This window comes from Henriciella mobilis (assembly GCF_003576315.1).
Taxonomy (GTDB): Bacteria; Pseudomonadota; Alphaproteobacteria; order Caulobacterales; family Hyphomonadaceae; genus Henriciella; species Henriciella mobilis.
The window spans coordinates 57,282-170,338 of sequence record NZ_QWFZ01000003.1 but is presented as its reverse complement, the minus strand read 5'-3'; the positions used below and the strand labels follow the sequence as shown (position 1 = coordinate 170,338).

General features: G+C 62.1%; 108 protein-coding genes (2 of these 108 cut by a window edge). 45 read left to right on the top strand and 63 right to left on the bottom strand.

Going from position 1 to position 113,057, the window contains the following annotated elements; genetic code table 11:
• A protein-coding gene (locus D1227_RS00815; RefSeq protein WP_119403457.1) for a penicillin-binding protein activator crosses the window boundary here: on the top strand, positions 1–321 show its end. It extends 996 nt beyond the left edge of the window; 321 of the gene's 1,317 nt are visible here — the last part of the coding sequence; its start codon lies off the left edge, out of view; its stop codon occupies positions 319–321.
• A 3-nt stretch (positions 322–324) separates the two neighbouring features.
• Here the strand turns inward: D1227_RS00815 and D1227_RS00810 are convergent, their stop codons facing one another.
• Positions 325–741, bottom strand: coding sequence for a YkvA family protein (locus tag D1227_RS00810; RefSeq protein WP_119403456.1), 417 nt, complete (start codon positions 739–741; stop codon positions 325–327).
• Between the two features lie 68 nt (positions 742–809).
• On the opposite strand from D1227_RS00810, the gene D1227_RS00805 reads away from it, so the two are divergent.
• Positions 810–1,589: an SDR family NAD(P)-dependent oxidoreductase gene (locus tag D1227_RS00805; protein WP_119375316.1), complete on the top strand. Its 780-nt coding sequence runs from the start codon at positions 810–812 to the stop codon at positions 1,587–1,589.
• A gap of 64 nt (positions 1,590–1,653) precedes the next feature.
• On the opposite strand, the gene D1227_RS00800 is transcribed toward D1227_RS00805, so the two are convergent.
• The 3 genes from D1227_RS00800 to D1227_RS00790 all read right to left on the bottom strand — a co-directional run bounded on the left by D1227_RS00800 (position 1,654) and on the right by D1227_RS00790 (position 3,400).
• Positions 1,654–2,199 (bottom strand): DUF4199 domain-containing protein, encoded by a 546-nt coding sequence (locus tag D1227_RS00800; RefSeq protein ID WP_119403455.1) that lies wholly within the window; start codon positions 2,197–2,199, stop codon positions 1,654–1,656.
• A 108-nt stretch (positions 2,200–2,307) separates the two neighbouring features.
• Positions 2,308–2,766 (bottom strand): helix-turn-helix transcriptional regulator, encoded by a 459-nt coding sequence (locus tag D1227_RS20390; RefSeq protein ID WP_119403454.1) that lies wholly within the window; start codon positions 2,764–2,766, stop codon positions 2,308–2,310.
• Between the two features lie 112 nt (positions 2,767–2,878).
• Positions 2,879–3,400 carry a CC0125/CC1285 family lipoprotein gene (locus tag D1227_RS00790; protein ID WP_119403453.1) on the bottom strand — a complete coding sequence of 174 codons (522 nt, stop codon included), beginning with the start codon at positions 3,398–3,400 and terminating at the stop codon, positions 2,879–2,881.
• Positions 3,401–3,591: 191 nt separating this feature from the next.
• On the opposite strand from D1227_RS00790, the gene D1227_RS00785 reads away from it, so the two are divergent.
• Positions 3,592–5,118 (top strand): PQQ-dependent sugar dehydrogenase, encoded by a 1,527-nt coding sequence (locus tag D1227_RS00785; RefSeq protein WP_233349515.1) that lies wholly within the window; start codon positions 3,592–3,594, stop codon positions 5,116–5,118.
• A 58-nt stretch (positions 5,119–5,176) separates the two neighbouring features.
• On the opposite strand, the gene D1227_RS00780 is transcribed toward D1227_RS00785, so the two are convergent.
• From D1227_RS00780 to D1227_RS00755, 6 genes are all read right to left on the bottom strand, one after another.
• On the bottom strand, positions 5,177–6,613 hold the full coding sequence (locus D1227_RS00780) for an aldehyde dehydrogenase family protein (protein ID WP_119375311.1): 1,437 nt from the start codon (positions 6,611–6,613) through the stop codon (positions 5,177–5,179).
• A 129-nt stretch (positions 6,614–6,742) separates the two neighbouring features.
• On the bottom strand, positions 6,743–7,774 hold the full coding sequence (locus D1227_RS00775; RefSeq protein ID WP_119375310.1) for a phytase: 1,032 nt from the start codon (positions 7,772–7,774) through the stop codon (positions 6,743–6,745).
• Positions 7,775–7,864: 90 nt separating this feature from the next.
• Entirely contained in the window at positions 7,865–10,735 is a 2,871-nt protein-coding gene (locus tag D1227_RS00770; protein ID WP_119375309.1) for a TonB-dependent receptor, read from the bottom strand.
• Between the two features lie 166 nt (positions 10,736–10,901).
• Positions 10,902–12,413, bottom strand: a complete 1,512-nt coding sequence (locus D1227_RS00765; protein WP_119375308.1) for a helicase HerA-like domain-containing protein — start codon at positions 12,411–12,413, stop codon at positions 10,902–10,904.
• A gap of 75 nt (positions 12,414–12,488) precedes the next feature.
• A complete protein-coding gene (locus tag D1227_RS00760) occupies positions 12,489–12,989 on the bottom strand; it encodes a hypothetical protein (protein ID WP_119403451.1) in 501 nt (166 codons plus the stop codon).
• 4 nt (positions 12,990–12,993) lie between these two features.
• Complete coding sequence (locus D1227_RS00755) at positions 12,994–13,245, bottom strand: helix-turn-helix transcriptional regulator (protein WP_119403450.1); 252 nt, start codon at positions 13,243–13,245, stop codon at positions 12,994–12,996.
• A 133-nt stretch (positions 13,246–13,378) separates the two neighbouring features.
• Here D1227_RS00755 and D1227_RS00750 point away from each other — a divergent pair, with 133 nt between their 5' ends.
• Both D1227_RS00750 and D1227_RS00745 read left to right on the top strand, forming a co-directional pair.
• Positions 13,379–13,654, top strand: coding sequence for a YrhK family protein (locus tag D1227_RS00750; protein WP_119403992.1), 276 nt, complete (start codon positions 13,379–13,381; stop codon positions 13,652–13,654).
• Between the two features lie 4 nt (positions 13,655–13,658).
• Positions 13,659–14,783, top strand: coding sequence for an AI-2E family transporter (locus tag D1227_RS00745; RefSeq protein WP_119403449.1), 1,125 nt, complete (start codon positions 13,659–13,661; stop codon positions 14,781–14,783).
• 199 nt (positions 14,784–14,982) lie between these two features.
• Here D1227_RS00745 and D1227_RS00740 read toward each other — a convergent pair whose 3' ends face one another.
• Complete coding sequence (locus D1227_RS00740; RefSeq protein ID WP_119403448.1) at positions 14,983–19,734, bottom strand: NAD-glutamate dehydrogenase; 4,752 nt, start codon at positions 19,732–19,734, stop codon at positions 14,983–14,985.
• A gap of 99 nt (positions 19,735–19,833) precedes the next feature.
• Positions 19,834–22,566, bottom strand: coding sequence for a M1 family metallopeptidase (locus D1227_RS00735; RefSeq protein ID WP_158586527.1), 2,733 nt, complete (start codon positions 22,564–22,566; stop codon positions 19,834–19,836).
• 120 nt (positions 22,567–22,686) lie between these two features.
• Here D1227_RS00735 and D1227_RS00730 point away from each other — a divergent pair, with 120 nt between their 5' ends.
• Genes D1227_RS00730 through mtgA form a run of 3 tightly spaced genes read left to right on the top strand, consistent with a single transcriptional unit; the run spans position 22,687 to position 25,241 of the window.
• The gene (locus D1227_RS00730; RefSeq protein WP_119375302.1) at positions 22,687–23,361 is read left to right on the top strand and encodes a glutathione S-transferase family protein; all 675 of its coding nucleotides are present in this window, start codon (positions 22,687–22,689) and stop codon (positions 23,359–23,361) included.
• Entirely contained in the window at positions 23,362–24,492 is a 1,131-nt protein-coding gene (gene queG / locus D1227_RS00725) for a tRNA epoxyqueuosine(34) reductase QueG (RefSeq protein ID WP_119375301.1), read from the top strand. It abuts the gene before it with no gap.
• Positions 24,489–25,241 (top strand): monofunctional biosynthetic peptidoglycan transglycosylase, encoded by a 753-nt coding sequence (gene mtgA / locus D1227_RS00720; protein WP_119375300.1) that lies wholly within the window; start codon positions 24,489–24,491, stop codon positions 25,239–25,241. The genes queG and mtgA overlap by 4 nt, the downstream gene beginning before the upstream one ends.
• Before the next feature lie 6 nt (positions 25,242–25,247).
• Here the strand turns inward: mtgA and D1227_RS00715 are convergent, their stop codons facing one another.
• Complete coding sequence (locus tag D1227_RS00715; protein ID WP_119403446.1) at positions 25,248–25,985, bottom strand: TraB/TrbI/VirB10 family type IV secretion system protein; 738 nt, start codon at positions 25,983–25,985, stop codon at positions 25,248–25,250.
• Positions 25,972–26,622 carry a tetratricopeptide repeat protein gene (locus D1227_RS00710; protein ID WP_119403445.1) on the bottom strand — a complete coding sequence of 217 codons (651 nt, stop codon included), beginning with the start codon at positions 26,620–26,622 and terminating at the stop codon, positions 25,972–25,974. Before D1227_RS00710 ends, D1227_RS00715 begins: the two co-directional genes overlap by 14 nt.
• Positions 26,623–26,686: 64 nt before the next feature.
• Here D1227_RS00710 and D1227_RS00705 point away from each other — a divergent pair, with 64 nt between their 5' ends.
• Both D1227_RS00705 and yghU read left to right on the top strand, forming a co-directional pair.
• The gene (locus tag D1227_RS00705; RefSeq protein WP_119403444.1) at positions 26,687–27,541 is read left to right on the top strand and encodes an SDR family oxidoreductase; all 855 of its coding nucleotides are present in this window, start codon (positions 26,687–26,689) and stop codon (positions 27,539–27,541) included.
• Positions 27,542–27,635: 94 nt separating this feature from the next.
• Positions 27,636–28,508, top strand: coding sequence for a glutathione-dependent disulfide-bond oxidoreductase (gene yghU / locus D1227_RS00700; protein ID WP_119403443.1), 873 nt, complete (start codon positions 27,636–27,638; stop codon positions 28,506–28,508).
• A 439-nt stretch (positions 28,509–28,947) separates the two neighbouring features.
• Here the strand turns inward: yghU and D1227_RS00695 are convergent, their stop codons facing one another.
• From D1227_RS00695 to D1227_RS00660, 8 genes are read right to left on the bottom strand one after another with little or no spacing between them, the layout of a single operon-like run.
• Entirely contained in the window at positions 28,948–30,147 is a 1,200-nt protein-coding gene (locus D1227_RS00695) for an MFS transporter (RefSeq protein WP_233349516.1), read from the bottom strand.
• On the bottom strand, positions 30,140–30,535 hold the full coding sequence (locus D1227_RS00690) for a VOC family protein (protein WP_233349518.1): 396 nt from the start codon (positions 30,533–30,535) through the stop codon (positions 30,140–30,142). Before D1227_RS00690 ends, D1227_RS00695 begins: the two co-directional genes overlap by 8 nt.
• Positions 30,532–33,171, bottom strand: a complete 2,640-nt coding sequence (gene metH, locus D1227_RS00685) for a methionine synthase (protein ID WP_119403441.1) — start codon at positions 33,169–33,171, stop codon at positions 30,532–30,534. The genes D1227_RS00690 and metH overlap by 4 nt, the downstream gene beginning before the upstream one ends.
• A complete protein-coding gene (locus tag D1227_RS00680) occupies positions 33,168–33,596 on the bottom strand; it encodes a gamma-glutamylcyclotransferase family protein (RefSeq protein ID WP_119403440.1) in 429 nt (142 codons plus the stop codon). The genes metH and D1227_RS00680 overlap by 4 nt, the downstream gene beginning before the upstream one ends.
• Positions 33,593–34,159, bottom strand: a complete 567-nt coding sequence (locus D1227_RS00675) for a pyridoxamine 5'-phosphate oxidase family protein (protein ID WP_119403439.1) — start codon at positions 34,157–34,159, stop codon at positions 33,593–33,595. The genes D1227_RS00680 and D1227_RS00675 overlap by 4 nt, the downstream gene beginning before the upstream one ends.
• Positions 34,160–34,170: 11 nt before the next feature.
• On the bottom strand, positions 34,171–35,217 hold the full coding sequence (locus D1227_RS00670) for a homocysteine S-methyltransferase family protein (protein WP_119375292.1): 1,047 nt from the start codon (positions 35,215–35,217) through the stop codon (positions 34,171–34,173).
• A gap of 1 nt (position 35,218) precedes the next feature.
• Complete coding sequence (gene metF, locus D1227_RS00665) at positions 35,219–36,127, bottom strand: methylenetetrahydrofolate reductase [NAD(P)H] (protein ID WP_119375291.1); 909 nt, start codon at positions 36,125–36,127, stop codon at positions 35,219–35,221.
• Positions 36,124–37,101 carry an ArsR/SmtB family transcription factor gene (locus tag D1227_RS00660; RefSeq protein ID WP_119375290.1) on the bottom strand — a complete coding sequence of 326 codons (978 nt, stop codon included), beginning with the start codon at positions 37,099–37,101 and terminating at the stop codon, positions 36,124–36,126. Before D1227_RS00660 ends, metF begins: the two co-directional genes overlap by 4 nt.
• A gap of 162 nt (positions 37,102–37,263) precedes the next feature.
• Here D1227_RS00660 and D1227_RS00655 point away from each other — a divergent pair, with 162 nt between their 5' ends.
• Positions 37,264–38,055 (top strand): MlaA family lipoprotein, encoded by a 792-nt coding sequence (locus D1227_RS00655; RefSeq protein ID WP_119376034.1) that lies wholly within the window; start codon positions 37,264–37,266, stop codon positions 38,053–38,055.
• Positions 38,056–38,059: 4 nt separating this feature from the next.
• Complete coding sequence (locus tag D1227_RS00650; RefSeq protein ID WP_119375289.1) at positions 38,060–38,680, top strand: MlaC/ttg2D family ABC transporter substrate-binding protein; 621 nt, start codon at positions 38,060–38,062, stop codon at positions 38,678–38,680.
• A gap of 136 nt (positions 38,681–38,816) precedes the next feature.
• On the opposite strand, the gene D1227_RS00645 is transcribed toward D1227_RS00650, so the two are convergent.
• The gene (locus tag D1227_RS00645; RefSeq protein ID WP_158586526.1) at positions 38,817–39,725 is read right to left on the bottom strand and encodes a PRC-barrel domain-containing protein; all 909 of its coding nucleotides are present in this window, start codon (positions 39,723–39,725) and stop codon (positions 38,817–38,819) included.
• A gap of 205 nt (positions 39,726–39,930) precedes the next feature.
• On the opposite strand from D1227_RS00645, the gene D1227_RS00640 reads away from it, so the two are divergent.
• The 4 genes from D1227_RS00640 (at position 39,931) to D1227_RS00625 (ending at position 42,682) form a co-directional block, all read left to right on the top strand.
• Positions 39,931–41,037: an S-(hydroxymethyl)glutathione dehydrogenase/class III alcohol dehydrogenase gene (locus D1227_RS00640; protein WP_119375288.1), complete on the top strand. Its 1,107-nt coding sequence runs from the start codon at positions 39,931–39,933 to the stop codon at positions 41,035–41,037.
• A 29-nt stretch (positions 41,038–41,066) separates the two neighbouring features.
• Positions 41,067–41,483, top strand: coding sequence for a hypothetical protein (locus D1227_RS00635; RefSeq protein ID WP_119375287.1), 417 nt, complete (start codon positions 41,067–41,069; stop codon positions 41,481–41,483).
• A 61-nt stretch (positions 41,484–41,544) separates the two neighbouring features.
• A complete protein-coding gene (locus tag D1227_RS00630) occupies positions 41,545–41,922 on the top strand; it encodes a VOC family protein (protein ID WP_119403438.1) in 378 nt (125 codons plus the stop codon).
• Between the two features lie 139 nt (positions 41,923–42,061).
• Entirely contained in the window at positions 42,062–42,682 is a 621-nt protein-coding gene (locus D1227_RS00625) for an SOUL family heme-binding protein (protein WP_119403437.1), read from the top strand.
• 13 nt (positions 42,683–42,695) lie between these two features.
• Here D1227_RS00625 and D1227_RS00620 read toward each other — a convergent pair whose 3' ends face one another.
• Complete coding sequence (locus D1227_RS00620) at positions 42,696–43,790, bottom strand: glutathione S-transferase family protein (protein ID WP_119375285.1); 1,095 nt, start codon at positions 43,788–43,790, stop codon at positions 42,696–42,698.
• Between the two features lie 58 nt (positions 43,791–43,848).
• Here D1227_RS00620 and D1227_RS00615 point away from each other — a divergent pair, with 58 nt between their 5' ends.
• From D1227_RS00615 to fghA, 3 genes are all read left to right on the top strand, one after another.
• Entirely contained in the window at positions 43,849–44,169 is a 321-nt protein-coding gene (locus tag D1227_RS00615; protein ID WP_119375284.1) for a hypothetical protein, read from the top strand.
• Positions 44,166–44,489, top strand: coding sequence for a hypothetical protein (locus D1227_RS00610; protein WP_119375283.1), 324 nt, complete (start codon positions 44,166–44,168; stop codon positions 44,487–44,489). Before D1227_RS00615 ends, D1227_RS00610 begins: the two co-directional genes overlap by 4 nt.
• 90 nt (positions 44,490–44,579) lie before the next feature.
• A complete protein-coding gene (gene fghA, locus D1227_RS00605) occupies positions 44,580–45,413 on the top strand; it encodes an S-formylglutathione hydrolase (protein ID WP_119375282.1) in 834 nt (277 codons plus the stop codon).
• Between the two features lie 156 nt (positions 45,414–45,569).
• On the opposite strand, the gene D1227_RS19745 is transcribed toward fghA, so the two are convergent.
• Positions 45,570–45,959: a hypothetical protein gene (locus tag D1227_RS19745; RefSeq protein ID WP_147372680.1), complete on the bottom strand. Its 390-nt coding sequence runs from the start codon at positions 45,957–45,959 to the stop codon at positions 45,570–45,572.
• A gap of 113 nt (positions 45,960–46,072) precedes the next feature.
• Here D1227_RS19745 and D1227_RS00600 point away from each other — a divergent pair, with 113 nt between their 5' ends.
• Together D1227_RS00600 and D1227_RS00595 are read left to right on the top strand one after the other, a co-directional pair.
• Positions 46,073–46,606: a hypothetical protein gene (locus D1227_RS00600; RefSeq protein WP_119375281.1), complete on the top strand. Its 534-nt coding sequence runs from the start codon at positions 46,073–46,075 to the stop codon at positions 46,604–46,606.
• A 4,211-nt stretch (positions 46,607–50,817) separates the two neighbouring features.
• Positions 50,818–51,579, top strand: a complete 762-nt coding sequence (locus D1227_RS00595; protein ID WP_325048706.1) for an RHS repeat-associated core domain-containing protein — start codon at positions 50,818–50,820, stop codon at positions 51,577–51,579.
• A 356-nt stretch (positions 51,580–51,935) separates the two neighbouring features.
• On the opposite strand, the gene D1227_RS00590 is transcribed toward D1227_RS00595, so the two are convergent.
• From D1227_RS00590 to ectA, 6 genes are all read right to left on the bottom strand, one after another.
• Positions 51,936–53,387, bottom strand: a complete 1,452-nt coding sequence (locus D1227_RS00590; RefSeq protein ID WP_119377844.1) for a sodium/proline symporter — start codon at positions 53,385–53,387, stop codon at positions 51,936–51,938.
• Positions 53,384–54,727, bottom strand: a complete 1,344-nt coding sequence (locus D1227_RS00585) for an MFS transporter (RefSeq protein ID WP_233349519.1) — start codon at positions 54,725–54,727, stop codon at positions 53,384–53,386. The genes D1227_RS00590 and D1227_RS00585 overlap by 4 nt, the downstream gene beginning before the upstream one ends.
• Positions 54,727–56,178, bottom strand: a complete 1,452-nt coding sequence (locus D1227_RS00580; protein ID WP_119403435.1) for an aspartate kinase — start codon at positions 56,176–56,178, stop codon at positions 54,727–54,729. Before D1227_RS00580 ends, D1227_RS00585 begins: the two co-directional genes overlap by 1 nt.
• Before the next feature lie 93 nt (positions 56,179–56,271).
• On the bottom strand, positions 56,272–56,673 hold the full coding sequence (locus D1227_RS00575) for an ectoine synthase (RefSeq protein ID WP_119377842.1): 402 nt from the start codon (positions 56,671–56,673) through the stop codon (positions 56,272–56,274).
• 6 nt (positions 56,674–56,679) lie between these two features.
• On the bottom strand, positions 56,680–57,978 hold the full coding sequence (gene ectB, locus D1227_RS00570) for a diaminobutyrate--2-oxoglutarate transaminase (protein WP_199288295.1): 1,299 nt from the start codon (positions 57,976–57,978) through the stop codon (positions 56,680–56,682).
• Between the two features lie 53 nt (positions 57,979–58,031).
• On the bottom strand, positions 58,032–58,592 hold the full coding sequence (gene ectA / locus D1227_RS00565) for a diaminobutyrate acetyltransferase (RefSeq protein ID WP_233349521.1): 561 nt from the start codon (positions 58,590–58,592) through the stop codon (positions 58,032–58,034).
• 191 nt (positions 58,593–58,783) lie between these two features.
• Between ectA and D1227_RS00560 the strand changes: the two genes are divergently transcribed.
• The 3 genes from D1227_RS00560 to D1227_RS00550 all read left to right on the top strand — a co-directional run bounded on the left by D1227_RS00560 (position 58,784) and on the right by D1227_RS00550 (position 61,660).
• Positions 58,784–59,353, top strand: coding sequence for a MarR family winged helix-turn-helix transcriptional regulator (locus D1227_RS00560; RefSeq protein ID WP_119403434.1), 570 nt, complete (start codon positions 58,784–58,786; stop codon positions 59,351–59,353).
• 86 nt (positions 59,354–59,439) lie between these two features.
• Positions 59,440–60,963 (top strand): L,D-transpeptidase family protein, encoded by a 1,524-nt coding sequence (locus D1227_RS00555; RefSeq protein ID WP_119403433.1) that lies wholly within the window; start codon positions 59,440–59,442, stop codon positions 60,961–60,963.
• Between the two features lie 127 nt (positions 60,964–61,090).
• Entirely contained in the window at positions 61,091–61,660 is a 570-nt protein-coding gene (locus D1227_RS00550; RefSeq protein WP_119403432.1) for a c-type cytochrome, read from the top strand.
• Here the strand turns inward: D1227_RS00550 and D1227_RS00545 are convergent.
• From D1227_RS00545 to D1227_RS00460, 18 genes are all read right to left on the bottom strand, one after another.
• A complete protein-coding gene (locus D1227_RS00545) occupies positions 61,645–62,862 on the bottom strand; it encodes a molybdopterin molybdotransferase MoeA (RefSeq protein WP_119403431.1) in 1,218 nt (405 codons plus the stop codon). The genes D1227_RS00550 and D1227_RS00545 overlap by 16 nt on opposite strands.
• Positions 62,859–63,341 (bottom strand): cyclic pyranopterin monophosphate synthase MoaC, encoded by a 483-nt coding sequence (gene moaC, locus D1227_RS00540; protein ID WP_199288294.1) that lies wholly within the window; start codon positions 63,339–63,341, stop codon positions 62,859–62,861. The genes D1227_RS00545 and moaC overlap by 4 nt, the downstream gene beginning before the upstream one ends.
• Complete coding sequence (gene moaB, locus D1227_RS00535; protein ID WP_119403430.1) at positions 63,338–63,883, bottom strand: molybdenum cofactor biosynthesis protein B; 546 nt, start codon at positions 63,881–63,883, stop codon at positions 63,338–63,340. The genes moaC and moaB overlap by 4 nt, the downstream gene beginning before the upstream one ends.
• Positions 63,884–63,898: 15 nt before the next feature.
• Entirely contained in the window at positions 63,899–64,351 is a 453-nt protein-coding gene (locus D1227_RS00530) for a molybdenum cofactor biosynthesis protein MoaE (RefSeq protein WP_119403429.1), read from the bottom strand.
• Positions 64,352–64,353: 2 nt separating this feature from the next.
• On the bottom strand, positions 64,354–64,602 hold the full coding sequence (gene moaD / locus D1227_RS00525; RefSeq protein ID WP_119403428.1) for a molybdopterin converting factor subunit 1: 249 nt from the start codon (positions 64,600–64,602) through the stop codon (positions 64,354–64,356).
• A 4-nt stretch (positions 64,603–64,606) separates the two neighbouring features.
• Entirely contained in the window at positions 64,607–65,638 is a 1,032-nt protein-coding gene (moaA, locus tag D1227_RS00520; RefSeq protein ID WP_119403427.1) for a GTP 3',8-cyclase MoaA, read from the bottom strand.
• On the bottom strand, positions 65,631–67,127 hold the full coding sequence (locus D1227_RS00515) for an NTP transferase domain-containing protein (RefSeq protein WP_119403426.1): 1,497 nt from the start codon (positions 67,125–67,127) through the stop codon (positions 65,631–65,633). Before D1227_RS00515 ends, moaA begins: the two co-directional genes overlap by 8 nt.
• A gap of 231 nt (positions 67,128–67,358) precedes the next feature.
• A complete protein-coding gene (locus D1227_RS00510) occupies positions 67,359–67,715 on the bottom strand; it encodes a winged helix-turn-helix domain-containing protein (protein WP_119403425.1) in 357 nt (118 codons plus the stop codon).
• On the bottom strand, positions 67,712–68,506 hold the full coding sequence (soxA, locus tag D1227_RS00505; RefSeq protein WP_119403424.1) for a sulfur oxidation c-type cytochrome SoxA: 795 nt from the start codon (positions 68,504–68,506) through the stop codon (positions 67,712–67,714). The genes D1227_RS00510 and soxA overlap by 4 nt, the downstream gene beginning before the upstream one ends.
• Positions 68,503–68,820, bottom strand: coding sequence for a thiosulfate oxidation carrier complex protein SoxZ (gene soxZ / locus D1227_RS00500; protein WP_119403423.1), 318 nt, complete (start codon positions 68,818–68,820; stop codon positions 68,503–68,505). The genes soxA and soxZ overlap by 4 nt, the downstream gene beginning before the upstream one ends.
• Positions 68,821–68,831: 11 nt before the next feature.
• Positions 68,832–69,305, bottom strand: coding sequence for a thiosulfate oxidation carrier protein SoxY (locus tag D1227_RS00495; protein WP_119403422.1), 474 nt, complete (start codon positions 69,303–69,305; stop codon positions 68,832–68,834).
• Positions 69,302–69,772, bottom strand: coding sequence for a sulfur oxidation c-type cytochrome SoxX (gene soxX / locus D1227_RS00490; protein WP_119403421.1), 471 nt, complete (start codon positions 69,770–69,772; stop codon positions 69,302–69,304). The genes D1227_RS00495 and soxX overlap by 4 nt, the downstream gene beginning before the upstream one ends.
• Positions 69,769–71,046: an NAD(P)/FAD-dependent oxidoreductase gene (locus D1227_RS00485; protein ID WP_119403420.1), complete on the bottom strand. Its 1,278-nt coding sequence runs from the start codon at positions 71,044–71,046 to the stop codon at positions 69,769–69,771. Before D1227_RS00485 ends, soxX begins: the two co-directional genes overlap by 4 nt.
• Positions 71,043–71,393, bottom strand: coding sequence for a c-type cytochrome (locus D1227_RS00480; protein ID WP_119403419.1), 351 nt, complete (start codon positions 71,391–71,393; stop codon positions 71,043–71,045). The genes D1227_RS00485 and D1227_RS00480 overlap by 4 nt, the downstream gene beginning before the upstream one ends.
• Entirely contained in the window at positions 71,390–73,588 is a 2,199-nt protein-coding gene (locus tag D1227_RS00475) for a xanthine dehydrogenase family protein molybdopterin-binding subunit (protein ID WP_119403418.1), read from the bottom strand. The genes D1227_RS00480 and D1227_RS00475 overlap by 4 nt, the downstream gene beginning before the upstream one ends.
• Positions 73,589–73,600: 12 nt before the next feature.
• Positions 73,601–74,056 (bottom strand): (2Fe-2S)-binding protein, encoded by a 456-nt coding sequence (locus tag D1227_RS00470; RefSeq protein ID WP_119377824.1) that lies wholly within the window; start codon positions 74,054–74,056, stop codon positions 73,601–73,603.
• 225 nt (positions 74,057–74,281) lie between these two features.
• Complete coding sequence (locus D1227_RS00465) at positions 74,282–76,582, bottom strand: xanthine dehydrogenase family protein molybdopterin-binding subunit (protein ID WP_119403417.1); 2,301 nt, start codon at positions 76,580–76,582, stop codon at positions 74,282–74,284.
• A 2-nt stretch (positions 76,583–76,584) separates the two neighbouring features.
• Complete coding sequence (locus D1227_RS00460) at positions 76,585–77,046, bottom strand: (2Fe-2S)-binding protein (RefSeq protein ID WP_119377822.1); 462 nt, start codon at positions 77,044–77,046, stop codon at positions 76,585–76,587.
• Positions 77,047–77,261: 215 nt separating this feature from the next.
• Here D1227_RS00460 and D1227_RS00455 point away from each other — a divergent pair, with 215 nt between their 5' ends.
• The 5 genes from D1227_RS00455 (at position 77,262) to D1227_RS00435 (ending at position 82,567) form a co-directional block, all read left to right on the top strand.
• Positions 77,262–78,914 carry an acyl-CoA dehydrogenase family protein gene (locus D1227_RS00455; RefSeq protein WP_119403416.1) on the top strand — a complete coding sequence of 551 codons (1,653 nt, stop codon included), beginning with the start codon at positions 77,262–77,264 and terminating at the stop codon, positions 78,912–78,914.
• A 191-nt stretch (positions 78,915–79,105) separates the two neighbouring features.
• Positions 79,106–80,275 carry a DsbA family protein gene (locus D1227_RS00450; RefSeq protein ID WP_119403415.1) on the top strand — a complete coding sequence of 390 codons (1,170 nt, stop codon included), beginning with the start codon at positions 79,106–79,108 and terminating at the stop codon, positions 80,273–80,275.
• Positions 80,276–80,369: 94 nt separating this feature from the next.
• The gene (locus D1227_RS00445) at positions 80,370–80,831 is read left to right on the top strand and encodes a DUF1330 domain-containing protein (protein ID WP_119403414.1); all 462 of its coding nucleotides are present in this window, start codon (positions 80,370–80,372) and stop codon (positions 80,829–80,831) included.
• A complete protein-coding gene (locus tag D1227_RS00440; protein WP_119403413.1) occupies positions 80,831–81,916 on the top strand; it encodes an MBL fold metallo-hydrolase in 1,086 nt (361 codons plus the stop codon). The genes D1227_RS00445 and D1227_RS00440 overlap by 1 nt, the downstream gene beginning before the upstream one ends.
• 30 nt (positions 81,917–81,946) lie before the next feature.
• Positions 81,947–82,567: a TetR/AcrR family transcriptional regulator gene (locus tag D1227_RS00435; protein WP_119403412.1), complete on the top strand. Its 621-nt coding sequence runs from the start codon at positions 81,947–81,949 to the stop codon at positions 82,565–82,567.
• Here D1227_RS00435 and D1227_RS00430 read toward each other — a convergent pair whose 3' ends face one another.
• The 6 genes from D1227_RS00430 to pabB form a co-directional block, all read right to left on the bottom strand.
• Positions 82,568–84,226 (bottom strand): sulfatase, encoded by a 1,659-nt coding sequence (locus tag D1227_RS00430; protein ID WP_199288293.1) that lies wholly within the window; start codon positions 84,224–84,226, stop codon positions 82,568–82,570.
• A gap of 4 nt (positions 84,227–84,230) precedes the next feature.
• A complete protein-coding gene (locus tag D1227_RS00425) occupies positions 84,231–85,268 on the bottom strand; it encodes a glutathione S-transferase (RefSeq protein ID WP_233349523.1) in 1,038 nt (345 codons plus the stop codon).
• 1 nt (position 85,269) lies between these two features.
• Entirely contained in the window at positions 85,270–87,042 is a 1,773-nt protein-coding gene (locus D1227_RS00420; protein WP_199288292.1) for an arylsulfatase, read from the bottom strand.
• A 68-nt stretch (positions 87,043–87,110) separates the two neighbouring features.
• Positions 87,111–87,965 carry a prephenate dehydrogenase/arogenate dehydrogenase family protein gene (locus tag D1227_RS00415; protein WP_158586525.1) on the bottom strand — a complete coding sequence of 285 codons (855 nt, stop codon included), beginning with the start codon at positions 87,963–87,965 and terminating at the stop codon, positions 87,111–87,113.
• Between the two features lie 16 nt (positions 87,966–87,981).
• A complete protein-coding gene (locus tag D1227_RS00410; RefSeq protein ID WP_119377815.1) occupies positions 87,982–88,728 on the bottom strand; it encodes a chorismate mutase in 747 nt (248 codons plus the stop codon).
• Positions 88,725–90,839 carry an aminodeoxychorismate synthase component I gene (gene pabB, locus D1227_RS00405; RefSeq protein ID WP_233349525.1) on the bottom strand — a complete coding sequence of 705 codons (2,115 nt, stop codon included), beginning with the start codon at positions 90,837–90,839 and terminating at the stop codon, positions 88,725–88,727. Before pabB ends, D1227_RS00410 begins: the two co-directional genes overlap by 4 nt.
• Positions 90,840–91,109: 270 nt before the next feature.
• Between pabB and D1227_RS00400 the strand changes: the two genes are divergently transcribed.
• The gene (locus D1227_RS00400) at positions 91,110–92,327 is read left to right on the top strand and encodes a hypothetical protein (RefSeq protein ID WP_119377813.1); all 1,218 of its coding nucleotides are present in this window, start codon (positions 91,110–91,112) and stop codon (positions 92,325–92,327) included.
• A gap of 24 nt (positions 92,328–92,351) precedes the next feature.
• On the opposite strand, the gene D1227_RS00395 is transcribed toward D1227_RS00400, so the two are convergent.
• Positions 92,352–93,275, bottom strand: coding sequence for a ParA family protein (locus D1227_RS00395; protein WP_119377812.1), 924 nt, complete (start codon positions 93,273–93,275; stop codon positions 92,352–92,354).
• Between the two features lie 46 nt (positions 93,276–93,321).
• Positions 93,322–94,656 (bottom strand): O-antigen ligase family protein, encoded by a 1,335-nt coding sequence (locus D1227_RS00390; protein ID WP_119377811.1) that lies wholly within the window; start codon positions 94,654–94,656, stop codon positions 93,322–93,324.
• A gap of 446 nt (positions 94,657–95,102) precedes the next feature.
• Here D1227_RS00390 and D1227_RS00385 point away from each other — a divergent pair, with 446 nt between their 5' ends.
• On the top strand, positions 95,103–95,690 hold the full coding sequence (locus D1227_RS00385) for a sugar transferase (protein WP_119377810.1): 588 nt from the start codon (positions 95,103–95,105) through the stop codon (positions 95,688–95,690).
• Positions 95,691–95,798: 108 nt separating this feature from the next.
• Positions 95,799–96,887, top strand: coding sequence for a glycosyltransferase (locus tag D1227_RS00380; protein WP_119377809.1), 1,089 nt, complete (start codon positions 95,799–95,801; stop codon positions 96,885–96,887).
• On the opposite strand, the gene D1227_RS00375 is transcribed toward D1227_RS00380, so the two are convergent.
• Positions 96,884–97,549 carry a hypothetical protein gene (locus D1227_RS00375; protein ID WP_119377808.1) on the bottom strand — a complete coding sequence of 222 codons (666 nt, stop codon included), beginning with the start codon at positions 97,547–97,549 and terminating at the stop codon, positions 96,884–96,886. The genes D1227_RS00380 and D1227_RS00375 overlap by 4 nt on opposite strands.
• A gap of 138 nt (positions 97,550–97,687) precedes the next feature.
• On the opposite strand from D1227_RS00375, the gene D1227_RS20085 reads away from it, so the two are divergent.
• The 6 genes from D1227_RS20085 to D1227_RS00350 all read left to right on the top strand — a co-directional run bounded on the left by D1227_RS20085 (position 97,688) and on the right by D1227_RS00350 (position 103,968).
• Entirely contained in the window at positions 97,688–97,864 is a 177-nt protein-coding gene (locus D1227_RS20085) for a hypothetical protein (protein ID WP_158587751.1), read from the top strand.
• Positions 97,865–98,004: 140 nt separating this feature from the next.
• Positions 98,005–98,922: a metallophosphoesterase family protein gene (locus D1227_RS00370; RefSeq protein WP_233352881.1), complete on the top strand. Its 918-nt coding sequence runs from the start codon at positions 98,005–98,007 to the stop codon at positions 98,920–98,922.
• 16 nt (positions 98,923–98,938) lie between these two features.
• The gene (locus D1227_RS00365) at positions 98,939–99,532 is read left to right on the top strand and encodes a polysaccharide biosynthesis/export family protein (protein ID WP_119377807.1); all 594 of its coding nucleotides are present in this window, start codon (positions 98,939–98,941) and stop codon (positions 99,530–99,532) included.
• Between the two features lie 93 nt (positions 99,533–99,625).
• Complete coding sequence (locus tag D1227_RS00360; RefSeq protein WP_119377806.1) at positions 99,626–100,267, top strand: hypothetical protein; 642 nt, start codon at positions 99,626–99,628, stop codon at positions 100,265–100,267.
• A 141-nt stretch (positions 100,268–100,408) separates the two neighbouring features.
• Complete coding sequence (locus tag D1227_RS00355) at positions 100,409–101,668, top strand: outer membrane beta-barrel protein (protein WP_119377805.1); 1,260 nt, start codon at positions 100,409–100,411, stop codon at positions 101,666–101,668.
• A 59-nt stretch (positions 101,669–101,727) separates the two neighbouring features.
• The gene (locus tag D1227_RS00350; protein ID WP_119377804.1) at positions 101,728–103,968 is read left to right on the top strand and encodes a GumC family protein; all 2,241 of its coding nucleotides are present in this window, start codon (positions 101,728–101,730) and stop codon (positions 103,966–103,968) included.
• Between the two features lie 48 nt (positions 103,969–104,016).
• Here the strand turns inward: D1227_RS00350 and D1227_RS00345 are convergent, their stop codons facing one another.
• Together D1227_RS00345 and D1227_RS00340 are read right to left on the bottom strand one after the other, a co-directional pair.
• Positions 104,017–104,391 carry a hypothetical protein gene (locus D1227_RS00345; protein ID WP_119377803.1) on the bottom strand — a complete coding sequence of 125 codons (375 nt, stop codon included), beginning with the start codon at positions 104,389–104,391 and terminating at the stop codon, positions 104,017–104,019.
• Positions 104,392–104,516: 125 nt separating this feature from the next.
• Entirely contained in the window at positions 104,517–105,737 is a 1,221-nt protein-coding gene (locus D1227_RS00340; RefSeq protein WP_119377802.1) for a glycosyltransferase, read from the bottom strand.
• Positions 105,738–105,877: 140 nt separating this feature from the next.
• On the opposite strand from D1227_RS00340, the gene D1227_RS00335 reads away from it, so the two are divergent.
• Positions 105,878–106,762: a glycosyltransferase family 2 protein gene (locus D1227_RS00335; RefSeq protein ID WP_119377801.1), complete on the top strand. Its 885-nt coding sequence runs from the start codon at positions 105,878–105,880 to the stop codon at positions 106,760–106,762.
• 51 nt (positions 106,763–106,813) lie between these two features.
• Positions 106,814–108,061, top strand: a complete 1,248-nt coding sequence (locus tag D1227_RS00330; protein ID WP_119377800.1) for a polysaccharide pyruvyl transferase family protein — start codon at positions 106,814–106,816, stop codon at positions 108,059–108,061.
• On the opposite strand, the gene D1227_RS00325 is transcribed toward D1227_RS00330, so the two are convergent.
• Genes D1227_RS00325 through D1227_RS00315 form a run of 3 tightly spaced genes read right to left on the bottom strand, consistent with a single transcriptional unit; the run spans position 108,015 to position 109,660 of the window.
• The gene (locus tag D1227_RS00325; RefSeq protein ID WP_119377799.1) at positions 108,015–108,638 is read right to left on the bottom strand and encodes a MotE family protein; all 624 of its coding nucleotides are present in this window, start codon (positions 108,636–108,638) and stop codon (positions 108,015–108,017) included. The genes D1227_RS00330 and D1227_RS00325 overlap by 47 nt on opposite strands.
• A gap of 3 nt (positions 108,639–108,641) precedes the next feature.
• Positions 108,642–109,145, bottom strand: a complete 504-nt coding sequence (locus tag D1227_RS00320; RefSeq protein ID WP_119377798.1) for a DUF6468 domain-containing protein — start codon at positions 109,143–109,145, stop codon at positions 108,642–108,644.
• 5 nt (positions 109,146–109,150) lie between these two features.
• Positions 109,151–109,660 carry a flagellar basal body-associated FliL family protein gene (locus D1227_RS00315; protein WP_119377797.1) on the bottom strand — a complete coding sequence of 170 codons (510 nt, stop codon included), beginning with the start codon at positions 109,658–109,660 and terminating at the stop codon, positions 109,151–109,153.
• Positions 109,661–109,791: 131 nt separating this feature from the next.
• Here D1227_RS00315 and fliF point away from each other — a divergent pair, with 131 nt between their 5' ends.
• The 5 genes in view from fliF to D1227_RS00290 are tightly spaced (at most 25 nt apart) and all read left to right on the top strand, a layout consistent with a single transcriptional unit that may run on beyond the window.
• The gene (gene fliF, locus D1227_RS00310; RefSeq protein ID WP_119377796.1) at positions 109,792–111,321 is read left to right on the top strand and encodes a flagellar basal-body MS-ring/collar protein FliF; all 1,530 of its coding nucleotides are present in this window, start codon (positions 109,792–109,794) and stop codon (positions 111,319–111,321) included.
• Positions 111,314–111,853, top strand: coding sequence for a hypothetical protein (locus D1227_RS00305; RefSeq protein ID WP_119377795.1), 540 nt, complete (start codon positions 111,314–111,316; stop codon positions 111,851–111,853). The genes fliF and D1227_RS00305 overlap by 8 nt, the downstream gene beginning before the upstream one ends.
• Before the next feature lie 25 nt (positions 111,854–111,878).
• Positions 111,879–112,202: a FliM/FliN family flagellar motor switch protein gene (locus tag D1227_RS00300; protein ID WP_119377794.1), complete on the top strand. Its 324-nt coding sequence runs from the start codon at positions 111,879–111,881 to the stop codon at positions 112,200–112,202.
• Positions 112,195–112,962, top strand: coding sequence for a flagellar type III secretion system pore protein FliP (gene fliP / locus D1227_RS00295; RefSeq protein ID WP_119403411.1), 768 nt, complete (start codon positions 112,195–112,197; stop codon positions 112,960–112,962). Before D1227_RS00300 ends, fliP begins: the two co-directional genes overlap by 8 nt.
• Positions 112,959–113,057, top strand: the beginning of a protein-coding gene (locus tag D1227_RS00290; RefSeq protein ID WP_119377792.1) for a FliG C-terminal domain-containing protein. 999 nt of this gene lie beyond the right edge of the window; the window shows 99 of its 1,098 coding nt (coding positions 1–99); the start codon lies at positions 112,959–112,961; its stop codon lies beyond the right edge, outside the window. Before fliP ends, D1227_RS00290 begins: the two co-directional genes overlap by 4 nt.

The window sequence follows — 113,057 nt, the reverse complement described above, 5'->3', positions numbered from 1 at the left end:
GACGCCTGGTTCGTCGCCCCGCCCAAGACCGATCTCGATGCGTTCGAGACGCGTTACCGCCGCATCTACGGGCGTGCCCCCACCAGCCTAGCCGCACAGGCCTATGACGCCGCTGCGCTTGCGATTTCCCTGTCGGCAGATGGGGAACTCGAACGCGAAGAGCTGATGGCGGAAGATGGTTTTGTCGGGCTGAACGGCCTGTTCCGCTTCGTCGCCGACGGCACGGCCGAGCGCAAGCTGTCGATCTACCAGATTTCACCGACTGAAGGCGCCAGGCTGATCAAACCGGGTGAGATGGCTTTCCAGCCGGATATCGGCTGATCCTCAGGCCGCTTCGCTTTCATCGTCCTGCACCGGATCGGGCAGGCCAAGCAGGCGGCGCGCCTGCACGCGGTGACGGTCGCGGATCTGGGTGCCCACGATGCTGAGCGCTGTCGCCAGCACCGTGGCATCGTCTGTAAAGCCAAGGCCGGCGACAACGTCCGGCACCATGTCTGCCGGCATCACGAAATAGCCGAGCGCAGCAAACAGGACAGCCTTCGCCTTGCGCGGGGTGGCCGGGTCGATGGCGGCATACCACGCGGCCGCCAGATCGTCGGCAAATGGAATACGCCCGGCAACGCGTAACAGCTTTGGAATCAGCCTGCGCTTGGTGCGCTTGCGCGACGGACCGATGTCCAGCGGCAGGTAGCGCGGCTGCGTCTCGCCATTCTCGATGACTATTTCCGTTGGGTTACGCATTGGCGGGCCTTTCCTTACCCGATAGATCGCTTGCCATCATACGATTGTTCCAAGGGAGATCCAACAGGATGAAACTCAGCTCAGATATCAGTGCCGTCATCACCGGCGGTGCATCCGGTCTTGGCGCTGCGACGGCCCGCCGCCTCGCCGCCGATGGCGTCAAGGTCGCGCTGTTCGACCTCAACGAAGAAAAAGGCGAAGCGCTGGCGAAAGAGCTGGGCGGCGTTTTCTGCAAGGTCAACGTGACGGACGAAGCCTCCGTCGATGCAGGCTTCGAGAAGTCGCGCGCGGCCATCGGCCAGGAACGCATTCTCGTCAACTGCGCCGGCACCGGCAACGCCATCAAGACCGCGTCGCGCAACAAGGAAACGGGCGAAATCACCCACTTCCCGCTCGACAAGTTCGACCTGATTATCCAGATCAACCTGGTCGGCACCTTCCGCTGCATCGCGAAGTCCGCGGCCGGCATGATGACGCTCGATCCGATCGACGGGGAGCGCGGTGCGATCGTCAACACGGCCTCGGTTGCCGCTGAAGACGGCCAGATCGGCCAGGCTGCCTATTCCGCCTCGAAGGGCGGCGTCGTCGGCATGACGCTTCCGATCGCGCGCGACCTGTCGCGGGAGCTGATCCGCGTCAACACGATCCTGCCGGGCATTTTCAACACGCCGCTGCTGCAGGGCGCTCCGGAGAATGTGAAGCAGGCGCTTGGTGCCCAGGTGCCGAACCCGGCCCGCCTCGGCAATCCGGAGGAATATGCCTCTCTCGCCCGCGAGATGATCACCAATGCCTACTTCAATGGTGAGGATGTCCGCCTCGACGGCGCGATCCGCATGGCGCCGCGCTAAGCGATCGACAAACAGGTGAAAGCCCGCTCCCTGACCGGAGCGGGCTTTTTCTTTGGACCGGGTCTCACACGGTCGGCCGATGCGGCAGGAAGCGGCTGTTTCTCAGCAGCAGCGCCGAGACCAGCGACACTATGGCGCCGACAGGCAGCAGTTCGGTCATCGTGATCGGAATGCGGTAGGCCGGATTGCGGTACATGTCCGCGAAGCCCTGCATCTTTTCCTCATAGGCGGCGAGCTCCTCGCCGGTCATGCCTTTCTCGCGTGCCGCCTCGATGGCGCCCTCGGTGTAGGTCCCGGCAAAATCGAGTCCGGTCGTCGCGAGCGTGAGTTCCCAGCCGAGTGCGTAAATGAGCGAAGCGACGGCGCTGATTGCGATTCCCATCCCGAAAGCCGGAAGGAATTTGATGACGCCGCCCTGCGAGATGTCCCGCTGTCGCTTGACGGCAAAGAAGATGAGGCTCAGCGCGAGCAGCATCGATGCGTAGCCGTAGATATGGCCGCCCTCATGACCCTCGGCCATCGAGTCGCGCGCCATGTAGATGGCGACGAAGAGAAAGCCCCCTGTGATCAGGCCTGCCGCGAGACCCGTGATCAGTATCCGTTTCAGCATGTCTTGACCCCTTGTTCGTTGAAGAGGGGGCGAACAGGACAGGCTTTTGTCCGGCAGCCTATCGCCCGAAAGGGTGATTTTCGTGAAATCACCCGTTTTCCTGGCAGCCTATCGCACAAGACCGAGATCCCGCGCCTTCTGGACGGCCTGTGTGCGCCGGCCGGCCTCCAGCTTCTCGTAAAGGCGCGCAACATGCGTCTTCACAGTGTTCGGCGATACGCCAAGCTCGCGCGCAATCTCCTTGTTGCTCAGGCCTTGTGCGAGCAGGACGAGAACATCCCTTTCCCGGTCGCTGATGCCGAGCGCCGCCTGCGCTTTCGGATTGCCGTCGGCTGGCGGGTCCGGCGGGCCTGGATTGCGAAACAGCTGGGCGCCAACCCAGACGCCGACGCCAAGGAACAGGGCGGCGAGGAGCGCGATGCGGATCTCGTCGGAATGTGTGCGCGCATATTGCTGGTATTCGATCCATTGCAGGATGAGTACGCCTGCCGCCAGCAACCCGCCATAGAGCAGGATGGCAGGCCAGGATACAGGCAGGCCCCGCCGCGCGCTCCGCCGCCGTTTCATGGCGCCGCCGCTGCTGGTTCTTTGCGTTCGTTTGCCCGTACGGCCATCATGAAAAAGCCTCCCCACCGGTCTGGTCAGGGAGGCTATCACTTTTGGGATTGAGGATGGAAGTCTAGCCGGTTTCGGGACGCTGGATGCGGCCGGACAGGTTCATCAGCACATCCTCGGCGTCGAAGAACTCTGGATCATCCGGCTTGGGGCCCTTGCCCATGATGATCTCGGCGGTCGCTTCGAAGCGCGTGACTTCGCGATAGTCGGTCGGCCGGTCCCAGGGATCATAGAAACCCCGGCCCCAATACGGGCCGTAATACCGATATGATGTATAGAAGTGCGGATACCGCCCGCCGACCGGCACGAAGCTGGAATCGGCATCGGTGTCGCGGCGGACAACGCGGAAATGGTCATACCCGTTTTGCGAGGTCAGCTCGGCTGCGCGGTACAGCAGGTAAGTTTCCACGGTCTGGCGGTCCGTCAGGCTGTTGCCGGCAAAGCTTACCAGCCACCGATTGGTTTCCACCTGCTGGTCGCTATAGCCGCGATCCGACGTGTTGGCCGCCTGATAGGGCGTCGCCGTCGCACAGGCACCCAGTGCCGCCAGGGCGGCGAGCGCAGGAATGAGATAGGTGTTCTTCATGGGACGCTCACTAAAGTGACTAGTGACAATTATATGGGGTGAAGCTGAACGTCAGACAACGATTCCCGCAGTGGTTTGTACGGCAGCGGGCCGCCCGGCCGCTTGCTGCGCGCGCATTAAATTTGCGTAAGCGGGAACGTTGAAGGCGTGAGGGGCCTATGTCTGGAGGGTAATAGCAATCGGAGACGGACATGAACGGTTCACGACTCCTGGCCCTCATGGGAGCGATCCCGCTTCTTGCCGCCTGCGGTGGAGGCGGTGGCAGTGATGGCGGCGGCGCGAACCGCGCTCCGGTTTTCAGTTCCCCGGCGCAAGTCACGATCGATGAAGGCGCCACGGGCGAAATCTATACTGTGTCTGTCAGCGACCCGGATGGCGACCCGGTCGAGGTGACTGTGTCCGCCCAGAACGATGCGGATATTTTCTATTATGAAGACAATTTCCGGAAGATTGTGCTGAACAGCCCGCTCGATTTCGAGATCCCCGCCGACGCCAACGCCGACAATGTCTATGAGGTGAGGTTCACCGCGCGCGATACGGCCAGCGGCCTCGAAACGCAGTTTGACCTCAGGATTACCGTCTCCGACGTGCCGGAAGATGGCGCGCTCACGCAGATCGGGTCCGGCTTCAGCCAGCCGCTTTTCGTGGCTCCCATACCAGGCACGCAGCTGCTCGCAGTCGTGGAAAAGGGCGGTGTAATCCGTGTTCTCGACCCGTCGGCCGGAACTGTCGACAGCGTGCCCATGCTGGACGTTTCCGGCGACATCGCCACCGATGGCGAACGTGGCCTGCTGGGCCTGGCCTTCTCGCCGGATTTCGCGAATGACCGGCAGGTCTATGTGAACCTGACGAACAGTTCGGGCGCGACGGAAATCCGCCGCTATCAGATGTTCGCCGGCTCGGACACGCAGGCCGACCCCGCCACCGCCGACCTGATCTTCACGACACCGCAGCCGGCGTCCAACCACAATGCGGGCTGGATCGGCTTTTCCAATGACGGCCTGTTGTACATACCGCTCGGCGATGGCGGCGGCGCGGGCGATCCGGACGGAAATGCCCAGGATGTGAACGAGGTCCTCGGAAAGGTTCTGCGGGTTGATGTGTCCGGCGACGACTTTCCTGCAGATGATGCACGTGATTATGCGATCCCGGCTGGCAATCCCTTCGCGTCCGGGGGCGGGCGGCCGGAAATCTTCGCGACCGGCCTTCGCAACCCGTACCGGTGCAGCGTGGATCCGGTCACAGGTGACCTGTTTATTGGCGATGTCGGCCAGGGCGCCATTGAGGAAATCGACCGGCTCGCGCCGGATGCAGCAGGGACCAATTTCGGCTGGAACCTCCAGGAAGGCACACAGAGCTATGCCGGCGGGGCCGACAGCGTGGACTTTACCGACCCGGTTGCGGAGTATGGCCACGGCTCCGGGCCGTTGCAGGGCAACTCGGTCACGGGCGGCTATGTTTATCGCGGCGCGGTGGCCGCCGTGCAGGATCACTACGTCTTTGGTGACTTTGTCAGCGGCAATTACTGGTCCGTCCCGGTTGCAGACCTGCAGACGGGCTCGACCGTGCCGTCTTCGCAATTCCAGAGGCTGAACGATCTCTTTCCGGCCGATACGGGCACAGTGTCTAACATTTCAAGCTTCGGTCTCGACGCGGACGGCAACCTGCTCATCGTCGATTATGGCGGCAGCCTCTACCGCCTCGATCCGATGCTGTAAAAAAAGCCCGCAGCGCAATGGCTGCGGGCTTTTCCATGGTTATCGCTCAGCTGACTGATCAGGCCGGCGAGTGACCGAGCACGGCTTTCACTTCAAGGAATTCCTCAAAGCCGTAGTCGCCCCATTCGCGGCCGATGCCGGACTGCTTGTAGCCGCCGAAGGCGCCGTTCGCGAAGTCCGGGCCGGCACCATTGAGGTGGACGTTGCCTGCGCGGATCTGGTTGGCGACCTTGCGGGCATGGTCGAGATCGGAGGACTGCACGTAGCCCGACAGGCCATAGACCGTGTCATTGGCGATGCGGATCGCGTCTTCCTCGGTGTCATAAGGCAGGATGCAGAGCACGGGGCCGAAGATTTCCTCGCGCGCAATCGTCATGTCATTGGTGACGTTTGCGAACACGGTCGGCTTGGCAAAGTAGCCCTTGTTGAAGCCTTCGGGACGGCCGAGACCACCGGTGACCAGGGTCGCGCCTTCGTCGATGCCCTTCTGGATCAGGTCCTGGACCTTGTTCCACTGATTGGCGTTCGAGATCGGACCCATGGCGCCTTTCGGGGCGTCGGCGCCGGCGCCGATCTTGACCTGCTCGGCCGTGGCCTTGGCAATCGCCATGGCCTCGTCCTGCTTGTCGCGCTGGACGAGCATGCGGGACGGCGCATTACAGGACTGGCCGGTATTGGTCATCATCTGCATCACGCCGCCGGCAACCGCCTGGTTGAGGTCGGCGTCCGGCAGGACGATGTTCGGCGACTTGCCGCCCAGCTCGAGTGCGACACGCTTCACGGTCGGTGCCGCGGCCTGCTGGACGAGAACGCCCGCGCGGGTCGATCCGGTGAAGCTCATCATGTCGACGCCGGGGTGTTGCGACAGATAGGCGCCAACGCCTGGGCCATCGCCATTGACGAGGTTGAACACGCCCGGCGGCACACCGGCCTCGTGGAAGATTTCAGCCACGATCATCGCATCCAGCGGAGCGATCTCGGATGGCTTCAGCACCATGGTGCAGCCTGTCGCAATCGCCGGGGCGACCTTGCAGGCGATCTGGTTCTGCGGCCAGTTCCACGGCGTGATGAAGCCGCAGACGCCAATTGGTTCCTTGCGGATCAGGGTCGAGCCGCGCTGCTCCTCGAATTCGTATTCGCGCAGGATCTTGGCGGCCGTCATGTAGTGACCCATGCCGGCAGGGACCTGAGCGGCATTGGCGAGCCACATCGGCGCACCCATTTCGTCGGAGATGGCTTTCGCCATGTCGCCGGCGCGGGCCTGGATTCCGGCGGCGATCTTTTCCAGCAGTTCTGCGCGGAACTCGACAGAAGTCTGCGAGAAGGACGGGAAGGCGTCCTGCGCAGCTTTGACCGCCTTGTCGACATCGGCCTTGGAGCCGAGCGAAATGCGCGCGAACGGTTCTTCCGTCGCCGGGTTCTCGACGTCCAGCGTGCGTGGCTCGACCGGGTCGACCCACTCGCCATTGATATAGAATTTCAGATAGTCCTGCATGTCGATCCTCCGGTAGGTCTTAGTTTTTGCTGTCCAGTATCTAAGCGGCACAGACGGCAATTGAAAGCCATGTCGCCCCGTCACCTCGCGTGAAATTGAGGTAACAGGGCTCGCGGGTGAAAGACGGGCCTATTCCGCCAGGTCCAGGGCGGCCTCGATAGCGGCCCAGTCGACCACCTTGAAGTTCTGGTCAACCTCGGTGACCGGATTGGCATCGTCCTGCACGATCAGCACGCCGCGCGGAAAGCCGGGCAGGGCGGCCGACGAGGCGTCGAGGCCATCGGTATGGCTGACGGCATCGACACTGCCATCTGTGCTTGCTGCGATGCTGAAAACGCCGCGCGGGGCATGCGGGACGGCGCGGTCATAGACGACATAGCGGTCGGCGGCCTGGGCCGAGGCGACGAGATAGCCTGCACCGTCCGGGCCAGCCCAGAGCGACAGGCCTTCGACGTCTGCGACAAGACCATTGGCCGCAGCAATCGTGTCGACAATCTCAGGCGCGCTTTCACTATCCGCGAGGTCCAGTTTCCAGATGCCGTGCTCTTCCTCGCCGATGAAGATCGTTCCGGCCTCATCGTCGACGACGCAGCCTTCCAGCTGAAGCTGGCCGTACTGGCCAACCTGGACTTCGCGTTGCAGGCTGAAGCCGGCATTGTCGGCGACCCATACCTGGATGGAACCGTCCTTGTAGGTCGGGATGATATACATGGCGCCACCGACGAGGCCCATGCAGATGCCATACGGCTCTTCCTTGCCGGTCGGGAAATCACCTTCATGGGTCACGGCCAGACTGTCAGCATCGATGGTGAAGAGGCTGATTGCATTGAACTCGTCATTCGAGGCGGCGGCGAGGTCCTGACGGACATCGACATTGTTGACGCGGCCGACATCGAGGAACTGCACTTCCTGGCCGGAGAGGTCGTAGACGTGAAGACCTTCATCCTTGTTGGTGCCGAGGATCAGGCTTTTCGAGGCATCCGCGGGGTGGACCCAGAGCGCCGGGTCATCGGCGCGGTCGCCGCGGCCGGTCATTGGATCGGTCTCGAAGGCGGCCGGGACCGGTGTGGCGGCAATGCCGTCATCGACCCAGACGTTGTCGGTTTCGCAAGCGGTCAGGGCGAGCGCCGCGCTGGCGAGCATCAGGAGGCGGAAGGTCATGTGGGTATCCTGCTTGGTCGTATTCGTTATGCGGCGGGCCGGAAACGCCAAGAGCGCCCCGGCCCGCCTTTGTCAGCCTTATGCCAACGATTAGTAGGTCAGGCGAGCGCCGAAGACGACGGTCGTGCCGAACTCGTCATATTGCGACAGGCGCCGCTCGCTGCCGAAATAGTAGTATTCCGGCTCGTCGGTGAGGTTCTTGCCTTCCAGGTAAAGCTGGATGTTGTCGTTGACCCTGTATTTGGCCGACGCTTCGACCAGCAACCGGTCATCGGTGTAACGGTCGAGATCCTCTTCCGTCAGCTCGTCGATATAGTCGCCGCGATAGTTGGCCGAGACACGAAGGTCCCACGGGCCCTTGTCATAGCCAATGGCGAGGTTCCAGACCGTATCGGACTGCTTCAGGAACGGAACGTCGCGGCCGTCGGGAAGCGTGCTTTCGCTGTCGGTCAGGGTCAGGTTGGCCGAAACCAGGAAGCCGTCGAGCATCGGGTTCAGGTCCGCAAGGCTCTGAACATAGTTGAACTCGATGCCATACAGGTCGCTGGAGCCGACATTGATGAAGCTGGTCACTTCCTCGACATCGGCAAGCTGGTCGGCCGTCAGATAGCTGAGGTCTACCGGTACGGTGGGCAGGAATTCGCTGAGCGCAACGAGGTCGCCGTTTACGTCTTCTTCCCGCTCGAAAGTCGCCTCGTAGATGGCGTTCTCGATCGTCTTGTAGAACACGCCGACAGACAGCACGGACAGTTCCGTCGGATAGTATTCCAGGCTGAGGTCGAAATTGTCGGCTTCATAGGGATCGAGGTTCGGGTTGCCGAGTTCGAGTTCGTCGCGGTCGTCATTGAACACGGTGAACGGTGCCATCTCGCCGAAGGACGGGCGGACGACGGCGGCATAATAGGCGCCGCGCGCGATCAGCTTGTCGTTGAAGGCGTATTTGGCGTTAATCGACGGCAGCCAGTGGGTGTAGTCATTGGAGACATTCCGCTTCTGCAGATTGGCGGGATCGTCCTCTTCGGCGAAGATGTTGCCGGTCAGGTCGGTCTGGGTGTCTTCCATGCGCACGCCAGCGATCAGCGTCAGATTGCCAAGGTCGAACGTCCCCATGGCGTAGGCCGCCAGGATCTGCTCGTCGATGGTGAAGTCTTCCGCCAGGCTGTCGAAATTGGTGTCATCCTCGTTTAGTTCGAAGTCCGGACCCGCGCCATTGCGGAGCGCTGCGGTCAGGTTCGGGTCAGGCCAGGCCGGCATCGGGTTGGGCAGGCGCCAGCCGGAGATGAAGCTCGCGCCGACGTATGGCGACAGGCCAAGGTCGATATCGGCGGTCTCATGGAAGATGACATTGGCGTCGCGGGTCTTTTCGCGGTCGCGCAGTTTGACACCGGCCTGCCAGGTCACCGGCGTATCGCCGATCAGGCTGTCACGTGAGACGTCGAAGCGGGCCGAGATCTCGGTGTCTTCGTTCAGCGTCTTCTCTTCCTCGAAGGCGTCCATGATGTAGTTGGACGGATCGTAGATCAGGTCGAGAATGTCGCCGGAGAGTTTCGGCGTTTCCGGGGTCGAGAAATCGAACAGCAGGTTGGGATCGGTCAGGCCGGCGTCGGCGGCTGCGTCCTGGACATCCTCGAACCGGAAAGCGACGTCGTGATTGTCGCTGTCGTCTTCCTTGGCGTAGGCATAGGCGACTTCATAGTCGAAGCTCCACAGGTCCCAGTCGGTCTTGCCGCCGAGGGCATAGGTCTGGATCTGGCGGACTTCGCGGCGCTGGCGCACCTCGGCATCGATTTCATTGATCGGAACCGACTGGGTGGTCGAGCTCAGGGCTGAGCCGTCCGCGACGGCGCCATCGTCTTCGATATCGTCGAGATCCTTGAACTCGAACTTGTTGCGAACCTCGTCATCCTCGTAATTGTTGTAGAGGGTGCGCAGGTAGAGCTCGGTATTGTCTGTGACGCGCCAGTCGAAATTGGCGATAAAGCCGAGGCGCTCGCGGGTCAGGTCGTACCAGCGCTGTTCGTAGTCATCGTTCAGGAATGCCGAGCCATCATCCATGAAACCCCATTCGCCGGTTTCATTGTTGTGCGCTTCGACGGCGAGGTCCTGATAGTTCACCGACAGGGCTACGCCGAGCTTGTCGTTGAAGACGTCGGAATAGGTGAGGGTGCCCTTTGGCGAGACTTCCTCGGAGATCTCATTGTAGGCGCCTTCCAGCTTGGCGCGGATGAAGCGGCCGTCGCGGTCGAAGGCGGAGATGGTCTTCAGGTCGATGACGCCGCCGAGGCTGTCGGCATCGACATTCGGGGTCAGCGATTTCTGCACCGTGATGCCGTCCAGCAGATCAGACGGGACGCCATCGAGCAGGACGCCGCGGCGATCTTCAGGTGAGGGCGTGCGCACGCCGTTGATGGAAGCGGCGATCAGGTCGGTATTGATGCCGCGGATCGAGACATAGCGGCCTTCGCCCTGGTCGTTTTCGATCGACAGGCCGGGCACGCGGGCAAGCGAATCGGCGACCGTCGTGTCCGGGAAGTTGCCGAGGCCGTCTGAGTCGATGACATCGATAATGGCGTCAGAAGCCCGCTTCTGGTTGATGGCGCCGGCCTGCGCGGCCTTGGAGCCGACGACGAGGACGTTGTCGAGATAGCGGACATTGCTGCCGACGAGGAAGTCGACATCGATGTCGCCGTCGACCGTCACGTCCTGGGTGACCGTCGGCGCACCGATATAGGAAACTGAAACCGTGTATTCGCCGGCCGGAATGTTTGCGAAGCGGTAGTCGCCATAGCGGCCCGTGGTCGTGGACCGGTCGAGGCCCTCGATCCGCACGATGGCGCCCTCGAGCGGGGCTTCGCCGGACGCATCGGTGACGGTGCCCTGGACGATCTCCGCGGCTGCGATCTGGGCCAGGCCAGCGCTGATAAGGCCGGTTGTGATCAGTTTTCTATAGCGAAATTTCATGGAATTCACCCCTCATTAAGATCGAGAGGCGGCTATCAGCCTTGCGTAACGGTTCGGCGTCAGTTTGGTGTCAGCCAGGTAACGCTTTTTCTGAATTTTTGTGACGAGGCTTTTGCGTCACAGCATGGCTTCAGCTTCAAGTTATGCGCTGGCGCACATATCATCCTTAGCGGCGTTTCAGGCCGCCAAGGATGCCGCGCAGAACATACCGGGTAATGTCGCGGGCCAGCGTCCGCGTGGCCGTCTTGACGGCGGCCTCGGTCGGCGTCTGGCGCCTCGAGCGAGAGGATTTCGAGCGCGCCTTCTTCTTTTCCAGCGCCTTTTTCGCTTTTTCCTCTTCCTTGGCGAGGCGTTCGGCTTCTTCGGCCGCGGCCTCTTCCTTGGCGATCAGGATCTCATAGGCCGACTCCCGGTCGACCGCCTCGTCATAGCGGGCCGCCACGGGGCTTCGCGACATGATCTCCTTGCGCTCGGCAGGCGTGATCGGGCCGAGCCGCGAGGAAGGCGGGCGGATCAGCGTGCGCTGGACCACGCTCGGCGCGGCTTTCTCGTCCAGCGTCGAGACGAGCGCCTCGCCCGTGCCGAGCTGGGTGATGACCTCCTCGGTGTCGAAGGCCGGATTGGGCCGGAAACTCTCCGATGCGGCCTTCACGCCCTTGCGCTCGGTTGGGGTATAGGCGCGCAGCGCATGCTGGATGCGGTTGCCGAGCTGGGCGAGGACGCTGTCGGGCAGGTCGCGGGGGTTCTGTGTGACGAAGAATACGCCGACGCCCTTGGAGCGGATCAGGCGCACGACCTGCTCGATCTTGGAGAGCAGGGCCTTCGGGGCGTCCTTGAAGAGGAGGTGCGCCTCATCGAAGAAGAAGACCAGCTTCGGCTTGTCCGGGTCGCCCACTTCCGGCAGCCGCTCGAACAGTTCCGACAGCAGCCAGAGCAGGAAGGTCGAGTAGAGCTTCGGGGAATTGATCAGCTTGGTCGCGTCCATGATGTTGACCACGCCGCGCCCGTCGAGGCTGCAGCGCATCAGGTCCATCAGGTCGAGCGCCGGCTCGCCGAAGAACTGTTCAGCGCCGTCCCTTTCAAGCCCCAGCAGGCTGCGCTGGATGGCGCTGAGCGAGGCCGTCGCCACATTGCCATAGCGCAGAGAGACGTCGTCGCGGACCTCTTTCTGGCCAAGGTGAATGAGCAGTTTCTGCAGGTCCTTGAGGTCGAGCAGGAGAAGGCCTTCATCATCGGCATACTCGAAAGCGACGTTGAGCACGCCTTCCTGCGTGTCCGTCAGGTCCATCAGGCGGGCGAGCAGCGTCGGCCCCATTTCGGAGATCGTCGCTCGGACCGGATGGCCTTTCTCGCCGAACACGTCCCAGAAGACGGTTGGGACATCGTGATAGGAATAGTCCTCGAACCCGATCTTGCCAGCGCGCGACATGAAGGCGTCGTGAAGCTTGAAGCTTTCCGTCCCGCTCATGCAGAGGCCCGACAGGTCGCCCTTTACATCGGCGCAGAAGACCGGGACGCCTTCATTCGAGAAACCCTCGGCCAGGATCTGCAGCGTCACCGTCTTGCCGGTACCGGTTGCGCCGGCGATGATGCCGTGGCGGTTGGCGCGGTTGAGCAGCAGGCGCTGTGGCTCGTTCTGCTCTGCTCCGCCGCCGCCAATATAGATTGCCTCGCCCATCCGTGCGCTCCCTGACCAGTCTGGCTGTAGAAGCTAGACGTAATCGCACGGACGGGCAAAGCCCTGAATGCCGGATTATTCCTCCTCTTGCGCAGGCGCGCCGACAAACCAGGCAATCCAGGCCGTCGGCAGGAGGACGGTGTAGAGAAAGCCGCCCCAGAAAATCGCATTCCAGTGGTCGAAATTGCTGGGCGTCCAGAGCCACGGGAGTTTCTCCTGCGCATCGGAGGCGATACCGAAATACATCACGAAGATCAGTGTCAGCGCTGAGAAGCCCTGATAGGCGGCGGTATAGGCCCGCCGGCGCAGGTCCATCTCGAACTCGTCCAGGTTCTGCTTTTCATCGCCAACGATGCGCTGGAAATAGCTTGGCACGACAAGGGCCACGCAGAATAGCGCCAGCAGGATGAGCGCGAAGCCGGCTATGTCGGCAATGACGGCCTCGGGGGCGTTGAGCCGGATAATGCAGCCAGCCGGATAGGCCAGTAGCGGGACTGTCGTAAGTGCCCGCAGGCGTCCAGTCTGGATGGGATGTCCGCCAGAGGCGGGCTGACTCGATGATCGGTAGTACAACATGGGTTCAGCCTCCTTGCTGAAGTTTCACCAATTGCGCCGAAAGGGGTGGGAAGGGTTGCCGCGAGAAGACCATTTCCACGGGCAGCTCAAAGTGCTCAGCCAGCTTCAGGGCCAGTTCGAGGCTCGGATTATATTCCCCGCGCTCGAGATAGCCGATCGTCTGGTAGTTCACGCCGACAGCGTCCGCCAACGCCTTGCGCGACTCGTTACGCTCTGCCCTGAGCATGCTGATGCGGTTATAGATCTTATCGCTCATGATGCGTTTATATAGTCAAATATTGTACATGTACAACAAAATTATGTGTGAAGGTGATTTTGTGAGTCTGGAATGGAGCCACATCGGTGGGCTCGGCATTGCTTGGGCAGGCAGGACCAGCAAGGAGATCAAGATGAGCCAGCAGCCCCGCTCATGGATGAAATTCTCAACCCGGAAGCATGGCGTGCTCTACGCTCGTTACCAGGCCATCTATGATGGCGTTGACGCGCTCGCAGCCATTGCTTTCATTGTCGGCTCGGCGTTATTTTTCAGCGAAAGCACCAAGACGATGGCGACCTGGCTGTTCCTGATGGGGTCGGTCTTCTTCGCGGTGCGTCCGCTCGTTCACCTGGTCCGGGATTTCCACCTCGCCAGGCTGCCCGAACAGGCGGAGGCTGAGGAGGGGTAACAGCATGTCGGTACGGTCGGGCGTTGTCGGGATCTGGATTATCGCGACCGGTGTTCTCATTGGCGTTCTTTATCTTGGCCGTTCGATCCTCGCGCCGTTCGCGCTGGCGGTCTTCCTGTTCCTCATCATGGAAGGCTTTGCCCGCATCATTGTCGAGCAGGTCAAATTCGTCGGCCGGAAGGTCGCCCGCGCCATCTCGATCCTTTCCGTTCTTGTAGGGTTCGGTCTTTTTGTCGGCCTGCTTGCCCAGGGCATCGCCCAGTTTGGCGGGCAGGCCAGCGAGTATGAGCAGAAGATCAATAATTTGATCGCGGACGTCTATGGCCTGCTGCAAATGGACAGTGCGCCGACGCTGACGCAGATCATCTTCAATGAGTCCGGCCAGCGTTTCTTTGCCACCATCGCCAACGCAACCGGCGACCTCTCGGGAGACCTTGTCGTCATCCTGATCTACGTCGCCTTCCTGTTCCTGGCGCAGTCCGCCTGGGGCCCGAAGCTGGACCGGTTGTTCCCGGTCCCCGAGCAGCGCGACCAGGTGCGCGAAATCGGCGCAGCGGCGCGCCGTGGCATTGAGACCTATCTGTGGACGCAGACGGTCATCTCGGCGCTGATCACCTTCCTGACCTATTTCACGCTGATTGCCCTAGGCGTGCAGAACGCACTCTTCCTGTCGGCGCTGATCTTCGTGCTCAACTATATCCCGACGGTCGGCTCGATCGTGGCCGCTTTTGTGCCGACCCTGTTCGCACTGGTTCAGCCGGAGCTGCCGGCCTGGCTGCCGGCGGGCGGCGAAAATGCCAGCTATATCTTTGCGGCAATCGTATTCCTGGGGGTCAGTTTCTGGCAATTTGCCATCGGAAATTTCGTCCAGCCGCGAATTATGGGCGAGACGCTCAACCTGTCCGCCCTGGTTGTTCTTTTGTCGCTCGCCATATGGGGCGCGATCTGGGGCATTCCGGGCATGTTCCTTTCCGCACCGCTGACTGTGTTGATGATGATACTGTTTGCGCAATCTGCGTCGACGCGCTGGATCGCGGTCCTATTGTCAGCGGACGGGAATCCCGGTGGGGTCATTTCGAAACCAGCCAATGACGATCTGGTCATTACTGCAGAAACCGCTGACACATAGCCTTGGCACAAAGCGCTTGGCAGCACATATAGGGAGTTCTTTGGCGTGGAATCGCGTCAAATGCGAATCAGGCCTCCGCGTGCGTCCCCCCACCCAGCCTGCGGATTGGCCTGTAGGGCCCGTCAGACACGTCCCCGTCTGACGGGTCCGTCCCGCTCTCCTGACATAGCAATATTGCAGATACGTAACGTTGATGCGTTTAACTAGCGGTTTCCGCCATGAAACTGCGAACAGCATCGGCTGCGAGCGTAAATTGTGCAAAGGATGCACGCGTTGTGGACAGCATGTTGAGCTGTTGCATCAATTCCTTGCGGTCTTCCTCACGCTCGGCGAGCCACTTGTCCGGGTCGCCTGAGGCCAGCGCCTTGGCGGCGGCATCTGCCTGCTGCTGGCGGACATCCTCGATGAGACGGCGCGTCGCCAGGCGCTCCCAGTAACTGGTCGCTTCCATGTTGCGGCTTGCATCATGGCGCAAGCGGTCCAGTCTCAGCGCCTCACCAATCTTGAGATAGGGGCCGAGCGCATCGGCTGGCGCCTTGTCGCTCCGGGCAGCCAGCGTCTGCAGGTCGATCCCGATGGGCAGCAAGGGCATCAGCGCGGCCCGGTCGGCCAGTTGCGCGCCGATGCCGGCCTGGTCGAGCCGGTTGTCGCGCTTGAGCAGCTGGGTCGCCTCGAATCCCGAGAGCTTGTCGGCAAGATGCTTGTCGAGCGCCTCGAACGCGCCGCCGAAACGGTCCACGGCATCGCCGATCGTCAGCCCCGCAGCATGCCGCAGCATGGCCGCGGCGGTCTCCATGACCGCGTCGGCGCCAATCTGCTGCAATTCTGTCTGGATGCCGGCAGACACCTTGTTGTCGAGCGCGTGGATGGATGCGCGGAAGCCGGCCTGGTCGAGCAGGTGCCGGGCCGATTCAAAGGCGCGGCAGATGTCGGGATTGCTGGCATTGGTCCGTTCGATAAGGCGCAGCAGCAGAAGCGGCCCGCCTGCATCGATCAGCCGGTTGGCAAGAACCGTCGCTATGATTTCCCGCTTCAGGCGGTGGCCCTGCATTGCCTCTTCATACTGTTTCAGGGCGTCGGGGAAGTAGGCCTCCAGCGTGTCGGTGAACCAGGGATCGTCTGGCACTTCGGATTCGACGAGGTCGTCGAACAGGGTGATCTTCGACCAGGCCATCAGGACAGCGAGTTCCGGACGGGTCAGCCATTGCCGGTTCTCGGCCCGCTCATGCATTTCGGACGTGTGCGGCAGCCCCTCGACGTCGCGGTCGAGGACGCCGCGGGATTCCAGGTAGCACATCAGCCTTTCATTGGCCTCGTGGTCGCGCGCCGCCGTCGAGCTGGCGAGCGTCAGTGCCCCGGTCTGGCTGTAATTATGGGCCAGGACGTGATCGGCCACGTCATCGGTCATCGAGGCCAGCAGCGAATTGCGCTCGCCATGGGCCAGATTGCCGAGCCGGATCGCTTCGGAGCAGAGGATCTTGATGTTGACCTCATGGTCGGAGCTGTCGACCCCGGCAGAGTTGTCGATGGCATCGGAGTTGAGGCGGCCGCCATTCAGTGCAAATTCAATCCGCCCGGCCTGCGTCAGGCCGAGATTGGCCCCTTCGCCGATCACCTTCGCCTTGAGGTCGCGGCCATTGACGCGGATGGCATCGTTTGCCCGGTCGCCAGCGTCCGCATGCGTTTCGCTCACTGACTTCACATAGGTGCCGATGCCGCCGAACCAGAGCAGTTCGCATTCGGCTTTCAGCAGGGCGTGGATGACCTCGTCCGGTGTCGCCTCATCGCGGCTCAGCCCGGTCAGGGACTTGATCTCGTCCGTCAGCGCGATGGATTTTGCCGAGCGCTCGAACACGCCGCCGCCCTTCGAAATCAGGGACGTGTCATAGTCGCTCCAGGATGAGCGCTGCATGTCGAAAAGGCGCTTGCGCTCCTCCCACAGGCGTTCGGGATCGTCCGGATTGGGATCGATGAAGATGTGCATGTGGTTGAAGGCGGCGACGAGCCGGATCTGCTTCGACAGCAGCATGCCGTTGCCGAAGACGTCGCCCGACATGTCGCCGCAGCCCATGACGGTGAACGGCTCGGACTGGATGTCCTTGCCCATTTCGCGGAAGTGGCGCTTGACCGCTTCCCATGCGCCGCGAGCGGTGATGCCCATCTTCTTGTGGTCATAACCGGCCGACCCGCCCGATGCGAACGCATCGCCGAGCCAGAAGCCGTGTTCGATGCTGATCTCGTTGGCGATGTCCGAGAAGGTCGCCGTGCCCTTGTCGGCGGCGACAACGAGGTAAGGGTCATCGCCGTCCCAGACGACCGTGTTTTCCGGCGGCTCAACAGCGCCTTCGACGAGGTTGTCGGTGAGATCCAGCAGCGAGTTGATAAAGGTCTTGTAGGCTGAGACGCCGGCGTCGCGGATCTCCTCGCGCGATGCGCCGGAGGGGATCTTCTTGGGAAAGAAACCGCCCTTGGAGCCGACGGGGACAATGACGGCATTCTTGACCTGCTGCGCCTTCACAAGGCCAAGCACTTCGGTGCGGAAATCGTCGCGCCGGTCCGACCAGCGAAGCCCGCCGCGCGCGACGGCGCCGAAGCGGCAATGCACACCCTCGACTTCCGGGCAGGACATGAAGATTTCGCGGAACGGCTTGGGCGCTGGGAGGTCGTCGATCTCCTGGCTGGCGATCTTGAAGCTGATGAAGGGATAAGGCGTACCATCTGGCTGGCGCTGCCAGAAATTCGTCCGCTGGATCGCCATGATGAGGTGCGCCAGCCGGCGGATGACGCGGTCCTCGTCGAGCGAGGAGACCTCATTCAGGCGCGTTTCGATCTGGCTGAGCTTGTCCGCGGATTTGGCCTTGCGGTCTTCAAGGCTGCCCTCGAAAGACGGGTCGAAGCGGATGGTGAACAGGTCGAGCAGCGCCATGGTCAGCTTCGGGTGGCGCTTCAGCGCTTCGATCTGCGTGCTGCGCGCCGGGTCGAGGCCGGTCTGGTGGCGATAGGCGCACAGGGCACGGAACAGGGCGGCCTCGCGCCAGGAGGTGCGGGCCGAGAATACGAGCCCGTTGAAGCGGTCATTCTCCGCAAGGCCCTGCCAGATGGCCACGAAAGCCTGCTCGAAGCGCTCGGCAATATCGTCGAGATCAACGGCGCCGCCATCGGCGGCCCTGGTTTTCAGGGAATGGACCCAATAGGTATCCGGCGCGTCTTCAACCGGCCGTCTCGATGGCTCGACCGGATAGCCGGTCTCGAAGCTGACGAACAGGCCGAGATTTTCCAGCACAGGCACGCAATCGGACAGGGCGATGGAGCCGCTGCGCGAATAGATCTTCGCGCGGATCACATTCTCATCATCCTTGTCGAGACGAAGCGCGCGCAACCGCATCGGGCGTGTTTCCGACAGCGAGCTGAAGGCCTCGACATCGGCAAGCGCTTCCTTCGGATCAAAGGCTTCTCGGTAGGCGGCATTGAAGCCGCCCCGGAAGGTGCTGAACCGTTCGAACTCGTCCTGCGGGAGCCCGGCTTCCATCAGCGCGCCGCGGAATGCATCATCCCAGGTGCGTGCAATCTCGGTGACTTCGCTTTCCAGCTGGTCGAGATCGGGTGAGACCGAACCGTCCAGCAGTTCGATCATCAGGTGAAGCCGCGCCAGCGGCGAGGCATCGAAGCGCGGCTGGAAGGAGATCAGCTCGCCGTTGAACGCCTTGGTCATGTGCTCGCTGAGGCGCAGGCGAACCGAGGTGTCATAGGCTTCGCGCGGCACGAAGATAACGACGGACACGAACCGGTTGAACCGGTCGCGGCGCACGAACATCCGCGTGCGCGGGCGGCCAACAAGGTGCAGGGCGCCCCGCATCAGCGGGAGCAGCGTCTCCGCATCGGCCTGGAGCAGCTCATCGCGCGGCCAGGTTTCCAGTATGTTGGACAGAGCCTTGTAGTTGTGGCTGCCTTCGACCGCGCCAGTCGCGTCGAGTACGCGCGCAACGCGCCGGCGCACCAGCGGAATGTGCCGGGCGCTCTCATTGTAGGCTTCGGCCGTGTAGAGCCCGAGAAACCGTGTCTCGCCGACAACGCGGCCTTCTTCATCAATATGCTTGATGCCGACATAGTCGCAGAGCGAGCGCCGGTGGATGCGGCTCTGCAGGGTCGATTTGGCGACGATGAGGGGTGTGGGTTCGGCGAGGAATGAGCTGATTTCCGGTGTCAGCATCAGCGGTTCGGCACCGCGATTGAGAACGTTACGGTCCTCGTCGCGCAGGACGCCAAGATTGGAGCCCTCCACCATGATCGGTTCTTCCGGGAGGACCCGGCCGTCTTCGCCCGTTTCGAACCGGTAGTCGCGCACGCCCAGGAAGACGAAATGGTCGTCTTGCAGCCAGTTGAGGAAAGCCACCGCTTCGCGGCGCATATCCTCATCGCAGTCATTGGCCTTTTCGACGCGCGAAATCGCGTCGTTCATCCGTTCCTGCATGGCGGTGAAGTCGTCCACGGCCATGGCGACATCGTTCAGGGTCGCATCAGCCTCGTCCTTGAGCATCCGGCACTCATGCGAGCTGAGCGCCGGGATGTGGACCTGGATGATCGACAGCCTTACGCCGCGATCTGTCTCCAGGATCGGGTGGAAGAGGGCCTGCACCTCAAAGCCGAATTCGGCGCAGAGGCCCAGCAGGGAATCGACCAGGAAAGGCTTGTCCAGGCTGACCGCTTCAAGCACGCAGCTGCCCAGCGGCTCACCGCCTTCCCCTTTGGCGTCGCGAACGCGCACGCGGGAATCGGGTCCGGAAAAGTCCTTCGCCAGTTCGCCGGCCGCATCGGCCAGCGCGTCGATGTCGCCATCGGAGAATGAGGACAGGTTCTCGGTGTCAGCTTCGGCGTGAAAGCTCTTGCGGATGTCTTCAGGGCGCAGCTTTCCTGCGGGCTCTGGCGTGGCGCTCGCAGCTTGGTCGGGCATTGGGGGTTCCTGGGCTCTCTCGACAAGGGCGTTCTAGCCGGTGGTCATCCTTGCGGCAATCGCCCCCCGCATTGTGCAGATGCGAAGGGCGACCAGCCTTTAATTGTCCTGCTCGCCGAGCGCTTCGACAAGCTCGCCCGTTTTCTCGGAGCGGAACGCGGCACAGAGCGTTCCGGCTTCCCGGGCCTGGGCCAGCGAGCGTTCATAGCCCGGTATAAGAGCGCCTTTCGACACGAAGAAGTCATTGGCTTCCGCCACTTTCTCAGCGTCGCAGAAGGCCGAAACGACACTCGGTGTCTGCGGTTTGCGGATTTCCGGGGCGCGGGCGATCATGTTGTCGAAGCTAGCCTTGTAGAGCCCCCAGGCAACATCCTGATGTGCCGTGTTGCGAACTGCTTGCTGTAGCACCGCCCAGGTTTCCTGGCCCTGCCAGTCGCTGCCCTGCATCTCCTTCATCAGGTCCGCCATCTCGGACTCGCCGCTGTTCTGGACCAGGATGTACAGGATATTCCGGCGTTCATACTGGTTGTCCGTATTGCGGGCATAGTCCAGCGCGGCTTCGTAGAAGTCGCGACCGCCCAGCTTGGTGCCATACTTGATCGCGGTGAGGACCGTATCGGAGTCCAGCGCACTGGGGTCCGGCTCGCCATCGACGCCGACATATTGCGCTGCCTTGTCGGCCAGCGCCTGTTCTTCATCAGGCATGGCGCCGGTTTCCAGCAGGGCGGAATAGAGGTCCTGCAGCAGCAGGCTTTCGCCCTGGCCGAGCTCGCCTTCGCGGGCTTTCAGCGCTTCATAGACGGGCATGTAAGTATCGGTCATGAACTGCGTCATGAGATCCTGCTCTTCTTCCGGCAGGGCACTGTAATAGCCCTCTGCCGTGCCGACCGATGCCATCGCGACGTCCCACTCGGCCGAGGCCGACGCCCGCAGAGCATCCAGCACCGCACTTGCCGGTGCATCGCCTGCCCGGAAGGCTGCAGCGATACTGTCGATGAAGGACAGCTGCTCACGTGGGTCGAGAGAGTCGAAATTCGCCGTGAGGGCCGACCAGTTGTCGTCCGAGAGGTTGAAGCGCCAGTAGCCGCCAGATGCATTCGGCATGACCCAGTCGGCACACTGGCCGTCGAGCGGAATCTCCAGTGACTTGCCGCTCATCATCTCGCGATGAACCACCTCACCGGCGGGGCCGGCAATCGTCATGGCGAGCGGGATCTGCCAGGTCGACGCGTCTGTATCGATCTCCGAGCCGAGCGGTGCATAGCGCTGCTGGGTGATCGTGATCAGCCCGGCATCCGGCGCCTCGCATTCGGTGTCCACCTGCAGGTAGGGGATACCCGGCTGGAAGATGAAGGAGCGGAAACTGTCGACAACACCGGCATTGCCGCTGCCATCTGCGAGCGAGGCCATAAAGTCTTCCACATCGGCGACGTCATCCTCGAAACGCTTCATGTGCAGGCGCATGCCTTCCCGGAAGCCATCCTCGCCGAGATAGGCCTCGAACATGGACAGCACGCCGCCGCCCTTGGAATAGGTGATGCCGTCAAACGCATCGAGAATGTCGGCATTCCGCTCGATGGGATTGCGGATCTGGCGGGCATTGATGAGACTGTCCTCGCCCATGGCGGCGATGCCGCGGCGCTGGGAGGCGCGGTCATAGCCCTGGCCGGGATAGACCTCGTCCATGGTCTTGTAGCTCATCCAGGTCGCGAAGGCTTCGTTCAGCCAGATATCGTCCCACCATTTCGGCGTAACGAGGTTGCCGAACCACTGGTGCGCCAGCTCGTGTGCGTGCGTGACGAGTGCGCCGCGCTTGCGGTTGAGCGGTGTGCGCTCATCGATCAGCAGGGCGCTCTCGCGATAGATGATCGCGCCTGCATTCTCCATGGCGCCATAGGCGTATTCCGGCACGGCGATGAGATCGAGCTTCGCGTACGGATAGGGATAGTTGAAGTAGGTTTCCTGGTAGCCGACCATTTCGTCGGTAATGTCCATCGCCGTTTCGAGCTGGTCGCCCTTGCCGGCCGGGGCGAACCCGCGGAACGGGACGGGTGTGGCGCGCAGCGTGTTGGCCGGAAGCGACGTGCCTTCGCGCATGTCGTACGGACCGACCGCCAGCGCCGTCAGATAGGACTGGATCGGCCGTGTCGTCGCGAAGGAATGCTTCACCATGCCATTGTCCAGCTGGCTCGTCCCCTTCAGCGGGGCGTTGGTGATCACCTGGTTGCCGGGCGGCGCCGTGACGGTGAAGGTCCATGGTGTCTTGAAACGCGGCTCGTCAAAGCTCGGCACCATCCGGCGTGCATCGATGGCTTCCATCTGCGAGGCGAGGTAGGGCCGCCCCTTCTGGCTGGCATGGTAGAGGCCGACCAGGCTCTTGTTGTACGGCGCGGTATATTCGATGACGAGCGTCGCATTGCCTGCCGGGACCGGCTCTGCGAAGTCGATCTTGGAGACGCCGCCCTCCGCGAGGCCGCCCTCGAAGGCGCCTTCGATTTCGGTTCCGTCGGGCAGCTGGGCCACCACGCTTTCGATCGTCTGGTCGAGCGAGTGCAGCCAGATGCGCGCGTGCGGCGCCTTCAGGCGCAGGTCGATGGCGACCGTCCCTTCGAACGTGTCTGCGGCCGGGTCGGTCACAAGGTCCAGCCGATAGGCGGTCGGGGCAACGGTGTCAGGAAGCTGACCGGCCGGCGGCTCCTCCAGCATGACCGGCTTGACCGCTTCCTGCTGGCTATCGCTGGATGCATCGTTGGGATTGGGGCCGCAACCTGTAAGAAGGGCGAGACCGGCAACACTTGCAAGAAAGCTTGTTTTGACCCTGTTAAGCGTCATGAAGGATTCTCCTGAGGACAAGATTACGGACCGCATGAAGCATGGAACGCTGAAATGCGCAAAAATTCACTGCTGAACATATAGCTCGCGGGTCATTTGCACCCCTGGAGTGACAGGAATATGAAAAGGCTTTGGCATTGGCCCATCGATCCACTGGCGAGAACCGTGCGCCTTGCGCTCGGCGAAAAGCGCTGCGCGATCGACCTCGTCTCCGTGCTGCCATGGGCCCAGCCGGAGGAGCTGGCCAGCATGGCGCCGGGTGCGCGCGCGCCGGTCATGGTCGATACAGGTGCCGAGGAAAAGGTCTCCGCCGTCGGCACGCATGCCATCTGCGAATACCTCGAGGAGGCGATTCCAACGCCGCGCCTGCTGCCCTTTGTCGCGCAGGAGCGGGCCGAGGCGCGCCGACTCTGGCGCTATAGCGAGGACAGTTTCGCTGACGTCAACGCCACCTTGCTCACCGAACGCGTCAACCAGTGGGTCCGGCGCGCGCGCGAACCTGACAGCGGCGCGCTGCGAACGGGGGTCCACGCGCTGAAGTCGCGCATGACTTTCCTTAACGGGCTCGCGGAGTCGCGCACCTATATGGCCGGGCGGATGCTGACGCTGGCTGACCTCTCCATCGCTGCGCACCTGTCGGCCTACGACTATTTCGGTGACGTGCCCTGGGACATGACGCCAGACCTCAAGGCGTGGTATTCTAGGATAAAGTCCCGGCCGAGCTTCCGGCCGCTGCTCGCCGACAAAGTGGATGGCACGCGGCCTGCCCGGCATTATGCCGATCTCGATTTCTGAATGAGCACATCAGACAACAGTCCCGAAGCCCGCCTCAAGCAGATGGCGGCTGATATCGGCTTTGCCGATTGCCGGATCTGCCGGGCCGATGAGCCCTGGGCGGCTGGAGCCCGGCTGGAAACGTTTGTCGCGCAGGGCCGGCACGGCGGCATGGACTGGATGGAAACCACACTCGAGCGCCGCAAGGCGCCGACAGCGATGTGGCCGGAGGCGAAGTCCGCCATCATGCTGGCGATGAATTACGGCCCGCCGGCCAGCCCGCTGCCGCTTCTGGAGATGCGCGAGCATGGCAATATCTCCGTCTACGCCCGCGGGGCAGATTATCATGAGCTGATCAAGAAGAAGCTGAAACAGCTCGCCCGCGTCTTCGCGGAGGAAACGGGCGAGGCTGTGAAGGTGTTCGTCGATACCGCGCCGCTGATGGAAAAGCCGCTCGCGGAAAAGGCCGGCCTTGGCTGGCAGGGCAAGCACACCAACCTGGTCAGCCGGGAGCACGGCAGCTGGCTGTTCCTCGGCGCGATCCTGACAGCCGCCGCGCTGGAACCGGATGCGCCGGAGGCTGACCATTGCGGCTCGTGCACGGCCTGTCTCGACATCTGCCCGACCGATGCCTTCCCCGCGCCCTACCAGCTCGATGCGCGCCGCTGCATCTCATATCTCACCATCGAACACGCCGGGCCGATCCCGGCGGAATTCCGCGAGCCGATGGGCAACCGCATCTATGGCTGCGACGATTGCCTCGCCGTCTGCCCGTGGAACAAGTTCGCGCACACCTCCGCCGAACAGAAGCTGTGGGCGCGGGCGGAGTTGAAGCTGCCGGAACTGGAAGAGCTGGCCGCGCTCGATGATGCCGCATTCCGCGAAGTGTTCTCCGGCTCACCGGTCAAGCGCACCGGGCGGAACCGGATGCTCCGCAATGTGCTTATTGCCATAGGAAACAGCGGACAGCCGGATCTCGTTGACGGATCGGTCGTGCCGCACCTGGACGATGATGAGCCAATCGTGCGCGGCGCCGCTGTCTGGGCATTGTCACGCCTCGATATGGCCCGGTTTGAATCGGAAAGAGCCCAGCGTGAAGCGAGCGAAACGGATCCGGGGGTCAAGGCAGAATGGGCGCTGACACCACTATGAGCAAGGCCGGACGGGCATCGGCAGGCAAGCTTGCCATGCGCTGGACCGTGCGCGTCATCAAGCTGCTCGCCCTGGTCTTCGTCCTTGCGCATGCCTATGCGCTGGCCATGAAGTGGGCGCCCGTCCCCGGCAGCATCCTGATGATGCAGCGCACCCTCGCGGGTGAGGATTTCCGGCGCGCAATCGTGCCGCTCGAGGATATCTCGCCCAAGCTGGTCACCGCCCTCATCGCAGCAGAGGATTCCCGCTTCTGCTCGCACAATGGGATCGACTTCGAAGCCCTGCAAAAAGCCGTCGAGGAAAACCAGCGCGGTGGGCGCCGGCGCGGGGCATCGACGATCACCCAGCAGACCGCAAAGAACGTCTTCTTCTGGAATGGCGGCGGCTATGTCCGCAAGGCGGGGGAGGCCTGGTTCGCCCTCTTCATCGACGGCATGTGGGGCAAGCGCCGGGTGATGGAGAATTACCTCAATACCATCGAATGGGGCGATGGCCTGTTCGGCGCAGAGGCTGCCGCGCGTGTGCGCTTTGGCAAGCGGGCCTCCGATCTCACCGAGTATGAAGCCGCCCTGCTCGCAGCCGTCCTGCCCAACCCGCATGAGTGGCGCGTCGATCCGCCGGGGCCCTATGTCCGCCAGCGCGCCGGTACCCTGCAGGCGCGTATGCGCGTCGTGGCGAATGAGGGCCTGGATGACTGCGTGCTGGAACCGCAAAAGTGGGCGGCACGCCAGAGGGCCCAGGCGAACTGAGCCTGTTCAGGGGCAGCGCTTGTTGATGCTGTTGGCAGACAGGCCGCCCACCCCGGCATGCGCGCCCTGCCTGTAATAGGCCGTGTCGTTGGTAAAGACGTCCTTGATCACCCCGTCGCCGGGCGGGCAATCCTCTGCCCAGATGCGCCGGATCGCCGGATCGGTGGCGTCGGTCTCGAACTCCGCCCACCGCTTCGGTGCCATGTCCGGCTCTTCGGCATAGCCCGGCGCTTCGGTGACGAAGAGCGGGCCGGCCGTATCGTCGCAATGGTCAGGCCGGTCATCGCCCAGCTTGTTGCAGTTGAACGCTCGCAGCGATGCTACGGCCTTGGCTTCATCGCTCAGCGGCGCTGCCGGATCGAAGACCGGTGGCGCGCCGCGTTCCTCAGAAAGAGCGGCGTCGGCCTGCTCACCGGCAAGGGCCAGAACAGGCGAGCGCAGGCGTTGGCCGGGACGGGCCGTCACGGCACGGTCTGCCGCAGAATTCGCCGGGCCAGGCTCGCGCGTCTGAGGTGCGGACGAAGGCGCCGGCGTGTCGTCGTCTTCGGGGATGAGCGGTTCCGGCAAGCGCTCGACGATCGAGACCGGGATCACGATCTCCCCGCCACTCTGCCTTCCACCATGCGGGATATTGGCCAGCATCCAGAAGACCGGGAGATTGATCCCGAGTGATGCGAGCAGGAACCAGGGCCGCGGCGCTCTGGCGATCAGGCGTCTTGCCTGGCGGAGCCTATTCCTCAGCAAGGCGCTTGGCCTCGCGGATGTCTCCGCGCAGGACCAGCGTGTCTATGTTGCGATTGTCCAGAAGCAGGGCCCGGCTCATATCGCTTTCGGCCAGCTGCAGATTGTCGAGGTTAAGATGGGCGCGCGCACGTAGCTGCAGCGCTTCGATATCGTTCGGATAGGTCGCTAGCGCCCGATCGAGATCGTCGATGGCCGGCTGCCATTTCTGGAGCATCAGGTAAGCGGCGGCGCGGTCGGTGCGGATGTCGGCATCGTTCGGCGCAAGCTTCAGCGCATTGCTGAGCGTTGTGACGGCGGCATCGGGGTAGCCGGCCGTGACCCAGGCATTGCCGGACTGGGCGAGATACAGCGCGCGGTCAGACTCACCGCCAGCATCCGGCGCATTGGCCAGCTCCTCAAGGCGGGCAGCGCCCTCCTTGTAATTGCCCAGCCCGATGATCGCGAGCGCATTACAATAGCGGGCCGCCGGGCGGGCGCCTTCGCCGAGCCAGCGCAGGCTGTCTTCATAGGCCTGTTCGGCATCCTCATCGACCTGCTCGATGCAGGCATTGAGGCGTTCCTGCTCAGCGCGCTCGATCTCCACGATCGCCGACTGGGCGAACGGCAGGATGGCGGCAGCCATGGCAAGCATACTCATACTCTGATACCCCTCGGGTCCCTTGATCGTAACCAGCGTTACAGAGACGGCATAAACCGCGCAAATGACAGATCAGTCACCAACCCTCTTCCTCGTCGGTCCGGGCTACTCAGCCTCCCGGCTGGCCGCGCTTTGCCTGGACACCGGTGCATGGCGGGTGATCGGAACCGCGCGCAGCGAAGACAAGGCCGAGGCGCTGCGGGAAAAAGGCATAGAGCCGGTCCTGACCGATGACCGGGACGGGCTGTCACGGGCGGCGAAGGCCAGTCACTGGGTTATCTCCACCCCGCCCGGAGATGAGGGCTGTCCCGGCTTCGGCCTTGTCGGCGACTTCGCACAAGAGGCCGCGTCGGTCACCTATCTGTCGACGACCGGCGTCTATGGCGACCTCGATGGCGGCTGGGCGTTTGAATGGAGCCCGGTCAATCCTGGCACGAAACGCGGTGAGCGGCGCGTCCTGGCCGAGCAGCAATGGCTGTCCGTGCGCCGCGATACGCGCCTTGTCCGGCTGCCGGGCATTTACGGGCCGGGCCGCTCACAGCTGGACCGGGTGCGCGAAGGCAAGGAAGAGCAGATCGTCAAGCCGGGCCAGGTCTTCTCGCGCATCCATGTCGACGATCTGGCAAATGGCCTGTTCGCGCTGTTGCAGCATCCCGGTCTGTCGGGCGCCTTCAACCTTTGTGACGAGGAAGCCGCCCCGCCGCAGGATGTCATGGCCTATGCTGCGGACCTGCTGGGCATGGCCATGCCGGTGCCGGTCGACCTGGAGACAGCCGATGTCAGCGAGATGGCGCGCAGCTTCTATTCCGAATGCAAGCGGGTCTCGAATGCCCGTCTCAAGGCGGCGACCGGCTGGCGCCCGCATTACCCAACCTTTCGCGAGGGGCTGAGCGCGATCTTCAAGGCTGAGAATAACTGATATCTGGCCTCACAAACCGGTGATCCGATTGCGTGGCCGCGCCCGCCGCCCTACCTCTTGGTCCAGAACAAGACTGAGCAAGGACGGAAACCTGATGAGCGACACCGAATACACACCGCCAAAAGTCTGGACCTGGGATACCGAAAGCGGCGGGCGTTTTGCCAAGATCAACCGCCCCATCGCCGGACCGACTCATGAGAAGGAGCTTCCCGTCGGCAAGCATCCCTTCCAGCTCTACTCGCTGGGCACGCCGAACGGCGTGAAGGTCACCATCATGTTCGAGGAACTGCTCGAAGCCGGCCACAAGGGCGCCGAATATGATGCCTGGCTGATCAATATCGGCGAAGGCGACCAGTTCTCGTCCGGCTATGTCGAGCTCAACCCGAACTCCAAGATCCCGGTCCTGGCCGACCACACGACCAATCCGCCGACCCGCGTGTTCGAAAGCGGCTCGATCCTGCTTTATCTCGCGGAGAAGTTCGGCGCGTTCCTGCCCAGCGACCACGTCAAGCGCACCGAAGCGCTGAACTGGCTGTTCTGGCAGATGGGGTCTGCGCCCTATCTCGGCGGCGGCTTCGGCCACTTCTACGCCTATGCGCCGACCAAGATGGAGTATCCGATCAATCGCTTCGCCATGGAGGTGAAGCGCCAGATGGACGTGCTCGACCGCCACCTTGCGGACCATGAATACATGGCAGGCGATGAGTACTCCATCGCCGACATGGCCATCTGGCCCTGGTATGGCGCCATGGCGAAGGGCATCATCTATGATGCGGGCGAGTTCCTGCAGGTCCACGAGTACAAGAATGTGATCCGCTGGACCGACCAGCTTGCTGCCCGTCACGCCGTCCAGCGCGGCCGCATGGTCAACCGCACCTTCGGCGAGCCGTCCAGCCAGCTGCGCGAGCGCCACGATGCCAGCGACTTTGAGACGAAGACGCAGGACAAGATCGAGGCGGCGGAGTAGGGGCCAGCACCATCCGGCCAGACACCTTCACCCCGGCCGATCAGCAAATTCAGGAGGGCGCTTGTTTCGATAGGTTCTGGCTATCAAAGCAAGCGCCCTTTTCGATTGGAACGATTGAGCACCGAACCCAGCTCTTATCTGTAAGCAATTTTTGGGGTTTGAGGTGGTCAACGCACGCAAGGTCTTACTCCGCCGGAATGAGTTCCGGTTGAGTTGGAAGGCATGGCTGCATCGGCTTTCGGGGCTCTGTCCCTCCGATGTGACCTCGCCATCCGGCGTCGTTGGCCGCCACCCCGCATAACCAGATTGTCGCGCGCTGCTAGCCTCATCCCACCCCTCAACCCTCCTGGGGCGGCGTGCATGACAACCGGGCACCAGGCTGCCTTGACGCTCTCTCCCAGCCTGGTGCCCGGGCCCCTGCCTTCGGCGGAGCCCGTTCTCAAGCCGTGAGTTCGGTGGGCTCCAGTCTCGGCAGCAAGACCAGGCACAGCGTCGCACCTAGCTGAAGCCCCGCCCCGGCAATCGCCAGCGGGATCAGCCCATCCTCGATGAAGGGTGACACAGCCGCTGTCCCCAGGGCGGCAATTCCGAAAATCCAGAGGATTGTCAGCGAGGAGGCCCGGTCATCATCGCCCTGGCCGGCCATGATGGCGCGCAGGAAACCGGGCGGGCCGCGAAAGCCAAGACCCGAATTCACCAGAATGAAGATCGGCGTCAGCCAGATCGGGTCGCCATTGCCGAACAATGCAAACAACAGGACGAGCACCGCGCCCGTCGTCGCCATCCCCGTGCCAAAGGTAATCATCGGTTCCGGGCCGAAGCGCTTGACGAGGCTGCCGGTGACGTTCGAGGCGATGATGAAGCAGGAAATGCCGACCACCTGCATGGTGATGAAGTGCATCATCGTTCCGCCCATGGCATTTACCATCACAGCGGGCGCCCCGAAGACGAAAACGAGCAGGCCACCAACGACCAGCGCCTGGCTGAGCCCGTAGCGCAGGAAGACCGGCGAGCCGATGAGGCGCCAGTAGGAGCCTTTCTGTTTCTGCTTTTCGCGGTCTTTCGATGGCGGCAGGATCCCGCCCCAGACGATGAACACGGCAGACAGGGCAACCGCCAGCACACCGGTCACGAAGAAGGGGAGTTCCCAGCCGCCCTGCTGAACCAGCCACAGCCCGGCTATCGGTGCGCCGGCCGGGGTCAGGCTCTCGAAACTGGACAGCGCGCCAATCGCGCGGGTCGCGCCCTGTTCGGAAAACAGCGCGCGGATGATACCCGGCGCGAACACGGCCGGTGCAGCCGAGGCGAGCCCCTGGAAGAAACGGATGCCCAGCAGCGTCCACATGTCCGGCGACAGCGTGGCCGCCCCGGACAGGAGGCCATAGGCGAGCAGCGCAAACACAAGGCACCGCCGGCGCCCATAGCGCTCGCCTAGCATTCCGAACAGCAACAGGCCGCTCGCTGACCCGCCGATGAAGCAGGCGATGACGAGCTGGGCAGCTTCCTCGCTGCCAGGCAGGGCCTCATGCAGCGTCGGGATCGCTGGCAGGACAAGGTCTATGCCGGACAGGGCGAGCACCGTGCCAAGCACGACGAGGATGCAGGCAAGCACCGGATATGGGGTGGTTTTCTCAGTCACGTGCAGGCTCGATCAGGTCCCAGAGATTGCCGAAAGGGTCGCGGAAGACGGCGACCGTTCCGTAGGGCTCTCTCATCGGCGCCCGAACGAAGTCGACCCCACGTTCGGCATATGCCTGGTATGTGTCGTCGAAGTCCGTCACTTCGAGAAAGAAGCCAACCCGCCCGCCGGCCTGGTTGCCAATGGCAGCGCGCTCGGTCTCGTCCTTTGGCTGGGCGAGCAGGATCGTGGTTTCGGCCCCTGCCGGCGCGACACGCACCCAACGTTTCGTTTCGCTGAGGCGCGTATCCTCGCGCAGCTCGAAGCCGAGCGTGCCAACGAAAAAGCTGATCGCCTCGTCATAGTCCGGCACGACAAGCGTGACGGTGGCGATCCGCACCGCCGTCACGCGGCTTCGTCCGTACTGACCGCGAAGGGGTCGTAATTGAGGATCGGGGCGAGCCAGCGCTCGGCCGTGCGCGTATCCCAGCCCTTGCGCCGGGCATAGTCCTCGACCTGGTCACGCTCGATGCGGCCGACGGCGAAATAGGCGCTGTCGGGATGCGCGAAATAAAGGCCGGAGACCGATGGCGCCGGGCTCATCGCAAAGCTCGAGGTCAGCGACACGCCGATCCGGTCTTCGGCTTCGAGCAGCTTGAAGATCGTTTCTTTCTCGGTGTGGTCGGGCTGGGCCGGATAGCCGGGCGCCGGGCGGATGCCGCGATACTTTTCCTTGATCAGCGCGTCATTATCCAGCGCCTCGTCGCCCGCGTAGCCCCACAGCTCCTTGCGGACCTTCATGTGCATGTACTCTGCCATTGCTTCGGCGAAGCGGTCAGCCAGCGCCTGCACCATGATGGCGGAGTAATCGTCGCCCTTGTCCTTGAACTCTTTCGATATTGCGTCGGCTTCCGCGCCGGCGGTCACGCAGAAGGCGCCGATATGGTCGCCGCTCTCGGCGATGAAGTCCGAGAGGGCGAAGTTGGGCTTCTCGTTGGTCTTCACCATCTGCTGGCGGATCGTGTGCAGCGTGTCGCCCGTGCCAAGCTTGATGTCATCGCCCTTGCGCTCGGCTCCCCAGAAACCGATGACGGCTTTCGGCTTGAACCAGGCCTCACCGAGCAGGCGCTGCAGCATGGTCTGGGTGTCGCGCCAGAGATCGGAAGCCGCTTCACCGACCTTCTCATCCTCCAGGATCTGCGGATACCGGCCCGCGAGATCCCAGCTCATGAAATAGGGCGTCCAGTCGATATAGTCCTTCAGCTCGTTGAGATCGAAATCCTCGAACGTCTTTACGCCCGTGAAGGTGGGGGCCGGGGCCGACGCCTCCTTGGTGTTGAAAGCCTTCTCGCGCGCTTCGCCGATCGGCAGGCGCGGGGTCGGCGGGCCGCCCGCACGGCTTTCGCGGATACGGTCATAGCGCGCCTTCGTCGTGCCCCACAGCGTCGCGCGATCGTCTTCGTTCATCATCGCACTGACGACGCCGACCGCGCGGCTGGCATCGCTGACATGGATGACGGGCGCGGATGGGAAGGCCGGGTCGATCTTGACCGCCGTGTGCGCCGGAGACGTCGTCGCCCCGCCGATCAGCAGCGGCAGGTGAATGCCCTGGCGTTCCATCTCGGCAGCAACAAAGACCATCTCGTCGAGCGACGGGGTGATCAGGCCGGAGAGGCCGATCATGTCCGCCTTCTCCTCAATGGCGGCCTCCAGGATCTTCTCCGCGGGCACCATGACGCCGAGATCGATGATGTCGTAGCCGTTACAGCCGAGCACGACGCCGACAATGTTCTTGCCGATATCGTGGACATCGCCTTTCACCGTGGCGAGCACGACCTTGCCATTCGACACCTTGTCGAGGCCAAGCTCCTTCTGCTCCTCCTCGATGAAGGGGGTGAGGTGAGCGACAGCTGCCTTCATGACGCGCGCGGATTTCACAACCTGCGGCAGGAACATCTTGCCCGCACCGAACAGGTCGCCGACGACATTCATGCCGTCCATCAGCGGGCCTTCGATGACATGCAGCGGGCGCTCGGCGCGCTGGCGGGCTTCCTCGGTGTCTTCCACCACGAATTCGGTGATGCCGTGGACGAGCGCGTGTTCGAGACGCTTCTCGACGGGCTGCTCGCGCCAGCTCATATCCTTCTTCTTCACCTCGCCCTTCTGGCCGCGATACTGTTCGGCAAGGTCCAGCAGACGCTCGGTCGCGTCGTCCCGGCGGTTGAGGATCACGTCCTCGACGGCCTCGCGCAGCTCCGGATCGATATCGTCATAGATGTCGAGCTGGCCGGCATTGACGATGGCCATGTCGAGGCCGGCCGGGATGGCGTGATACAGGAAGACAGAGTGCATCGCCCGGCGAACGATCTCATTGCCGCGGAAAGAGAACGACACGTTCGATAGCCCGCCGGAGATGTGGCAGTGCGGAAGGTTCGCGCGGATGCGCTTGCACGCCTCGATAAAGTCGACGGCGTAATTGTTGTGTTCCTCGATGCCGGTCGCGACGGCAAAGATGTTCGGGTCGAAGATGATATCTTCCGGCGCAAAGCCGACCTTCTCGGTCAGCAGCTTGTAGGCGCGCTCGGAGATCTCGAACTTGCGCTCGGCGGTGTCGGCCTGGCCAACTTCGTCAAACGCCATGACGACCGTGGCCGCGCCGTAGGACTGCACCTTGCGCGCCTGCTCCAGGAACTGTTCCTCGCCTTCCTTCAGCGAGATGGAGTTCACCACAGCCTTGCCCTGCACGCATTTCAGGCCTGCCTCGATCACCTCCCATTTGGAGCTGTCGATCATGATCGGCACGCGCGCGATGTCCGGCTCGGCGGCAATCAGATTGAGGAAGGTCGTCATCGCCTCGACGCCGTCCAGCATGCCCTCATCCATGTTCACATCGATGATCTGCGCGCCATTCTCGACCTGCTGGCGCGCGACATCGACGGCGGCGTCATAGTCGCCCGCCTTGATGAGATTGCGGAATTTCGCAGAGCCGGTGACGTTGGTCCGCTCACCGATATTGATGAAGATCTGGGAAGCTGTGTCGGTCATGTGCGTGGGCGTCCTTTCTCAAGGGGCCAGTTGCCGTCTTCGAGGACAGGGTAGCCATCTGTTTTCTGGTTGTAGATGTAGATCCAGGCCTTGCCGTAGGGCCGGCCGAAATCGTCGATGAGGTCGGTCTTTTCGCGCCGGTATAGCGAGCCTTTCGGATCGCCCGGGCGGATGTCTTCAAAGTCGTCCATCTGCCGGGCGAGCCGGGCATGGTCGAGCCGGTAGAGCATGCCGTGGCAGATATCCTCGCCCGGCACGACCCCCGGAAAGCCGCCAAGATCGAGCATGCGGCCCTTGAACCGGCAGGGCCCAAGGAATTCGCCATGGCGCGGGAAATCCAGGTGCGCGGGCGCACCGGCGGCCCCCTGTTTCAGGAGGCCGTAGAAGATGAACTGGTCGCCGGAGGAGACGGGCGGGGCAATCATGAGGCGGATTCGGGCCTTTCGACGCCGGTCAGCCCGTCAATGCTTGTCGCATTGGCGGTGTAGAATTTCTCGGCCCAGTCGTCGGGGCTTTTGGCCGGATTGTCGGCATAGCGTTTCAGCTGGTCGCGATCGCCTTTGAACTCATAGAAGGGCACGCCCCAGCCGCAGCTGTCGGAGACGCGGTCGAGCTTTACCGTCACGATGGCGCGGGCCTTGTCGAAGGTCGGGAACAGCGCCAGCAGGTCGGCAAAGCATGGATCGTCGAACTGCACCGCTTCGCCGCGGCCATAGAGACGGACGATGTTTGCCGCGCCCTCGAAGGCGCAGAACATGATGGTGATGCGGCCGTTTTCCTTGAGGTGGGCCATCGTCTCGATGCCTGAGCCGCCCATGTCGAGCCAGGCAACCGTCTGCTCGTCAATGATGGCAAGGCTGTCATAGCCCTTCGGCGAGACATTCACATGACCCTCGCCCGACAGCGGCGCCGTGGCCACGAAGAACATCTTCTGTGCCTTGATGAACCCGATGAGCTTGTCATCGAGCTTGTCATACGTCTTTCCCATGGAAGTCTCCCTCAGCTGGCGAGCTGGAAAGGTTCCAGCCCGGAGAGGCGCATAGCACGCGGGGGCTCGGGGATCTTGCGCGGGACCTTGCCTTTGACGGCCTTCGCGATGGCCGCGATGTGCGGCGGGGTCGTCCCGCAGCAGCCGCCAAGCACGTTGACGAGGCCCGATTTTGCCCATTCCTCGAGCTGGGCGGCAGTCTGCTCGGGCAGCTCGTCATATTCGCCGAACTCGTTCGGCAGGCCGGCATTCGGATAGGCGATGACGCGCGTATCGGCGGCCTTGGAAATGGCGGCGATGTGCGGACGCATCATCTTCGCGCCGAGCGCGCAGTTGAGGCCGACCGCCCATGGCTTGGCGTGGCGGATCGAATGCCAGAAGGCTTCGGCGGTCTGGCCGGACAGGGTGCGCCCGGAGGCATCCGTGATCGTGCCGGAAATGATGACCGGGATATCTTCGCCGGTCTCCGCACGGAAATCCATCACGGCCTTGATCGCCGCCTTGGCGTTCAGCGTGTCGAAAATGGTCTCGATCAGGAAGAAGTCGATATAAGGCGCCATGGCGCGCGCCTGTTCGAGATAGGCCTCGCGGACATCATCAAAGGTCACTTCCCGGTAGCCCGGATTGTTGACGTCCGGCGACAGCGACAGCGTCTTGTTGGTTGGCCCGATCGCGCCGAGGACGCCAACCGGCCTGCCGGCCGCATCGGCGGCTTCGCGCGCGACCTTCGCACCGGCTTCGGCGATCTCGGCGGCAATGCCTTGCATATGATAGTCGCCCTGGCCGATGACCGTCGCGCTGAACGTGTTGGTCTCGATGAGGTCCGCGCCGGCCTCGATGAACTGCGTGTGCACGTCCCGCACGGCGTCAGGCTGGGTGAGGTTCAGCAGGTCATTATTGCCCTGCACCGGGCTGTCCCAGTCCTTGAAGCGCTCGCCGCGGAACTGCTCCTCGGTGAACTTGTACTTCTGCAGCATCGTGCCCATAGCACCGTCGAGGATGAGGATTTCATCCTTCGCTTTGGCTTCGAGGTCCGAAATCCGGTCTTGTCTGGTCATATCAGGCAGCCTCCGCATGTGCCGGCTTCAGGCCGAGCAGGTGGCAGGTGGACAAGGCGAGGTCGGCCTTGTTGAGCGTATAGAAGTGGAACTGGTTGACCCCGCCATCGGCGAGCTTGTGGCAGAGCTCGGCGGCGACGTTCGCGGTAATCAGGTCGCGCGTCGTGGCGTCGTCGTCGAGGCCCTCATAGAGCTTGTGCAGCCAGTCCGGCAGCGAGGCGCCGCACATCTTGGCGAAGTTCTTCAGGCCCTTGAAATTGGACTGCAGCATGATGCCGGGCACGATCGGCATGGTGATGCCCGCGCCGCGCGCCTTGTCGACAAAGTCGAAATAGACGTCCGGGTCGAAGAAGAACTGCGTGATCGCCCGGTCGGCGCCGGCATCCTGCTTGCGCTTGAGGTGGGCGAGATCGGCCTCCCAGCCGCGCGAGTCCGGGTGCGGTTCGGGATAGCAGGCGACGGAGACCTCGAACACCTTGCCGAGGTCCGGCCGGTGGGCACGCAGGTCGCTGACGAGGTCGACGACGCTCGTATAGCGCCCCTCGGGCTGTTTGAAGTCTTCGTCCTGCGGGGCGTCGCCGCGCAGCGCGACGATGTGGCGGACGCCCGCCTCATAATAGTCTTCGGCGGTCTGCAGCACCTCCTCGCGCGGGGCACCGACGCAGGTCAGGTGCGCTGCGGGCGTCAGCGACGTCTCACGTGCGATCCGGCTCACCGTTTCGTGCGTGCGCGTACGCGTCGAGCCGCCGGCGCCATAGGTCACCGACACGAAGTGCGGCGACATCGGCTCCAGCCGGCGGACGCATTCCCAGAGTTTCTCTGTCATCGACTCATTCTTCGGTGGGAAGAATTCGAACGAGACAGAGGGGGTTTTTCCTGCCTGACGTGCGGCAACCGACAGATCGCTCATGCGGCAACTTCCTTCTTGTTTGCGGGTTTGCGTGCGCTCCAGATCAGCACAGCGACACCGCTCTCGAGATCTTGAGGGGGGTCAAAACGGATCGGGTTGTCCAGGTCGAGACCGGCCTGGCTGGCCCAGGTTTTCATATTGTCGGGCCGGATGCCGAGGCGGTGATGGCCGAATTCCTCACGCATGAATTCGTGATCGTGCTGGGCAAAGTCAACGACGATCAGCTGGCCGCGCGGCTGCAGGATACGGGCAGCTTCCTGCAGCACCCGTCCCGGCTCTTCGAGATAATGCAGGACCTGGTGGACGATGACGACGTCGGCGCTTTCCGACTGGAACGGCGTTGCGGTGGCGTCGCCCTGGCGCACGCGGGCGCTGGCAAGGCCGGCTTCGGCGAGGTTCGAGCGCGCAAGCGCCAGCATCTGGTGCGAGAGATCGAGCCCCTCGACCGTGTGGGCCCGGTCGCCGAACAGGGTCAGCATGCGGCCCGTGCCGGTCCCGAGATCGACGACCCGGTTGAATGGCCCGGGCCCAGCCGCCTTGAGAATGGCGGCTTCGATGAGGTTTTCCGGATAGTGCATGGCGCGTATCCGGTCCCATTCCGGCGCGATCTCGCTGAAATAGGTCTCGGCGGCGGACTGGCGGGCCTGCCGCACGGCGTCGAGGCGCCTGAGGTCGGCGGGGAAGTCGCCTTCCTCAAGATCCATCTGCTCGAACAGATTGTCGATCAGCTCCTTCGCCCAGCCCGATGCGGGCAGGCGGTAGAAAACCCGCGCGCCTTCCGGCAGGCGTTCGGTCAGGCCCGCCGATGTCAGTGCTTTCAGGTGGTGAGACAGGCGCGGCTGGCTCTGGCCCAGCAGCGTCACGAGTTCACCCACGGCCAGTTCGCCGCGGCGCAGCAGAACGAGAATTCGCAGCCGGGTCGGCTCGCCAGCCGCCCGCAGCGCTTCGATCAGGGTTTCCGCCGCAACACTCATATTATCATATAAACATGCATTTATATGCTTTGCAATATACAATGCCAATGTGTTGCCACGGAACCACTGCATTCATGCAGAAAAGACAAACCACCTATGTTTGTGTTGAAAGCACCGCCAGCGTTTCACATATCGCGTATCGAACAGACCGGACCCGTACCCATGAAGTTTCAAGCTGTAGCCGCGCTTGCGGTCCTCACTGTATCTGCCTGCGCGACGACACAGCCGAGCCAGTCCGGTGAAGTGTATGATCCGTGGGAAGGCTGGAACCGGAAAGTCTACGGCTTCAACGAGGTCGTCGACAAGGCCGCGCTTGAGCCGGTGGCCCGCGCTTACCGGGTCGCGACACCGACGCTTTTCCGCGAAGGCGTCAACAATGTGCTCAGCAATTTGCGCCAGCCGGTCGTCTTCGTGAACACGGTCCTGCAGGGCAATCCGGATGCATCCGGTGAAACCTTCGGGCGCTTCCTGATCAACTCGACGGCGGGTGTTGCCGGCATCTTCGACGTGGCGAGCGCGCTTGGTGTTGCCAAGCATGATGAGGATTTCGGCCAGACGCTGGGCGTCTGGGGTGTCGAGCCCGGTCCCTACATCATCCTGCCCGTCATGGGCCCGAGCAACCTTCGCGATTTCATGGGCCGCGGTGTCGACAATGCCTTCGATCCGCTGAACTGGACCGAATTCGAGGATCGTGATCTCGACAACGAAATCATGGTGACGCGGACCGTGGTCGGCGCGATCGCCACGCGCGAGCGCCTGATCGAAACGATCGAGACACTGCGCGACCAGCCGGAACCTTATATCGCCATGCGGCGTAACTACACTTCCCAACGTCAGGCCGCGATCAGAAATGGCAAAATTGAGGACGACCCCTACAAAGATTTGCCAGATTTCGATGATTTCGATGAGTTCGGGTTTGAAGAAGAGTCAGGGTCTGACCAACCACAGGATTAAGAATATGAAACTGCGTAACCTAATCATGGCAGCTTCAGCGGCGCTGGTCCTCCCAGCGGCGGCGCTGGCTGACACGCAGACGGAAAATTTCGTCAAGCAGAATGCGAACGAAGTTCTGAATTCACTGAACAATCCCGACCTCAGCAGCGAGGAACGGACATCGCTGTTCAGTGGCTATATGGAACAGTTCGCCAATATTGACGCCGTCTCGAAATTCGTCATCGGCAAGTATGCCAGCCGCTTCAATCCAGATGAATTGAAGCGCTACCAGCAGGCCTTCCGGACCTATGCGCTCGCCGTGTATCAGAACCAGCTGGACGCTTATCGCGGCAATGAAGTCGTGGTCGAAGGCTCCACAGACCGTTCACCCAGCGATTCCATCGTCGATACGACGATCGCCCGTGCCGATGGCAAGAACATGGATGTTCGCTGGCGCGTGCTTCACCGCAATGGCGAGTACCAGGTCGTGGACGTGGCGCTCGATATTGACGGTAACCTGATCTGGCTGGCCATCGAGCAGCGCGCCCAGTTCCTGGCCCTGCTGGACCGCACGAACGGCTCGGCCGATGCGCTGATCGACAAGATCAACGACATGACCGCCAAGCTGGAGAATGAGCGTCGCTAGTCGCCGCTCGCCTCACCGCAGAGATGTTGAAAGCCCTCCCGAGCGGAGGGCTTTTTTCTGTCCGGAATTGTGGGCACCAGGCAAAAGAAAAGCCGGCCCAGTGGCCGGCTTTCCTGGCTTGATGCGGGGTGAAGGCCTATTGCGGCGTGGACGTGTCGCCTGATCCGTCCATGTCAGGCATCAGCCCGTCATCGTCGCTGCTATCTTGGCCGCCGCTCTCGCCCTGCAAGCTGGCCTCGGCGGAGGTTTCCGCTTCATAGGCAAAGCGCGGCATGGAGGTGAGGTCGGCCTTTGCGGCATCAACGACAACAAGCCCGCCATCGCCCTGCTCGACCTGGATGCGGTCGAAGCCGATCGTGCGCATGTCATCGAGCATCAGCGGATCGGAGATTACGGCGTACTGCACCGTGCCGTCCTGGCTGAGAATGATGTCGCGGATCCGAACACTATCATTGGAATTCACGAAGGCGGCCGTCGTGCCCATGATTTCCGAAGCGAGGCGATAGTCGTTCAGCCCGTCCTGTTCGAATTCGGCAACCTCCTGGATCGCCTCTTCGGTCATGCCGACGCTGAAGCGCGGATCGGCGTCTGCCGCCATGGTCAGGTCGACGGCGCTGTAGGGAAGGGCGCCCTTGGTGCCGACAATGTCGATGAAGTCACCGCTCCTGAAGATGACGGATTCAACCTCGCCGCCCGCATTGATGAGCAGGTCGTCGACGGTTGCGATGTCTTCGCCGGTCGCGCCGGTCACTTTGGCGCCGATCAGGTTGCCGGCGCTGAGTTCGCTATCGGCAAGGTAGGTTATGCCGGCATCGCGCGGCGCCATTTCCGGGTCGGCATCCATGAGATTGCCGTTGACTTCGGTCTGGCCGGTCTCGTTGGAAGCCATTTCTGCATTTGATGTATCGGTTTCATTGGCCGCTTCAGCGCTCTGGCTTTCACCATAATTGGCTTCGCCGAGTTCGATATCGTCTGCGGCCTGTGAGCAGGCGGCTGCGCCCATCAGCAGGGCGGCTGCAGCGGTTGTAATCATGAGGTTCTTCATGTCTGTCTCCTTCTGGACGTCAACATCATGGTAAACGGCTGCGCCCACGCGGACGTTCCTTCGCGCCGCCGTCGGGCACCTGAAATTGTTGTCACATTCGGGTTCCGCATCGCTTTCGGGGCGATAATTCCCCGGCCCCCTTGCCGTGGCGCGCGGCTCGCGACATGGTCCGCACCGATTTTGGAAAAACGGTGGAGCCAGAGCCATGAAGACACGCGCCGCAGTCGCTTTTGAAGCCAAGAAGCCGCTCGAGATTGTCGAGCTTGACCTGGAAGGCCCGAAGGCCGGCGAAGTCCTCGTCGAGATCATGGCGACGGGCATCTGCCATACCGACGCCTACACGCTGGACGGGCTGGACTCGGAGGGCCTGTTCCCGTCCGTGCTCGGCCATGAAGGCGCGGGCATCGTTCGCGAGGTCGGTGCGGGCGTGACCAGTGTGAAGCCGGGCGACCATGTCATCCCGCTCTACACACCCGAATGCCGCCAGTGCAAAAGCTGCCTCTCGGGCAAGACCAATCTCTGCACCGCGATCCGCGCGACGCAGGGCAAGGGCGTGATGCCGGACGGCACCAGCCGCTTCTCCTACAAGGGCCAGACCATCTACCACTATATGGGCTGCTCGACCTTCTCGAACTTCACCGTCCTGCCGGAGATCGCTGTCGCGAAAATCCGTGAGGACGCGCCGTTTGATAAAGCCTGCTATGTCGGCTGCGGCGTGACGACCGGTGTCGGCGCGGTGGTGAACACGGCCAAGGTCCAGGTTGGCGACAATGTCGTCGTCTTCGGCCTTGGCGGTATTGGCCTCAACGTCATCCAGGGCGCGAAGATGGCCGGCGCGGACAAGATTGTCGGCGTCGATATCAACCCGGCCAAGAAGGAGTGGGGCGAGAAATTCGGCATGACGCATTTCGTCAATCCGAAGGAGACCAAGGATGTCGTCGCCCACCTTGTCGAGCTGACCGATGGCGGGGCGGACTATTCCTTCGACTGTACGGGCAATACCGATGTGATGCGCCAGGCGCTGGAATGCTGCCATCGCGGCTGGGGTACTTCGGTCATCATTGGCGTCGCCGAAGCCGGCAAGGAAATCTCGACGCGCCCCTTCCAGCTGGTGACGGGGCGCAACTGGCGCGGCACCGCCTTTGGCGGCGCGAAAGGGCGTACCGACGTGCCGAAAATTGTCGAGTGGTACATGAACGGCAAGATCCAGATCGACCCGATGATCACCCATGTCATGAAGCTCGACCAGATCAATGACGCCTTCGACCTCATGCATGCCGGCGAAAGCATTCGGAGCGTGGTGGTGTATTAGGCCGTCCAATTCGGGGAGAGGAGAAACGAATGAGCTTTGATCTTCTGATTTTCGATCCTCAATTGGTCGAGTATCGGGAACCGGCCGCGTTTCTCGAATGGTACGATGACCTCACCGAGTGGGAGGATGGCGTTGATTATTATGACCCGGCAACCGCGTCGGCTCCACTGCAGTCGTGGTTTCACGAAATGAGGATCGACTATCCGCCGATGAATGGGCCATTCGCACCTTCCCTGGATGAAATCGACCGTGCTCAGGATTATTCGATCGCGCCCGATTCCATCTACGCATCATTCTCCTACTCAGCGGGTGTGAAAGTGGTCGAGCAGGCCTTTGACGAAGCCGCAAAGCGCAGTCTTGGTATATTCGATCCGCAAGACGGTACGGTTTATCTGCCCGCACCGGATGGGATGGCGTTAAAACCTGCGTTTCGTTTGGGGGACTAGCGATGCCTCGTGCAACGGTTTCCAGACTATCGTTTTTCTTTACAAAAAAGAGGTACCTGAAGTGTACAGTCACATGATGGTCGGGTCGAATGACCTCGACAAAGCCAAGACATTTTACGACGCGACCTTCGAGGCGATCGGCGGCAAGCCCGGGATTACCGACCCGAAGGGCCGGCTGGTCTACCTGCACAATGGGTCCGTCTTCCTCGTCACCAAGCCCATCGACGGCGAACCGGCCACCCATGGCAACGGCATGACGATCGGCTTTGCCATGAAGTCCCCCGAGGAAGCCGATGCCTGGCACAAGGCCGGTGCAGCAGCCGGCGGCAAGCCGATCGAAGACCCGCCCGGCTGGCGCGAAAGCAATGGCAACCGGATGTACCTCGCCTATCTGCGCGACCCGGACGGCAACAAGCTCTGCGCGCTCTGCCGCGGCTAGGCAGCCTCAATTGTCGTGAAAGTAGTGCCGCCTCACCCTTTGTGGGTGGGGCGGCATTTTTATTCTGCTCTGGCAAACTGCCGATCGATCCGAAGCGTCAGGCCTTGCGTAGAAAAAATATGAAACAGGAGCTTTTCTCATGCGCCGTATCTTGCTTGCCGCCATTGTTCTCGGGGTCTTCGCGATGAGTGCCAGCGCGACAGAAGAGCCAGCGTTCGAGACGGTTGAGCAGGATGGGAAGATAGAAGTGCGCCAGTACGCACCGCTCATCGTGGCGGAGACCGAGGTTTCCGGCGATATGCGGGACGCCGGAAGTTCAGGCTTTCGCGTGCTCGCCGATTACATTTTCGGCAACAACACCGCGCGCAGCGAAATCGCGATGACGGCGCCGGTCACCCGCACCCCGTCCCGGAAGATCGAAATGACGGCGCCCGTGACCCGCGTTCCAACCCAGACCGACAGCTGGACGGTCACCTTCACCATGCCATCCAAATGGACCATGGAGACGCTGCCGGTGCCCAACAATCCGGCCGTGAAGCTTCGCGAAGTGCCCGGAGAACTGATGGCAACCATCAGGTTTTCGGGATCAGGCCAGATGAAGGCTCACAAAGCCAGGCAGGAAGAGCTTGAGCGCTGGATGGCAGCACACGGCTACGAAGCCACCGGCGCGCCGCGCTATGCCGGCTATGACGCGCCATGGAAGCCAGCCCCGTTCCGCCGGAACGAGGTCCTCATCCCGGTCAAGCCGGCCCAGGACTGAAGCAGCGCTCCGGCTAGGCCAGCACCACCTGGCAGTTTTCCCGCTTGAGGCGGGCCGGCAGGCGGAAAGCCTTCAGCGCTTCGCCGCCCGTTTCATCCAGTAGCGCATGGGCGCGGGCTTTCGCGCCTGCGTCCATTCCACCCAGCACATCGAGCGCAGCCTGCAGCCGCCAGAGCGGAAAGCTGCGCGCGACCGCAGGGCCCTTGTGGCCTTCGATCTCGATGGTGATCTCGCCAAGGCCTCTCGGTACCCGTGCGCCCGGCTCGGCCCCTGCCGCCCAGCCTGCGAATAGCTTTTCGGTTTGGAAGACCGCCGGCAGCGCCTCGCGCATCAGGCGCGACAGGATAGGCTTCAGCGTTTCCGGTATGACGTCATCGGCCAGCAGGTCGCCACCCCCGCCCGTTCCGCCAGCCTGCATCCGCTCGACCCAGTCAGCCACCTTCGGCGCGAGGCGCTTCATCAGCTTCCCGGACTCCGGATCGCGGTAGAGGTGGGCATAAAGCGGACCGTAGAAGGCGAAGTCCGCCAGTGAGGGCCGCCCGCCCAGCAGGAACGGGTGGGCTTCGAAATGCCGGGACAGGTCCGCAAGAAAAGCCTCATAGCTCTTTTCGATGCCCGGAATGGTCGCCTCGCTGACGCCAAGCACCGGCAGGGCGCCCTTGAACCGCGCGCCATTCTTCTTGCCGAGGTCGTATTGCTCTTCAGGCGAAAGCTGCGGGGCCGACAGCGCGCCAAACTCGCCATAGGCCCAGTCCTCATTATAGGTCCAGCGATAGTGCATGGCCGGAATGACGAGCCACTCATCGCCGTAGAAATGCAAAAGCTCGCTGACGAAGCGCTGCAGCGGCGCCTCCGGCCAGGCCGGCGGGTCGTTCGGTTCGCGGCGCTCGACCTCGGCCATGATGTCGGCGGTGTCCTGGACCACTGTCCCGTCCGGCATCTTCATGACCGGGATGACCGGCCAGCCGACATTCGGCAGGATGATGTCGCGATACACCGCCTGGGTCGCAACCTCTTCCCGGTAGTCGATGCCGCGCCAGTCGAGATAGGCGCGTGCCTTGCCGGTGAAATAGCTCACCTCTGCGCCGTAAAGTGTATAACCCGTCATCCGCTTTGACTCTCCCTGACTCGTTCTTATGTCTGACCCCCAGCACGAAAGGGATTTCATGGCCGACTTCAAGCATTTTTCAGTCGTCGCGGGCGGAGATACGGTAGAAGGCCACCAGGTGCCTGATGGCGTGGTGGGCCCGTCGGTGATGTCGGCCAAGATCTGGGCGGATTCGGTCGAACAGGCTGTCGATGTCTATTGCGAGGTCGGCAATCATCTCGGTTTCCGTATCGAGCAGAATGTCGAGGTGCATCGTACGCCCGCCAAGCAGGCCAAGCGCGAGCAGCCCTTTGCCTATGAGGTCCGCGTGATCCCCTGCGCCGAGCACAATCGTGCGGAGTCGGTGCAGGTGGAAGTGGAAAACGTGCGCAACGAATGAGCTGGACAGACCCGAAGTCGATCCGTCACCGCCTGCCGCCCGGCTGGTCGGTGACCGGCTTCTGGGACGGCTCGAAGCTGGAAGGCCAGCTTGCCCGCGAGTGCGGCAAGGGTCACGCCCTCCACAAGCTGAATGTCCGCGCGCTCGCCCGCGATGGCGCCTCTGACGACGTGTTGTTCGAAGCGAAGGATGGACGCGCTTTTCTCGTGCACCTCACCTGGTCGCGCGCAACCGATGACGGCTACCCCGCGTTCAGTGAATACGAGACGCTGGGCGAGGCCCTGTCCGGCCTGAATACAGGCGACGAGTTCGGCCTGTAAGACCCGCGCGTTTCTGGCAGGCGTTGCGGACTACCCTATGTCCTGTGCTAGACCGGGCGAGTTGTCCCGACACAAAAGAGAGGTATCGAATTGGAAACCGTATCCGAGTGGACCTGTTTCGGCGGGGATCTGAGTGTTCATGATCATGATAGCGAGACGCTGGACTGTTCCATGCGCTTCGCGGTCTTCGAGCCGCCTCAGACCTCCGAAGAACCCGTGCCGGTGCTCTGGTACCTCTCGGGCCTCACCTGCACCTGGGCGAACGTCATGGAAAAGGGCGGACTGCAGCGCAAGGCGTCGGAGCTCGGCGTGATGATCGTTGCCCCCGACACCAGCCCGCGCGGCGACAAGGTGCCTGACGATGAGGCTTATGATTTCGGCCAGGGCGCGGGCTTCTACCTCACGGCCACCGAGAAGCCCTGGGAAAAGCACTTCAGGATGGACCAGTACATCATGGAGGAGCTGCCCTCAATCATCCGCTCCAACTTCGCCGCTGACATGCGCCGCCAATCGATTTTCGGGCACTCCATGGGGGGCCACGGCGCGCTCACGCTGGCGCTCAAGAACCCCGGCCATTTCCGCAGCGTGTCGGCCTTCTCGCCGATCGTTGCGCCGACGCAGGTCCCGTGGGGCCAGAAGGCATTCAAGGGCTATCTCGGCGACGATGAGGCCGCCTGGAAGGCGTATGACGCGTGCGAACTGGTCCGGAAGCAGCAGCTCGACACGACGATCCTGATCGACCAGGGCGAGGACGACCAGTTCCTGGACGAGCAGCTCAAGCCGCGCCTGTTCGAGGAAGCGTGTCGGGAGGTCGGCCAGCCGCTCGCCATCCGCATGCGGCCCGGCTATGACCATTCCTACTATTTCATCTCCACCTTCATGGACGACCACATCATGCACCACGCCAAGGCGCTGTACGGGTAAGCCATCCCCCACCCCGACCCTCCCCAGAGGGGAGGGGAGAGGCAGGTGGAAACCATGGTGCGATGATACCCCCTCCCCGCTTGCGGGGGGGGTATAGTGATGTCTAGATAAAAATAGGAAGAGATTTGCGTTTCGGATCCAGAGATCGCTCGTAGGTTAGGCCGAGCGCAGTAAGTTATCCACCCAAAGGATGTGTCGATATCCCGATAGGATACGACGAGCGAATGCTGACAATTCCGCCTTCTCGCTAACGCACGCTGCTAAGTAGCGGACATGTTCTGAGAAGGCGGCATCAATGGCGATGTCACCTGCTTCTGTACGAGGAAACAGAAGGTCAGCGGCTCTAATCTTGCGAGTAATAGCAATTGCGAGAACCTTTCGCCTGTCCACGAGGTCTGAATGATCAAGATGGTAAAGATCGATAGAGATTTTTGCTCGCGTGAATTTCGCTTCGTGAGTGTCTTTGGAATAGGCAGGACGGGGTAATCCTGATTCGTCAAAATCGAGCAGCCCCGGTTCGGCGGGATTGCAAGGGTCAATTAGCACTGGGCTCTCGTGCGCCTCATCAGCGCAACACGCGGCTCTTCGACTTTCATCGCTGGCAGTACGATTTCTGGTTCTTCATTCTGAAGGCAGCGCTCAACGGAACGCCCGATCAAGTGCCGCTCGATTTTCATCCGGCGCTCACCAATCCGGCGCTAATGCGTTGGAATGCCAGCAGCCCGGAAATGCTGCGCTACATGAAGCACTTCAATGCGGGCAAACCGTATTCGGAACAGGTGAAGCCGTTCGGGTTCATGGTCGCGCCGACTGCCCTCACCGAAGCCTGGCTGGATATGCCGGTTAAAGAGGTTGATCCGTCGAAGCGTGGGCGACCGAAAAAGCAAGATCGACCCAAACCAATCGCGTCTTATGAGCAGGATGCTGCCAAACTGGCTGAGCTTGTTTTCGATCGTGGGACGGGTGAGCCGGTTCCGATCAGTGCATTAAATAGGTCTGCCGATGCGCTTGCGTTTTATCAACTCAGCCCGGAAGACAAGTTCGAGAATGGCAGGCCAATCCATACCGGGCGAACTGTCAGGCGAGTTGTGAAAGTCGTCGGGTTCCGTCTTATTGGAAAGGAGGCGAACAAGATCGGAGACTTCGGGGAAGTCGATCCGACTACAGAGCCGTTGTTCATCTCAGAGACTTAGTCAGACTGTCGGCGCTTCAGCGGTTCAACTTATTCGTGAATTGCGTCACAATAATTTCTTGCACCCCCAATCAACGGCAAATCCTTGTTCTGTATTGAATAATGTAGAATTTCACCTTGGAAAGAAGAATTCATTACGGACTTGTAATTTGATCCGAAATACCCGCACGAGCTGTTATTCGCCCCAGGGTTGAGGGAGAGGGTGATGGCTCGTTTGGTTGCAATAGCGCTTTTGTCGGCGGCTTTTCTTGGTTTCATTGCTGCGCCGGTTCAAGCTCAGGGCGGTTCGGCCTTAGGTGTCAAGCATCATTTCGATTGGTCAAAAAAACTGCAGGCTCAATCAGAGTTGGAAGCGCTTGATCACACTTTGCTTGGTGACCAAATTGATTTGCAGTCCGGCGCGCTGACATTTCAACAAGTTGACGTCTCGCTGCCGGGCAACTCCGGACTCGAAGTTTCCGTCCACAGAACGAGAGCGCATGGACGGGAATCTATATTTGGCGGGTTCAAGGATTGGACGCTGGATGTTCCTGTCATCCGGACGAACATCCCATCGAGCCAGTGGAGTGCGACGAATGGGAGATGGGGCAAGCAGCGGTGCAGCTTGCCGCTCGTTTCCTCAATACCCTACCAGCATCGTGTTGCGCAGCAGGACGGTTTTACAGAGTCACGAACGTACAATCACGGCGTGATTATGGATATTCCGGGACGCGGCGTGCAACAGATCCTGGACAATCCGGATGGTGCATCCTGGCCGTCAACGGCGAAAAAGGTCACGGCAGAGGGTTGGTACCTTACCTGCATCTCCAATGTTGATGGGGCTGGCACAGAAGGCTTCTATGCTTTTGCGCCGAACGGTGACCGATACAAATTCGACAAGGTTGCAAGTCGCCGGTACGTTTCCAAAATTGAAACCTGGTTTGCCTGGATGGACTTCGGCAACCGATTTTACACTTACTTCTCCGACTATATGAGTTACGACATGCTGGCCGCGACTGAAGTGGTCGATGTGCATGGCAACTGGGTCAAGTATACTTACGACAATGATGGTCGGCTGACCAAGATCGACTCGAATGATGGCCGACGGATCGACCTCCTTTATTCCGGTACAGAGGGATGGGTGAGCCATGTCGTTGCTAACCCTGGAACCGCTGATGCGAGGACGTGGACCTACCAGTACGGTGTAAAATCTGTACTGGAGCGCAATACCGAGTCCGCCAACCCGTCACCCACAAATAAGTACTACAACTACTCAATGTTGACCGCCGTCACATTACCGGATGGCCGCAGCTGGACCTACGATCTTGGGGGCATGAACGCTGAATCGGTGCCCGGAACCAATCTCTGCAAACAACTCGCGCAGACTGTTTCAGTTGCGCACCCGAACGGGGTGACGGGAACTTTTTCACTGGAGGAGCAAACGTTGGAGCTCGGCGAACAGTCGCCGAACGCCGGTGCGTCTTGCCCCCACACGGAATCGGGTGCCCATCCTTCATCCCGGTATACCGATCAAATGGTTGTGGTGGAGAAAACGCTTTCAGGCGCAAATATCCCCACGGCAACCTGGCAATATGCCTACATACCAAAATGGTCATCTGCTCTTGAAAACTGGACGGAAGTCATTCGCCCGGATGGAGCAAGAATTCGTTCCGTTTTTAAGTCGCCGCACGCCGGTTATCTTTCAGGTGGTGTGCCCGTCGTTCTTGGTGGGGTGCTTCTCAGGGAAGAGATTTTCGCTACCGCGTCATCTGCGACACCGATTCAGAAGCAGATCTACAGCTATGATTATGAAAGCCCTGTCGGTAGCAGCTATGCCGTCAGTGTTGCCGACAAGGCAAGCGCACCGACAAGGCGGGCCACTGTCCGAACCGAGCGAGGAAGCGACTGGTATGAGACAGACTGGACATATGCTCTGAACCGGAACGCTTCAGGTTATAGCTACGGATTCCCAACGCAGATTGTGCAGACGTCCAGTGATGTCGCGCTAAGCCGAACTGAATTGATCGAGTACGAGCATAATACCACGAAATGGCTGTTGGGACTGCCAAAGAAATTTACACGCAATGGCAAGGAGTTCGAAGCGAACACCTTCAACAGTGTCAACGGCAATCTCATGACCTCCCGCAAGTTCGGTGAGACGACCGGGCTGACATTCACTTACAATGGAGACGGAACTGTCAGCAGCGTTACGGACGCACTTGGGAGAGTCAGACAGTTTAGCCTCCATAAGCGTGGGATTCCACAACTTATCAAAGAGGCAGTTGGCACGCCCGATGAAATTACAATCTCGGCGACCGTGGATAATAACGGCTGGATCAAGAGCTTCACCAATCCGCGTGGCATCACATTCAGCTACACCTATAACAGCGTGGGCTGGCTCACTTCCATCAACCGTCCAGGAGCCTGGGCAGATACATCAATCTCCTATTCGGGTCTTGGCAGCGGCATCGTGCAGACGCAGACCCGCGGCAGTCTACGCACCATTACAACGTACGACGAGTTCTATCGACCTATACTGGTGCGTCAGCAAGCGTTATCGGGCGGCGGTGGGTCAATCTACGCCAAGACGAGTTATAATGCGCTCGGTCAAACAGTGTTTGAGGCATGGCCGTCAACCTCGTCCAACCCTGCCGATGGCGTCAGCACCTCTTACGACGCGCTCGGCCGGGTCACGCAGACTCAGGAAACGGTGTATCCGAGTGCGACGACAAGTTACGAATACCTCACCGGCAACAAGATCCGGGTGACTGATCCCGCGAACGCCCAGACGACAACCACCTACCGGGCCTTTGGCGCGCCAGCAACCGATGAAGTGATGTCTGTCGTCGATCCGATGGGCGCCACGACAAGCTTTCAACGCGACATCTATGGCAACGTCACGCAGATGGACCAGTCGGGCACGCAGAACGGCTACACCGCCAGCGTTACCCGAAACTTCTGGTATGACGACCGCCTGCGCCTGTGTCAGCACTATGCGCCGGAATTCGGCTATGAGCGGTTCGCCTACGATCAGGTTGACCAGCTCGTACAGGCCTCCCGCGCCGAAGCGGCTGGCGGCGGCGCGGCATGTCCGTCGGTGACCTGGTCGCTGCGAACCTCCTACACCTATGACAATCTTGGCCGGCAGACCTTTATCGATTTCCCCGGCTCAACGCCGGACATCGCCAGGGCCTACGACGCCAATGGTAACGTCACCGATGTCGACCGCGGCGGGATCAGCTGGGACTATGCCTATAACGAACTGGACCTGCTGAACGTCGAGACGCTGTCGATTGACGGTCGCACCTACTCGCTCACCCATGGCTATGAGCCCTCCGGTAATGTGGCCAACCGGATTCTGCCCGACGGCATGGTCATCGATTTCGACGTGGACGGTCACGGGCGGCCGACAACGGTTCGCACCCAGAGCTGGCGCTATGTCGATGCGATCACCTATCACCCCAACGGGCTGCCCGCATCGGCGGTCTACAAGAACGGTTACAGCTTCAGCCAGACGCTGGATGCCCGCCAGCTACCCTATGACATCGACGTTTATGGCGGCTCGGCCGGCAATGTGCTGGATCTGCGCTACGGCTATGATGCGCGCCGCAAGGTGACCAGCATCACCGACTATGCGGTGGCCGGCCAGAATCGCAGCTTCGGTTATGACCCTGCCGGCCGGCTTGAAACGGCGGCCGGCCCCTGGGGCACGGGCAGTTTCAAGTATGACGCGCTCAATAATATCCGGCAAAAGCAGCTCGGCTCACGCACCGTGTCCATCGGCTATGACACAGCCACCAACCGTGTCAGCCAGGTGACAGACAGCGCGGGCGGGGGCGCGCAGGCCTGGGCCTATGATGCGCGCGGCAATATCACCGGTAACGGCGCCGACACGCTGACCCATGACACAGCGAACCAGCCCGTCTCGGTCACCGCGCCGGGCCTCAGCGAAGCGCACACCTATGACGGCAATCTCAAGCGGGTGAAGACTGTCCGCAACGGCCAGACGACCTACTGGGTCTATTCCGCGCTGACGGGCGGTCTGGCCCATCAGGATGACGTGACCGCCAACAAGCAGACCGATTATCTCTCGGGCGGGGGCGTCACGGTGCGCCGCCAGGGCAATGCCTACTATTTCGACCATCTCGATGCCCAGGGCTCGGCCATGGTGCAGACGGCCTTCCACACCGGCAATGCGGCCCTGCCGGGCCTTTTCCGCCTGGATTTGATCCACTGGATCAAATCCTTGCTGCGCAACCGGCTACAAAAGGGCGAGAGCTCTACACCCCCTTTGGCGAGAAGACGGTCGACGCCCCCGCCAATCGCGACGATGTTGGCTATACCGGCCACGTCCAGGACGACCTGTCGGGCCTGACCTACATGCAGGCCCGCTATTACGACCCTGTGTCGGGCCGCTTCCTCTCAACCGACCCGATGGGGTATCAGGACCAGTTCAACCTGTATGCTTATGTCGGGAATGATCCGGTTAATGCCACTGATCCGACGGGGGAGCAAATGCTCACGAACGACGGCAGGATTAGACTCACTTATTCCATCGGTGGCTCTGGGACATTTGCAACACCGAATGGTGGTGCCTCAGGCGGCGTTGATGTGGCATTCCAGGTAACATTTAGTCTCACAAATCCAATGGCTCCAATAATACTGGAAAAGGTCGCCATACAGTCATCTCACGGAGCATCAGATACCGCTTCCGGTGGTGCTATAGGCGCATCGGCTGACATCGACGCTGCAGAGGTTGGATTATCTCTCGGCGGCATCAGTGATCGCGAGGGTGGCACATTAACGACCGAAGCAGATTATGGACCGTTGGGAGGAGAAGTTTTTACTTCTGCAGAAAAGCCTTCTGTTGATGGAAGCGGTTTCAAAGTAAGTATTTTTGGTCCCGGAGTCGGCGCCGCTGCATCAGTAACTGAAACCAACACTTTGATAGAAACACCCGACATGTCGTCGATTTTTGAATCCGAAGAACGATAGGGCAAACGAGCAAATGGCATGAACTTTCTAAAGCCTCCAAGATTCGTGAAATCGCTGCTAATTCTTATCATCTTACTTGGGATTAGTGTTGTAATAATGGCGTTTATTGTATTCATTATCGGCGTTGAAAATTTGGATTTCTAATCAGTCCGAATGTTTGTGATCGGGCCACACTTCGACTCACTGCCGATAAGATCACGCTCATCGGCAATGCCAGTGTCGGTTCTTATTCTAAATGACCCAGCCCCGTGATCCGGGCCGTTCATTTCGAGAGCCTGGTCGCCTTTGCTCCGAAATAATTTCTGCCTGACATCACTGTACCCCCTCCCCGCTCGCGGGGAGGGTTGGGGTGGGGCCTATTCCGCCGGTGTCTCGACGGGGCTCGCCTTGATCTCTTCATGCGTGGCCGGCCGCGACAGGAACCAGCCGATCACGAACGGTATGGCCATACCCGGCAGGCCTTCATAGATGCCGCCATGCCAGCCGAGGCCATAGCGCCAGAACAGGGCAATGGCGATGCCGAGGACCATCAGGAAGATGGCCGCCGGCTCGCTGGTCTTGCGGTCCAGGGCGTAGAGCACGAGCAGGGGCGCAAAGGCCGCCGCCAGGGTCGACCAGGCCAGGATGACGAGGCTGAAGACGCTCTGGCTGCCCGACAGGGCGAGGATGAGCGCGACCAGCGTTGTCCCGGCCGTCGCCGCCTTCAGCAGCAGTGGATGCTCCATGCGTGAGGGGGTCAGGTCGTGCGTGATCGCTGCCGAACAGGACAGAACGACAGAGTCAGCGGTCGACATGGTGGCCGCGAAAATCCCTGCGAGGATCAGGCCGACAAAGATGTCCGGCAGGAGCTGCAGCGCCATGCGCGGCAGGGCAAGTTCGGTATCGCCAGATGCCAGCTCAGGCAGGTAGAGCCGCGACAGCAGGCCAAGCCCGGCCGCCAGGATGTAGAAGAGGATGAAGAAGCCATAGTACCAGGCGCGGGTGCGCTGCATGTTCTTCTCATCGTCCAGCGCCATGAAGCGGACCATGATGTGCGGCTGGCCGACGACGGAAAAGCCGGCGGCGAGCCACCCCAGGATGAAGAAGCCAATCGCCATGGCGCCTGTCCCGACCAGCTCGCCGCTTTCCGGCCAGAGGTTCATGTAGCGCCCGTCATCCAGCGGCATCATCGAGGCAAAAGCCGGGCCGAGGCCGCCTTCATGGTAGAAGGCCACGACGCAAAGGATGCTGAGCGCGACCAGCATGGACAGGGACTGGACAGCGTCGGTCCAGATCGAGGCGCGGATGCCGCCGGCAATGGAATAGGCGACGATCATGCCCGCTACCGCCACCGCGCCGATGCGCGGATCGAGGTTCAGCACGCCTTCCAGCGCCTTGCCGCCAGCCGAAATCTGCGCGGCGGCATAGGCGCCAAGGAATACCACCATCACAATGGCGGCAATCCGGCGCCAATAGGCGAACTCCTCGCCATGCCAGCGCGACATGACGGATGCAAATGAGGCTTCCCCGGTCTCACCCGTGGCGTGACGAAGTTTCCGGTGAACAAAGAGCGAGCCGAGATAGTCACCAATGATCCAGCCAAACATCAGCCAGACAGCCGACAGGCCCGTCGCATAGGTGTAGCCGATCACACCGATGAACAGGTAACCGGAATTGTTCGTGGCGACGGCGGAAAGCCCGGTGAGCCATGGCGAAACGGTCTGGCCGGCAATGTAGTAGTCCTTGCGTTCGCCGGTCGCGACCCGCGCCGAGGCGAGGCCGACAACCAGGAAGATGGCGAGGATTACCAGGAAGCTTGCAATGATCATTCGTCAGTCTCTGTTGAGGCCATCCAGGCGAGGAAAAGGTCGAACTGCTCGTTCGTCTCATGCTCGCCCCGGGGGTCGAGCTCCGACAGCGCAAGGCTGGTCGTCTGGGTGGCGTTGAACGGCGCCTTCTCCTCGTCGGGAACGGGCGCCTTGTTGACGGTACGGGTAAACATGGTCGCGGCCAGTAGCGCAAGGCTGGCGCTTGCAAAGGCGAACAGGCCGGGTGCGCCGAGCGGTGTCGACATGACGAAGCCTGCAATGAGCGGTCCGGCAACCGAACCGATGCCCCAGATCACGAGGATGCCCGCCATCATGGAGGTCGCCTGGTCGGGCCTTGCCCGGTCGGCCGCATGCGCGACCGCGACGGCATAATAGGACAGGGCGCCGATGCCGAAGACGAAGGCGAGGACCAGGATCAGCGCCGGTGAGGCGACCGTGCTGAACAGCGCAAGCCCGAGGCCGGCCGCAGATGCGATGACGCCGGTCCCGGCAATCACCGTGCGCCGGTCGAGCCGGTCGGAGATCATGCCCGCTGGCCACAGGCCGATCATGGCGCCGGCCAGCAGCGCGGCATTGAAGTTCGCGGCAAACCCGGCCGCGCCGTCCGGCATGATGGACTGGGCATAGACCGGGTAGAGCTGGGCCACGGCATTGTTGACGGCCCCGGCACAGAGCGCCGCAAACGCAGCAGCCGGTGCGTATTTCAGGATCTTGCTCGGCCCGAAGGGCGTCCCCGTCGAGATTTCGGGCTGCGCTTTCCGCGTCGCTGTGATCGGCATGATGGTCAGCGCGAACAGGGCGGCCACCATCATGAAGCCGGCCAGGCCATTGGCCCCGGCGACGATGGCGAACGGTCCGGCAATCGCGCCGAGCTTTGCCACCACATGGTAGAAGCCGAGAATGGCGCCGCGCCGGTTGGACGGGGCACTGTCGGTGATCCAGCTGTCGCCCGCCGTCAGCAGGGCCGCCGTGCTTGCGCCGATGACCGTCTGGACCAGCGCCCAGCCAATAATGCTGACGCCCAGTGTGAAACTGAGCGTCGCAATGATCGCCAGCGCGGCGAAGAAGGAAAAGGAACGGATGTGCCCTATCCGTGTGATCTGCTTGGGCGAGGCGATGGCTCCCGTCAGGAAGCCGCCGGCGTAACAAGCCGCCACCAGACCAAGGGCAGCGTTTGAAGCACCGGCTGCCTGCAAACTCAGCGCGATCATCACGGATAGGGCTGCCGTTGCGCCCTGAAGCACGGTCAGGGCGCAGACAATGGCGAGAACGTTGCGGTATAGCCCGAGCGTTACCCGCCAGTCCGAAGTCGTTTCATGTGCTGGCGCCGAATAGGGCATCAGGCGGCAGCAGCGATATCCGCATCGGATTTGGCACCCGCGGCGTCGCCAGTCTCGACGAGCGCCTTGTGCAGCACCTTGACCGTCTGGTCATAGTCTTCCTCCGCGACAATGGTCTGGAGGTCGGTGTTGCGGGTCAGCTGGTGCAGGCCGAGCAGCTTGATGCCGCCTTCATGGATGGCCGTCGCGGCGCGGGCGGTCAGCCCGTCGACATCCAGATTGGCGCCGATCACGGAGACGATCGCCACCTTGCGCAGCGTGACCTCGGCATTCTCGAAGCAGGCTTCGAGGTCGGCCGCAGCCTTGTTGATCGCCTTGCGCGGTCCGCTGACATAGTGGGTGATCGTGTTGGCATTCGAGCACTTGGTCACGATCCACAGCTTGTGCCGCGTCAGCGCTTTCAGCGCCTCGGCGTCATAGCCCTTCACGCCGACCATGTCCTGTTCGAACAGTTCGAAGGCATAGAGGCTCTGAATACCGGTCACGATTTCCGCGCGCGGGGTCTCCGGCATGAAGTCATCGGTGATGATCGTGCCGGCATCGGCCGGGTCGAACGTGTTCTTGACGCGAAGCGGGATGCCCGCCTGGCGCAGGCCCTTCGCCGCTTTCGGGTGGACCGCTTCCATGCCCATGTTCGAGAGCTGGTCGGCCACGTCGTAATTGGTCTGGCCAATCTTGCGCACCTTGTCGTCGCCGACGAGTTTCGGGTCGGCGCTGGAAAGGTGGAATTCCTTGTGAATGATGGCTTCCTTCGCCTTGGTGAGGGCACCAATGCGCGAGAACGTCACCTCCGTGTAGCCACGGTCATACAGCTTCACCATGCCTTCAAGGCAGGATGCATAGCCGGTCACGATGGGCAGTTCCTTGGAGAAATCGATGCCGCGGAAGGAGTTTTCGATCCGCTCGTCCAGCGTCAGCTTCTCCTCGTCGCGCCAGCCCGTGAGGTCGACGAAGACCGAATTGATGTCCTTCTGGCGCAGGAGCAGCGACGTGTTGTGCGCCGAGTGGGCCTCACCGAGGGCCGCCAGCATTTCGCGGACCGTCATCAGGTGTTCGTCGAGGCGGAACTGGCCGTAGGAGCACAGGCGGTGCAGGTCGATCAGGCAGTTGCGCACGCCCTCGATCCGCTCGAGGACGAAATTGTCCGCCACCTTGCGGTCGGGATGGTCGCCGAAAATCTCCTGGTTCTTCTCGCGCATCGCCTGCGACAGCTCGGTGAGCGCTTCGCTCCACTGCCACTTGTTCTCGGCGCTGGCAAAGAGCGCATAGACGCCCGGCTTGCCGGACTTCTTGTGCTCCAGCAGCATGTTGGTCATGCCGGCATAGGCCGACACGACGACGATGCGGTTGTACATGTCCTTCGGCTTGCGGTCGCCGATCAGGACATTGTCCAGGATAACGGGGGTGTTGGCGATCGATGTGCCGCCGATCTTCTCAACAGTATGGGTCATGGGGTGAACCCTTCCTTGTGGTCTGGTTTGGACGGACGGGCGCCTGCCGGATTGTGCAAGTCCGGCAGGGCCATCCATTCTGGCCGGAGCTGTCTAGCTGGTGGCTTCGGCATCCTCAGGCGCGGCGTAGGAGCCGTCGGCCTGGTGGACTTCGGTACCGGTCACCGGCGGATTGAAGCAGCAGGCCATGTGCAGCTCTTCCTCTGCGCGCAGGATATGCTTGTCGTGCAGGTTCAGCGCGTACATCACGCCCGGCCGGATTTCATGCGTCTCGCCGGTGCCGAGGTCGGTGATCGACCCCTTGCCCTTCATGCAATAGACGCTCTCGAAATGGTTCTTGTAATGAAAGGTGTGCTCTGAGCCCGCTTCCAGCACCGTGATGTGGAAGCTGAAGCCCATCTTGTCGCCAGCCAGCAGCATCCGGTAGGACGTCCACTGCGCATCGGAGACGGCACGATCCGTGCCTTTCATGTCATTCAGGTCGCGAACAATCATTGTCGTTTACTCCGCTGCCATCTGGTTGCTGGACACGGCCTCGCGGGCGCTGTCGAGCAGGATGTCGAGACCTTTCTGGAACATCTCGACCGGCGTGGTGAGCGGGGCGAGCACCTTGACGACTTCATCGTCGGCGCCAGAGGTCTCGATGATGAGGCCTTTCTCGAAGGCGCGGCTGCAGATGTCGCTGGCGAGATCGCCGGTGCCGACGTCAACGCCCTGCATCATGCCGCGGCCCTTGAGTTTCGCGCCGGGGATGATGTCAGCGATCTTCTGCAGGCCCTCGGTCAGGATGACGGCCTTTTCGCGGACTTGCTTCTGGAACGTATCGTCCTTCCAGAACTTCTCCAGCGTGACCTTCGCGGTCACGAAGGCGTGGTTGTTGCCGCGGAAGGTGCCGTTGTGTTCGGCCGGCTTCCAGATGTCGTGCTCCTTCTTGAGCAGCACGCAGGCAAAGGGAAGGCCCATACCCGAAAGCGACTTGGCCTGGGTAATGATGTCCGGCTCGATACCGGCTTCCTCGAAGGCGAAATACTTGCCCGAGCGGCCGCAGCCCGACTGGATATCGTCGACGATCAGCAGCGCACCAAGCTTCTTGGCGAGGCGGGCAATGCCCTGCATCCATTCTTTCGAGGCGGCGTTGAGGCCGCCTTCGCCCTGGATGGGCTCGAAGATGAAGGCTGCGGGGGCATCGACGCCTGAAGACGGATTGTCGAGCATCATCTCGATCTGCTCCAGCGTATCGACATCGTCGCCGAAGGCGCCGTCATAAGGCAGGTGGGTCGTGCCGGTCAGGCCGACGCTGCCGGTTCCGGCGCCGCGGCGCTTGCCGGCATTACCGGTAAGCGACAGGGCGCCCATCGTCATGCCGTGGAAACCGTTGGTGAAGGCGACGACATTCGTGCGGCCGGTCACCTTGCGGGCCAGCTTCACGGCGGCTTCGACGGCATTCGTGCCCGTCGGGCCGGTCATCATGATCTTGTAATCGTCCATGCCGCGCGGCTCGAGGATGTACTGCTCGAACGCCTTCAGCCATTCGGCCTTGGCGTCGGTATACATGTCGAGACCATGGGCAACGCCGTCGCGCTCGATATGCTCGATCAGCGCGGCTTTCATGTCCGGGTCGTTATGGCCGTAGTTCAGTGTCGAACAGCCGGCGAGAAAATCGATATAGGTCTTGCCTTGGGCGTCGGTCATTTCCGAACCCGTGGCCTTTACGAAAAGCGTATCGAAGTTGCGGCAATAGCTGCGCACTTTCGACTCGCGCCTTTCAAAAATGTCTTCCTTGATGTCTGTGAACGGCATGCGTTCTACTCCTTGATGGTCTGGTTTTGTCAGGGGTGAGGCGGCCAGGTGTGCTAAAGTCTGGCCGGCAGCTCGAATGGCCCGATTGTCACGAGGATTTCGCTGTCGTGGCGCCCCTTGAAGTGGCGCTCCTTGTCGAAAAACTCGCTCTCGTTGAGTGGCGCGTCGAGCCAGCGCGCAATACTTCTGAAAAGACCCCAGGACGCTTCATTATCGGGTGTGATCGTCGTCTTGAGATACTTCACATTCCGGCACGCTTCGCGCGAGAAGATGTCGGCGACGAGGCGTTTGGGAATCTTCTTGCCGCGGGCCTTTTCGCCAACAGCAACCTGCCAGAGGAAGAACACGTCCGGTTCTCTCGGCGGGATATGTCCCGAAACCCAGCCAATGACCTCGCCATCTTCGCGCGCGAGCGCGCACGTATCGGCAAAGTGCGTCGTCTGGATCAGGTTCATGTAAAGAGAATTGGTGTCCAGAGGCGGACAGGCCGCAATCAGGTCATGCACCGCTGCGCCATCCTCACTGAGGGGCGGGCTGATGCGAAGACTGGAAGGGTCCTCTGCCTCCTTTTGAGGCATTTCCCGGCGTTTTTCAGCCGCTTGGGTCGATGCCATATTCTTTTCTCTCTCAATCAATATTTTGTTTGACGATCTATTTAATTAGAATCGGGACCGGTTCAAGCCATTCTCTGTGGATAGCGCACACGCGCACATCCGGTATATTGAAGAAACGCGTTGTCTCCCTAATTGTTCCGATAATGCTTAGATGAAAAAATATTTTATTGCACAAAGGAAATAGCCTAAAAATGGCCCAACTATCAGAGGGTTTCGAGGCCGTTCGCCTATCCTCAGTGAACGCCGACATGTGGAGTGAGCATATGCAGGATCAAACCGAAACGGCGCTGGTCGCGTTGCGCCGGATCCTGAAGGCCACGGCCAGCAATGTCCGCACAGTCGCCCACAAGACCGGGCTGACCGCATCGCAGCTGCTCGTCCTGCAGGTGCTGAAGACGCGCGGCGAAACGCTGACCGGAAACCTTGCCAAGGCTGTCGACCTGAAACAGGCGACCATTTCCATCCTGCTCGACAAGCTGCAGGAGCGCGGCCTGGTTGACCGCAAGCGCGGCGAGACCGACCGGCGCCGCGTCTGGGTGCGGATCACCGATGCCGGCAACAAGATGCTGGAAGATGCGCCGGACCTGCTGCAGGAAACCTTCCGGTCCCGCTTCCGCGACCTTGCCGAGTGGGAGCAGGCCAGCCTCGTGGCGGCGCTGCTTCGGGTTGTCTCGCTTCTGGATGCCGAGCAGATCGAGGCCTCGCCGCTGCTCGATGTCGGCCCGATCAACGACCTGCCCTCCAGCACCGGCCCTCGCTGACCGGCCCCCGCTAACCAGTACAGATTGCTCCTCCATCCGGCGCGCTCTATCCTGCCGCCACGCAGGACGAGGAGCATGAGCCGGCCATGACTATCCTAACCGTGCACCGGTTTTTTACGGGTGCCTTGCTGGCGACAATGCTTGCGCCCGCTGCCATGGCCGAGCCGGGCGGCGAGGTCATGCTGGCCCCCGTCGCCACCGAAGACTTCATTGAAGATGCCGAGACCGCGCAGGTCTGGAACGACGCGTCCTATGACGCGCTGATCGGCGCCCTGCAGGGGCTTGCCGATCATGGCCTAGAGCCGTCCCATTATCACCTTGCCGCGCTTGAGGCGTCGCGCAGCGACCTCGCAGAGCGCGACCGTCTCGCCACCGATGCGTGGATGTCGGCCGCCGCCCACATGCTTTATGGCAAGCTCGATCCCGTCTCGGTCGAGCCGGACTGGACGGCCGCGCGCCGCGAGGCCGATCTCGCCGCCGTGCTCGCCTATGCGCTGGAGAGCGGGACCGTCTCGACCAGCCTCGAGCAGCTGGCACCCATCCAGCCGGGCTATCGCCTTCTGAAGGCCGAGCTGGCCGCGCTGCGGCTGCAGGAGCGCGGGACGATCACCCGCGTCAGCGAAGGCCCGGCCCTGAAGCCGGGTATGAGCGGGCCGCGCATTGGCGAGCTGCAGGCCCGGCTCGTCGAACTCGGCCTGCTGGAAGCCGGCGCCGCCATGGCCGAGCAGATGGATGCGCCCACGGTTGAGGCACTCGAAACCTTCCAGACCGCTCAAGGGCTTGATGCGGACGGCGTGGCCGGCGCGGCCACGCTGCGTGCGCTCAACCATGGTGTTGCCGAGCGCATCGAACAGGTGCGCGTCAACATGGAACGCTGGCGCTGGCTGCCGGGCGATCTCGGCCAGAAGCATTTGCGGGCCAATATCGCCGCTTTCGAGGTCACGGCCTATGACCATGGCGAGCCCCAGCGCACGCACCTGACCATTGTCGGCAAGACCTACCGGCGCACACCTGTCTTCTCCGACCGGATCGAATACATCGTCTTCAATCCATGGTGGGAAACCCCGGCCAGTCTCGCCCGCGCTGACAAGCTGCCGCTTTTCCAGAAGGATCCGGGCGCCGTCGCGCGCCTCGGCTTCCAGGTGCTGGACCGTTCCGGCCACATTGTCGATCCGGCGACCATCGACTGGAAAACGGTCTCGGCCGCGAACTTCCCCTACAGGCTGCGCCAGGCCCCGGGGCCCCAGAATGCGCTCGGCCAGGTCAAGATCATGTTCCCCAATCCGCACAATGTGTACCTGCACGACACGCCGACGCGGGGCCTCTTTGCCGAGCGCCAGCGGGCGTTCTCGTCGGGCTGCCTGCGGACCCAGTACCCGATCGACCTGTCGGAATGGCTGCTCATGGACACGCCGGGCTGGGACCGCGCGGCCATCGACAAGGCGGTCGCCTCAGGCAAGGAAACGCGGGCGGACCTCGTTCAGCCCATACCCGTGCATATCCTTTACTTCACCGCTGTGAACGACGGCGCGGGCGGTATCCGTTACCTCGATGACTTCTACCAGCGCGACGATGCCGTGCTGAGCGGGCTCGACAAGCTGCCACAATAGGGCAGTTTTGGCCGCCCTGCGCCAGCGCAACAGAAAGTCTGCCGGAATCAGGGGATTCGGTTTGCCCGCTGCCAAGGACGCCACTAGGTTCCACCATGTTAACAGAGATTCTTTCAGGAGACTGGATATGACGATCAAACGCGGACATGCGGCTGCTATCGCCTTCGGGCTTGTCCTGGCGACGGCGTGTGGCGGGGCCAGCGACGAACCGGCGGAGGCCGCGCCGACGCCGCCTGCTGAGAGCGAGACACCGGCAGCGGACACCCCCGGTGCGGACGAAGCCGATACGACCGAGGCAGCGGCCCCGGATGAGACGGCAGACGCCGCGCCCGAGCCGGCATCGCAATTTGCCGGTTTCCCTGAACCCTATGCGTCAGCCGATTATGATCGCGGCCGCCGGGTCTTCCTGCAGTGCCAGTCGTGTCACACGCTGGAAGAAGGCGGCGCGGCCGTCCTCGGCCCGAACCTTTATGGCCTGTTCTCCCGCAAGGTGGGAGAGGGCGAAGGCTTCTCCTATTCCAGCGCACTGCAGGAAGCCGATTTCGAGTGGACGCCGGAACAGCTTGAGCACTGGCTGGAAAATCCGCGCAGCTTCCTGCCGGGCAACAATATGAGCTTTGCCGGTGTTCGCCGCGAGGACGACCGCCATGCGGTGATCGCCTATGTGATGTCGCAGACCGGCTACGAGCCGTCCTGATCGGTCCACCGCGGCGTGCGTATCAGAATGCAATCCACGACCTGCCCGGTCTCCATTCCAGGAGCGCCGGGCAGTCTTCTTATGAGCCCGGCCGAACGGATGAAGGGCGTGATCAGCGAGCTGTCCTGATTGGCCGCGGCATGGGCCATGACAACGCCGCCATCGGTCAGGCTGATGGCCGCGCGCATATATTGTTCACGCGGACCATTCGCTGGCAGCGGGGCGGCCAGCCGGGCCTTCACGAGGGGGAGCGGCGCGCCGGTCAGGAGCGGCTGCAGGAAGAGGTGGGCGCAGACGAGCGCCGAGGCCGGATTGCCGGGCAGGCCGAGCACGCGCTTGCTGTCAGTCCTTGAAAACCAGGTCGGTTTTCCAGGACGCACGGCCACTTTCTCGAAGACCGGCTCAAAGCCTTCTGCGGCAAAGGCCGGACGCATCAGGTCATGGTCGCCGACCGACGCCCCGCCAACCGGCAGGAAGATGTCGATGTCCGGCGCGCTGATAATGGCCGACCGGATCGCATCGATCGTGTCGACCGCAATCCCGAGGTCGACTGGCTCACCGCCCCAGTCGCGGATGAGGGCCGCAAGGCCAGCCGGATTGGAATTGACGATCTCGCCCGGGGCAAGATCGCTGCCCGGCGGTTTCAGCTCATTGCCATTGGCAAGGATGCCGACACGCAGCTTCTTGTGCACGGGCAGCGCGGCGTGATTGGCCGCTGCCGCCAGGGCAAGTTCACCCGCGCAGAGCCGGGTTCCGGCGGTCAACAGCGTATCGCCTGCGGCAAAGTCCAGCCCGGCGGGCCGCACGAACTCCGAATGGTCATAGGCGTCCCGGCAGATGACCGTGTCGCCGTCGCGGTCTGTGTCTTCCTGGATGACGATGTGATTGGTCCCGGCCGGCATTTCGCCGCCGGTGAAGATGCGCACCGCCTGGCCCGTACCGACCGGCCGCTCGAACGGCGCACCGGCGGGCGCCTCGCCAATCACGGCCAGCCGGGCGCCAGCCTCCCGGACATCGTCAAGGCGCACGGCATAGCCGTCCATCGCAGAGACGGCAGCGGGCGGGCGCGACACGCGCGCCGTGATCGCCTCGGCCAGCACGCGCCCTTGTGCGTCCGCAACGCCGATGGTTTCGGTCTGCGGCAACAGGGCGTGCTCGCCCAGCCGCCGGTGGGCTTCATCGACAGAAATCAGGTCGCTCATGTGCTTTTCCGGTAGGCGCCGGACTTTCCGCCGGTCTTCTCGATTAGTTCGATGCCGCCGATCACCATCGCCTTGTCGACCGCTTTCAGCATGTCGTACAGCGTCAGGCAGGCGGTGGAGACGGCCGTCAGCGCCTCCATTTCCACGCCGGTCTGGCCGGCTGTCTTGACGCGCGCGGTGACGGTCAGTGCCGTCTCGGTCTCGTGCGGGGCAATCTCCACCTTCACGCCGGTCAGCGGCAGCGGATGGCAGAGCGGGATCAGCTCGGCGGTCTTCTTCGCGCTCATGATGCCCGCAAGTTCGGCCACGCCCAGCGGATCGCCCTTTTTCGTGTCGCGCGACAGGGCGAGTTTCAGCGTTTCCGGCGCCATGTGGACGGTGCCCTGCGCGACGGCTTCGCGCGCGGTCGTGGCCTTGGCCGACACATCGACCATCCGCGCGCGGCCGTCCGGGCCGATATGCGTCAGCTCACCGCTCAATGATCGTGCTCCATATGCTCCATCAGGCGGGGCATGATCTCGACGAGGTTGCAAGGCTTGTGGCGGCTGTCGAGCTGCAGCGAGATGACCTTGTCCCAGCCATCCTTCACCGCCCCGTTCGAGCCGGGCAGGCAGAAGATGAACGTCCCGCTCGCCACCCCGGCAATCGCACGCGACTGCAGTGTCGACAGACCGACACTCTGATAGCTGACCTGGTGGAAAATCACCGAGAAGCCGTCAATCACCTTGTCGAAGAGCGGGGTGATCGCTTCCGGCGTGACATCGAAACCGGTCAGGCCCGTGCCGCCCGAGGTGATCACGACATCGACCTCCGGATCGGCGATCCAGGCCGAGACCTGCGCGCGGATGGCGGCCTTGTCGTCGCGCAGAAGCTTGCGGTCCGCCAGGATATGGCCCGCTGCCTCGATCCGGTCGGCCAGCACCTTGCCGGAAGTGTCGGTCTCCAGCGTGCGCGTGTCGCTCATCACCAGCACGGCAATGCGCACGGGGTGGAAGGGAAGGCTTTCATTGATGCCATGCATGTGGGGTCTGTCTCCTCAAACCTTGGCCCAGCGGGCGCGGTCTTGATAATCCTGCGAGCGGGGCTCGATCCAGTGTTCGCCGGTGGCCGTGGCTTCCTTCTTCCAGAAGACGGCTTCGGTCTTGAGATAATCCATCAGGAAATCGGCAGCCTCGAAGGCGGCGCGCCGGTGGATGGAGGCGGTGGCGACGAAGACGATGGCGTCGCCGGGGGCCATCTCGCCGGTGCGGTGGATGACCTTGAGCGCCATGAGCGGCCAGCGTTCGCGCGCCTCGGCCATGGCTGTCTCGATGCCGCGTTCGGTCATCGGGGAATAAGCCTGCAGGGTGAGCGCGCGCACCTCGCCGCTGGAGGCATGATCGCGCACAAGGCCGGTGAAGCTGACAATGCCGCCGGCCCCTTTCGCCTCAGTCTCAAAGGCGGACAGCTCGCGCCCGGCGTCGAACGGCTCGTCGCTGATCCGCAGCATGCTCAGCCGCCTCCCACCGGGGGCATGAAGGCGATCTCGTCGCCGTCGCTGACAGGGTGTGGGTCGGCCACGATCTCGCTGTTCACGGCGAGGCGGATCGTCTTTTCCAGCAAGGCGCCATCGAGGCCGCGATCCCTGTCGAGCCATTCGCGCAGGGCCGATGTGTCGCGCACGGAAGTGGGCAGGGTGAGCGTTTCTTCCGGCCGGCCGAGCGTATCCATCAGGCGCCCGAAATAGAGAAGCTGGGCCATGCTCTCAGCCTCCCGTCGTCGACATGTGACGCGGCAGGGCCGGGGCTTCACCGCGCTTGCGGATGGCGAATTCGTGGCGTTCGGGCTTGCGCAGCAGCGCCTTGTCGAGCGCTTCATCGAGCGCGAATTCCGGCACCATGCTGTCGCGCAGGGCGGCGCGCAGGTCGACATGGTCGTCCTGGCCGAGGCACATATAGATACGCCCCGTACAGGTCACGCGGACCCGGTTGCAGCCCGCGCAGAAATTATTGGTCAGCGGCGTGATGAAGCCAAGGCGCCCGCCTGTCTCTGCGATCCGGACATAGCGCGACGGCCCGGCCTGCGCATCGTTGGCGGCTTCATCGGTCAGCGTCCAGCGCTGCTCCAGCTCGTCGCGGATCTCGAAGAGCGGGACATACTGGTCGACGCGGTCCTCGCCGGTCAGGCCCAGCGGCATCACCTCGATCAGCGTCATGTCGAAGCCTTGCCCGTGCGCCCACTCGACCATGGACGGGATTTCCCCCGCATTCTGGTGTTTCAGGGCGACCGTGTTGATCTTTACCTTGAGGCCGGCCTGCTTCGCCGCCTCGATTCCGTCGAGCGATTTCTGCAGGTCACCCAGCCGGGTGATCTCGCGGAACATGGCCGGGTCCAGCGTATCGAGCGAGACGTTCACCCGGCGCACGCCGGCCTTGTAAAGCCGCTCGGCATGGGCGGCCAGCAGCGTCGCATTGGTGGTCAGCGTCAGCTCGTCGAGCCCGGCACCCATATAGCGGCCGAGCCGGTCGAACAGCTCACCGATATCCTTGCGCACGAGCGGTTCGCCGCCCGTGATGCGGATCTTGCGCACGCCGCGCCGGATGAAGGCGGCAGCCACCGTTTCCAGCTCTTCGAGGCTCAAGAGGTCCTTCTTCGGCAGGAAGGTCATGTGCTCGGCCATGCAATAGGTGCAGCGCAGGTCGCAGCGGTCCGTCACCGACAGGCGGAGATAGGAGACCGTGCGCCCAAAAGCGTCGGTGAGCGGGGGTGGGGCGAGTGGGCTCTGGCCATCAGCCATGAAGGGCCTCCTCGGCAGTCTTGAGATCATGGGTGGTGTCGATATCGAAGGCGAGAGCCGGATCGAGCGGCACGCTGGCTGTGTTATCCAGCGTTTCGAACACGCCCTTGGCGCCGCGGTCGCCCTCGACCGCCATCAGCCGGTCGAAAGTCTCGCGCCGGAACAGGGCCGGCGGCATCAGCTTGCCGCCGCTTTCGGTCATCACGGCGCTCGCGCCAGCGTCCAGCACCGCCTGCAGCCGGCGCAAATGAGCGGCGGGAATATCCGGCATGTCGGCGAGCAGGATCAGCGCCTGCTCGGCCTTGTCTTCAGCCTTCAGCGCGGCGAGCCCGGCAACAAGCGAACTGGCCTGGCCGGTGTCGGCATCCGGGTTGGCGATGATCGTCCAGCCCGCGCCGAGCAGCGAGGCACGCCGGGCATCGTCGCTGCGGATGACGGCAATGCGCGCGGCCGCTTTCTCGTTGCTGAGCAGCCCGGCGGCATGGGCGATGACCGGCTGGCCCTTATAGGCCGCGAGCAGCTTGTCCCCGCCTTCGAACCGCGTCGATTCGCCAGCGGCCAGCAGGACAAGGCCGGTGCGGGCGAAGGGCGCCTTGGCCGTCTGGTGATAGGCCGCGACGATCTCGCCCAGCGTCGAGACCGCCAGCATGGAGGCATCGCGCATCGACGGGATCAGGCCGACGGGCCCATGTATGCGGGCAATCTCGGATTCGGCGACGCCAGCCTCCCGCAGGGCTTCGCAGCGGCGCGCATGGGTGCGCCGCGAGCCGACAGCGCCGACATAGAAAGCTGTACCCTCCAGCGCCTGGCGCAGCAGCGGGCCTTCCCAGTCGCCGTCATGGAACATCAGGATGAAGGCCGTCCACGGATCGTCGCTCATCACGGGCAGGTCGCCGGGCGTGTCCAGCGCGCTAACCTTTGTGAAGCCCTCAGCCATTGCAGCCTCGACATCCTCGCCATCGCGCAGCTGCAGGACGGTTTCGAGCCCGCTGGCCCGGGCAAGGCGGGCGAGCGCCAGTGGATCGGCGCCGCGCCCGGCAATCCTCACGCGAAGCTTCGGCACGTAGCGGGTCTTGATGCCGGTACCTTGTATGGCAAGCCGGGCGGGCTGGCGCGCGGCCAGCCGGTCATGGGCAGTCTTCAGCGCGGCAGGGTCGGGGTTCGGAATGATGGCGACGTCGATGGCCCCGCCGCAGGGCAGCGGCAGGTCGACAAAGGGCGAGCCCGCGCCATAGCGCAGCTGCTTTGTCTCGCCGGAGTCCAGCGCAGCCTGGGCCTGCAGGATGACATCGGCATCGATACAACCGCCGGAAATATAGCCCGCCGCCTGTCCATCCCCGGCGACCGCCATCAGCGCGCCGGTCTCGCGGACGGCCCCGCCTTCGGTCGCCGTGATCACGACAAGCGCCGCATCGCCTGCGGCCTTCCAGTCCAGCCATTGGGCGAGGACGTCCTGGGGATGTTCGAGATAGGTCTGCACCGGGCTCATCGCTCTCCGTTGTAAACGGTGATTTAGAACGAGGCTAGGGCGAATCCAGAGTATGAGAACATTGGAACCTTCGAAACCGAAGCTTTGCTTGTCGTCATCCCGGTTTTCGCAAGGCGAAAGACCGGGACCCAGCTTATTCAAAACAGTGCCCGTTCAGACTGGGTCCCGGCCCGGCCTAGGGCCGGCCGGGATGACGCTGCAAGAGTCCCTGCTATCGCAAGCTCAAGCGATCTATTTCGGCTCCTGATACCCAGTCAGTGATTGCAGTGTCTCTGCTGCACCCGATTCAGCCTCCCGGCAGGCCCTGTCATAGGCCGCAAGTACGGCTTCGCCCGTCGCCGAGAGGACAGAGCCGCCCCGGTCCGAACCGCCCACGCTCGACGTGACCAGCGGCTCGCGGAAATCGGCATTCATCTCCTCGATCAGTTTCAGCGCGCGCGGATAGGACATGGCGAGGGTGTTCGCCGCCGCCCGGATCGATCCGCCCGAGGCAATGGCACGCAGGAGCGCGGCCTTGCCCGGACCGAAACGCCCGCCATTGGCGAGGTTGATCCGGATACTGAGGCTGGCGGCTTCGCGCTCGGTCATCGCCGCACCCCTGGTGTTTCGATGGGCAGGCCCTCGGCCCGCTTGGCGAGGTAGAGCTCGACGGCCTTGTAGGTGTCCGAGCCAAGCGGCATCGGTTCGGCGCGCACGCCTTCATCGCAATCATTGAGGCGCCGGTGCAGGGAGCCGAGCGTCTGCCATTCCAGCCGGTAGGCGGGGAAGGCATTCCCATGGCCCTGGCTGATCGTGTCGCCGCGCAGCTTCTCGCCCCAATGCTCATTGTGGCACTGGCTGCAGGCGAGGTTCAGCTGGCCGCGCCGCGTGAAGAAATAGTCGCGGCCCATCTCATAGTATCGGGCGGCGGGGCCGGACACATCGACCGAGACCGGTTCGCCGCGCGAGAGGTGGGAGACATAGGCGGTCAGCGCCAGCAGGTCGTCGCTCTCATAGTCGAGCGGCGGGAGGGACTGGTGCTGCTCGCGGCACTGGTTGATCCGGCCCTCGATATTGACCAGCTCACCGGACGCCGCGTCGACCTGCGGATAATGCGCCGCCGCGCCCACCAGGTCAGCGCCATCTTCGCCATGGCAGGCGGCGCAGGCTTTTGACCCATCAACGCCTGCCCGGAACAGCTTCTCGCCCCGGTCGATCCAGAGGAAACCGGGATTGGCGAAATCGTCGGCCTGAAGGGCGCGCGTGTCGGGCTGGAGGAAGGCGGTGCCGGAGCGCTTGATATCGTCCGGCAGCGGGTCACGCACCGGTGTCCCGGCCTCCTCGGGCGGGGCCGAGCAGGCCGCAAACACCAGGCAGGCAATGAGGCCGGCCCGGATCATTCCACGGTCAGCTCATGGGTCTCGGACCAGCTCTGCCCGTCCTGGTCGGTCCAGGTGAAGTCCAGCGTGCCGGACTCGGTGGCGCGGGTGTGGAAGCTCAGAAAGGGATTGGCGGCGATGCCGGGATGGAAATCCGAGGCGAAGACCAGCTCGCCATTATACCGGCATTCGAAACGGGTGATGACGTCGCGCGCGACCACATCGCCGCGGGAGTCGCGCCGGTAGCCGGTCTCCATCTTGTGCTGGATCATGGCCTTGAGTTCGATCACCTCGCCCTTGCTGGCAGTGTCTGGGGCGGAAATGCGGATGGTCATCGTAGGGCCTCCTATCCGATCACGCAGGCGGCGAGGGTGACGACTGTGCTGGCCGAGCCGACCCACAGGCTGCCGTCGCTCATCTCGGCGACGGCGCGGATGCGCTGCGTCCCGGCCATGCGGATGCGGGTGGAAACCTCCGCCTTGCCGGCGCGCGGGCCGAGTTCGAAGACGGCAATCTCCGCAATCGGGTTGCGCGGCGAGATGATGGCCATGCGGCGGACATGGTTCTCCTCGGTCATCGGGCTGTCGGCAGAGACGGTAATCGCGACCGAATTGCCGTTCTCGGCAATCGGCGGCAGTTTCACTGTCACCTTGCCTTCATTCAGCCTGCCGTCTCCGAAGATGTCGCGAATGGCGGCGTCGGCGTCCTCCGGCTCGCCGAGCGCTGCGAAGGGCAGGGCGCTCGACAGCATGCCGGCGCCGAGGCCCGTCAGCGCCAGCCGGCGGCTGAGCGTCAATTCATCTGTCCGGTCATTCTTCATTCTTCACCGTCCTGCGTCTTCAGCGTCGATAGCCAAGCGACAAGGTCCTCGATCTGGCGGGCGCTCAGGGCCGGCTCGCCGCGATAGGCCTCGCCCACCTGGTTGAGGCCGCCTGTCCGGTAATATGAGGGCATTACCGTCTGCGGCCAAATCCTTTGCGCGTCGGCAATGCGCAGCCGGATCTGGCCGGGCGTGAGCCGGTCGCCGAGCCCCGTCAGCGGCGGGCCCACATTGCCCTGGAATTCAGCGTCCAGACCCGCAACGGCATGGCAGAGGACGCAGTGGCCCTGCTCCCGGTCTGTGAAGACGGCCTTGCCGCGCGCTGCGTCTCCGGTCTCGCCGCCGAGCGGGGCGGGGATGGCGTCGCCGTCGATGGTGACCGGTTCGGTAAGGCGCTGGCCGGTTTCATAGCCGCAGGCGGCGGCGAGCAGCAGTCCAGCGGCCATCGCCCAAGAGACGGCTCTCATCCAAACGCCTCGGCAGTGATCGTGCGGAACCAGGCAGCGGCCTGCGCGGCTTCGGCTTCGCGCACGGCAGGCCCGCCATCCATCGGGCTGAGGCCGCCGGCGCCTTCGACGTTGGTCAGCGCGCCGCCATCATTGGTGTAGACGCCGGTGATCGAGACGGCCGCATCATCGGCAATGTAGGAGTAGCAGGTATTGGCCAGCACCGAGGCCTGCGGCTCGCGCCCGGCCATGAGGCGCGCAATCTGCGCCGCGCAGACCTTGGCCTGCAGGTTTGCCGAAAAGGCCGATTTCGGCATTGGCGCGGCAATCGTCGCATCGCCGAGAACGTGGATGCCGGGCACCAGCGTGGACTCGAAGGCCAGCCCGTCAATCGGGCACCAGCCGGTCTGGTCGGCGACACCGGCCGCGTCCGCGATGGCGCCAGCCTTCTGCGGCGGGATGATGTTGGCGACATCCGCCTGGATCTCGTCGAACTCGGTGAACACCGTCATCGCCTGCGGATCGACGCGGACCACCCGGCCGAAATCGCTCGCGCCGCGCCATTCCAGATGGTCCGGATAGCGCTCGGCCCAGGCCTGTTGGAACAGCGGCTGCTTGGAGAAGCTGTCCTTGGCATCGAGCAGCAGCAGTTTCGAGTTTGGCTTGTACGTCTTGAGGTAATTCGCGATCAGGCTGGCGCGTTCATACGGGCCGGGCGGGCAGCGGAACGGGGCGGCCGGGGCCGACATCACGACGAGGCCGCCATCTTCCATCGCTTCCAGCTGGTGGCGCAGCAGCGTGGTCTGCGTCCCGGCTTTCCAAGCATGTGGCATGGCTTCGGTGGCCGCTTCGTCATAGCCTTCCAGCGCACCCCAGCGCATGTCGATGCCGGGCGACATCACCAGCCGGTCCCAGGACAGCGTGCTGCCATCCGACAGGGTCACGGTGCGCGCCGCGCCGTCGACCGCCTCGGCCCTCGCCCGGACGATATCGACGCCATAGCCCCTGAGGCGATCCAGCGTGAAAGCCTGCGCTGACATCTCCCGCCCGCCGCCGATGACGAGATTGCTGAACGGGCAGGCATAATAGGTCTCGTTCGGCTCGATCAGCGTGACCGAGGAGGACGGCAGGAACAGCTTCAGGAACTTCGCCGCCGTCGCCCCGCCAAAGCCGCCGCCGATGACGACGAGGTTCGCCTTGGTCTGGCCGAGCGCGGCGGGCGAGAGCCCGGTCATCGCCGCGGCGGCGCCAAGCCCCGTCAGCACGGTGCGGCGGTCGAGTGAAATCCCGGTCATCGCGGCCCCTCATCGGCGAGGTATGTACTGATCGCCTCGATATCCTCGGCGCTGTAGCCGCGCATCAGCCGGTTCATCACCGTCGTGCCATCCTCATCGGATTTGTAGAGCGTCAGCGCCGTTGAGAGCTCGGCTTTCGAATAGCCCTCCAGCGAGACGATGGCGCCGCCGGACGGGCCATGACAGCCCGAACAGGCAAGCGCGAGCTGCGCCGTGCGCCCGGGCACGGCCAGCGCCGCAGCGTCTTTCTCTTCCACGGGCCCGGCACCGTCAGGCGCGCAGGCGGACAGGCCCGCCACAGCGCCCATCAGGGCCGCGGCAAGCCATCGTCCGGCCTGTCTGGTCAAGCGTCCCTCAGCGGCTGGTCCTTCAGCGGCAGCTGGCGGATACGCTTGCCCGTCGCCGCATAGATCGCGTTGAGGACCGCCGGCGCGGCCACGGCAATGGTCGGCTCGCCAACCCCGCCCCAGAAGCCGCCGGACGGCATCACGATCGTCTCGACTTCCGGCATCGCCGCCAGACGCATCGACGGGTAGGTGTCGAAATTCTTCTGCACCGTCTCGCCATTCTCGAAGGTGATCTCGCCATAGAGCGCGGCCGACAGGCCATAGACGAAGGAGCCGGCGACCTGCGCATCGATCTGCTGCGGATTGACGGCATAGCCGGGGTCCGTGGCAGCCACGATACGGTGGATCTTGAGCTCGCCTTCATCGCTAACGGTGACTTCCGCGCAGGCCGCGGTATAGGCGCCGAAGGAATAGAAGGCACACAGGCCGCGCGAGAGCCCGTCATCATTGCCCCAGCCGGACTTGTCGGCGACCGCCTGCAGGACGGCTGCGAGTTCCGGGCTGTCCTGGGTATGGGCGAGCCGGAATTCCAGCGGGTCACGCCCGGCGGCATGGGCCAGCTCGTCCATGAAGCATTCTAGGTAGATGGCGTTCTGGTTGGCATTCACGCCTCGCCAGAAACCCGGCCGCACCGGCGGGTTGCGCATCGCATGCTCGGCGAGGAAGGCCGGGAAGGTGTATTTCAGCGTCTGGTCTTCCACACGTGGATCGACACCGGAGGGCAGCAGGCCCTGGAAGGCGAGGAAGTCCATGCCGTCCTGGAGCGCCTGCGGCATCAGCCCGGCGAAGATGGACTGGCCGGAAAGGCGGATCTTCAACCCGGTGAGGTTGCCGTCCGCATCGAGGGCACCCTGGCAACGCGCCTTCGTCGTCGGGTGGAAGAAGCCATGCTGCATGTCTTCTTCACGCGTCCAGAGCAGCTTGATCGGCGTGCCCGGCATTTCCTTGGCGATGGTCACCGCCTGGGTGACGAAATCGCTCATGCCGCGCCGGCCAAAACCGCCGCCGAGCAGCTGCTTGTAGACATCGCACTGCTCGATGGGCAGGCCGGACGCCTCAGCTGCTGCGGCCAGGGCCGCTTCGCCATTCTGCGTGCCGCACCAGACTTCGCATTTCTCTTCGGTCCAGACGGCGGTGGCGTTCATTGGCTCCATGCAGGCATGGTTCTGGTGCGGGGCGTTATAGGTCGCCTCGATCACCTGCGCGGCGCCCGCAAAAGCGCCGTCGACATCGCCTGCCTGGTTGCCGACATAGGCTTCGTCAGCCGTCAGGCCGGCGTCGAGATCAGCTTCGAAGGCGGCGGAGGAAAAGTCGGACCCCTCGCCTGCCTGCCATTCGATCTGGACCGTATCGAGCGCTTTCTTGGCCTGCCACCATTTGTCGGCGACGACGGCGACCGCATTGTCACCGACCTGCAGGACCTTCTTCACGCCCGGCATGGATTCGGCCGCGCTGGCATCGAAGCTGGCAACTGTGCCGCCGCGTTTCGGGGCCTGCTTGATCGCCGCATTGAGAAGGCCGTCCAGCTTGATGTCGGCGCCATAGACCTGCTTGCCGGTGACCTTGTCTGCGGTGTCGAGGCGCTTCACCGGCTGGCCGATGATCTTCCACTCCGACGGGTCCTTCAACGTGATCTCAGTCGGCACTTCGAGCTTCGCTGCCTCGGCGGCGAGCTCGCCATAGGTGTAGGAATTACCAGACGGGCCATGCGTGATCACGCCCTTCTCGACGGAACACTCACTGACCGGCACGTCCCAGCGATTGGCGGCGGCCTGGACAAGCATCATCCGGGCTGCTGCGCCGCCTTCGCGGACATAGTCGTGGCTGCCGCGGATGCCGCGTGAGCCGCCGGTGGAGAAGTCGCGCCAGACGCGGTCGCGGGCGAGGTTCTCGCCGGGTGTCGGATATTCGGTCGTGACCTTGTCCCAGTCGCATTCGAGTTCCTCGGCGACGAGCTGGGCAAGGCCGGTCAGCGTGCCCTGGCCCATTTCAGACCGGGCGATGCGGATGACAACCGTATCGTCATTATTGATCAGCACCCAGGCATTCACTTCCGGATTGGGGTCTGCATCTGCGGCCGTCTCGCCGTCTTCGCCGGCGCCCGGCGAACAAGCCGCCAGGATGCCGATGGTCAGGCCGGTCGCGCCGGTGCCGATAATGAAGCCTCGGCGGGAAAGATTGATCGTGTCAGCCATGTTCCTGCCCCCCTAGGCTTTTTTCGTCTTGGCGAGATGAATGCCCTTGCGCACCCGCGCGAGCGTCCCGCAGCGGCAGATATTGGTGACCTGCTGGTCGATATCCTCGTCGGTCGGGTCCGGCGTGTTGTTGAGCAGGCCGGCGACCGCCATGATCATGCCCGGCTGGCAGTAGCCGCACTGGGGGATGTCCATTTCGACCCAGGCCTGCTGGACCGGGTGGGAGCCGTCTTCCGAGAGGCCCTCAATCGTGGTGATCTCTTCCTCGCCGGACAGGGCACCGACCGGATAGGTGCAGGAGCGAACCGGCTGGCCGTCGATATGGACTGTGCACGTGCCGCACTGGGCGATGCCGCAGCCATATTTCGTCCCCGTCAGGCCGAGGTCTTCCCTCAACACCCAGAGGAGCGGCGTCGTCTCGTCCGCATCCACGGTGACTTTTTTTCCGTTTACCTTGAGTTCTGCCATGGCCGTACTCCTTCTCGGTCTGGCGGGCGCCAAGACGGATCGGAAGGAAGCGGTTTAAGTGCAACAAAGGTGTTGCCCTGACCTTCTCGGGACGGCTTGGCCTGGACTGTTGCCAATATCCTAGATCGCGGTTCCGGCAGAGACCAGCGTCATCGTAAAAAATATTTTCGCGCGTCCGGCGGCGCGGCCGGCCGGGGCGTCCCCGGCCGGCCCCCTACCTGGAGTCTAGCCGAGCGCGGCCTTCACGGCGTCTGCGCGGATCGGGATGTGGCGCAGGCGCACGCCCACGGCATCATAGATCGCATTCGCGATGGCCGGCGCCACGACGGTGGTCGCCGGCTCGCCCAGCCCGACCGGCACTTCGGTGCTGTCGACGAAGCTGATATCCAGCTCCGGCGCCTGCCCGAAGCGCAGCGGCGAATAGGTGTTGAGGTTGACGTCCTTGACCCGGCCCTTCTCGAAGGCGGTGCCTTCGTGCAGGGCCATGGACAGGCCCCAGAGCGAGGCGCCTTCCATCTGTGCCATGGCGCCATCCGGATCGACCACCGTTCCGGCGTCGGCGACCAGCGTAAGCTTTTCAGCCGTCACCTGACCGCTGTCGCGGTCGACCTTCACCCGTGCGACACAGGCAACCCAGGTCGGCATGTCGCGTTCCTGGCCGAAGCTGGTCGCGATGCCGAGGCCGGTATCGGCGGGCAGCTCGCTGCCCCAGCCGGCTTTCTCGGCGGCGCGGCGGACCACTTCATGCTGGCGCCTCGCGCCGCCGACAGAATTCGGCGCGCTGCCCGCATTGCGGCCCTCGCCGGTCAGCAGGGACAGGCGGAATTCGACCGGGTCCTTGCCGAGCGCGTGGGCGGCTTCGTCCATGAAGCTTTCCAGCGCCCAGTTGGTGAAGCCCGGTCCGACCGACCGCAGCCAGCCAGGCCGGAAGGTCTCGTTGGCGAGCGTGTTCTCGATGGCGCGCACCCGGTGCGGGCCGACCGCGTACCAGTGATTGGCGCCGTTGATCGCGAACGGGTCGAAGGGCGCGCCGTTCACGCCATTCGGCATGAAGAAGGGCGCCATCGCCTTGGTCGGCCAGCCGGCAGCGACATGCTGCTCCATGCCGGTGACCTTGCCTTCGCCATCGGCGGCGAGGCGCACGCGCTGGACGGCCGGTGAGCGGGGGCTGTCGAGCAGGGAGTCATCCTCGCGCGTCAGCACCATCTTCACCGGCTTGCCAAGCTGCTTGGCCGCGATGGCCGCCGGGACGGCATAGTCGCCGTTCAGCCGGCGTCCGAAGCCGCCGCCGAGACGGTAGGTCTTCAGCACGATCTTCTCTTCCGGCATGTCGAGCGCCTGCGACAGCCAGGGCAGGACGAGGCTTTGCCACTGATTGCCGGTATGGATCTCCATCGTGTCGCCATTCATCACGGCGAGCGCGTTGACCGGCTCCAGCTGCATGTGCAGCACCGTGTTGCAGGTATAGGTCTGGTCGATGGTCTGGGCGGCGGCCTCGAAGGCGGCGGCGGTTTCCACGTCGCCCGTGTCGAGGATCGAGCCGGCGCTGTCATCACTGATCAGCGTGCGGGCGCGGTCGAGGATGTCCTCTTCCGACACATCGGCGCCGGGCCCCGGCGTCCAGTCGACCTTGATGGCGTCGGCGGCCTTGATCGCGGCGGGGTAGGTGTCGGCGATGGCCAGCACCCAGCCCGACGTCGTGCCCGACGGATCGTCGATCGCGATCGCCTGGCGGTAGCCCTTGATCTCGGTTGCCGCGCTGTCGTCGATGGAATTCACCTTCGAGCCGTGGCGCGTTGGCGGCATGACGGGGCGGGCATAGACCATCCCGTCCACCTTGGCGTCGATGCCGAACATGGCGGTGCCGTCAACCTTGCCGGCGATGTCGCGCGCCTGGACGGGTTCACCGATCAGGCGACGTTCGCTGGCCGGCTTGATGGCGATCGAGCCGATCTCCTCCTCGGTGAAGGTCTTCTCGATGCCGCCCGCGACGAGTTCGCCATAGCTGACTTTCTGGTCGCCGCAGATGACCTCGCCGGCGCGGGCAGAACAGTCGCCCGGTGCAACGCCCATCTTCGCGGCGCCCGCTTCGATCAGCGCCTGGCGGCCAGCGGCCCCGGCCTGCGAGTAGAGCGGGAAGGTCTGCCAGACCGACCAGCTGCCGCCGGTGACCATGAGGCCCCATTTCGGGTCGGAGTCGACATGGTTGATGCGCACATCCGCCCAGTCGGCCTCCAGCTCATCGGCGAGGATGCGCGCGAGCGCGGTGCCGACATGCTGGCCCATCTCGGCGCGGATGATGTTGATGGTGACGATGCCGGCGCTGTCGATGGTGAACCATTTGATCGGCTCATAGGTGACGTCCGGCGCGGAGGTCGCCTCACCATCACTTTCAGCCTCGCCGCTGCCGGGCGAGCAGGCGGCCAGGAAGCTGAACGCGACGGTCGTCCCGGCAGTCGAGACGAGGAAGCCCCGGCGCGACATGGCTGGTGATTTCGGTGCTCTTGGATCCTTCAGACGGGTCATGATCAGGCCCCCTTCATTTCGTCGGCGGCTTTGCGCACGGCCTTGCGGATGCGATTGTAGGTCATGCAGCGGCAGAGATTGCCGGTCATGATCGCATCGATGTCGCCATCATTGACGTTCGGGTCCTGATTGAGCGCCGCCGCAGCGGTCATGATCTGGCCGGACTGGCAGTAACCGCATTGCGGCACCTGCAGCTCGCGCCAGGCTTTCTGGACCGGATGGTCGGCGGCCGGGTCCAGCCCTTCAATCGTGGTGATCTCGGCGCCGATGGCCGCTTCGAGCGGGGTGATACAGGATCGCCGCGCCTCGCCATTGATATGGACGGTACACGCCCCGCACTGGCCGATCCCGCACCCGAACTTGGTGCCGGTGAGATTGGCCTCGTCCCGGATGACCCAGAGGAGCGGGGTATCATTGTCCGCATCCACCTGAACCGATTTTCCATTGATCTTGAGTTCCGCCATCTGCGTTGTCCTCTCTGGCTGGCTCGTGACACCGGACAAGGCTTTCTCGCGAGCCGTTCGGCGGTGTCTCTGCCGGGGATGATAGTCCTCGCAGGAGCATGAGACCAGCCGGGCGGCAAAATTTCCGCGCGGCGCAGCACGCACCATTCCTGCGCGCGCCCGCCTGTCCTACACTCGGCAGAAGACCGGACAGCCGGCTGACAGGAGGACACGCCATGACCCACCACGCCCCGATCGCGGAGCTGGAAACCCATACCGTCACCAACCAGCCGCAGCCGCTCGAGGAGTCCAATCTCTTCGGCGGAGACCGGGCCCTGCGCAGCGCGGTGTCGGCCTTTGGCGGCGATGTCCATGCCGGGCGGCTGGGCGAATTCGGCAAGGCCTGCGGCAGCGCCGAGGCGATCCAGTGGGGCCGCCAGGCGAACGAGAACCCGCCAAGGCTCAAATCCTTCGACCGCTATGGCCACAGGCTGGATGAGGTCGAGTTCCACCCGGCCTATCACCAGCTGATGGCGCTTGGCCTCGATCACGGCATTTCCGGCGCGCCATGGCAGGTGGGCGAGGCCGGGCATGTCCTGCACGGGGCCATGATGATCATGATGATGCAGGCCGATGCGGGCGTGACCTGCCCGATGTCGATGACCTATGCCTGCGTCGCCGCGCTCGGGGCCGATGAGCAGATTGCCAGCACCTGGTCGCCGCGCGTGACGGCGCAATCCTACGATCCGCGTTTCATCCCGGCTGACCGGAAAACCGGCGTCACTATCGGCATGGCCATGACGGAGAAGCAGGGCGGCTCGGATGTCCGCGCCAACACCACAAAAGCCGAGCCAGCCGGCGATGGCGGCTACATCCTGACCGGCCACAAATGGTTCTGCTCGGCGCCCATGTCGGACGCCTTCCTGACGCTGGCCTATGCCGAGGGCGGGATGACCTGCTTCCTTGTTCCGCGCTGGCGCCCGGACGGGACACGCAATGCGATCCACATCATGCGCCTGAAGGACAAGATGGGCGACAAGTCCAACGCCTCCTCGGAGATCGAGTATCATGGCGCCTGGGCCGAACGGCTGGGCGAAGAGGGCCGGGGCGTGCGCACCATCATCGATATGGTCCAGCATACCCGCTACGACTGCACCCTGGGCTCGGCGGGCGGGATGCGGGCAGCGCTCGCCCAGGCGCTCTGGCACACCTCGCAGCGCCGGGCCTTCCAGAAAGCCCTGATCGACCAGCCGGCCATGCGCGCGGTGCTGGCGGACCTCGCCCTTGAGAGCGAGGCGGCCACGGCGGTTGCGCTGCGGATCGGGGCGAGCCTCGACCGGGCAAGGACCGATCCGGACGAGGCCGCCTTCATGCGGCTTGCCACGCCGATTGCTAAATACTGGGTCTGCAAGCGCCAGCCGGGTTTCGTCTATGAGGCGCTGGAATGTCATGGCGGGGCAGGCTTCGTCGAAGAAGGGCCGATGCCGCGCCTCTTCCGCCAGTCACCCCTGAACGCGATCTGGGAAGGCTCCGGCAATGTCATCGCGCTCGATATCCTGCGCGCCCTCTCGCGTGAGCCGGAAAGCCTGAAGGCGGTCGAGGCCGAGCTGGAAACCGCGCTCGGTGTTAATGATATTTATGACCGTCATTGCGCCAGCCTGGCTGATTTCACCGAGCCGGGGGCCCTGCACGAGGGCTCGGCGCGCGCCTTTGCGCAGGCCATGGCGCTTGCCCTGCAGGCCGCTGCCTTGAAGCAGACCGCGCCGGATTTCGTCTTCCATGGGTTCTGTGCCCAGCGCCTTGCCAGCGGGCGGCGCGGCTTCCTCTATGGTGACGTTGACAGCAGCGTCGATCAGGATGCGCTCATCGAGCGGGCCATGCCGGGTTGAGGTCGCGTGGTTTAAATTGACACAATGTGTGCCAATAGCTAGTCTGCCAGCCTGTAGAGGGGGCTTTTCGCTGCATGTCACTGAAGACGTTCATTGCATCGAGGGTCACCCGCCGCCTGACCAGTCCGGAGCGCCTGACAGCACGGCGACAGAAGGCTGATCGCAGGCGGCAGAAGCGCGGGGAGGCGTGTATGGTCGACTATTTTCATGATGCGTCCGATCCGTATTCGCATCTCGTCGCGCAAGTCCTGCCGCAGCTCGTGGCCCGCTACGATATCGAGCTTGTGCCGCATCTGGTTTCCCCGCCGCCAGACTGGGCCGCGCCGGACCGTCAGAAGCTGGTCAGCTATTCCAGGCTCGACGCCGAAAGGCTGGCGGCCAGGGCAGGGCTGGACTTCAAGGATCCGGGCGAGCAGCCCCCGTCTGGGCGGACGCAGATTGCCGAGGCGGCGCTGGCAAAAGCCATCAGTGCGGGGACTTTTTTCCAGGAGGCCGCCGGCATCGGCGAATGGCTCTGGACCGGCGAAGGCCAGATCCCGGAAGCCGGCGGCGATGCGGGCGCGGCCAAGCAGGAAGGCGATGCGAAACGCGACGAACTCGGCCACTATCTGGCCGGCACCTTCCATCTCGACGGTGAATGGTTCTGGGGCATCGACCGGCTGCACTATCTCGAAGCCCGGCTTGCGGCGGCCGGGCTGCGAAAGCCGGGGGCGCCGGATACGCCCATCTTCGCGCCGCCACCACTGCTGGCCAATCCGCCCGCCGCGCAGGGACAGGCGCCGGAGCTTCACTATTATCTCTCCTTCCGCAGTCCCTACACCTGCATCGCCGCCAGCCGGGTCAAGGCGCTCGCGGACGCCTATGGCGCCGAGCTGAAGCTGCGCTTCGTCCTGCCCATGGTGATGCGCGGCATGCAGGTGCCCCGCACCAAGGGCATCTACATCCTCAAGGATACCGCCCGCGAGGCGCAGCGGCTCGGCATTCCGTTCGGCAAGGTTGCCGACCCGGTCGGCGAGCCGGTCGAGCGCGGCTATTCCCTGCTCCCCTGGGCGATGGAAGAGGGCAAGGGGTTCGCCTATGCCGAGAGCTTCCTGAACGGGGTCTGGGCCGAAGGCATCGACGCTGGGTCCGATAGCGGGCTGAAAACGATCGTCGAACGCGCGGGCCTCGACTGGAAGACGGCGAAACCGCTCATCGGGAACGAGGACTGGAAACCGATTGCCGAGGCCAACCGCGCGGAAATGATGGGCCTTGGAATCTGGGGTGTGCCAAGCTTCCGGGTGGGGGATGTTTCGGCCTGGGGGCAGGACCGGCTCTGGCTGATCGAGGAGGCTCTGCAGCGCGAACGGGGCCTGGCCTGAAATCAGACTGGAAGTGTACCGGAATTGTACTGGAATCATACGGAAATCAGACTCTCGCAAGACCCGGCCGCGGCGCGGAAAAAAGGATAACGGAATGCAAGTCGTCAATGAACTGCTGCCAACCGACCCCAAACAGGTCGAAGCATTGATGCAGCCGGGTCCGGATGGGCCGATCTACATGCTCAACCTATTGAAATTCAAGGAAAAAGCAGAGTATGAGGATGGCCGCGAAACGTCCATGACGGGGCGCGAGGCCTATGAAATCTATGGCCGCGCCGTCGCCGGGGTGCTCGAACAGTTCGGCGGGCGGGCCATCCTCGCCATGGACGTGAATTTCCTCGCCATCGGCAAGGTGGAATCCCTCTGGGATGAGGTCGCGATTGCGCAATATCCAGACCGCAAGGCGATGATTGCGATGTCGATGTCTGAGGCCTGGCAGGCGATATCCATCCACCGGACCGCCGGACTGGAGGGCCAGCTCAACATTGAGTGTACAATCCCCCCGGACATGAGGGATAGTGCGTGGGCAAGACGCCTCCTGGAAGGAACCGGATAATGCGCAAGTGGCTTTGGGGGGGCGGCATTGTCGCTGTTGTGATTATTGCAGGTTGGGGCGCACTTCGGCTGCTCCAGGCCGATATTGGCATGACGCTTTTTGAGCGCCAGGCGAAGGAAATTGTCGGGACGGATGCGAGCGCGGCGCTGGAAAACGGCCTGCATGTCTACCTCTGCGGAACCGGCTCGCCCCTGCCTGACCCCTCGCGGGCCGGTCCGTGCCTGGGGATTCTCGCGGGACAGTCTGCCTTTATCTTCGATGCCGGCTCAGGAAGCATGCGGAAACTGGCGCGGATGGGTTTCCCCATGGGCCAGACCAAGGCGGCCTTCCTGACCCATCTCCACTCCGATCACATCGACGGCCTCGGCGAGATGATGCTGCAAGCCTGGATCGTCGGCAGCAGGTCTACCCCACTCCCGATTTATGGCCCGGTGGGCACGCAGCAGGTCAGCGGGAGTTTTGTCTCCGCCTATCAGATCGACAGCCAGTATCGGGTCGCCCACCACGGAGAAAAAGTTGCGAATCCTCAAGGCTTTGGCCTGGCTTCGGAAGAGATTGAGTTCGAAGAGGGCCGCCGCCAGAAAGTGGTCTATGAGGCAGGCGGCGTCACCATAACCGCGTTCCTGGTCAACCATGAGCCGGTCGAGCCGGCGCTCGGATACAGGGTGGATTATGCAGGCCGGTCAGTGACGATCAGCGGCGATACGATCAAGGACGATACCGTAATCCTGATGGCGCGCGACACTGACCTTCTGGTCCACGAGGCGCTGAACCGGGACATGGTCCTACTCATGGCGGATGCGGCAAAAGACAATGGAAACAGCAGCTTATCCAAGATTTTCTCGGACATCCTGGACTATCACGCTTCACCCGCAGAAGCCGCTGAGGTCGCCGAAAGTGCCGGGGCCGGCATGCTGGTATTGACCCATATCGTCCCGCCCTTGCCAAGCCGGTTCCTCTACCCCGCCTTCCTGGGCGAAGCGCCAGACCGTTTTTCGGGCGACGTGGTCGTTGGTGAAGACGGCATGATGGTCAGCCTGCCAGCCAAAAAGCAAACGCAGTCGCTACGGCAGCTGCTCAATTGACCGCAGAGAGGCAGGGCGCAAACTGACGGTATGAGCGAAAAGCCACCCCTCCGCGTCGTTCCTGCCGAATCTCCGGAGTCGGATGGACGTCGCGCCCGCAGCGAACGCAGCAAGCTGCAGATCGTGGACGCCTTGTTCCGCCTGATCCTGGACGGAAACCTGGATCCGAGCGCCGCCAGCGTTGCCGAGGAAGCTGCCGTCGGTCTTCGAACGGTCTTCCGACATTTCGAGGACATGGATTCGCTCTATCGTGAGCTGACAGCCCGACTTGAGGCCGAAATACTCCCCATCGTCATGAAGCCTTGGTCATCGGCGGACTGGCGTGCGCGCCTGCACGAACTCGTCTCTCGCCGGGCCGGGATCTACGAGCGCATCATGCCTTTCAAGGTCGCGGCAAACCTCCGCCGCTACCAGTCCGACTGGCTGATGCATGATTATCAGCGCTTCCTGAGAATGGAACGCAGCGGCCTTCACGGCATCCTGCCGGATGAGGTCCTGGCCGACCAAGGCCTGTCAGCGGCACTTGAAATGGTAACAGGATTTCAGACCTGGCGGCGGATTCGTCAGGATCAGGGCCTCAATCCGCAGGAGGCTGAAGCGATGCTTCTGCGGACGGTCGATGCGCTGCTCGCGGATATTGAGCGGGGCTGATCAGTTCGGCCAGTAGATGACTTCGTCTCCGGGTTCGATCGTATCGGCCAGTGTCTTGTCCACGGCGACTGGCCCTTCAACAGAGTATGGGTAAAGCGGTTCGCGCGCGCCCTTTTTATGCTGCTCCAGCATGGCCGACATCAGGACCACAAGCTCGGGCTCTTCCTCGGCAAGATTGACCTGTTCCGTCGGATCGTCCGCGAGATTGTACAGCCAGACCTTGTCCGGCCGCTGGCTGACCTGCAGCTTCCAGTCTCCCTTGCGAACCACCTGATTGTAGGCGCTCTGCCAGAAGATGGTATCATCGCCCAGCGCGTTCGCCTCACCGGTCGCGAGCGGCAGCAGGTTCCGCCCGTCGATTTCAACTCCGTCCGGCAGGGCTGCTCCGCAGGCCGACGCGAGCGTCGGCAAAAGATCGATGTGCCCGGCCGGGGCGGCTACTTCCTGGCCGGCGGGAATCCTGGCTGGCCAGCGGATGAACAGCGGCACGCGGATGCCGCCTTCAAACAGGGTCAGCTTCCAGCCACGGTAAGGGTCATTAATTTCAGGCAGTCCGATATAGCCCGGCCCACCATTGTCGCTGGAGAAAATAACGATCGTATTCTCCGCAAGACCCTCTTCTTCCAGCGTGTCGAGGATGTCACCGACGCTGCGGTCGAGTGCGCGGATCATTGCCGCGTAAACGCGAAGGCGGTGCGGTTCGAGATCGCCGACGGCGTCATAATCCTCCCGGGTTGCCTGCAGCGGCGTGTGAACACCCCAATGGGCGAGGTAGAGGAAGAAGGGCTGGTTGCGATTGGCGCGAATGACCTTTTGCGCCTCGTCTGTCCAGTAATCCGTCAGATAGCCGCCCGGCTCGAACCAGTCTCCACCATTGAAACTCGCCGCGTATTGCATGCGTGCCCACAGGAACTTGTCGACTGGATCGAAGTCGATCTTGGCGTTGACAACGTCCGGGTCGTGTTCCGGCAGGTAGAGCCCGCTCGCCATCAGCAGGCTTTCGTCGAAGCCCTGCGCATTAGGGCCGAATTCGTCGCCACGTCCAAGATGCCACTTGCCGATATGCGCCGTGTGGTAGCCGGCGTCCTTCAGCACCTCGGCCATGGTGACCTCGGAACCCGGCAGGCCCTGCTCTGAAAACGGCGGCGAGGCCTCAGCCGCGTCCTGGTTCCATTCGACAGGCGGCAGACCGCTCGGCTGGTCCTGTGAAATCAGTGAGAGGATACGGCCCATATTGTCCGGCGTGGGCGTGAACTCGAAGCCGGTCCGCGTGGGATAGCGACCGGTCATAAGCATGGCGCGCGAGGGTGCACAGCTTGAGGTTCCGGAATAGGCGTTGGTGAAGATCGCCCCCTGACGGGCCAGCCGGTCGATGTTGGGTGTTTTCACAGCGCCGCCCGCAACGCCGCCCCCGAAGGTCGAAATGTCATTGTAGCCAAGATCGTCGGCAAGGATGAAGACGATATTGGGCGGGCGCTCGGAGGCCGGCATATCTGCGGTTTGCGGGCCTTGCTGCCAGCTGATCGTACGATTGGACGCCACCTCGACCTTGCCCGTATTCGAGGCGATGAACAGGATCAGCGACTTTCGGTTGAGCCAGGCGAGCGCCGCGCCGGCAACCGCGACGATCAGGATACCCAGAACAAGCTTCTTCAACATGGGGTCAGGCTTTCAGTCTGGTGGTGAACAGGGCCTCGCAGCCTGTTCCGGACAGGGCTTCATCGACGGTCTTTCGGGCGGCATCGTCAAGATTGGCATGCGCCGTACGCAATGCTTCGAGACATTTGGCCTGATAGGGGAAGACCGGTTGGGCCCAAGGGCGGCCATCGACCTCGCCCGAAACCTCGCTGGACCCGGCCATGGCGGCCCTGGCATTGGCGATGAGAAAGGGGACATAGACCCGGCCAATCTCGTCCAGGAGTGGCTTCAGCCGCGCCCCAGCTTTATCAGCGGCGATCCAGTCGCCATCCTGGGGGTCGAGGCCGGACAGGTCTTCCATCCTGTCGATCCATGCCCTTACGCGCTGCGAAGTCTCGCTGGTAACACCGGCTGATGTCGGCTCGATCACGGCAAGCTGGGTCAGCTGGCCGTAGATGGCGAAGTCCGATGCGCCGGGCCGGGCGCCCATGACATAGCCTTGCTGCGCGATAAGGCTGTCGAGAATGGACAGGAGGCGTTTGTAGCTCGCCTCGATGGTTTCTGCGGTCGTCTCATTCGATCCAACGACATAGAGCCGGTCGACCTGGCGTTTCGTGAACTGGTCGGCGGCCTGCTTCGCCTGGTCGGCATCGATGGTGGGCATCGACCAGTAGACCAGAAGCGGGCCCGCATTGCGGCAGTCGACTTCGCGCGCCCAGCGATAATGAAACATCGCCTTGGTCAGCCACTCATCAGCATAGTCCTCGATCAGGGCATCAATGAAGGCGAGGGCAGGGTCTGCAGGAATGACAGAGCGTCCCGAATAGTCCGCCTCCAGCCGGCGGATAATGGGTGTTGAGTCGACGACGGCTTCGAGCGCGCCGCCGTCAGTCGGGAAGTAGAATGTCGGCAGCAGCTTCACCTTGGGCTGCGGCAGGCCAGCGGGCGGATTCTGGTGACCGCCCCAGATCATCTCATAGGGAATATGCCGGTAGCGCAGCAACGCCAGCATCTTGCGCGTATAGGGCGAGCCCGGCGCTCCGAGCAGTTTCAGCCTGTCCAATTCAGTGTCCTCCCGATTTCAACAAGGTGCTGCCAAGGCGCCAGACGCCCCAGACAGCAACAAGGATGAGGCCTAGCCCGATCACGCCAATCCACCAGTAGGATTTCAGCTGGCGCATCTGCGTGTTGCGGGTCAGCACCTTTTGGCTGTCATACCCATCAGGGACGGGCAGGACGCCCATATCGGCGGCATATGTGTCGTAGGCGGTGAGCAGGGCCTGCATGATGTCCGGGGCCGCGGCGGCAAGATCGGTGGTTTCGCCCGGGTCGGTCTTGATGTTGTAGAGCCGCCAGCGCGCATCGCCCCATGGCTTCTGGTTTCGGGTAATCTTGTAGTCGCCGAGGATAAGGGCGGAGTTGCCGGAGACTTCCATGGCGATCGGCTCGTCGGGCCCGTAGATGGCATCAGCGGCGCCTGACAGCAGCGGGACGAGGCTTCGTCCTGTGATCGGTACGCCGGCAGTCTGACCGCTGGCTCCTGCCATTTCGAGCAGGGTCGGCGCGATGTCGGTGACCTGCGCGACAGCGTCCTCGCGAATGCCCCGCTCGATGCCTGGGCCCGCCATGATCATCGGAACATGGATACCGCCTTCGGAGCTGTGAAACTTGAACAGGTCGCCTGGAGAGGACGCCGCCATGGCCCATTCCGGGCCGATGAAGCCCCAGCTGCCCTTCTCGCCAATCCCGTCGAGGCCGAGATGGTAGCCATTGAATCGCATCCAGAGCTTCAGACGCCAGTCATTGTCACCGCGCGACGGCTCGGGCCCGTTGTCCGACGTGATAACGAACACCGTATTCTCGTAGAGCCCCTGTTCCTTCAGGTGGTCGACAAGGCGGCCGATATGAAGGTCCATCGCTTCGAGCATGGCGGCGTTGACGGCCATGCGGGCAGCATAGAGGGCCCGCTCGTCTTCGCTGAGCGACTCCCAGGCCCGCATCCCGGGTCGAAGGGGTTCCAGCGGGGCATTGGCGGGGATGAGGCCGATCTCCTTGGCCCGCTGCCAGCGGCGTTCGCGCAAAGCCTGCCAGCCGTCGGTGTAGGTCTCGCGATACTTCGCCGTGATCTCCGCAGGCGCCTGAACCGGGATATGGACGGCCTGGAAACCGAGATAGGCCAGGAATGGCTGCGCGCTGTCTGTTTCGCCAAGATAGTCGATCATCTGATCGACAATGAAGCGCGAGGAATAGAAATCATCCGGCAGGCTGGCCGGTTCGCCATCCTCATACCAGGGCGCTTCCCGGTAGTACGGCATGTACGACTTGTCTTCCCAGTTGTCTGCGCCGGACGCATCGAGCGCGAAGGACCTGTCGAAGCCATGCGCCGAGGGCAGGGCGCCTTCATCGCTGCCAAGATGCCACTTGCCGGTCAGAAGCGTGCGGTAGCCCAGCGGTTTCAGGCGGGTCGCGATCGTCTCGACGCCTGGTTCCAGGCGCATGGTATAGCCGGGCTTGCCGACATGCTCCTTCGGGAGGACTTCGGGGATGGTCGCAACGCCGGTGCGGTGATTATCGATCCCTGTCAGCAGCATCGCCCGCGAGGGCGCGCAGAGAGGTGAAGTGTAGTAGCGGGTGAACATCACGCCCTGCCGGGCAAGCGCATCGATATTGGGCGTAGCTGCCTCTCCGCCATAAACGCCGAGGTCCATGAAGGCCGCGTCGTCGATCAGCAGGATGACGAAGTTCGGCTTGTCGGTCGACACCTGCGCCGTCGCTTCTGGCGCGATCAGGGCCATCGCGCCGAGCATGCCGGCCCAAAGGCGGCGAAGTCCTCTCATGCGTGTCCTCCCGGGACTTTTTGGCATTATTGGTGCCATAAGTGAGCGGACTTAGAAAGAAGAGATTTCTAGCGGGCGCTGTCCAGCCTGCTGAAAAGCTGGACGCAATCTTCGGATAGCGCTGTTGCCGGGGCCCCGAGATTGGTTCTGGCTTTTTCCAGAAACCCGGAGAAGGCAGTTGCGTCGTCCGCCTCGCAGATATCATCGAGCGTCTTCAAAGCGTCGATCAGCTTTTGCCGGGCGGCGCTCGCAAACGGGTTGGACGCTTGTATCTTCCAGTAGACATGGGCCTCGCCGGATAGGATGCGTGCTGACAGCATACGCATGACCCGGTTGGGCGGCGTATCAAACAAGGCCCCGTCCGCACTGACTGAAGCGATAAACGCCATCAGGGCCGCATGAAGTTGCGCCTGCGCCTCGGCAGCGAGGCGGTCATGCTGTTCGCTATCAAGCCTGATGATGTTCAGGCCAAAGCGTTCGAGAAATCCTGTCAGGTCCTCCGGATAGGCGGGGCGACGCAGCTCGGTGACGACAATGGACCGGCCGGTCCAGTCGAGGCCCGGGCCGAAGAGCGGATTGATTGAAACCAGGCCGCATCTTCCGGCATTGCCCAGGGCCGCGACATATGGCGCCTTCACGGATGTGCAGTCCACCAGTGTGGCATCTTCGGACATGGCGCCTGCGACTTGCGCGGCGGCCTTGCAGGCAATGGCATCAGGAACGGCAAGTATCACCAGGTCGGCGGCCTTGAGCGCGATCCGCATGTCTCGCGAGAGCGCAGTCAGGTCCGCGCTGACAAGACCGGCGCCGGGTGTGATATCCACCGCGAGCGTCTCGAAGCCGGCAGCATCAAGCCGGTCACGAAACATCCGGCCCATGCCGCCGGCGGCGCCGAAAACGATTGCGCGGTTGCAGAACGGCATGCCGGTCTCCCGTCCGTCAGGCCCTGTCCCGGCACACAGTCGCTGGCGCTCCAATGTCCGACGCTCCCAGCGATGTCCTGAACAGTCGTTCGACATAGCGCACGACCAGATGGACTGGTGATCCAAGGTGAACGGTGGCGATCCGGATGCCGGCATCGGTTTCCTGTATGTCGGAGACCTTGTTACCCCGCCGCTTCAGCTCATAGGTGGTCGCGTCCAGCGAATGCACCTCAATGGCCAGGTAAGCTGGCGACCCTGCCTCGCCTGCCGGTTCGTTTCTTTCCTTGGCGACCACTGTGACATTGCCGCCCCTGAGAACAGCGGTCCGGCCTTCGGATGGGCTTCCGCCGGCGACGTCGACCTTTTTGAAGGAGAGCCGCGAGCAGATCATGCCGCAGGCGGTATCCAGGTCGTCGACCTCAATGAGTCCGTGGTCGAACCCGATACCCTGGAAAGCCAGCTCGCCGCCCGGTGTCTTGGCCACATCGTTTTCGACCTGACAGGCATGGGAAATGATTGTGGTCCAGAGCCGCTCGACGAGCTTGGGGTCAAGGCCTGCCTGGACGGCCCGCTGCCTGCGCGTGGTAAACACCTCACCGATGCGCGTCGGCTGCATCACCGCAATGCCGGTGTCGCGCTTGTATTCGGCGACGTCGCGAATTGTGTCGAACCGCTGGCCGAGCAGGCTGATCAGCTCGCTGTCGATCAGGTCCAGGCGGCTGCGAAGCATTTCAAGATGATCGATGGCCATGACGCTGGTCATTCTGCCGGCGCCTGCTGTTCGTTGTGGGTGACGACTTCGACATCGGCCGGGTCGAGCGTCAGCAAGGCGTTGCGGAGCAGTTCGCCTTTCAACATGGTTTCGTCAAACTCGGCGACCGGATCGGACAGCGCGACGATGGCACCGCCCGCGCCGATGGACGCGCGGGTCCCGTTCAGCACGACGGTGCGGATCACGATGTTGAGGTCGACCGCGCCATCGAGGGAGAAGTAGCCGATGGCGCCGGAATAGATACCGCGCGGCCCGGCTTCCAGATCGTCGATGATCTCCATCGTGCGGATCTTCGGGGCGCCAGTCATCGAGCCACCCGGAAAAAGCGACTGTACACAGGACACGGACGTCTCGCTCTTGCGCAGCTCGCCAACCACAGTGCTGACCATCTGGTGAACCGTTGCAAAGCTCTCGATTGCGCACAGTTTCGGAACGGTGACCGTCCCGGTGCGGCACACGCGGTTGAGATCGTTGCGGATCAGGTCGACGATCATCAGGTTCTCGGCCCGGTCCTTCTCGCTGGTATAAAGCTGCTGCTTGAGGGCCTCATCCTGCGGCCGCGTCCTGCCGCGGGCGATCGTTCCCTTGATCGGCTTGCAGTTGACATGGCCGTCTTTTGAAATCTTCACCATGCGTTCGGGCGAACAGCTGAGCACGCTCAACTCGTCAAATCGCAGGAAGGCCGAATAGGGCGCCGGATTCATGGCGCGCAGATGCTGGTAGGTGCCGAGCGGACTCTTCTCGTAAGTTTTCGTCCACTCGTTGCAGAGGCAGATCTCATAGGATTCGCCATCGCGGATCTTGTCGAGCGAAGCATTGATGCGCTCGATATAGGCATCGCGGGAATGCCGTTTGATCCACGGGTCTTCCGGTTCGGTCTCGCGAAGGACGGCATCAAACGCCGGCTTCGATATCAGGCAGCTGTTCTGCAGGCTGGTCTCAACCGTCGTGAACCAGTCCTTCGCTTCGCCTTCCTTACCGGGTTCGACAAGGCAGACCATCCAGGCCTGCTTGAATTTGTGATCGAAGGCGATGAAGCGATCGGCGAAGATCATTTTTGCGTCGGCTTGCGGGCTCTTATGGGCATTCTTGCCGCCGCTGAGCGCTTTTAATTCATAGCCGAGATAGCCGACATAACCGCCCTTGAAGGGTACAGGCATGTCCATGTCGTCGACGAACACAGTGGCCTGCATGCGACGGGAAATGTAGTCGAAGACACTCTCTTCGAACACCTCGGTTCCGGCCGACGTCGTGACGTCCACGCGGTTACTGCTCACGTCATAGCTGAGCGTTTCTGCGCGAGGGCCGGCACCATCGCCCATGAAGGAAAAGCGCCCCTGTTGCTTGGCGTGGGCACTGGAGTCCAGCCAGAAGGCATCGGTAGACTTGCCGTACAGGATCTCGAAACATGCATCCGATGAGAGATCTGTCGTGAGCTCGCGCAGCACCGGTTTCAGGCGGTTCGTCTGGCTAGCCGGCTGGTCGGAAGCGACATCGACCTCCTCGCCGGGATATTCCGCGCGCAGGAATGTATCCGCCAGCTCAAGAAAGTTCGCGATGACCTTGTCGCCGTATTCTGTGGCAATTGATTCCGGATGAAACTGGACGCCCCAGAGCGGCAGTGCCTTGTGATGCAGGCCCATGACCAGCCCGTCCTCGGTCTTCGCATCAACCTCGAGACAATCGGGCAATTCGCTGACAACCAGCGAGTGATATCGAACGGCGTTGAAGGGCGAGAGAATGCCCTTGAACAGCTGCTGGCCATTATGGTGGATCTTGCTGAGGCGTCCATGCATCGGCTCGGGGGCATGCGTCACAAGCCCGCCGGCGAAATGCGCAATCCCCTGGTGGCCGAGACAGACGCCCAGGACAGGCTTGCGAAAATCTCTCAGTATGGTTTCGCAAAGGCCGAAATCGCGTTGCCGGTCAGGCCGGCCCGGTCCGGGCGAGAGGATTACGGCATCGAAATCCATTGAACGGAGTTCGGATTCAGAGATGGCGTCATTGTAAAGGACGATCGGGTCGCTGCCGGATGCGGCGGCAACGAGCTGAGCCAGATTATAGGTGAAGCTGTCATAGTTATCGATTATGAGCACTTTCATTGCCAACAGCCCCCCTTCCTGGCGTCGATGCATCCACAAGTCAGAGCAATGATCATGCCGCTTTCGCGAGCCTGACCAGTGACGGCGGAGCGTTGGCAAATGGATCCCGGACGCAGGTCCGTAGCAACCGTGTTCATTCCCTTTGACATATCTGTGCCGATTGGCTCCCGGCAAGGGTACACGCAGTATTTGTCAGCGGCGTGGTCTGGTACGGTTCATGCGAGAAATGCCTCATCCGGAAAGCCTCCGGACGATGTGGAGACAAGGGTCATGCGGCTCGCAGGCATGAGCGCCGAACGCGGCGAGTACTTTGTACAGGCGTTTGATTACGAAACGCGCGGTGGAAAGCGGCATTCAATCTTCGTCGCACTTCCCGACTGGGTCAGCGACCCCGTCAGTGCTGACCAGGCCTTTGTGCTCGGCGCGTCGATCGCGTTCGTGCTTGGCGAAGATTATACGCAGGACATCCCCGTGACGGAGACAACGGCGCGCAATGTCGATGACGTGCTGAGCATCTGGCATGACTGGCACCCGTACAAGCGAAAGATCGCGATCCGTGCGCCCGTTTCCCCTGATCTCGGTTCCGGCGGACGACCCGCCGCGAAGGAGGCCTGTTTCTTTACGGCGGGCATCGACTCCCTGTTCACCGCGCACAAGCTTGGCCCGGCCATCGAGGCACTCGTCACCGTTGTGCATGTGGAGCGCTTCGATCCGGCCAAAGTGCGCAGCGAGATCGATGAAGTGTCCGAATACGAAAAGTTCGCCAGAGCGACCGGGCGTGTCTTCATACCAGCCGCGTCGAACGTCATGACGGCGGTTCCGGAATATTTCGATGCCTGGTCGTATCTCAGTCACGGCGCGGCGTTTTCATCGATTGCGCATGCGCTTTCGGGCGAGTTGCGGCGTATCCACATCTCCTCATCGGCGCCTTATTTCCAGCTGATGCCCTGGGGCTCGCACCCAGAGATCGACAAGCGCCTCTCCTCGGCCAGCCTTGACGTAAACCATTTCGGGGCGGACTGGGAGCGCTGGGACAAGACGGTCGACCTGGTGCGCGATCCACTGTCGCTGTCGGTGCTGAATGTCTGCGCAAGCGGAAAACTGCCGCCGCCCTATCCAAACTGCTCGAAATGCCAGAAGTGCACGCGCTCGATGATGATGATGGACCTGGCTGGCGTAGACAGGTCGCAGGCGACGACCTTCGACTGGAGCCTGTATGATCTGGACCGTATTTCGGCGCTTCACCTGCGCTCGAAGAACGAGTTCAACTCCATGCATGACGTGCGTAACAAGGCGATCGAACTCGGACGCGGTGATATCGTCCGCACGATCGACCGCATGCTGAGCGGCTCGGAGAAGTTCCTTTTCCTGACGCGCTGGGAATTCTACCTTCGCCAGCGGTTCCGCTCGATCATCTGGATGAAGCCGGCGCTGAAGGCCTTTCGCCGCGGCGTCTATCAGGCGTTGGGGCTCAGGCGCAGCCTTTGATGGCGGGCGGCTGAGTAGCCCGCCTCAGGACCTGACCAGTTCCGGCTGCTCGGCGCCAAGGCGCGAAGCAAGGAAGCCTGCAAAGCTCTCTGACAGGCGCCGGACGTCGTTGCGCAGATTGCCATACTTGCCGCGCATGGTGTGGTAGCTGTCGATATCGGCGCGGTCCATGGCCGCCAGGGCCTGGACGGATTCCGGGATCGTCGGGCCAAACTGCCGGTTCTTCAGGTAAATGTTGCGCAGTTCATGCTCGGCTTCGCGCGCGTAGCGGGTATTCTTGAAGCGCGTGATCACGACGAAATTCCGCTGGGCGATGTCGGCTGCGATATTGGCTGTCATCCAGTCGGAGAACTGTTTCGTGCCCCAGATCGAGACAGGGTCCGCCAGCGTTGGCGTCACAAACGTCTCCGCGAGCATAAGGCCGGCGCGCGCGAGCGGGGAGAGGTAGGGCGGGGTATCGATGATCACGACGTCATAGATCGAATGTACCGGTTCGAGCGCCTCTGAGAAATGCTTGTGAAGCTTGCGCGCGAGTTCGCTTGGACGGGTTCCTTGCCCATAAAGCCGCTCCTCGACCTCCATCTCCGCGAAGCGAAGGCTCGGATGCGATGGCAGGATCGAAATCCAGCCGCGCCGCTGATCGCGCTGTTCGGCCTGATGCAGCTCTTCAAGGGTGACCGCATTTGGCAGGATGAGATCGGCCAGGTTCGGTGTTGCACCCGAAGCAAACTGGTTCAGCAGGCTGATAACGCTCTTGCCCTGCTCATACGCCATTTGCAGGCCACGTTCTGTCAGCATCATCTGACTACTGTTCGCCTGCGGGTCGAAATCCACGACCAGAACATTGGCCCCGAAATAATACGCCAAGCCGTCTGCGAGCATCAGGGTCGTGGTCGATTTACCGACACCGCCCTTCAGGTTCGCCACAGCCACAAATGAAGCTGACAATGAATACTGCTCCCGTCCCTGCCTGCGATTCTGCAGACCTTAGCCGTCAACGCGACTTACTGCCCCCAAGTCTCGTCTTTTCAGGCATGCCACAGGCAAGTCCAAGAATAAAGGCGTACGTCCACATGATGCTCGGGATCTCGAGCGGGAAGTCGACCATGTTATGCAGGAAGAGGAAGATGGAAGCGGCAAGCGCCATGCGGCAGAGATAGGATCGCGTGCGGTAAGAACCCTGGCTGGCGCCGCGCACGATCCTGGAGTGGAAGATGGCCTGCACGGTTGCAATGGCGAGCAGGCCGACAATGCCGCCCTGCAGGAGCCATTGAAGGATCACGTTATGCGCGGCACCCAGCAAGACCAGCATGGCGGCATTGTCCATCGTCGTCATGGATTCGTTAATCCGGTTGAAGCTGCCGAGGCCGTGGCCAAATATCGGTTTTGTCTGCCACTCTTGCCAGTATTCCGAGAGCAGGGCCCAGCGCCCGGCCCCGTCGATATGAAGGTCTCCAGCGCGCTCGCTGATATCGCCGACCGTCAGCGCGAAGGCCAGTGTTAGCGCGAAGGCCAGAGCAATGAGGCCGATGACCGTATAGCGGTGTCTGGCGAGATTAAACGTCTCGGAATTGCGGCGAACGAAGACTTCGATGGCCGCAGTTGCGGCGAGGAATGCAAGGGTCAGGAAAATGGCCGCTCGAGACAGCGACAGCAGCAGACACCCTGCGCAAAGGACCAGCGCCACAATAGAGACATAGCCCTCTCGTGGAATGTAGCTGAACTTCGCAAGGATCGGGATGCCCGTCGCCACGCGTGAGCGCATGATATAGGCAAGGTGCATCGACGATACGATCACGCCGAGGCCCATGAGAGAGCCGAGCGTGTTGGGCGAATGGAAGCTAAAACTGAGCCGGAAGTACCGGTCGGCGCCCGTTCCGGTTGCCAGCTCTGCCGACATCATCGGATAGCTGAGCAGGGCAAGTCCGGCGATGAAAGCAAAACTGCCTGACAAGACTGTCCAGCTGGTCATCAGCATTTGGCGTGACCGGCCAATCATGGCCCCTGAGGTCCAGAACACGATGGCGATCGCCAGCTGCATCACTTCGGTACGGGCCTGATGCCAGTTTCCGGTCCATCCGAGGGCAACGAAAAGCGCGAGCAACCCAAAAAGAAACAGGGTCAGCGGAGGAGAATCTGTGTGTGGACGCATCATAATGATGCATCCAAGCCCACAACACGCCAGCACGCCGACCCAGGCTGAGGCCGCCATTGTGTCGGCACCGTGGGAGAAATGCGCAATCAGCAGTGTTGCCGGGACAAGGAAGCAGGCGGCCACCCGCAGCTTTGTATCATGTCGGACAAACTGTCCCGCATTGGTAATAGACATCGCTTCCCCCTTCTCGATGCTGAGCCCAAATCCGGTTTTTTGTCCAGAAGCTCGGCATTTTGCATGAAGCTTGAGCGAGAAATGTGCCAAACTGGCGCGTTCTTCGGCAGCTGCCCGATTGTGCGGGGGCCGGTTCGCGCCTCAGGGGAATATGCTTGAAAGTCCGGGCTGGCTCGCGCATTGCATTGATTAACATTGTGTAAACAAATTGTTTCGCGCAAAGTGAAGTTGGCGAAGGGACGTCGCCAGCAGGGAAAATCAATAGCCGGGTCGAATAGGGACCAAGATTCGAAACGGCTTCGGTAGTGTATTTGGGGGAATCGGTGCCTTTCAACGATTATTCGAACGTCGCGTTTGAAGACGCGAACAAGACGGCCAGGCAACAAACTCGGCAGGGGCCCGCTGAAAAATTTTCCAAGGCGGGAAGCAGCGTCCTGAAACGCGGGATGGACATTGTATTGTCCGCCGCGGCTCTGGTATTCATTTCGCCGCTGCTTCTTTGCATTGCGGTACTGATGAAGATCAAGGACCCCGGTCCGATCTTCTTCGCGCAGAACCGGATTGGCCGCGATGGCAAGGAATTCCGCTGCCTGAAGTTCCGTACAATGGTGGTGGATGCGCAAGAGCGTCTTGAGGCGCTTCTGGCGACAAATCCGGTTGCCGCTCAGGAATGGCGCGCGACCCAGAAACTGACGGACGACCCGCGGATCACGCCGCTCGGCGACTTCCTTCGCCGCTCGTCACTCGATGAGCTTCCGCAACTGTTCAACATTCTCAAGGGTGAGATGTCGATCGTTGGCCCGCGCCCGATCGTCCGGAACGAAGCGGCCCGTTATGGCGACAAGTATGACTTCTATCTGAGCACGCGGCCGGGACTGACGGGCCTGTGGCAGATCAGTGGTCGCAGCGATACCTCCTATGACGAACGCGTCGAACTTGATGTGACCTATGTCCGCGACTGGACCGTAACGGGCGACATCAAGATCATGGCGATGACAGTGCCTGCGGTGCTGTTCTCCAAGGGCGCCCGCTAGGACACCTTACTCCAGCCAAATTCCCAGCCCGGGCAGAGCGTAAACCCGCTCCGTCCGGGCTGGCGCAATATCTGCTTTATTCAGGGCAGATTGCGAGGAATATGTCTGATGCGTGTTGCCCTGATACACTACTGGCTTAACGGAATGAGAGGCGGAGAGCGTGTGCTCGAAGCCTTTTGTGATCTTTTTCCCGATGCCGACATCTTTACGCATGTCTGTGACCGCAAGAGGCTTTCCTCAAAGCTGAACCAGCACGACATCAAGACGACCTTCATTTCGAAGATGCCGTTCGCGCGGTCGCAGTACCAGAAGTACCTGCCCTTCATGCCGCGAGCGCTGGAGGAACTGAACCTTTCCGAATACGACCTTGTCATCTCTTCGGAGTCAGGTCCGGCCAAGGGTGTGATTCCGCGTCCGGACGCCTTTCACATGTGCTACACGCACTCGCCGATGCGCTATATCTGGGACCTCTATCCGCAGTACCAGGCATCTGCCGGCAGGCTGGCAAAGATCGCCTTTCCGGGTATCGCTCATCGGCTGCGGACCTGGGACGTCACAAGCGCCGCGCGCGTCGACCAGTTCCTGGCCAATTCCAGTTTCGTCGCAAAGCGGATCGAGAAATATTATCGCCGGTCGTCGGAGGTCGTCTTCCCGCCCGTGGCGACGGAGGACTTCAAGATTGCCGACGAGTCGGAACGCGGTGACTATTTCCTCGCGGCTGGCGAGTTCGTTCGCTACAAGCGGTTCGATCTGGCGATCGACGCCTTCAACGAGCTCGGCCTGAAGCTCAAGGTCATCGGCGACGGCGAGGAGCGAAAGGCGCTTGAGCGGAAGGCCGGCGACAATATCGAGTTTCTCGGTCGTGTACCGTTCAGCGAGCTGAAACATCATTTTGCCCGCTGCAAGGCCCTGGTCTTTCCCGGCGAAGAAGACTTCGGCATGATTCCGGTTGAAGTCATGGCGTCAGGCCGCCCGGTCATCGCCTATGCGCGAGGTGGCGCGCTCGACACCGTGGTTGATGGTTTGAGTGGCCTGTTCGTGAAGGAGCAGACTGTCGAGGCGTTCGTCGAGGCGATCGGCAGTTTCAAGGATGAGGACTTCGACCCTCAGCGGATCCGGGCCCACGCCGAGACGTTCGGCCGTGAACCCTTCAAGCAGAAGGTCCGTCAGATCCTGGCCCAGAACGGGATCAGCTAGTTCGCTGGCAGGATTTCATGCGGGCGAATATCTGACACCACTTTGCGCTGATAGTCGCGAAAATCGATGCCGAGCGCCGTTGCCCGTTCCCTGGCTTCTGCCAGGAATGCGCCGTCCATGTGCCACCAGCGTAGGAACTCGGCCCCCCGAAATACATCGAGGCGTACCTCTTCTGGCATGTCCTCCCAGTGATCCAGTGCAAAGCCCAGACGCCAGCGCAACAGGTCCTGGTCGCAGTAGCCGCATTGATCAATCGATGTCTGGAACGCGCTTAGCGCAGTTCTGTCGACGTGGCCCTTGAGCCGACTCTGATAGTAGGCCAGTTCGGCCCATGCATAGGGCTGTTGAGGCTGTTGGGACAGGCTGGCATGCGTCAGCGAAATCGCAAGCCGGGCAGCTTCCGGCGAGGTCAGTTCCAGTGCTTCGGCCGCGGACAGCATGACTTGCGGCCCGGCGCCGGAAGTCAGCAGGGTTTCAGCCTGACTGAGCGATATCCGGGATTGCGTCAGTTTTCTGGACTCGTGATTCAAGATGAGGCCCTGAATACACAGGGCCGCCGTGACCGCTGTGGCAATGATCAGGCCGATTTGCTTCAGGCGCCCGACGGGTAATTCCAGAGGCTGCACCCGGACAGCTTGCACATCATGCCATAGTTTTGACATCAGCCCTTGCCTCCATGTGCACAAGCACAATTCAGAGAACTAAGCGAGTTGTTGAGTATTTGTTCAGGAAATTCAATCCTTGGTGAACTAAACACGTTGTTCCGCGTTCGGGACAAGGTCAAACGATAGCCAAAGTACATGCCAACACCAACTTCCACTTCGACGCCTTCTTCTGCAACTGTGCATGCGCCTGCGCGCAAGCGCGAACGTCGTCGCGCCGAGAAATGGCCACTCTGGAAGACCTATCTTTTCATTCTCGTTTTCTGCACGCTCGCCTGGGGCGCCATCTTTCTGGTCATTTTTACTGCAATTTAGAGGCCGAAGGCCCTGAACTAATTGCAGAAACAGTGACTCGCGCACACTTCTTGCTATAGAATATATGTAAAGTTGGAACTTCGAGCGACGTCGAGGGGGACAGATTGGCTCGTCAGTCAGCAAAAGAGACCGCGGCTAGCTTGCTGCGGCGCCTATGGCACAGGCCGGTCGCCCTCGCGCGATCCGGTCTGGCATCCATGGCCGGCTGGCTCAAGGAACGTTTCCCGGTTCTGGAACGCAGCAGGGTGATATCGCGCCGTGCTGCAATTACAGATCAGCCTGGCCTCGCCTCAATGCCTGTCGCAGCCGCAGCCATTGCCGATGCGGCGCCGCAAGCCGCGCCGGCAGAGCTTCCCGACGGGATTCTTGTCTACGCAGTAGGCGATGTGCACGGCCGCGCCGACCTGTTGCAGGCCCTCTTCAAGCGCATCGAGGAAGACGCACGCGAGAGTGAAGCAACGCCTCACCTCATTATGCTGGGCGATTATGTCGACCGCGGGTTCCAGTCACGCCAGGTGATTGACTTCCTGATGAGCGACCAGGTGTCCCGGTTTGAGACGTTCTTCCTGAAGGGCAATCATGAAGAGGCGCTGCTGCGCTTTCTGGAACAACCCGAGCATGGTCCTGAATGGGCAAATTATGGTGGTCGCGAGACGCTTGTCTCTTACGGCGTGCGACCGCCTCGGAGCCTGACGATGAACGACGAATGGCTTTCGGCTCATCAGCAGTTCCAGGAGAAATTTCCCGAGTCGCATTTGCACTTCATGCGCGCGCTGGACGTGTCCGTCCGACTGGGTGACTACGGATTCGTTCACGCCGGGACACGGCCTGGCCGGGCCTTTGACGAACAAGAGGAACATGACTTGCTTTGGATCCGGGACGAGTTTCTGAAAGCAGGTGAGCGAGATGATGTCGTCGTGGTTCATGGACATACGCCAGCAGATGATGCCTATAGTGACTTCCGGCGCATCAATGTCGACACAGGGGCCTATTTCAGCGGGCGCCTCACGGCTGTTCGCCTCGAAAAGGACCAGATCAGTTTTCTCAAGACACGATAAGGCTACGCGCAAACCCATGATGATTTCCTGTTTTCGCGCGCTTTGCGCAGTCTTCCTGGCCTCGGTGTTCCTGGCAGCTTGCGAGACGGCCCCCGTACAGGCGGACAGAAATGGCACACCGGACGCAGATGTCATGACAGACCGGGTCGTGACGGAGTACCGTCTCAGCAATGCAGATCGTCTGCGCGTGACCGTTTTCGGTGAGCCCGAACTGTCTGGCGAGTTCGTCGTGGACGGACAGGGTTTTCTATCGTTGCCGTTGATTGGTGACGTGAATGTCGAAGGGATGACCGTCCGCGAGTTCCAGCGTCTGGCTGAAGAACGTTTTGGTGACGGCTACCTGCGCGAACCGCGCGTGAGCGCGGAGGTCGTCAATTACCGCCCATTCTATATCCTGGGCGAAGTCGCCCGGCCGGGCGAGTATCCATACACAAATGGCCTGACCGTCATGAACGCCATCGCGACGGCCGAGGGGTTCACCTACCGAGCCAACAAGCGCTTCGTCTTGATCAAGGGCGCTGAAGTGGATGAAGAAATCCGCGTCGAGTTGAAGCCGACGCTGAAGGTGCAGCCCGGTGACACGATCCGCGTGGTCGAGCGCTTTTTCTAGGGCTCACCTTGCACCGCAAAAAAGGGTGTATTTCTTGCACCGTTGCGATATCGTAACGACTGGCTTCAGGGACGAAGCCAGAAGGGGACAAAAATGAAACACATGGCCATCGCAATGGGCCTCGCAGCGGCCATTGCAGCGGCAGGCGCAGTGTTCATGCACGGCGATACCGCGTTCTTCACTGCACAAGACGATAACGACAAGGTCGTGGATGCCCTTGTTGCAAACGTTCAGAATGAGGCTGGCGAAGTGCCAGCTATTGCTGCGCCGGCCAATGATGGCGAAATGATCCGTCCGACCAGGATTGCCAGCATGAACAAGCTGTCATTCGCAACCCGGCCGGGTGATGACGTGCCGGTTGGCGTGGCCCAGCCCGTCGACCTGAATGGCCTTACCCTGGAAGCATTGAATGCTTGCGCAGGCCAAGCTGACATCGTTGAGATTGCAGGCGAACTGCCTGGCGGTTCACTGCATGATCTGTCGGCCTACGCCGCTTGTGGTGAAACGGTTGGCCAGAAGCTGGACAGTGCACCATCGATTCCGGCCTCTTTTGCCGAGGCACAATCGCCTGAAACGCTCTCGCCGCAATGGAACAATCCTTCGGGCGTTCATTTGCGGCCTCGGTTCGGCCATGCACTCGGTCCGGCGCAGGAAGCCTTTGACTTGCTGAAGCCAGGATCAGCGCCGCCGGCAAGCTCCGGCGTCCAGTCCACCTCGGACTACCGGCCGACCTAATGGCTGCTTAATTTTCCGGCCCGGGACACACGGCTGTTCCGGGCCGGATTGCTTTCAGGGGATAGAAAGCTTCGAAAGGTACACGAACTGGTATCGTCATTGCTTAGGTGACCCGTAGCGTGACGTTTGGGGACACTAGACATGATCAAGACAGCACACTTTGTAACCGCGGCTTCGGTCGCTGCCATTTCGGCTTCTGCGTTTACGGCGCAGGCTCAGGACAGCTTCTTTGATCGAAATAGATACGTCTCGGTCACAGAGCGCCCGCAGCCGGAATTCGATCCGGTGCCGGTTCGCCTAGGCGCCTTCGAGGCTCAGCCCCGCCTTCGCGTGGGTGCGGGCTATCGCAGCAACCTGTTCGCTTCGACCACTGACGAAACCGGAGACTCCTTTGGCGTCATCGCACCGTCTGTTGACCTGGTGTCGACCTGGTCTCGCCATGAGTTTGGAGCGTCGCTGGCAGCAGAGCATACCGAGTATGTCGATACCGGTTCAGAATCGGCCACAGACCTGTTTGCCCGGGCATTCGGCGGTCTTGATGTAACCAGCAGCTTCGGTCTCGTCGGCGCGGTGCTGGCCGAACATACGAATGAACCGCGGGCCTCCGTAGCGAGCGATCCGGCAGCTGCAGAGCCGGTCGAAGTTGATCGTGTTGGCGGCGAAGCCGGGATCAACTACGAACAGGGCCGCGTGCGCCTGCGTGGCCGCCTGTCCGCCGATACCTACAATTTCAGCGATGTCAGCCTGAATGGTGGCGGCACATTGGACCAGGACTTCCGTGACCGTGACGAGATGACAGGGTCCGTCCGGGTTTCGTATGCCCCGCAACGGGACTGGTCGGTTTTCGCCGAAGGCAGTGTCACGTCCCGGGACTATGACGCGCCAACGAGCCCCGGCCAGCGCACCCGCGACTCCGAGGGTACGATTGTCCGCGTCGGCACGAATTTCGAACTTCCGATCCTGCTTCGCGGCGACATCGCCGTTGGATATCACCAGTTCGAATATGACGATCCTACCGCTGAGGATGTTTCCGGCCTTTCGGTCGAGGGCAATGCGAACTGGTTTGTCACACAGCTCACCACGGTATCGGCCAGTGCGTCCCGGCGCGTTATCGACCCAGGCATCCAGTCCACGGCCGCCGCGACGCAGACCGCGCTCGGAGTAAATGTGGACCATGAGCTTCGCCGCAACTGGCTGGTCAATGCTGGTATCGATTTCACGAATTTCGATTTCGAGAACGTCGATCGTAGCGATGACCGCATCGAATTCGAGGTCGGCTCACTGTGGAAGTTCAATCGCAATGCATCGGCACGGCTGAGCTACCGGTTTGCAGACCAGGATTCCAATGTCCGGTCTTTCACTGACAATCGCGTGATGGCGACGCTGATCCTGACGCCCTAACCGGTCGATCGCCTGCCCCTCACCTTGAATGAAACGCATAACCAGACGGAAACAGACCAGTGAACAGCCAGATTCCAATCGATACGCGTTATGCCAATCGTCCCTACTACGCGCCCGAAGGGAACGCGTCGGACGAGAAGATCACTGATCCGAAACAGGCCCTGCGTGCGCTTCGCCGCCGGCTGGCCCTGTTCCTCCTGGTCGTGATTTCGGTATTCGTGACCGTGGCCCTGTTCACCTTTCAGGCGACGCCTGTCTATTCGACCAGCGCCTCAGTCATCATCGACTCGCGTGACAAGACGGTGGTCGACATCGGGTCGGTCCTGTCAGGCCTTCCGCCTGAATCCACCGTAGTCGATACTGAAGTGGAGATCATCCGCTCGCGGTCTCTGGCCGAAAAAGTGGTCCGCCAGCTCGACCTGACCAGCTATCCGGAATTCAATCCGCTGCTGCGCGAGGCGAGCATGTCCGATCAGGTCAAATCCCAAATCAAGAGCTGGCTGGGCGGCGGTTCGAGCAATGTCGCCGAGGAATCCGAAGCGGCATCCCAGAAGAAAGAGATGGAACTGGTCGTCAACTCGCTGCTCTCGCAGACATCTGCGCGCCGCATCGGAACGACCTATGGCATCGAAATCTTCGCCGATAGCCACGACCCGGAACTGGCTGCTGCCATCGCAAACCAGATCGTCGATCAGTACTTTGTCGAGCAGCTGGACGCCAAGTTCGATGCGACCCGCCGGGCAAACTCCTGGCTCGAGGAGCGCCTCGCCGAACTGCGTGAGGAAGTGAACCAGGCCGAGAATGCGGTGGAATCCTACCGTGCCAGCTCGGGCCTGATCAGCGCCGGTGCGACGACGCTCAACGAGCAGCAAATGGCGGACCTCAATGCCCAGCTCATCGTCCAGCGTGCCGAGCTGGCGACCGCCGAGGCGCGTCTTGTCACGGTTCGCGAAATGGCGCAGCGCGGTATCTCTGCTGAAGTCAGCGGCGAGGCCCTGAATTCGCCGGTCATTTCCGAACTTCGCCGCCAGCAGGCTGAAATCCTGCGCCGCCGCGCCGACCTGCAGAACCGTTACGGGCCAAAACACCCGGACATTCAGGGCATCAATAACGAAGAAGCCAATATCCGCGACCAGATCCAGGTTGAGCTGCGCCGCATTGTATCAAACATCGAAGGTGACGTGGCCATCGCCCGCAAGCGCGTGCAGAGCCTCGAGACCAATCTCAACTCGATGCGCAACACGCTGGCCCAGAACAATCAGGCCGCCGTGCGCCTGCGTGAACTGGAGCGTAATGCCGAAGCCTCTCGCTCAATCTATGAAGCCTTCCTGGCGCGCTTCAAGCAGACCAACGAATCCGAAGGTCTTGCAGAACCCGATGCACGCCTCCTTTCGTCCGCGCCGGTTCCGCGTACGCCGTCTTTCCCGAAGACGTCGCTGAACCTTGCTGTCGGCCTCGTCTTTGGCCTGATGCTGGGCGTCGGCGCCGTGGTAGCTGCCGAAGCACTGAACAGCCAGATCAGCAGCGGCGAGGAGATCGAGGAGCACTTCCGCGTGCCATTCCTCGGCAACTTCCCGCGCCTGACCGGTTCGGCCAAGCGCGATGCGCGGACCTATCTGCTGGAAAACCCGACATCAGCCTATGCCGAGAGTTTCCGGAACCTCAGGGCGTCGATCATGTTTGCCGACCTGGACTCGCCGGTGAAGACGGTCGCGATCACGTCCTCGCAGCCGGACGAAGGCAAGACGACCATGACCCACGGCCTCGGCCTGATGTCTGCCATGTCCGGAACGCGGACGCTGATCATCGATGGTGACTTCCGCCGCAAGCGGCTTTCCGACGTGGTCATGAGCGAACCGCCTGAGCGCGGCTTCCTGGAATGCCTGTTCGGAGAGTGCACGATTGAAGAAGCTGTGCAGATCGATGAGGCGAGCAATCTCCACATCCTGCCGCTGACGCCGTCGCGTCACACGCCCCGCGATGTGTTTGGTTCGAAGGCCTTCGACCAGCTCATGGAACAGCTGCAGGACATCTATGAGTTCATCATCATCGATACAGGCCCGCTGCTCCTGCTCGCAGAGACCCGCGTCCTGACGAGCAAGGTGGACCAGGTTGTGATCGTATCGCGCTGGCTCAAGACAAACCGGGCTGCCCTCAAGCAGACCCTGTCCATCCTGCGTGACTTCCGCGCCCGCGTGGCTGGCGTCGTGATCAACCGGGTGGATACCAGCAAGTATCACCGCCAGGGCTACGGCCACTCCGGCTACAAGTCGTACGCGAAGTACTACACCAGCGGGTAAGACTAAGACGATTGAGACCGGCGTTCCGGCGTGCCTGATCCGAGAGGGTCAGACGTCGGAGCGCCGGGACTCTATGCGCAGGGTGGCGCGCCGCTGGATCAGTTCGATCACCGCTTCCTTCGACTTGCCAGCGACATCGCTCGGAGACGCCAGTTTCGAATCCTTGGCCATCTTCTTGAGATCGGCGGCAGACAGTCCGCCAAGTTGCTCTGCAACTTTTTCAGGCGTTTCCCGGGCGACCAGTTCGATGGGATTGATGAGCTTGGCGGCGAGCTTGGGATCGAAAACGACATTCGCGCCGAGCGCACGCACAACGCGATGCGCGAATTCGGGGTTGGCGGCGAATTCGCGGCGAAGCTCCTCGAGAACCCGATCCAGCGCTTCGAGAACATCCTTGGAATCCGAGCTGTCCTGACCACTCATAGCCTGTCTCCCCTTTGATGCCGGCTCAATGGCCGCGCAAGCGCGCACCATGACGCGCAACGTGCTTTGCTTACAAGGGTTTCGGGGGGCATGGAAAGTGCTGCGCGTCGGGCTGTGCCGAAATATCAGGCCCGTCCGGCGGTCTTCTGTTCGAAAAGGCCAAGGAACCGTTCTGTCCATTCCGCTGTCGTTGAGCAGATATTCTCGGCCTTTGAGAAGGCGTTCCTGCTCAGTTTACTGATCAGTGCATCGTCCGCTGCGGCCTCCCTAAGCACTGCGGCCAGGATGTCAGGAGAATTTGCCGGGAAGGTGCGCCCCATATCGAGATGGGCGATCTCAGCAGACAAGGTACTCGGCTCGGAACTCAGTATAGGCAAGCCACTGCGGGCGCACTCGGCAATAACCAAGCCGAACGGTTCACGCCAGCGGCCGGGGACGACTAGCGCGCGCGAGCGGCCGACCAGCTGCGCAATTTCCTCGCGCGTGCAGAAGCCTGGAAATTCGATTTCGGGATAGCCCGCCACAAGACGATCCATCATCTCGCCTTCGCCGACCATGATCATCGGAACGCTTGCAAGCCTCGACGCTCGAGCGGCGATGTCCGCGCCTTTTTCCGCATTCAGGCGGCCGACGAACAGGAAGGCTTCATTCTGCTCGGCTTCGACCCGGTCGGTGGTGTAACCATTTGCCGGATTCGGAATGTTCACAAGATTCGGCGCCCGGAACCCTGCCGCGCGCATCACCTGTTCCATACCGGCATTGAGACAGACAAAGGTCATCTGCGATTGCGCGAAGCCAGCCAACGAATTCAGCCGCAACTGCCGGGCCATGCGCCAGTATTTGTGGGCAGAGTTGCGCCGGTCGCACTGGCTTACCCAGCAGGCGGCCGACATGGGCTTTAGCTTGCAGATCTCACCTGTCTGGAAGTTGAGCAGGCCGCCATTCGGGCAGACATTGAAAAAGTCATGGCAGGAGACGACCGTTCTTGCCTCGACGGGCTTCAGCGCCGCGAACACGCCGGGTGACAGGATCTGCGCCCAGTTGTGCAGGTGGTAAACGGTGGATGGCGTATCGTTCTGTGCGATCCAGTCTGCAACGAGGCATTTTGCTTCAGCGTTGTGAAAGCCTTTGGTCATGGCGGCGAACGTGCCCGCTTTCTTCAGCTTTGACTGGCCAAGGCCGTGCACGTCGATGCCCGCCTCAGCGAGTTCGTCGTCGCCAGATTCGCCGGTCAGATAACTCACCCTGAAGCCGCGCTTTCGGTATTCGAGCGCAGACAGCCGCGCGAGTCCTGTCGCGCCGCCGCGCGCTTCAACGCTGTCATGGATGATCACGATATGGTTCATGGACGACACGCCAAGAAACTCCCCGGGCCCGGCTGCTCCTAACCTGCAATGATTGCACCATACATCATGAATGGCTGGCAAAAGAATTGCATCGACGCGAGGCGAAGCGGACTGTAATTTATCGGCAAGGGACAAAATTCATGACGCCATCGAAATCCCGACTGGCGGTTGCCATTGCGACCTTGGGACGGCCTGAGACGGTCAGGGAAAATCTTGACGCGCTCAGCCGGCAGACACGGCCGGCCGATATCATCCTGCTGTCGGTGACTGGACCTGAAGATGTGCCGGATGACCTTGAAGACCACGTGATTGTCATTGAGGGAACGAAGGGGCTTTGCGCCCAGCGCAACCGCGCGCTCAACGCGCTGGAAGGCAAGGCTGATTACATTGTCTTCTTCGACGACGACTACGTCCCGTCGAAATTCGCGCTCGAAGGCATGGTCAACTTCTTCGATGCCAATCCCGATATCGTCGGCATGACCGGCCATGTTCTGCATGACGACATCAAGGGGCCGGGCATGACCTATGAGAATGCCACGAAGATTGTTGAAGCATTCGACAAGAATCCGCGCCCCAAGCCGCGCGTCCTGAAGGAGGTCGACGATCTCTATGGCTGCAACATGGCCTATCGCGCGAACGCCATCGGGGACAACCGCTTTGATGAGGCGCTGCCATACTATGGCTGGCTCGAAGATGTCGACTTTTCGAACCGGCTGAAAAAGCATGGCCGGCTGGTCCACACAAACGCCTTCTCGGGCGTGCATTGCGGCGTGAAGTCGGCCCGCTCTCCGGGCGTGCGGCTTGGCTACTCGCAGATCGCGAACCCGCTCTACCTGGTACGCAAGGGATCGATGCGCCGCAGCAAGGCGTACACGCTGATGAGCCGCAACCTGCTGGCCAATCACGTCCTGACGTTCCGTCCCGAACCATGGGTCGACCGTTGGGGTCGGGTCAAAGGCAACTGGCTGGCCTTCGGTCACCTGGTGTCGGGAAAGCTTTCACCGGAATACATCACCCGGCTCTGAGCCGAGGCGGTCGACACCACTAGCCAGCTCCAGACTCAAGGGCCGCATGCCTTGAAACTTGTCCTGCTGAATCTGAAATTCTCGCCCAACCTGGGTGATGGCATCATCGCGGAATGCATGGAAGGCGTTCTGCAGGCGAGCCATCCGGGAATTTCCATTGTCACGTGCGACATTGCTGGCCGGACGGATTACGGGCAGGGCATCAACCGTTCGCGCGCCTTCCTGCTGGCCTTGCTTGAGCGCTTGCCAGCTGGTCTTCGCCGCACAATCGTCGCCTCCTGTCTCAAACCCGTCGTCCAGCTCAGGCTGCAGCGCCATTACAGGCGCAGCATGAACGGCGCCGATGTCGCTTTGCTTGGCGGTGGTCAGATCATTGCTGACTCGGATCTCAATTTCCCGCTCAAGATTGCTGCTGTCGCCGGAGTGGCCAGCGACCTCGATATACCCCTGGGCATATTTGCGGCCGGTGTGGGAACGCAATGCAGCCCCGCCGGAATGAAGCTCTTCCAGGGCGCACTGTCTTCGAAGGTTTTTGCGGCCTGGCTTCGCGATAAACGGTCCCTGCAGCGCTGGAATGACGTGTTCGCACCGCCAAGCGGGACGGTCGTCAACGATCCCGGCCTGCTTGCGAGTGTCATTTGGCCGAGTGGCGGCCTGGTGCAAAACGGGCGCGCCACGATTGGTGTCGGTGTTACGAACCCCAGCACGCTCAATCTGCACGCAGATCGGCCCGGTCTTGATCATGCGCGTTGGCGCCAGCTTCTTGCGTCCCTGTCTGAGGAACTCGTGCAGCGTGGTTACAAGGTTCAGCTATTCACCAATGGCGCCCGCGACGACCTGAGTTTCGCTGAGACAGTGTATGGATCAGTCTGCGCGAAGCTGCGGGCTGCCGACGAGGTTCTGGCAGCCCCCGTACTGCACCGGCCATCCGAACTGGCGCACCTGATCGCCAGTCTCGATGGTCTTATTGCGCACAGGCTACACGCCTGCATTGCAGCCTATTCCTATGGCGTGCCGCATGTCGGTCTTGGCTGGGATCACAAGCTGGAAAGTTTTTTCGGGTCGGTTGGCCGACAGGCTTACATGCTTGCCGATACCGAGCCGAAAATCGGCGATATGGTTGACCTGCTCGAGCGAGGTCTTGCCGAAGGCATCAGCCGCGCGGAGCGCCTGAAAACAATTGATGCCACAAGACTGCAGATCGAGGATCTGGGTTCACGCCTGACCGCATTTGTACGATCAGACCTGGCGGCTAATCCTGCGCAGCCCGGATATCATCGTTCAGGCTCGCCAGCTTGACACTCACCACATAGGCCTTGCTGGTATCCATACTGGCGAGAATTCCGCCGGCCTGATCACTTGGCATCAGGCGCAGGAAACCGGCGGCAAAACCGGGGTCCATCTGGTCAAAGATTGGCGCGGCCTGATCGGCCTTCATGGCGGCGTACATCTGCGCCAGGTGTTCGACATCCTGGTCGGCTTCGGCGGACATCTGACGCCAGCGGTCCTCCAGAGTTGCCTGCAGGGCCTGCAACTCCTGGGCTTTGCGATCGAGGTCAATCTGCCGGGCCTGGAGCTCAAGTTCCTGTTCCTGAATGGCCTCTGCGCGCCGGTCTATCGCTTCCTGGTCTTTTTCGAGGGCTGCAGCGGCTTCGCCTGTAAAGCAGACCCGGCCAGGCGTATCGTCCTCAAGGCTGTCGAGATCATATCCGGCCGAAATGATCTCGCCCTTTTCGGGGGCTCCCTCACCATGCTCGGCCGGAGCAGTGTTTTCTGCCGCTGCAAAGGCATGCGGCAGAATGCGTGACGCGCCGCCGATCGTGAACAGGACGCCAAGGGTGATGAGAACGTGGGTGCGGGTGTTGCCGGTGGCCATGCCTTACAGGGTCCTCTCCACCAGGTCCGCGTCTTCATCGTCGAAGAGAAAATCCGAATCACGGATCGTTGTCGCCGCGACGCCGGTGAGTGTCCGCATCTGGCGAAGCAACCGGCGCATCTCCGTCATGCTGTCTTGCGACTGGTCCAGCAGGTCGCCGAGCGCCATCTTGAGCTCGCCCTGCGCGGCCGTAGCGCTTTCGCTTGCTGTCTTGTGAGTTTTCTCGAGTTCGTCGGTGAGGGCTGACAGCCGATGACACATCTGGTCGGCATCCTTCATCAGCGAAGACAGGCGGGTTGCCAGTTCACCGGCCTGCGAACGGGTCTCGCTGGTGGCGGACGATACGGCGGAGACCGACTTCGTCAGCGCCATGATGGTCGCGCCCAGGCCGTCGCGCGTGTCTTGCAGCGCCTTCAGGCGCCGGCTTAGGATGAAGCAGTAGATGCAGGCCGCGAAGGATACGAGGAAAAGGGCCAGGTCGGTCGGTTGAACAATCATCTGATCCATACGCGTCACCTCAACAGGAATTCGGTCACAAGGACGCCGCGCGAAACATCACCGCCGAGGACGACCTCTGCCCGCCTCGAAAGTTGCTCACGCAGCCGCGGATAGAATGCGGCTGATTCGAAGTCGGACAGTTCTATGGATCGCAGATAACTGATGAAGGCGTCGGTCAGCATCGGCTGCGCCTTCTTGACGGCCGCCGCATCATCCTTGTCTGTGACAATGGCCGTCTTGATCTTCACATAGCGGCTGGCTGGCTCGTTGCCCACGGTGATCAGGATGTCGTCGAGTTCGACATAGGCGTGGTCCTCGCGTGCAAGCGGATCGGGGGTGAAGCTCACCGTTTGTCCATCCGGCGTGCAGATGGCCGCGACTTCCGAGCTGCCCGAAGGTGCCAGGAAGAATACCGCTCCAAACGAAGCGGCCGCAGACACAAGCGCAATGACGACAAATGCCATCATGCCGCCGCCTGACGAATCGCCTGACCCGGCCGGTTCCTTTTCCGAGTTGTCAGCCATGCAGCCCCTTCACCGTAACGGTCTGTCTCTCGTCTGCTGTAATCAACGCTGGGTAAAGGAAGCGTTAAGGAATTCGCGGGAGATGTTAACCATTACGTGTGGGATAGTTTCTGGAGCGGGGCACCTCATCCATGCAGTTTGTAGAGACTCTCAAGAACCTGTCCTTGGGAAGGCAACTATCATTGGCCGGGGCGGTGCTGGGTGTCATTCTGGCCATGACATTCATGGTTCGCGGCGCCGTGCAGGAGCCGATGGCGCTGCTTTATTCCGGTCTTGAGCCAGTCAATGCCGGCGAGGTCATTGAGGAGCTGGACAAGCGCGGTGTCGACTATGAAATCCGCGGGGAGGCGATCTTCATTCCGCAAAGCCAGCGCGACAGCGTGCGATACTCGCTCGCGCGTGAGGGCTTGCCGCAGCAATCCGTGCGCGGCTACGAGCTGCTTGACGATGTGAACGGTTTCTCGACGACGTCGGAAATGTACAACGCCAACTACTGGCGCGCCAAGGAGGGCGAGCTGACCCGCACGATCCTGTCGATCCCGGGTGTGCAGTCGGCCCGTGTGCATATCGGCGCCAGCCTGCGGTCTGGTTTTGCCCGTTCGGGCCCGCCGCAGACCGCCTCAGTGACCTTGCAGTCTGCCCAAGGCGTCACGCCGCGGCAGGCCGAAGCGATCCAGTACATGGTCGCGCTTGCTGTGTCGGGACTCAAGCCTGCCGACGTTGCTGTGATCGACCCGCAAAAGGGTATGATTGCGGGCCCGAATGTTGCGAAGTCGGAGCAGCCCTCCATCCTTGCCGATACCCAGTCCAACACCCTGGAACAGAAGATTCTCCGCCTTCTTGAGGCGCGCGTCGGGTCCGGCAATGCGAGGGTTTCGGTCAGCGTTGACGTGAACCGTGAGCGCCAGCGCGTCTCGGAAGTCACCTATGATCCTCAGTCCCGCGTCATCCGAAACCGCACCAGCAATGATGTTAGCGAGACGAATGGGTCGAATGCCGGTGGCGGCGTGACAGTTGCCAGCAACCTGCCGCAGGCCAACAATGGCGGCGGCCGGTCCAGCTCTGTTCGTAACAGTACCGAAAGCGTCGTCTACGAGATGAATGAACGGCGCATCGAAACAGAGATGCTGCCGGGCGACGTCCAGCGAATTTCGGTGGCTGTTCTGCTGAACCAGCAGGCGCTGAACATCGACCCGACGGCCGCAAATTCCACCGCGCTTTCACAGCAGGTCGTCGACGATTTCGAAAACCTTATCCTGGCCGCAGCCGGCCTCGATACCCAGCGCGGCGATTCTCTTACAGTGGAGCTGATGCCGTTTCAGGAAATCGAGGTTCCTGAAATGCTTGAGGCGCCGAGCATGGTCGAGACCATGATCGAACGCTATTCTTGGCCAGCGGCTCAAGCGGGGCTTCTTGGCCTGATCGTTCTGGCGCTGGCCTTTGGTGTCATACGGCCGCTGTTCAAGCAGCCTCCAGCCGGGCAACGCGGTGGCGAGCTGAACTCACCGCAGCTCATCGGTAGTGACGGCAGCGCATCGGCCGCTGCGCCGACCGATCCGTTCGAGTTCCTGAAGGACTATACCAAGGAGCGGCAGGACGAGACGGCTGCCTTGCTTCAGGCCTGGCTGGAAGACGATCAAAAGGTCGCCGTGAATGAGTGAGTCCTTCCTGGCTAACCTGCCGCGCTTCGACCGCGGGGATCACGACTGCACTGTTTCCCTGAGCGAGTCGGGCAATGTGATGGATGCCGAAGAAATGTCGGCGCCCGCCGAGGCCAACAGCGCCCTGCAGGAACAGATGCAGGCAGTCGAACAGACGCTTGCTTCACTGGCCAGTATTACGGAGCAGTTGCAGCAGGAGATGCGACAGCGCGCGGAGTCCCAGATGACGGCGCTTGCGGAAAAGCTTTTTCCAAAACTGGGCGAATCCTTCCTCGCTGAAGAGATCGCCCGGCACTTGCCAGATCTGCTGCCAGCGTCCGTCGCCGATGTTGAGATTCGCGCGGAGCCGGAACTCGCCGCGGCGCTGACGGCACTGATCGATGGCTCCAGCCAGCTGGCCGGGTGCTGCTCTGTGATCGAGGACGAGGCGCCCGGTGCGAATCGTGCCACGATTTCATGGCGTGATGGCGGTGTGGACTTTGACTTTGAGGGTTTGCTTGAGGCCTGTCTCGGACGGCTGAAAGCGGCCTGAGCCTATACGAAGAAGGGGTAGTTTCATGGCCAATCCGGAGCAGATTCAAACGGATCCCGGCGAGATTGACCGGCGCGATTCGTCGGCGGCCAACAAGTTTCGCCGGTCCATATTCAACGTTCCCGTCACCGTGACGGTATCGATCGGGCAGAAGCGGATGAGCGTGTCCGAAATCCTTGAGCTTGGACCGGATTCGGTTGTTGCGCTGTCTTCGCGCATCGAAGACCCCGTCAGCCTGTCGGTCGACAACAAGTTGATCGCGCGCGGTGAGCTAATCGAGATTGAAGAGGGCGGGCTCGGCGTGAAGATCACCGAGATCGTCGAGGAAGGCGAAGAGGGGAATGAATAGTCCGGTAGCCGGATATCGCGCTGCCTTCCTTCTCCTTTTGCTCACGGGCTTTGTCGCGCTTGGAGCATCGGCGCAGGAAGCCGCAAACAATCCGTCCCTGCAAGGATTGCTGAATACGGGCGGTGAGGGCGGTCTCAGCGGGACCGTCATCATCCTGTTCGTGATGGTGACGTTGCTGAGCCTCGTTCCGGGGCTGGCGATGATGGTCACGTGTCTGCCTTTTCTGGTCATTGTCTTCTCGTTCATCCGTCAGGCCCTGGGTGTGCAACAGGCACCACCCAACATGATGCTCATGGCACTCGCCATGTTCCTGACCTTCTTCATCATGGAGCCGACATTTGCCGAGGCATGGGCGAACGGCATCCAGCCTTACACACAGGGGCAGATTGCCGAGGAGCAGGCCTGGACGGCCGCGACGGAACCGTTCCGGATGTTCATGACCGCACGGACCGATCCGGAAGCGATCCCGGTGCTTAGCGAAGCGCTGAACCGGCCTGTGCCAGACGGACAGGCGCCATCATTCTCGCTGCTTTCAACGGCTTTCATGCTGTCTGAAATAAAGCATGCCTTCCAGATCGGCTTCGTAATCTTTTTACCGTTCCTCGTGATTGATCTTGTTGTCGCCTCGGTCCTGATGGCCGTGGGCATGATGATGGTTCCGCCGACCGTGGTGTCGCTGCCATTCAAGGTCGGTTTCTTCGTCCTTGCCGATGGGTGGCTGAAAATCACCGAGGCACTTCTGCGAGGGTACACGGGATGAATACGCCGATGAAGCCGTCTGCCGGCGCCGGCCGGGGCAATCTGACACCCGTCCAGGGGGCGGGTTCTGCGTCGCGTATCGGTTCCATCAGCCGC

Excerpts from the sequence above, each read along its gene's own strand:
- D1227_RS00810 (WP_119403456.1), bottom strand. The coding sequence starts at position 741 with ATGCGTAACCCAACGGAAATAGTCATCGAGAATGGCGAGACGCAGCCG.
- D1227_RS00805 (WP_119375316.1), top strand. The coding sequence starts at position 810 with ATGAAACTCAGCTCAGATATCAGTGCCGTCATCACCGGCGGTGCATCC.
- D1227_RS00800 (WP_119403455.1), bottom strand. The coding sequence starts at position 2,199 with ATGCTGAAACGGATACTGATCACGGGTCTCGCGGCAGGCCTGATCACA.
- D1227_RS20390 (WP_119403454.1), bottom strand. The coding sequence starts at position 2,766 with ATGAAACGGCGGCGGAGCGCGCGGCGGGGCCTGCCTGTATCCTGGCCT.
- D1227_RS00790 (WP_119403453.1), bottom strand. The coding sequence starts at position 3,400 with ATGAAGAACACCTATCTCATTCCTGCGCTCGCCGCCCTGGCGGCACTG.
- D1227_RS00785 (WP_233349515.1), top strand. The coding sequence starts at position 3,592 with ATGAACGGTTCACGACTCCTGGCCCTCATGGGAGCGATCCCGCTTCTT.
- D1227_RS00780 (WP_119375311.1), bottom strand. The coding sequence starts at position 6,613 with ATGCAGGACTATCTGAAATTCTATATCAATGGCGAGTGGGTCGACCCG.
- D1227_RS00775 (WP_119375310.1), bottom strand. The coding sequence starts at position 7,774 with ATGACCTTCCGCCTCCTGATGCTCGCCAGCGCGGCGCTCGCCCTGACC.
- D1227_RS00770 (WP_119375309.1), bottom strand. The coding sequence starts at position 10,735 with ATGAAATTTCGCTATAGAAAACTGATCACAACCGGCCTTATCAGCGCT.
- D1227_RS00765 (WP_119375308.1), bottom strand. The coding sequence starts at position 12,413 with ATGGGCGAGGCAATCTATATTGGCGGCGGCGGAGCAGAGCAGAACGAG.
- D1227_RS00760 (WP_119403451.1), bottom strand. The coding sequence starts at position 12,989 with ATGTTGTACTACCGATCATCGAGTCAGCCCGCCTCTGGCGGACATCCC.
- D1227_RS00755 (WP_119403450.1), bottom strand. The coding sequence starts at position 13,245 with ATGAGCGATAAGATCTATAACCGCATCAGCATGCTCAGGGCAGAGCGT.
- D1227_RS00750 (WP_119403992.1), top strand. The coding sequence starts at position 13,379 with ATGAGCCAGCAGCCCCGCTCATGGATGAAATTCTCAACCCGGAAGCAT.
- D1227_RS00745 (WP_119403449.1), top strand. The coding sequence starts at position 13,659 with ATGTCGGTACGGTCGGGCGTTGTCGGGATCTGGATTATCGCGACCGGT.
- D1227_RS00740 (WP_119403448.1), bottom strand. The coding sequence starts at position 19,734 with ATGCCCGACCAAGCTGCGAGCGCCACGCCAGAGCCCGCAGGAAAGCTG.
- D1227_RS00735 (WP_158586527.1), bottom strand. The coding sequence starts at position 22,566 with ATGACGCTTAACAGGGTCAAAACAAGCTTTCTTGCAAGTGTTGCCGGT.
- D1227_RS00730 (WP_119375302.1), top strand. The coding sequence starts at position 22,687 with ATGAAAAGGCTTTGGCATTGGCCCATCGATCCACTGGCGAGAACCGTG.
- queG (WP_119375301.1), top strand. The coding sequence starts at position 23,362 with ATGAGCACATCAGACAACAGTCCCGAAGCCCGCCTCAAGCAGATGGCG.
- mtgA (WP_119375300.1), top strand. The coding sequence starts at position 24,489 with ATGAGCAAGGCCGGACGGGCATCGGCAGGCAAGCTTGCCATGCGCTGG.
- D1227_RS00710 (WP_119403445.1), bottom strand. The coding sequence starts at position 26,622 with ATGAGTATGCTTGCCATGGCTGCCGCCATCCTGCCGTTCGCCCAGTCG.
- D1227_RS00705 (WP_119403444.1), top strand. The coding sequence starts at position 26,687 with ATGACAGATCAGTCACCAACCCTCTTCCTCGTCGGTCCGGGCTACTCA.
- yghU (WP_119403443.1), top strand. The coding sequence starts at position 27,636 with ATGAGCGACACCGAATACACACCGCCAAAAGTCTGGACCTGGGATACC.
- metH (WP_119403441.1), bottom strand. The coding sequence starts at position 33,171 with ATGACCGACACAGCTTCCCAGATCTTCATCAATATCGGTGAGCGGACC.
- D1227_RS00680 (WP_119403440.1), bottom strand. The coding sequence starts at position 33,596 with ATGATTGCCCCGCCCGTCTCCTCCGGCGACCAGTTCATCTTCTACGGC.
- D1227_RS00675 (WP_119403439.1), bottom strand. The coding sequence starts at position 34,159 with ATGGGAAAGACGTATGACAAGCTCGATGACAAGCTCATCGGGTTCATC.
- D1227_RS00670 (WP_119375292.1), bottom strand. The coding sequence starts at position 35,217 with ATGACCAGACAAGACCGGATTTCGGACCTCGAAGCCAAAGCGAAGGAT.
- metF (WP_119375291.1), bottom strand. The coding sequence starts at position 36,127 with ATGAGCGATCTGTCGGTTGCCGCACGTCAGGCAGGAAAAACCCCCTCT.
- D1227_RS00660 (WP_119375290.1), bottom strand. The coding sequence starts at position 37,101 with ATGAGTGTTGCGGCGGAAACCCTGATCGAAGCGCTGCGGGCGGCTGGC.
- D1227_RS00655 (WP_119376034.1), top strand. The coding sequence starts at position 37,264 with ATGAAGTTTCAAGCTGTAGCCGCGCTTGCGGTCCTCACTGTATCTGCC.
- D1227_RS00650 (WP_119375289.1), top strand. The coding sequence starts at position 38,060 with ATGAAACTGCGTAACCTAATCATGGCAGCTTCAGCGGCGCTGGTCCTC.
- D1227_RS00645 (WP_158586526.1), bottom strand. The coding sequence starts at position 39,725 with ATGAAGAACCTCATGATTACAACCGCTGCAGCCGCCCTGCTGATGGGC.
- D1227_RS00640 (WP_119375288.1), top strand. The coding sequence starts at position 39,931 with ATGAAGACACGCGCCGCAGTCGCTTTTGAAGCCAAGAAGCCGCTCGAG.
- D1227_RS00635 (WP_119375287.1), top strand. The coding sequence starts at position 41,067 with ATGAGCTTTGATCTTCTGATTTTCGATCCTCAATTGGTCGAGTATCGG.
- D1227_RS00625 (WP_119403437.1), top strand. The coding sequence starts at position 42,062 with ATGCGCCGTATCTTGCTTGCCGCCATTGTTCTCGGGGTCTTCGCGATG.
- D1227_RS00620 (WP_119375285.1), bottom strand. The coding sequence starts at position 43,790 with ATGACGGGTTATACACTTTACGGCGCAGAGGTGAGCTATTTCACCGGC.
- D1227_RS00615 (WP_119375284.1), top strand. The coding sequence starts at position 43,849 with ATGGCCGACTTCAAGCATTTTTCAGTCGTCGCGGGCGGAGATACGGTA.
- D1227_RS00610 (WP_119375283.1), top strand. The coding sequence starts at position 44,166 with ATGAGCTGGACAGACCCGAAGTCGATCCGTCACCGCCTGCCGCCCGGC.
- D1227_RS00590 (WP_119377844.1), bottom strand. The coding sequence starts at position 53,387 with ATGATCATTGCAAGCTTCCTGGTAATCCTCGCCATCTTCCTGGTTGTC.
- D1227_RS00585 (WP_233349519.1), bottom strand. The coding sequence starts at position 54,727 with ATGCCCTATTCGGCGCCAGCACATGAAACGACTTCGGACTGGCGGGTA.
- D1227_RS00580 (WP_119403435.1), bottom strand. The coding sequence starts at position 56,178 with ATGACCCATACTGTTGAGAAGATCGGCGGCACATCGATCGCCAACACC.
- D1227_RS00575 (WP_119377842.1), bottom strand. The coding sequence starts at position 56,673 with ATGATTGTTCGCGACCTGAATGACATGAAAGGCACGGATCGTGCCGTC.
- ectB (WP_199288295.1), bottom strand. The coding sequence starts at position 57,978 with ATGCCGTTCACAGACATCAAGGAAGACATTTTTGAAAGGCGCGAGTCG.
- ectA (WP_233349521.1), bottom strand. The coding sequence starts at position 58,592 with ATGGCATCGACCCAAGCGGCTGAAAAACGCCGGGAAATGCCTCAAAAG.
- D1227_RS00560 (WP_119403434.1), top strand. The coding sequence starts at position 58,784 with ATGGCCCAACTATCAGAGGGTTTCGAGGCCGTTCGCCTATCCTCAGTG.
- D1227_RS00555 (WP_119403433.1), top strand. The coding sequence starts at position 59,440 with ATGACTATCCTAACCGTGCACCGGTTTTTTACGGGTGCCTTGCTGGCG.
- D1227_RS00550 (WP_119403432.1), top strand. The coding sequence starts at position 61,091 with ATGACGATCAAACGCGGACATGCGGCTGCTATCGCCTTCGGGCTTGTC.
- D1227_RS00545 (WP_119403431.1), bottom strand. The coding sequence starts at position 62,862 with ATGAGCGACCTGATTTCTGTCGATGAAGCCCACCGGCGGCTGGGCGAG.
- moaB (WP_119403430.1), bottom strand. The coding sequence starts at position 63,883 with ATGCATGGCATCAATGAAAGCCTTCCCTTCCACCCCGTGCGCATTGCC.
- D1227_RS00530 (WP_119403429.1), bottom strand. The coding sequence starts at position 64,351 with ATGCTGCGGATCAGCGACGAGCCGTTCGACGCCGGGCGCGAGCTGTCC.
- moaD (WP_119403428.1), bottom strand. The coding sequence starts at position 64,602 with ATGGCCCAGCTTCTCTATTTCGGGCGCCTGATGGATACGCTCGGCCGG.
- moaA (WP_119403427.1), bottom strand. The coding sequence starts at position 65,638 with ATGGCTGATGGCCAGAGCCCACTCGCCCCACCCCCGCTCACCGACGCT.
- D1227_RS00515 (WP_119403426.1), bottom strand. The coding sequence starts at position 67,127 with ATGAGCCCGGTGCAGACCTATCTCGAACATCCCCAGGACGTCCTCGCC.
- D1227_RS00510 (WP_119403425.1), bottom strand. The coding sequence starts at position 67,715 with ATGACCGAGCGCGAAGCCGCCAGCCTCAGTATCCGGATCAACCTCGCC.
- soxA (WP_119403424.1), bottom strand. The coding sequence starts at position 68,506 with ATGATCCGGGCCGGCCTCATTGCCTGCCTGGTGTTTGCGGCCTGCTCG.
- soxZ (WP_119403423.1), bottom strand. The coding sequence starts at position 68,820 with ATGACCATCCGCATTTCCGCCCCAGACACTGCCAGCAAGGGCGAGGTG.
- D1227_RS00495 (WP_119403422.1), bottom strand. The coding sequence starts at position 69,305 with ATGAAGAATGACCGGACAGATGAATTGACGCTCAGCCGCCGGCTGGCG.
- soxX (WP_119403421.1), bottom strand. The coding sequence starts at position 69,772 with ATGAGAGCCGTCTCTTGGGCGATGGCCGCTGGACTGCTGCTCGCCGCC.
- D1227_RS00485 (WP_119403420.1), bottom strand. The coding sequence starts at position 71,046 with ATGACCGGGATTTCACTCGACCGCCGCACCGTGCTGACGGGGCTTGGC.
- D1227_RS00475 (WP_119403418.1), bottom strand. The coding sequence starts at position 73,588 with ATGGCTGACACGATCAATCTTTCCCGCCGAGGCTTCATTATCGGCACC.
- D1227_RS00470 (WP_119377824.1), bottom strand. The coding sequence starts at position 74,056 with ATGGCAGAACTCAAGGTAAACGGAAAAAAAGTCACCGTGGATGCGGAC.
- D1227_RS00465 (WP_119403417.1), bottom strand. The coding sequence starts at position 76,582 with ATGACCCGTCTGAAGGATCCAAGAGCACCGAAATCACCAGCCATGTCG.
- D1227_RS00460 (WP_119377822.1), bottom strand. The coding sequence starts at position 77,046 with ATGGCGGAACTCAAGATCAATGGAAAATCGGTTCAGGTGGATGCGGAC.
- D1227_RS00455 (WP_119403416.1), top strand. The coding sequence starts at position 77,262 with ATGACCCACCACGCCCCGATCGCGGAGCTGGAAACCCATACCGTCACC.
- D1227_RS00450 (WP_119403415.1), top strand. The coding sequence starts at position 79,106 with ATGGTCGACTATTTTCATGATGCGTCCGATCCGTATTCGCATCTCGTC.
- D1227_RS00445 (WP_119403414.1), top strand. The coding sequence starts at position 80,370 with ATGCAAGTCGTCAATGAACTGCTGCCAACCGACCCCAAACAGGTCGAA.
- D1227_RS00440 (WP_119403413.1), top strand. The coding sequence starts at position 80,831 with ATGCGCAAGTGGCTTTGGGGGGGCGGCATTGTCGCTGTTGTGATTATT.
- D1227_RS00435 (WP_119403412.1), top strand. The coding sequence starts at position 81,947 with ATGAGCGAAAAGCCACCCCTCCGCGTCGTTCCTGCCGAATCTCCGGAG.
- D1227_RS00430 (WP_199288293.1), bottom strand. The coding sequence starts at position 84,226 with ATGTTGAAGAAGCTTGTTCTGGGTATCCTGATCGTCGCGGTTGCCGGC.
- D1227_RS00420 (WP_199288292.1), bottom strand. The coding sequence starts at position 87,042 with ATGAGAGGACTTCGCCGCCTTTGGGCCGGCATGCTCGGCGCGATGGCC.
- D1227_RS00415 (WP_158586525.1), bottom strand. The coding sequence starts at position 87,965 with ATGCCGTTCTGCAACCGCGCAATCGTTTTCGGCGCCGCCGGCGGCATG.
- D1227_RS00410 (WP_119377815.1), bottom strand. The coding sequence starts at position 88,728 with ATGACCAGCGTCATGGCCATCGATCATCTTGAAATGCTTCGCAGCCGC.
- pabB (WP_233349525.1), bottom strand. The coding sequence starts at position 90,839 with ATGAAAGTGCTCATAATCGATAACTATGACAGCTTCACCTATAATCTG.
- D1227_RS00400 (WP_119377813.1), top strand. The coding sequence starts at position 91,110 with ATGCGGCTCGCAGGCATGAGCGCCGAACGCGGCGAGTACTTTGTACAG.
- D1227_RS00390 (WP_119377811.1), bottom strand. The coding sequence starts at position 94,656 with ATGTCTATTACCAATGCGGGACAGTTTGTCCGACATGATACAAAGCTG.
- D1227_RS00385 (WP_119377810.1), top strand. The coding sequence starts at position 95,103 with ATGGACATTGTATTGTCCGCCGCGGCTCTGGTATTCATTTCGCCGCTG.
- D1227_RS00380 (WP_119377809.1), top strand. The coding sequence starts at position 95,799 with ATGCGTGTTGCCCTGATACACTACTGGCTTAACGGAATGAGAGGCGGA.
- D1227_RS00375 (WP_119377808.1), bottom strand. The coding sequence starts at position 97,549 with ATGTCAAAACTATGGCATGATGTGCAAGCTGTCCGGGTGCAGCCTCTG.
- D1227_RS20085 (WP_158587751.1), top strand. The coding sequence starts at position 97,688 with ATGCCAACACCAACTTCCACTTCGACGCCTTCTTCTGCAACTGTGCAT.
- D1227_RS00365 (WP_119377807.1), top strand. The coding sequence starts at position 98,939 with ATGATGATTTCCTGTTTTCGCGCGCTTTGCGCAGTCTTCCTGGCCTCG.
- D1227_RS00360 (WP_119377806.1), top strand. The coding sequence starts at position 99,626 with ATGAAACACATGGCCATCGCAATGGGCCTCGCAGCGGCCATTGCAGCG.
- D1227_RS00355 (WP_119377805.1), top strand. The coding sequence starts at position 100,409 with ATGATCAAGACAGCACACTTTGTAACCGCGGCTTCGGTCGCTGCCATT.
- D1227_RS00345 (WP_119377803.1), bottom strand. The coding sequence starts at position 104,391 with ATGAGTGGTCAGGACAGCTCGGATTCCAAGGATGTTCTCGAAGCGCTG.
- D1227_RS00340 (WP_119377802.1), bottom strand. The coding sequence starts at position 105,737 with ATGAACCATATCGTGATCATCCATGACAGCGTTGAAGCGCGCGGCGGC.
- D1227_RS00335 (WP_119377801.1), top strand. The coding sequence starts at position 105,878 with ATGACGCCATCGAAATCCCGACTGGCGGTTGCCATTGCGACCTTGGGA.
- D1227_RS00325 (WP_119377799.1), bottom strand. The coding sequence starts at position 108,638 with ATGGCCACCGGCAACACCCGCACCCACGTTCTCATCACCCTTGGCGTC.
- D1227_RS00320 (WP_119377798.1), bottom strand. The coding sequence starts at position 109,145 with ATGGATCAGATGATTGTTCAACCGACCGACCTGGCCCTTTTCCTCGTA.
- D1227_RS00315 (WP_119377797.1), bottom strand. The coding sequence starts at position 109,660 with ATGGCTGACAACTCGGAAAAGGAACCGGCCGGGTCAGGCGATTCGTCA.
- fliF (WP_119377796.1), top strand. The coding sequence starts at position 109,792 with ATGCAGTTTGTAGAGACTCTCAAGAACCTGTCCTTGGGAAGGCAACTA.
- D1227_RS00305 (WP_119377795.1), top strand. The coding sequence starts at position 111,314 with ATGAGTGAGTCCTTCCTGGCTAACCTGCCGCGCTTCGACCGCGGGGAT.
- D1227_RS00300 (WP_119377794.1), top strand. The coding sequence starts at position 111,879 with ATGGCCAATCCGGAGCAGATTCAAACGGATCCCGGCGAGATTGACCGG.
- fliP (WP_119403411.1), top strand. The coding sequence starts at position 112,195 with ATGAATAGTCCGGTAGCCGGATATCGCGCTGCCTTCCTTCTCCTTTTG.